103 protein-coding genes, 2 pseudogenes and 2 riboswitches (1 of these 107 only partly in view) are annotated in these 114,348 nt (G+C 70.3%); of the genes and pseudogenes, 42 read left to right on the top strand and 63 right to left on the bottom strand.

Features of this window, described 5'->3' with window-relative positions; translation table 11 throughout:
• The 14 genes from AB0I23_RS10095 to rsmH form a co-directional block, all read right to left on the bottom strand.
• Positions 1-330: the 5' portion of a cell division protein SepF gene (locus AB0I23_RS10095; RefSeq protein WP_329164181.1), read on the bottom strand. The gene continues 276 nt to the left of window position 1, outside the view; only the first 330 of its 606 coding nucleotides appear in the window; it begins with the start codon at positions 328-330; its stop codon lies off the left edge, out of view.
• 125 nt (positions 331-455) lie between these two features.
• Positions 456-1,175, bottom strand: coding sequence for a YggS family pyridoxal phosphate-dependent enzyme (locus AB0I23_RS10090; protein WP_359108616.1), 720 nt, complete (start codon positions 1,173-1,175; stop codon positions 456-458).
• 6 nt (positions 1,176-1,181) lie between these two features.
• Positions 1,182-1,931 (bottom strand): peptidoglycan editing factor PgeF, encoded by a 750-nt coding sequence (gene pgeF / locus AB0I23_RS10085; protein ID WP_436846908.1) that lies wholly within the window; start codon positions 1,929-1,931, stop codon positions 1,182-1,184.
• Positions 1,928-3,136 (bottom strand): cell division protein FtsZ, encoded by a 1,209-nt coding sequence (ftsZ, locus tag AB0I23_RS10080; RefSeq protein WP_359108614.1) that lies wholly within the window; start codon positions 3,134-3,136, stop codon positions 1,928-1,930. Before ftsZ ends, pgeF begins: the two co-directional genes overlap by 4 nt.
• Positions 3,137-3,411: 275 nt before the next feature.
• Positions 3,412-4,197, bottom strand: a complete 786-nt coding sequence (locus AB0I23_RS10075) for a cell division protein FtsQ/DivIB (RefSeq protein ID WP_359108613.1) — start codon at positions 4,195-4,197, stop codon at positions 3,412-3,414.
• A gap of 50 nt (positions 4,198-4,247) precedes the next feature.
• A complete protein-coding gene (murG, locus tag AB0I23_RS10070) occupies positions 4,248-5,342 on the bottom strand; it encodes an undecaprenyldiphospho-muramoylpentapeptide beta-N-acetylglucosaminyltransferase (RefSeq protein ID WP_359108611.1) in 1,095 nt (364 codons plus the stop codon).
• A gap of 6 nt (positions 5,343-5,348) precedes the next feature.
• Positions 5,349-6,788 carry a putative lipid II flippase FtsW gene (gene ftsW, locus AB0I23_RS10065; RefSeq protein ID WP_359108609.1) on the bottom strand — a complete coding sequence of 480 codons (1,440 nt, stop codon included), beginning with the start codon at positions 6,786-6,788 and terminating at the stop codon, positions 5,349-5,351.
• Between the two features lie 113 nt (positions 6,789-6,901).
• The gene (murD, locus tag AB0I23_RS10060; RefSeq protein WP_359108607.1) at positions 6,902-8,320 is read right to left on the bottom strand and encodes a UDP-N-acetylmuramoyl-L-alanine--D-glutamate ligase; all 1,419 of its coding nucleotides are present in this window, start codon (positions 8,318-8,320) and stop codon (positions 6,902-6,904) included.
• Entirely contained in the window at positions 8,317-9,387 is a 1,071-nt protein-coding gene (gene mraY, locus AB0I23_RS10055; RefSeq protein ID WP_359108605.1) for a phospho-N-acetylmuramoyl-pentapeptide-transferase, read from the bottom strand. The genes murD and mraY overlap by 4 nt, the downstream gene beginning before the upstream one ends.
• Positions 9,384-10,790 (bottom strand): UDP-N-acetylmuramoyl-tripeptide--D-alanyl-D-alanine ligase, encoded by a 1,407-nt coding sequence (locus AB0I23_RS10050; protein WP_359108604.1) that lies wholly within the window; start codon positions 10,788-10,790, stop codon positions 9,384-9,386. The genes mraY and AB0I23_RS10050 overlap by 4 nt, the downstream gene beginning before the upstream one ends.
• Positions 10,791-10,794: 4 nt before the next feature.
• A complete protein-coding gene (locus tag AB0I23_RS10045; RefSeq protein WP_359108602.1) occupies positions 10,795-12,522 on the bottom strand; it encodes a UDP-N-acetylmuramoyl-L-alanyl-D-glutamate--2,6-diaminopimelate ligase in 1,728 nt (575 codons plus the stop codon).
• 18 nt (positions 12,523-12,540) lie between these two features.
• Positions 12,541-14,535 carry a penicillin-binding transpeptidase domain-containing protein gene (locus AB0I23_RS10040; RefSeq protein WP_359108600.1) on the bottom strand — a complete coding sequence of 665 codons (1,995 nt, stop codon included), beginning with the start codon at positions 14,533-14,535 and terminating at the stop codon, positions 12,541-12,543.
• A gap of 4 nt (positions 14,536-14,539) precedes the next feature.
• Positions 14,540-15,115, bottom strand: coding sequence for an FtsB family cell division protein (locus AB0I23_RS10035; protein WP_359108598.1), 576 nt, complete (start codon positions 15,113-15,115; stop codon positions 14,540-14,542).
• Positions 15,116-15,164: 49 nt separating this feature from the next.
• Positions 15,165-16,130, bottom strand: coding sequence for a 16S rRNA (cytosine(1402)-N(4))-methyltransferase RsmH (gene rsmH / locus AB0I23_RS10030; RefSeq protein ID WP_359108596.1), 966 nt, complete (start codon positions 16,128-16,130; stop codon positions 15,165-15,167).
• 380 nt (positions 16,131-16,510) lie between these two features.
• Between rsmH and AB0I23_RS10025 the strand changes: the two genes are divergently transcribed.
• From AB0I23_RS10025 to AB0I23_RS10010, 4 genes are all read left to right on the top strand, one after another.
• Positions 16,511-17,074, top strand: a complete 564-nt coding sequence (locus AB0I23_RS10025) for a beta-class carbonic anhydrase (RefSeq protein ID WP_359108594.1) — start codon at positions 16,511-16,513, stop codon at positions 17,072-17,074.
• A 239-nt stretch (positions 17,075-17,313) separates the two neighbouring features.
• Entirely contained in the window at positions 17,314-18,366 is a 1,053-nt protein-coding gene (locus AB0I23_RS10020) for an AAA family ATPase (RefSeq protein ID WP_359108593.1), read from the top strand.
• Positions 18,366-19,742: a DUF58 domain-containing protein gene (locus AB0I23_RS10015; RefSeq protein WP_359108592.1), complete on the top strand. Its 1,377-nt coding sequence runs from the start codon at positions 18,366-18,368 to the stop codon at positions 19,740-19,742. Before AB0I23_RS10020 ends, AB0I23_RS10015 begins: the two co-directional genes overlap by 1 nt.
• A 10-nt stretch (positions 19,743-19,752) precedes the next feature.
• The gene (locus AB0I23_RS10010) at positions 19,753-22,161 is read left to right on the top strand and encodes a DUF3488 and transglutaminase-like domain-containing protein (RefSeq protein WP_359108590.1); all 2,409 of its coding nucleotides are present in this window, start codon (positions 19,753-19,755) and stop codon (positions 22,159-22,161) included.
• A gap of 225 nt (positions 22,162-22,386) precedes the next feature.
• Here the strand turns inward: AB0I23_RS10010 and AB0I23_RS10005 are convergent, their stop codons facing one another.
• The 3 genes from AB0I23_RS10005 to AB0I23_RS09995 form a co-directional block, all read right to left on the bottom strand.
• Positions 22,387-22,779 carry a DUF3040 domain-containing protein gene (locus tag AB0I23_RS10005; protein WP_037697061.1) on the bottom strand — a complete coding sequence of 131 codons (393 nt, stop codon included), beginning with the start codon at positions 22,777-22,779 and terminating at the stop codon, positions 22,387-22,389.
• A gap of 271 nt (positions 22,780-23,050) precedes the next feature.
• Positions 23,051-23,809 carry a class I SAM-dependent methyltransferase gene (locus AB0I23_RS10000; RefSeq protein WP_359108588.1) on the bottom strand — a complete coding sequence of 253 codons (759 nt, stop codon included), beginning with the start codon at positions 23,807-23,809 and terminating at the stop codon, positions 23,051-23,053.
• A gap of 102 nt (positions 23,810-23,911) precedes the next feature.
• A complete protein-coding gene (locus AB0I23_RS09995) occupies positions 23,912-24,466 on the bottom strand; it encodes an SAV_6107 family HEPN domain-containing protein (RefSeq protein WP_359108586.1) in 555 nt (184 codons plus the stop codon).
• A gap of 165 nt (positions 24,467-24,631) precedes the next feature.
• Here AB0I23_RS09995 and AB0I23_RS09990 point away from each other — a divergent pair, with 165 nt between their 5' ends.
• The 5 genes from AB0I23_RS09990 to AB0I23_RS09970 all read left to right on the top strand — a co-directional run bounded on the left by AB0I23_RS09990 (position 24,632) and on the right by AB0I23_RS09970 (position 30,681).
• Complete coding sequence (locus AB0I23_RS09990) at positions 24,632-25,432, top strand: ATP-binding cassette domain-containing protein (RefSeq protein ID WP_359108584.1); 801 nt, start codon at positions 24,632-24,634, stop codon at positions 25,430-25,432.
• Positions 25,404-27,491 (top strand): YhgE/Pip domain-containing protein, encoded by a 2,088-nt coding sequence (locus tag AB0I23_RS09985; RefSeq protein ID WP_359108582.1) that lies wholly within the window; start codon positions 25,404-25,406, stop codon positions 27,489-27,491. The genes AB0I23_RS09990 and AB0I23_RS09985 overlap by 29 nt, the downstream gene beginning before the upstream one ends.
• Positions 27,492-27,520: 29 nt before the next feature.
• Positions 27,521-28,132, top strand: coding sequence for a TetR/AcrR family transcriptional regulator (locus tag AB0I23_RS09980; protein ID WP_359108580.1), 612 nt, complete (start codon positions 27,521-27,523; stop codon positions 28,130-28,132).
• A 367-nt stretch (positions 28,133-28,499) separates the two neighbouring features.
• Entirely contained in the window at positions 28,500-29,129 is a 630-nt protein-coding gene (locus AB0I23_RS09975; protein WP_359108578.1) for a DUF4126 domain-containing protein, read from the top strand.
• A 31-nt stretch (positions 29,130-29,160) separates the two neighbouring features.
• On the top strand, positions 29,161-30,681 hold the full coding sequence (locus AB0I23_RS09970; RefSeq protein ID WP_359108576.1) for a phytoene desaturase family protein: 1,521 nt from the start codon (positions 29,161-29,163) through the stop codon (positions 30,679-30,681).
• Between the two features lie 110 nt (positions 30,682-30,791).
• On the opposite strand, the gene AB0I23_RS09965 is transcribed toward AB0I23_RS09970, so the two are convergent.
• The 5 genes from AB0I23_RS09965 to AB0I23_RS09945 form a co-directional block, all read right to left on the bottom strand.
• Positions 30,792-31,721 (bottom strand): hypothetical protein, encoded by a 930-nt coding sequence (locus tag AB0I23_RS09965; RefSeq protein ID WP_359108574.1) that lies wholly within the window; start codon positions 31,719-31,721, stop codon positions 30,792-30,794.
• 50 nt (positions 31,722-31,771) lie between these two features.
• Entirely contained in the window at positions 31,772-32,689 is a 918-nt protein-coding gene (gene metF / locus AB0I23_RS09960; protein WP_359108820.1) for a methylenetetrahydrofolate reductase [NAD(P)H], read from the bottom strand.
• A 155-nt stretch (positions 32,690-32,844) separates the two neighbouring features.
• Entirely contained in the window at positions 32,845-33,498 is a 654-nt protein-coding gene (gene thiE, locus AB0I23_RS09955) for a thiamine phosphate synthase (protein WP_359108573.1), read from the bottom strand.
• A gap of 123 nt (positions 33,499-33,621) precedes the next feature.
• Entirely contained in the window at positions 33,622-33,987 is a 366-nt protein-coding gene (locus AB0I23_RS09950; protein WP_037697030.1) for an Rv2175c family DNA-binding protein, read from the bottom strand.
• Positions 33,988-34,029: 42 nt separating this feature from the next.
• Positions 34,030-34,299, bottom strand: coding sequence for a hypothetical protein (locus AB0I23_RS09945; protein ID WP_359108572.1), 270 nt, complete (start codon positions 34,297-34,299; stop codon positions 34,030-34,032).
• 40 nt (positions 34,300-34,339) lie between these two features.
• Between AB0I23_RS09945 and AB0I23_RS09940 the strand changes: the two are divergent.
• A pseudogene (locus AB0I23_RS09940) lies at positions 34,340-34,981 on the top strand (RNA-guided endonuclease InsQ/TnpB family protein); the annotation flags it as partial.
• 34 nt (positions 34,982-35,015) lie between these two features.
• Here the strand turns inward: AB0I23_RS09940 and AB0I23_RS09935 are convergent.
• The gene (locus AB0I23_RS09935) at positions 35,016-36,269 is read right to left on the bottom strand and encodes an NAD(P)/FAD-dependent oxidoreductase (protein ID WP_359108570.1); all 1,254 of its coding nucleotides are present in this window, start codon (positions 36,267-36,269) and stop codon (positions 35,016-35,018) included.
• Between the two features lie 28 nt (positions 36,270-36,297).
• Positions 36,298-36,639: a hypothetical protein gene (locus tag AB0I23_RS09930; protein WP_359108567.1), complete on the bottom strand. Its 342-nt coding sequence runs from the start codon at positions 36,637-36,639 to the stop codon at positions 36,298-36,300.
• A 51-nt stretch (positions 36,640-36,690) separates the two neighbouring features.
• Positions 36,691-36,803: riboswitch (TPP riboswitch) on the top strand.
• Here AB0I23_RS09930 and thiO point away from each other — a divergent pair.
• The 6 genes from thiO to AB0I23_RS09900 all read left to right on the top strand — a co-directional run bounded on the left by thiO (position 36,801) and on the right by AB0I23_RS09900 (position 42,606).
• Positions 36,801-38,009: a glycine oxidase ThiO gene (gene thiO, locus AB0I23_RS09925; protein WP_359108565.1), complete on the top strand. Its 1,209-nt coding sequence runs from the start codon at positions 36,801-36,803 to the stop codon at positions 38,007-38,009. It overlaps the preceding riboswitch by 3 nt.
• On the top strand, positions 38,006-38,224 hold the full coding sequence (gene thiS / locus AB0I23_RS09920) for a sulfur carrier protein ThiS (protein WP_359108563.1): 219 nt from the start codon (positions 38,006-38,008) through the stop codon (positions 38,222-38,224). Before thiO ends, thiS begins: the two co-directional genes overlap by 4 nt.
• 2 nt (positions 38,225-38,226) lie before the next feature.
• On the top strand, positions 38,227-39,021 hold the full coding sequence (locus AB0I23_RS09915; protein WP_359108561.1) for a thiazole synthase: 795 nt from the start codon (positions 38,227-38,229) through the stop codon (positions 39,019-39,021).
• A gap of 129 nt (positions 39,022-39,150) precedes the next feature.
• A complete protein-coding gene (pknB, locus tag AB0I23_RS09910) occupies positions 39,151-41,082 on the top strand; it encodes a Stk1 family PASTA domain-containing Ser/Thr kinase (protein WP_359108818.1) in 1,932 nt (643 codons plus the stop codon).
• 6 nt (positions 41,083-41,088) lie between these two features.
• Positions 41,089-41,946, top strand: coding sequence for a deoxyribonuclease IV (locus AB0I23_RS09905; protein ID WP_359108559.1), 858 nt, complete (start codon positions 41,089-41,091; stop codon positions 41,944-41,946).
• An 84-nt stretch (positions 41,947-42,030) separates the two neighbouring features.
• Positions 42,031-42,606 (top strand): DUF4396 domain-containing protein, encoded by a 576-nt coding sequence (locus tag AB0I23_RS09900; RefSeq protein ID WP_436846907.1) that lies wholly within the window; start codon positions 42,031-42,033, stop codon positions 42,604-42,606.
• A 26-nt stretch (positions 42,607-42,632) separates the two neighbouring features.
• Here AB0I23_RS09900 and AB0I23_RS09895 read toward each other — a convergent pair whose 3' ends face one another.
• Positions 42,633-43,265: a sulfite oxidase-like oxidoreductase gene (locus AB0I23_RS09895; protein ID WP_327246867.1), complete on the bottom strand. Its 633-nt coding sequence runs from the start codon at positions 43,263-43,265 to the stop codon at positions 42,633-42,635.
• A gap of 154 nt (positions 43,266-43,419) precedes the next feature.
• On the opposite strand from AB0I23_RS09895, the gene bfr reads away from it, so the two are divergent.
• On the top strand, positions 43,420-43,899 hold the full coding sequence (gene bfr / locus AB0I23_RS09890) for a bacterioferritin (protein ID WP_359108557.1): 480 nt from the start codon (positions 43,420-43,422) through the stop codon (positions 43,897-43,899).
• A gap of 15 nt (positions 43,900-43,914) precedes the next feature.
• On the opposite strand, the gene AB0I23_RS09885 is transcribed toward bfr, so the two are convergent.
• Together AB0I23_RS09885 and AB0I23_RS09880 are read right to left on the bottom strand one after the other, a co-directional pair.
• Positions 43,915-44,244 (bottom strand): (2Fe-2S)-binding protein, encoded by a 330-nt coding sequence (locus tag AB0I23_RS09885; RefSeq protein ID WP_359108555.1) that lies wholly within the window; start codon positions 44,242-44,244, stop codon positions 43,915-43,917.
• A gap of 172 nt (positions 44,245-44,416) precedes the next feature.
• A complete protein-coding gene (locus AB0I23_RS09880; RefSeq protein WP_359108554.1) occupies positions 44,417-45,763 on the bottom strand; it encodes a class II 3-deoxy-7-phosphoheptulonate synthase in 1,347 nt (448 codons plus the stop codon).
• Positions 45,764-45,836: 73 nt separating this feature from the next.
• Between AB0I23_RS09880 and AB0I23_RS09875 the strand changes: the two genes are divergently transcribed.
• A complete protein-coding gene (locus AB0I23_RS09875) occupies positions 45,837-45,923 on the top strand; it encodes a trp operon leader peptide (protein ID WP_359108814.1) in 87 nt (28 codons plus the stop codon).
• 90 nt (positions 45,924-46,013) lie between these two features.
• Positions 46,014-47,900, top strand: coding sequence for an anthranilate synthase family protein (locus AB0I23_RS09870; RefSeq protein ID WP_359108552.1), 1,887 nt, complete (start codon positions 46,014-46,016; stop codon positions 47,898-47,900).
• Between the two features lie 183 nt (positions 47,901-48,083).
• Here AB0I23_RS09870 and AB0I23_RS09865 read toward each other — a convergent pair whose 3' ends face one another.
• From AB0I23_RS09865 to AB0I23_RS09845, 5 genes and pseudogenes are all read right to left on the bottom strand, one after another.
• The gene (locus AB0I23_RS09865) at positions 48,084-49,088 is read right to left on the bottom strand and encodes a 2-hydroxyacid dehydrogenase (protein ID WP_359108550.1); all 1,005 of its coding nucleotides are present in this window, start codon (positions 49,086-49,088) and stop codon (positions 48,084-48,086) included.
• A 77-nt stretch (positions 49,089-49,165) separates the two neighbouring features.
• Positions 49,166-50,105, bottom strand: a pseudogene (locus AB0I23_RS09860) (ATP-dependent 6-phosphofructokinase).
• Between the two features lie 199 nt (positions 50,106-50,304).
• The gene (locus AB0I23_RS09855; protein WP_359108548.1) at positions 50,305-51,012 is read right to left on the bottom strand and encodes a response regulator transcription factor; all 708 of its coding nucleotides are present in this window, start codon (positions 51,010-51,012) and stop codon (positions 50,305-50,307) included.
• Positions 51,009-52,241, bottom strand: coding sequence for a MacS family sensor histidine kinase (macS, locus tag AB0I23_RS09850; protein WP_359108546.1), 1,233 nt, complete (start codon positions 52,239-52,241; stop codon positions 51,009-51,011). Before macS ends, AB0I23_RS09855 begins: the two co-directional genes overlap by 4 nt.
• Before the next feature lie 50 nt (positions 52,242-52,291).
• Positions 52,292-53,035: a lysophospholipid acyltransferase family protein gene (locus AB0I23_RS09845; RefSeq protein ID WP_359108544.1), complete on the bottom strand. Its 744-nt coding sequence runs from the start codon at positions 53,033-53,035 to the stop codon at positions 52,292-52,294.
• Between the two features lie 194 nt (positions 53,036-53,229).
• Between AB0I23_RS09845 and AB0I23_RS09840 the strand changes: the two genes are divergently transcribed.
• Together AB0I23_RS09840 and AB0I23_RS09835 are read left to right on the top strand one after the other, a co-directional pair.
• Positions 53,230-54,009, top strand: a complete 780-nt coding sequence (locus AB0I23_RS09840) for an alpha/beta hydrolase (RefSeq protein WP_359108542.1) — start codon at positions 53,230-53,232, stop codon at positions 54,007-54,009.
• Entirely contained in the window at positions 54,002-54,655 is a 654-nt protein-coding gene (locus AB0I23_RS09835; protein WP_359108540.1) for a hypothetical protein, read from the top strand. The genes AB0I23_RS09840 and AB0I23_RS09835 overlap by 8 nt, the downstream gene beginning before the upstream one ends.
• 223 nt (positions 54,656-54,878) lie before the next feature.
• Here the strand turns inward: AB0I23_RS09835 and AB0I23_RS09830 are convergent, their stop codons facing one another.
• From AB0I23_RS09830 to AB0I23_RS09805, 6 genes are all read right to left on the bottom strand, one after another.
• Entirely contained in the window at positions 54,879-55,643 is a 765-nt protein-coding gene (locus AB0I23_RS09830) for an endonuclease/exonuclease/phosphatase family protein (protein WP_359108538.1), read from the bottom strand.
• An 80-nt stretch (positions 55,644-55,723) separates the two neighbouring features.
• A complete protein-coding gene (locus AB0I23_RS09825) occupies positions 55,724-56,665 on the bottom strand; it encodes an ROK family glucokinase (protein WP_345515662.1) in 942 nt (313 codons plus the stop codon).
• 75 nt (positions 56,666-56,740) lie between these two features.
• The gene (locus tag AB0I23_RS09820) at positions 56,741-57,199 is read right to left on the bottom strand and encodes a DUF5304 domain-containing protein (protein WP_359108536.1); all 459 of its coding nucleotides are present in this window, start codon (positions 57,197-57,199) and stop codon (positions 56,741-56,743) included.
• A 106-nt stretch (positions 57,200-57,305) separates the two neighbouring features.
• Positions 57,306-58,643, bottom strand: coding sequence for an ArsA family ATPase (locus AB0I23_RS09815; RefSeq protein ID WP_359108534.1), 1,338 nt, complete (start codon positions 58,641-58,643; stop codon positions 57,306-57,308).
• A gap of 4 nt (positions 58,644-58,647) precedes the next feature.
• A complete protein-coding gene (locus AB0I23_RS09810; protein WP_037696983.1) occupies positions 58,648-59,097 on the bottom strand; it encodes an SRPBCC family protein in 450 nt (149 codons plus the stop codon).
• 105 nt (positions 59,098-59,202) lie between these two features.
• Complete coding sequence (locus tag AB0I23_RS09805) at positions 59,203-60,009, bottom strand: metallophosphoesterase family protein (protein ID WP_359108532.1); 807 nt, start codon at positions 60,007-60,009, stop codon at positions 59,203-59,205.
• Between the two features lie 282 nt (positions 60,010-60,291).
• Between AB0I23_RS09805 and AB0I23_RS09800 the strand changes: the two genes are divergently transcribed.
• Entirely contained in the window at positions 60,292-62,088 is a 1,797-nt protein-coding gene (locus tag AB0I23_RS09800; protein WP_359108530.1) for an AMP-dependent synthetase/ligase, read from the top strand.
• A gap of 82 nt (positions 62,089-62,170) precedes the next feature.
• Here AB0I23_RS09800 and AB0I23_RS09795 read toward each other — a convergent pair whose 3' ends face one another.
• Positions 62,171-63,313, bottom strand: a complete 1,143-nt coding sequence (locus AB0I23_RS09795; protein WP_359108529.1) for a glycosyltransferase family 4 protein — start codon at positions 63,311-63,313, stop codon at positions 62,171-62,173.
• Positions 63,314-63,413: 100 nt separating this feature from the next.
• Here AB0I23_RS09795 and AB0I23_RS09790 point away from each other — a divergent pair, with 100 nt between their 5' ends.
• Complete coding sequence (locus tag AB0I23_RS09790) at positions 63,414-64,700, top strand: glycosyltransferase family 87 protein (RefSeq protein WP_359108527.1); 1,287 nt, start codon at positions 63,414-63,416, stop codon at positions 64,698-64,700.
• Here the strand turns inward: AB0I23_RS09790 and AB0I23_RS09785 are convergent.
• From AB0I23_RS09785 to AB0I23_RS09765, 5 genes are all read right to left on the bottom strand, one after another.
• On the bottom strand, positions 64,657-65,904 hold the full coding sequence (locus AB0I23_RS09785; RefSeq protein ID WP_359108525.1) for a hypothetical protein: 1,248 nt from the start codon (positions 65,902-65,904) through the stop codon (positions 64,657-64,659). The genes AB0I23_RS09790 and AB0I23_RS09785 overlap by 44 nt on opposite strands.
• Positions 65,905-66,087: 183 nt before the next feature.
• Complete coding sequence (locus AB0I23_RS09780; protein ID WP_359108523.1) at positions 66,088-67,119, bottom strand: C40 family peptidase; 1,032 nt, start codon at positions 67,117-67,119, stop codon at positions 66,088-66,090.
• 240 nt (positions 67,120-67,359) lie between these two features.
• Positions 67,360-68,385, bottom strand: coding sequence for an NlpC/P60 family protein (locus tag AB0I23_RS09775; RefSeq protein ID WP_359108521.1), 1,026 nt, complete (start codon positions 68,383-68,385; stop codon positions 67,360-67,362).
• A 286-nt stretch (positions 68,386-68,671) separates the two neighbouring features.
• Positions 68,672-70,033, bottom strand: a complete 1,362-nt coding sequence (locus AB0I23_RS09770) for an NYN domain-containing protein (RefSeq protein WP_359108519.1) — start codon at positions 70,031-70,033, stop codon at positions 68,672-68,674.
• Between the two features lie 37 nt (positions 70,034-70,070).
• On the bottom strand, positions 70,071-70,313 hold the full coding sequence (locus tag AB0I23_RS09765; RefSeq protein ID WP_266986548.1) for a hypothetical protein: 243 nt from the start codon (positions 70,311-70,313) through the stop codon (positions 70,071-70,073).
• A gap of 163 nt (positions 70,314-70,476) precedes the next feature.
• Between AB0I23_RS09765 and AB0I23_RS09760 the strand changes: the two genes are divergently transcribed.
• Both AB0I23_RS09760 and AB0I23_RS09755 read left to right on the top strand, forming a co-directional pair.
• The gene (locus tag AB0I23_RS09760; protein ID WP_359108517.1) at positions 70,477-71,223 is read left to right on the top strand and encodes a rhomboid family intramembrane serine protease; all 747 of its coding nucleotides are present in this window, start codon (positions 70,477-70,479) and stop codon (positions 71,221-71,223) included.
• A complete protein-coding gene (locus AB0I23_RS09755) occupies positions 71,220-71,501 on the top strand; it encodes an Lrp/AsnC family transcriptional regulator (RefSeq protein ID WP_037694047.1) in 282 nt (93 codons plus the stop codon). The genes AB0I23_RS09760 and AB0I23_RS09755 overlap by 4 nt, the downstream gene beginning before the upstream one ends.
• A gap of 67 nt (positions 71,502-71,568) precedes the next feature.
• Here AB0I23_RS09755 and AB0I23_RS09750 read toward each other — a convergent pair whose 3' ends face one another.
• The 6 genes from AB0I23_RS09750 to ctaE form a co-directional block, all read right to left on the bottom strand.
• Positions 71,569-72,945 carry an aminotransferase class V-fold PLP-dependent enzyme gene (locus tag AB0I23_RS09750; protein ID WP_359108515.1) on the bottom strand — a complete coding sequence of 459 codons (1,377 nt, stop codon included), beginning with the start codon at positions 72,943-72,945 and terminating at the stop codon, positions 71,569-71,571.
• Positions 72,946-73,114: 169 nt separating this feature from the next.
• Positions 73,115-73,232, bottom strand: a riboswitch (SAM riboswitch).
• Positions 73,233-73,316: 84 nt separating this feature from the next.
• A complete protein-coding gene (gene trpD / locus AB0I23_RS09745; RefSeq protein ID WP_359108513.1) occupies positions 73,317-74,381 on the bottom strand; it encodes an anthranilate phosphoribosyltransferase in 1,065 nt (354 codons plus the stop codon).
• Between the two features lie 124 nt (positions 74,382-74,505).
• Entirely contained in the window at positions 74,506-76,155 is a 1,650-nt protein-coding gene (qcrB, locus tag AB0I23_RS09740) for a cytochrome bc1 complex cytochrome b subunit (protein ID WP_359108511.1), read from the bottom strand.
• On the bottom strand, positions 76,152-77,204 hold the full coding sequence (qcrA, locus tag AB0I23_RS09735) for a cytochrome bc1 complex Rieske iron-sulfur subunit (protein ID WP_359108509.1): 1,053 nt from the start codon (positions 77,202-77,204) through the stop codon (positions 76,152-76,154). Before qcrA ends, qcrB begins: the two co-directional genes overlap by 4 nt.
• Complete coding sequence (gene qcrC, locus AB0I23_RS09730) at positions 77,201-78,010, bottom strand: cytochrome bc1 complex diheme cytochrome c subunit (RefSeq protein WP_359108507.1); 810 nt, start codon at positions 78,008-78,010, stop codon at positions 77,201-77,203. Before qcrC ends, qcrA begins: the two co-directional genes overlap by 4 nt.
• Positions 78,011-78,072: 62 nt before the next feature.
• Positions 78,073-78,693, bottom strand: a complete 621-nt coding sequence (gene ctaE / locus AB0I23_RS09725; RefSeq protein WP_037694033.1) for an aa3-type cytochrome oxidase subunit III — start codon at positions 78,691-78,693, stop codon at positions 78,073-78,075.
• A gap of 187 nt (positions 78,694-78,880) precedes the next feature.
• Here ctaE and AB0I23_RS09720 point away from each other — a divergent pair, with 187 nt between their 5' ends.
• Positions 78,881-79,282 carry a hypothetical protein gene (locus tag AB0I23_RS09720; protein WP_359108505.1) on the top strand — a complete coding sequence of 134 codons (402 nt, stop codon included), beginning with the start codon at positions 78,881-78,883 and terminating at the stop codon, positions 79,280-79,282.
• A gap of 78 nt (positions 79,283-79,360) precedes the next feature.
• Here the strand turns inward: AB0I23_RS09720 and AB0I23_RS09715 are convergent, their stop codons facing one another.
• From AB0I23_RS09715 to ctaC, 4 genes are all read right to left on the bottom strand, one after another.
• On the bottom strand, positions 79,361-80,617 hold the full coding sequence (locus AB0I23_RS09715) for a L,D-transpeptidase (protein WP_359108503.1): 1,257 nt from the start codon (positions 80,615-80,617) through the stop codon (positions 79,361-79,363).
• 127 nt (positions 80,618-80,744) lie between these two features.
• Complete coding sequence (locus tag AB0I23_RS09710) at positions 80,745-81,143, bottom strand: cytochrome c oxidase subunit 4 (protein ID WP_359108500.1); 399 nt, start codon at positions 81,141-81,143, stop codon at positions 80,745-80,747.
• Entirely contained in the window at positions 81,140-82,876 is a 1,737-nt protein-coding gene (ctaD, locus tag AB0I23_RS09705) for an aa3-type cytochrome oxidase subunit I (RefSeq protein WP_359108498.1), read from the bottom strand. Before ctaD ends, AB0I23_RS09710 begins: the two co-directional genes overlap by 4 nt.
• Entirely contained in the window at positions 82,873-83,835 is a 963-nt protein-coding gene (gene ctaC, locus AB0I23_RS09700; RefSeq protein ID WP_359108497.1) for an aa3-type cytochrome oxidase subunit II, read from the bottom strand. The genes ctaD and ctaC overlap by 4 nt, the downstream gene beginning before the upstream one ends.
• Before the next feature lie 269 nt (positions 83,836-84,104).
• Here ctaC and AB0I23_RS09695 point away from each other — a divergent pair, with 269 nt between their 5' ends.
• Positions 84,105-85,487 carry a cysteine desulfurase/sulfurtransferase TusA family protein gene (locus AB0I23_RS09695; RefSeq protein ID WP_359108495.1) on the top strand — a complete coding sequence of 461 codons (1,383 nt, stop codon included), beginning with the start codon at positions 84,105-84,107 and terminating at the stop codon, positions 85,485-85,487.
• Between the two features lie 213 nt (positions 85,488-85,700).
• Here AB0I23_RS09695 and AB0I23_RS09690 read toward each other — a convergent pair whose 3' ends face one another.
• Positions 85,701-86,675, bottom strand: a complete 975-nt coding sequence (locus AB0I23_RS09690) for a carbohydrate kinase family protein (RefSeq protein WP_359108493.1) — start codon at positions 86,673-86,675, stop codon at positions 85,701-85,703.
• 159 nt (positions 86,676-86,834) lie between these two features.
• Between AB0I23_RS09690 and AB0I23_RS09685 the strand changes: the two genes are divergently transcribed.
• Complete coding sequence (locus AB0I23_RS09685) at positions 86,835-87,032, top strand: hypothetical protein (protein WP_359108491.1); 198 nt, start codon at positions 86,835-86,837, stop codon at positions 87,030-87,032.
• A 139-nt stretch (positions 87,033-87,171) separates the two neighbouring features.
• Positions 87,172-88,620, top strand: a complete 1,449-nt coding sequence (locus AB0I23_RS09680; RefSeq protein WP_359108489.1) for a hypothetical protein — start codon at positions 87,172-87,174, stop codon at positions 88,618-88,620.
• A gap of 329 nt (positions 88,621-88,949) precedes the next feature.
• Here AB0I23_RS09680 and AB0I23_RS09675 read toward each other — a convergent pair whose 3' ends face one another.
• On the bottom strand, positions 88,950-89,306 hold the full coding sequence (locus tag AB0I23_RS09675) for a HesB/IscA family protein (RefSeq protein WP_107018256.1): 357 nt from the start codon (positions 89,304-89,306) through the stop codon (positions 88,950-88,952).
• 271 nt (positions 89,307-89,577) lie between these two features.
• Between AB0I23_RS09675 and nadA the strand changes: the two genes are divergently transcribed.
• Positions 89,578-90,774 (top strand): quinolinate synthase NadA, encoded by a 1,197-nt coding sequence (gene nadA, locus AB0I23_RS09670; protein WP_359108487.1) that lies wholly within the window; start codon positions 89,578-89,580, stop codon positions 90,772-90,774.
• Positions 90,775-90,894: 120 nt separating this feature from the next.
• Here the strand turns inward: nadA and AB0I23_RS09665 are convergent, their stop codons facing one another.
• The 5 genes from AB0I23_RS09665 to AB0I23_RS09645 all read right to left on the bottom strand — a co-directional run bounded on the left by AB0I23_RS09665 (position 90,895) and on the right by AB0I23_RS09645 (position 97,401).
• Entirely contained in the window at positions 90,895-94,050 is a 3,156-nt protein-coding gene (locus AB0I23_RS09665) for an efflux RND transporter permease subunit (RefSeq protein ID WP_359108486.1), read from the bottom strand.
• Positions 94,051-94,216: 166 nt separating this feature from the next.
• Positions 94,217-94,915, bottom strand: coding sequence for a response regulator transcription factor (locus AB0I23_RS09660; RefSeq protein WP_359108484.1), 699 nt, complete (start codon positions 94,913-94,915; stop codon positions 94,217-94,219).
• Positions 94,912-96,174 carry a sensor histidine kinase gene (locus AB0I23_RS09655; protein WP_359108482.1) on the bottom strand — a complete coding sequence of 421 codons (1,263 nt, stop codon included), beginning with the start codon at positions 96,172-96,174 and terminating at the stop codon, positions 94,912-94,914. Before AB0I23_RS09655 ends, AB0I23_RS09660 begins: the two co-directional genes overlap by 4 nt.
• A 155-nt stretch (positions 96,175-96,329) precedes the next feature.
• Complete coding sequence (pspAA, locus tag AB0I23_RS09650) at positions 96,330-96,608, bottom strand: PspA-associated protein PspAA (protein ID WP_359108480.1); 279 nt, start codon at positions 96,606-96,608, stop codon at positions 96,330-96,332.
• Between the two features lie 10 nt (positions 96,609-96,618).
• Positions 96,619-97,401: a PspA/IM30 family protein gene (locus AB0I23_RS09645; RefSeq protein ID WP_037694001.1), complete on the bottom strand. Its 783-nt coding sequence runs from the start codon at positions 97,399-97,401 to the stop codon at positions 96,619-96,621.
• A gap of 296 nt (positions 97,402-97,697) precedes the next feature.
• Here AB0I23_RS09645 and AB0I23_RS09640 point away from each other — a divergent pair, with 296 nt between their 5' ends.
• The 3 genes from AB0I23_RS09640 to AB0I23_RS09630 all read left to right on the top strand — a co-directional run bounded on the left by AB0I23_RS09640 (position 97,698) and on the right by AB0I23_RS09630 (position 100,541).
• The gene (locus tag AB0I23_RS09640; protein ID WP_359108478.1) at positions 97,698-98,297 is read left to right on the top strand and encodes a DUF3043 domain-containing protein; all 600 of its coding nucleotides are present in this window, start codon (positions 97,698-97,700) and stop codon (positions 98,295-98,297) included.
• A 176-nt stretch (positions 98,298-98,473) separates the two neighbouring features.
• Positions 98,474-99,175: a class I SAM-dependent methyltransferase gene (locus AB0I23_RS09635; protein WP_436846906.1), complete on the top strand. Its 702-nt coding sequence runs from the start codon at positions 98,474-98,476 to the stop codon at positions 99,173-99,175.
• 289 nt (positions 99,176-99,464) lie between these two features.
• The gene (locus AB0I23_RS09630; protein ID WP_359108476.1) at positions 99,465-100,541 is read left to right on the top strand and encodes a S1C family serine protease; all 1,077 of its coding nucleotides are present in this window, start codon (positions 99,465-99,467) and stop codon (positions 100,539-100,541) included.
• 68 nt (positions 100,542-100,609) lie between these two features.
• Here the strand turns inward: AB0I23_RS09630 and AB0I23_RS09625 are convergent, their stop codons facing one another.
• Positions 100,610-100,819, bottom strand: a complete 210-nt coding sequence (locus tag AB0I23_RS09625) for a hypothetical protein (RefSeq protein WP_030933634.1) — start codon at positions 100,817-100,819, stop codon at positions 100,610-100,612.
• A gap of 111 nt (positions 100,820-100,930) precedes the next feature.
• Between AB0I23_RS09625 and AB0I23_RS09620 the strand changes: the two genes are divergently transcribed.
• The 5 genes from AB0I23_RS09620 to AB0I23_RS09600 all read left to right on the top strand — a co-directional run bounded on the left by AB0I23_RS09620 (position 100,931) and on the right by AB0I23_RS09600 (position 106,986).
• The gene (locus tag AB0I23_RS09620; protein ID WP_359108474.1) at positions 100,931-102,133 is read left to right on the top strand and encodes a bifunctional adenosylcobinamide kinase/adenosylcobinamide-phosphate guanylyltransferase; all 1,203 of its coding nucleotides are present in this window, start codon (positions 100,931-100,933) and stop codon (positions 102,131-102,133) included.
• A gap of 40 nt (positions 102,134-102,173) precedes the next feature.
• The gene (locus AB0I23_RS09615; RefSeq protein ID WP_359108472.1) at positions 102,174-103,001 is read left to right on the top strand and encodes a class I SAM-dependent methyltransferase; all 828 of its coding nucleotides are present in this window, start codon (positions 102,174-102,176) and stop codon (positions 102,999-103,001) included.
• A 279-nt stretch (positions 103,002-103,280) separates the two neighbouring features.
• Positions 103,281-104,363 (top strand): nicotinate-nucleotide--dimethylbenzimidazole phosphoribosyltransferase, encoded by a 1,083-nt coding sequence (gene cobT, locus AB0I23_RS09610; RefSeq protein ID WP_359108470.1) that lies wholly within the window; start codon positions 103,281-103,283, stop codon positions 104,361-104,363.
• Between the two features lie 89 nt (positions 104,364-104,452).
• The gene (locus AB0I23_RS09605) at positions 104,453-106,252 is read left to right on the top strand and encodes a phosphatidylglycerol lysyltransferase domain-containing protein (protein WP_359108468.1); all 1,800 of its coding nucleotides are present in this window, start codon (positions 104,453-104,455) and stop codon (positions 106,250-106,252) included.
• Positions 106,249-106,986, top strand: a complete 738-nt coding sequence (locus AB0I23_RS09600; RefSeq protein WP_359108466.1) for a hypothetical protein — start codon at positions 106,249-106,251, stop codon at positions 106,984-106,986. Before AB0I23_RS09605 ends, AB0I23_RS09600 begins: the two co-directional genes overlap by 4 nt.
• Here AB0I23_RS09600 and AB0I23_RS09595 read toward each other — a convergent pair.
• Positions 106,929-107,690, bottom strand: a complete 762-nt coding sequence (locus tag AB0I23_RS09595) for a hypothetical protein (protein WP_359108464.1) — start codon at positions 107,688-107,690, stop codon at positions 106,929-106,931. The two genes, AB0I23_RS09600 and AB0I23_RS09595, sit on opposite strands and share 58 nt — an antisense overlap.
• Before the next feature lie 87 nt (positions 107,691-107,777).
• On the opposite strand from AB0I23_RS09595, the gene AB0I23_RS09590 reads away from it, so the two are divergent.
• The 4 genes from AB0I23_RS09590 (at position 107,778) to sucB (ending at position 114,200) form a co-directional block, all read left to right on the top strand.
• A complete protein-coding gene (locus AB0I23_RS09590; RefSeq protein ID WP_359108462.1) occupies positions 107,778-108,557 on the top strand; it encodes an adenosylcobinamide-GDP ribazoletransferase in 780 nt (259 codons plus the stop codon).
• 514 nt (positions 108,558-109,071) lie between these two features.
• Positions 109,072-110,616: a leucyl aminopeptidase gene (locus AB0I23_RS09585; RefSeq protein ID WP_359108461.1), complete on the top strand. Its 1,545-nt coding sequence runs from the start codon at positions 109,072-109,074 to the stop codon at positions 110,614-110,616.
• 380 nt (positions 110,617-110,996) lie between these two features.
• On the top strand, positions 110,997-112,385 hold the full coding sequence (gene lpdA, locus AB0I23_RS09580) for a dihydrolipoyl dehydrogenase (protein WP_359108459.1): 1,389 nt from the start codon (positions 110,997-110,999) through the stop codon (positions 112,383-112,385).
• A gap of 60 nt (positions 112,386-112,445) precedes the next feature.
• Complete coding sequence (gene sucB, locus AB0I23_RS09575; protein WP_359108457.1) at positions 112,446-114,200, top strand: 2-oxoglutarate dehydrogenase, E2 component, dihydrolipoamide succinyltransferase; 1,755 nt, start codon at positions 112,446-112,448, stop codon at positions 114,198-114,200.
• The last annotated feature ends 148 nt before the right edge of the window (positions 114,201-114,348 follow it).

Below are 114,348 nucleotides of genomic sequence, written 5' to 3'. Positions count from 1 at the left end.
GGGCTCCCGCTCGGACACAACCTTGGGCATGATCACCGGTGCGTTCTTCTCCATGTTCGGGCGTTCAGGTGTGATGGATGCCACGGGCGCGATCCGGGCGGGTCGCACACTCTCCGCCGGGATCTGAACCGGCTCCCGCTGCGCGGGCGGCTGCACCACTCGTACCGGTTCGTCCCGCTCCACCTGATGCGCGGGCTGGTGCCTCCGCCGGTCGCGCTCCGGCTCCGGCTCGGGTTCGAATTCGTCGTCGGGGTCGAACCCCGGACCGTCGTACCCATCGTCCTCCACGAGGCCGAGGTAGACCGCCATCTTGCGCATCGCGCCGGCCATGCTCTGAGTCCTCCGCTCTGTGGTGGATCGGCATCTGTCACCAAGTGCCCGCGATCCACTCAGGCCTGCCCGCCATCGGCGGGAATGACCATATTTTCTGCTGTGGTCCGACTTGCTTGGCGACGTTACCCGAGCCCGGGTCGGACTCCGAGTACCGCAGTACCGACGCGTACATGTGTCGCTCCGGCCGCAACCGCTTCCTCGAGGTCCGCACTCATTCCTGCAGAGACCATGTTCGCAGCCGGATGGTTCCCGCGCAGGCGGGATGAGAATTCCATCAGCCGGTCGAATGCGGCCCGTTGCCGTCCCGCGTACGGTCCGGAGAGCGGCGCCACGGTCATCAGTCCGTCGAGCCGGAGCCCCGGCGCGACCTCCACCGCGGCGGCCAACTCCTCGATCCCGTCCGGCGCGACGCCGCCCCGGTCGCCGCGCTCGCCGCTCTCCGCGTCGAGTGCGACCTGGATGAGGCACCCGAGTTCGCGCCCCTCGCGCACCGCGGCGGCCGAGAGGGCCGTGACCAACTTGATCCGGTCCACGGACTGCACGACATCGGCATAACTCACCACAGAACGAACCTTATTCGTCTGCAGTTGTCCGACAAAGTGCCATGTGAGCGACAGATCCGCGCAAGCGGCTGCCTTGGGTGCGGCGTCCTGGTCACGATTCTCCGCGACATGACGCACACCGAGTTCGTGCAGGATCCGCACATCGCTCGCGGGATAGGTCTTCGTGACCACAATGAGGGTCACTTCTTCCCTTTTGCGACCGGCGGCGATACAGGCGGAAGCAATGCGTTCCTGCACCTGTGCCAGATTTTCGGCGAGTTGCGTCCTACGATCCGTCATGCCCTATCAGTCCAACCAGACATATCCGGCGAGCCGCCCGGTGGTGCGGTCGCGACGGTACGAGAAGTGGTCGCCCGATTCGAGGGTGCAGACCGGCGATGCGTGCCGGTCGCGCACCCCGAGGGCCTCGAGTTGGGCGTGGACTCCGGCGGTGACATCCACGGCCGGTGTCCCCCAGCTCGTCTCGGACCACGATGCGGGAACGGCTTCGGCGACGTCGGACCGCATCTCCGTGGGGACTTCGTAGCACCGTCCGCAGACGGCCGGTCCGGTGTGCGCGGTGATCCGGGAGGCGTCCGCGCCGAGTCCGATCATGGCCTCGACGACGGCGGGGACGACTCCGGCGACCAGACCGGGGCGGCCCGCGTGTGCCGCCGCCGCGATCCCGGCGACCGGGTCCACAAGAAGTACCGGGGTGCAGTCCGCGGTGAGAACGGCGAGCGGGAGTCCGCGTCGCGCGGTCACCACCGCGTCCACCGCAGGGATCTCCGCACGCTCTCCCCAGGGTCCGTCGACGACGGCCACGTCCCGCCCGTGCACCTGGTTCATCCAGACGACCTGCGCCGGATCGAGACCGAGCCCCCGGGCGGCCGCCTCCCGGTTGGCGAGGACGGCGGCGGGTTCGTCGCCGACCGCACCACCGAGATTGAGTTCCCCGAACGGAGCGGCGCTCACCCCGCCCCACCTGTCGGTGAAGGCGAAGTGAGCGCGATACCCCGAGGGTTCCGGGGAAACTTCGTGGTGCTGAGCTATCACTTCAAGAAGTCCGGGACGTCCAGCTCTTCGGCCTGGGAGTCCTGGTAGGGACGGGCCGGCGGGACGTGCGGCGTCGAGACCGGTGACATCGGGGTCTCGTTCGCCACCGGCACGGACTCGACCGGGGCCTTGGGTTCCTCGCGCGGCGTTACGGAACCGAGGCCGCCCGTCTGGCGAACCGGTTCGGCGGCCCGGGCCGGCGGCGCCGCCTCCTCGCGCTTTCCCGCACCCAGGACATTCTCGCGACGGGCGGGCGGCTGCCCGCCGTCGAAGCCCGCGGCGATCACGGTGACCCGGACCTCGTCTCCCAGTGCGTCGTCGATGACCGCACCGAAGATGATGTTCGCCTCGGGGTGTGCCGCCTCACTCACCAGCTGAGCCGCCTCGTTGATCTCGAAGAGACCGAGGTCGCTGCCGCCGGAGATGGAGAGCAGGACACCGCGGGCGCCGTCGATGGACGCCTCCAGGAGCGGCGAGGAGATCGCCATCTCCGCCGCGGCCACCGCACGGTCGTCGCCGCGGGCGGAGCCGATGCCCATGAGCGCCGATCCGGCCTCGGACATGACCGACTTGACGTCGGCGAAGTCGAGGTTGATCAGACCCGGGGTGGTGATGAGGTCGGTGATGCCCTGGACGCCCGAAAGCAGTACCTGGTCGGCCGACTTGAACGCGTCGAGCACGCTGACCTGGCGGTCCGAGATGGACAGCAGCCGGTCGTTGGGAATGACGATGAGGGTGTCGACCTCTTCGCGGAGCTCGGCGATGCCGTCCTCCGCCTGGTTCGCGCGACGACGGCCCTCGAAGGTGAACGGGCGGGTGACCACACCGATCGTCAGGGCGCCGAGCGAGCGTGCGATGTTGGCGACGACGGGTGCGCCGCCGGTGCCGGTGCCACCGCCTTCTCCGGCGGTGACGAAGACCATGTCGGCCCCCTTGAGGACCTCCTCGATCTCCTCACGGTGGTCCTCTGCCGCCTTGCGACCGACGGCCGGGTTCGCCCCGGCGCCGAGGCCACGGGTGAGTTCACGGCCGACGTCGAGCTTGACGTCGGCGTCGCTCATCAACAGGGCTTGCGCATCAGTGTTGATCGCGATGAACTCGACGCCCTTGAGACCGACCTCGATCATTCGGTTGATGGCATTGACACCACCGCCGCCGACACCGATGACCTTGATGACTGCGAGGTAGTTCTGCGGTGCTGCCACGTCGAAGGCCTCTCGCCTCGATTTACGTGTCGTCGCTTCGCGGTAGTCCCGCCGCGACGACGGATGCCGATTGGGACGGTCCGACGCCGACCCAAACCCTAACGTTGAAGTTTAGGGTTACCAGTGTGTCTGCTTCTTGGACTCTTCCGAACAGGACACTAAGTCGACAAGCGGCGCACGTTCAACGAACACGCCGAACCTCCCGTTTTTCTTTTCACCCTATGTGATCACCCGTAGCGCTGACCAACCAGGGTGCTGGCCAGGCCAAATGTGCGTCAACTGCCCGACACGGCGGGAGCGGTGGGCGCACTCACGTCGAAGTGTCCCGCTTTGGGAGCCGCTTTCATGAGAGCGGTGAGAACTCTTGCCTTCACCGGACCCTCTTCGCCGCTGCCCCAGACCACCGCGCGCCCCCCGGTCAGTTCCAGGGAGATCGAGTCGTACGAGGTGACCCGTACGACCTGGGTGTCCTTGGCGACTGCGCGGGGAAGTTCGCCCGCGACCCGGACCGCCTCCCGCACCAGCCTGCCACTGCCGAAGCGGCGCAGGCCGGCTGACTGATCGGGTGTCAATTCCAGCAGGGGTACGCGCCCGGGCGCTTTGTCCACCGTGGCGAAGCGAACACCTTTCGCGTCCACTTCAATGAACTTTGCGCCCTTTTTGACCAACAGGACCGGCTGTCGTTCGGTCACTTTAAGTCCGATTCCGTGCGGCCATGACCGTACGACATCCACCGAGTCGATACGAGGCAACTTCTGGCGCAACCGGGCCTCCATGGCGTCCGTGTCCACGGAGACCAGCGGGGCACCGATCGGCACCGCCGCGGCGGACTCCACCTCCGCGGGGGTCAGCACGTCGACACCGGTGGTCCTCACCTCTTCGACCCGGAACCAGGACGAGCCGTAGAGCGCCCAGACGGCGCCCGAGGCGAGCAGCAGGACGACGGCGATCACGACCAGCAGCCTGCGGCTGGGCCGTCCGCGCCCGGTGGGACGCGGCGGGCGGGCCGGGTTGTCCGTCTGCTGCCCTGCACCGCGCTGGGCGGTCGTCGGTCCGGCCACGCTCGCTCCTTATGCCGGGTCCGGGGGCATCACCCCCGGACCCGCCGGCCTCACGCGTTGCGGCGTGCGGCAATCGCCTCGTACACCATGCCGACGAGCAGGTCGTCGGCGTCCCGGCGGCCGAACTCGGCGGCGGCGCGGGACATCTCGTACAGCCGGTGCGGATCCGCAAGCACCGGCAGGACGTTGCCCTGCACCCACTCGGGGGTGAGCGCCGCGTCGTCCACCAGCAGACCGCCGCCGGCATTGACCACCGGCTGGGCGTTGAGCCGCTGTTCGCCGTTGCCGATGGGCAGCGGGACGTAGGCGGCGGGAAGCCCGACGGCGGAGAGTTCGGCGACGGTCATCGCACCCGCGCGGCAGAGCATCATGTCGGCCGCTGCGTACGCGAGATCCATCCGGTCCACGTACGGTACCGGGATGTACGGCGGCATCCCGGGCATGTTGTCGGTGCGCGGCAGTTCGTTCTTCGGGCCGACCACATGCAGGATCTGGATCCCGGAACGCTGCAGCAGCGGGGCGACCCGCTGGACCACCTCGTTCAGATGGCGGGCGCCCTGCGAGCCGCCGGAGACCAGCAGCGTGGGCAGGTTGGGGTCGAGACCGAACGCGTCGCGCGCCTCAGGGCGGACCCGGGCCCGGTCCAGGGTGGCGATGGTGCGGCGCAGCGGGATGCCGATGTAGCGGGCACCACGCAGCTTGCTGTCGGGGGTGGAGACGGCGACCCCGTGCGCGTACCGCGAACCGATCTTGTTGGCCAGTCCCGGCCGGGCGTTGGCCTCGTGGACCACGATCGGCACCCCGGCCCGCTTGGCGGCGAGGTAGCCGGGCAGGGCGACATAGCCGCCGAAGCCGACCACGCAGTCCGCCTTGGTGCGTTCCAGGATCTGCTCGGCGGCCTTGATGGTGCCGCGCAGCCGTCCCGGGACGGTGATCAGTTCGGGGGTGGGCTTGCGTGGCAGCGGCACGGCCGGGATCAGCGCCAGTTCGTACCCCCGCTCGGGTACGAGCCTGGTCTCGAGTCCGCGCTCCGTGCCGAGGGCAGTGATTCCCACGCTCGGGTCCTGCCTGCGCAGGGCATCCGCGAGGGCAAGCGCGGGCTCGATGTGGCCGGCGGTCCCCCCGCCGGCGAGTACGACATGCACCGAAATTCACCGCTCTCCGGACGGACGCTTCTTGCCGCGCCGTCTCATCGTCTTCCATCTCACCCCGGGCCTCCGCATGGCCAGGGCCGCCTTCGCAGCAGGCTCCTCACGCGCGAACGCGATCAGGAGCCCCACCGCGAACATGGTCGGCAGCAGGGCCGATCCCCCGTAGGAGAACAGCGGGAGCGGGACCCCGGCGATCGGCAGCAGGCCGAGCACCGCACCGATGTTGATCACGGCCTGAACCGTGATCCAGGTGGTCACACCTCCCGCGGCGTACCTCACGAAGGGGTCCTCCGTGCGTCCGGCCACGCGGATACCCGCATAGCCTAGAGCCGCGAAGAGGGCGAGCACCGACAGCGTCCCCGCCAACCCCAGTTCCTCCCCGGTGATGGCGAAGATGAAGTCGGTGTGCGGTTCGGGCAGTTGGCCCCATTTTTCCACACTCGCACCCAGCCCGGATCCGAACCATCCGCCGGATGCCAGAGCATAGATGCCATGCACGGCCTGCCAGCACGAGCCGTCGGGCCCGGGTTCGCTCACTCCCATGCAGCTGAGCCGGGACATCCGGTTCGGGCTGGTCTTGATCAGCAGGAAGGCCAGCACCCCTGCGACGGCGAGCACCCCGCCGAACAGCCGGGTGGGCGCCCCGGCCAGCCAGAGCAGGCCGAACAGGATCGCGGTGAGAATGATCGCAGTTCCCATGTCGCCGCCGAGCATGATCAGCCCGAGAAGCATGAAGGCGACCGGGACGAGCGGCACCAGCATGTGTTTCCACTGGGCCAGCAGCCGCTTGTCCTGTTTGCGGGCGAGCAGGTCGGCGCCCCAGAGGATCAGGGCGAGCTTGCCGAACTCACTGGGCTGGAGCTGGAAGGGTCCCCCCAGGTAGAGCCAGTTCTGGTTGCCGTTGACCGACATCCCTATCCCCGGCACCTGGACCAGCACCATCAGGAAAACCGTGCCCATGAGCAGCGGGTAGGCGAGCGCCCGGTGGAGTTTGACGGGCATCCGGGAGGCCATGATCAGCAGTCCGGAGCCGATGAGGGCGGCGAGGAACTGCTTGCGGAAGAAATACGTGCCGGGCTTCGACAGCTCCAGCGCCTTGATCATCGAGGCGGAGTAGACCATCACCAGCCCGAGCACGGTGATCAGCAGCCCGGCGCCGAGGATCAGGTAGTACGCGGTCAGCGGGCGGTCCCAGGCCCGGCGCGCCTGCTCGTACATCCGCCGCAGGCCACCGCCACGGGGCACGCGGGGGCCTGAGCCGCTGCGGCCCCTGGAGCGCGGTACGACGGGCTGCCGGGTGCCCGCCAGCTTGCCGCGCAGGGCGAGGCCGACGGGCGCCGGAGGTCCGCCCAGGAAGGGTCGGGCCAGCACCCGGCCGATCCCCGCGACCTCCGGTGGACGGCCCGTGCGGCGCGCGGCGGAGCTCTCGTCGGCCGGCATTGTCGCTGTCCCCTCCACTGCTCGTGCCCGGGGCTGCTGCCGAGGGCCGGGGCGTGCGGCGGAGCCGCCCGAACCCCGTTGTCCGGGGCAGTACGGCGCGGCGGCCGGGCCCGTCAGTCGCTCTCGTCGGCGAGTGCGCGGACCGCGTCCGCGAATGCCTCGCCCCGCTTGTTGTAATTGGCGAACATGTCCATCGAGGCGCAGGCCGGGGCCATCAGTACGGTGTCTCCCGGCCGGGCGAGCCGGGCCGCCTCGCGGACCGCCTCGGACATCACCCCAGTGTCGGTCCGGCCGAGGTCGACGACCGGGACCTCGGGGGCGTGTCGCGCGAGGGCTTCGCGGATCAGCGCTCGGTCGCGGCCCATCAGTACGACGCCCCGCAGCCGCTTGGCTGCGCCGGTCACCAGCTCGTCGAACGTGGCGCCCTTGGCGAGGCCGCCGGCGATCCAGACGATCGGGTCATAGGCCGCGAGGGATGCCTCCGCGGCATGGGTGTTGGTTGCCTTGGAGTCGTCGATGTACGCCACCGATGCGACGTCCGCGATGTGTTCGATGCGGTGCGTGTCGGGACGGAAGGCCCGCAGACCGTCCCGTACCGCCCTGGGTTCGACGCCGAAGGCGCGGGCCAGCGCCGCGGCCGCCAGGGCGTTGGCGATGTTGTGCGGGGCGGGCGGGTTGACGTCCGTGACCTCGGCGAGCTCCTGGGCCTGCTTCTGCCGGTTGGTCACGAAGGCACGGTCGACGAGGATGCCGTCGACGACGCCCAGCTGGGACGGGCCCGGGGTGCCGAGGGTGAAGCCGATGGCGCGGCAGCCCTCCTCGACGTCCGCCCCGCGGACCAGGTCCTCGGTCACCTTGTCGGCCGCGTTGTAGACGCAGGCGATCCGGTTGCCCTCGTAGATCCGGCCCTTGTCCGCGACGTACGCCTCCATGGAGCCGTGCCAGTCGAGGTGGTCCGGGGCCAGGTTGAGAACGGTCGCGGAGTGGGCGCGCAGCGAGGGCGCCCAGTGCAGCTGGTAGCTGGAGAGCTCGACGGCGAGTACGTCGTACGTCTTGTCGCCGAGGACGGTGTCGAGGAGGGAGATGCCGATGTTGCCGACGGCGGCGGTACGCAGCCCGGCCGCCTCCAGGATCGAGGCGAGCATCCGTACGGTCGTGGTCTTGCCGTTGGTGCCGGTGACCGCGAGCCATGGCGCCGCATCGGGACCGCGCAGCCGCCAGGCGAGCTCGACGTCGCCCCAGACCGGGACGCCCGCCTCGGCGGCTGCTGCGAAGATCGGCTTGTCCGGCTTCCAGCCGGGGGCGGTGACGATGAGCTCGGTGGACTCGGGCAGGGTCGCCCCGTCGCCGAGGCGTACGGCGATCCCTTGCGCCTCCAGCTCGGCGGCCTGCGTACGGGAACGCTCGTCGTCCCCGTCGTCGACCACCGTGACGACGGCGCCGAGGCCGTGCAGGACACGGGCAGCGGGGATACCGCTGACACCGAGTCCGGCGACGGTGACGTGCTTGCCCTGCCAGTCCTGGTTGCTCACTTGGCGGCTGCCCACCCTGCGTAGAAGAGACCGAGTCCGACGATCACACACATGCCCTGGATGATCCAGAAGCGGACCACGACAAGGACTTCGGACCAGCCCTTGAGTTCGAAGTGGTGCTGGAGCGGCGCCATTCGGAAGACCCGCTTGCCGGTCATCTTGAAGGAGCCGACCTGAATGACCACGGACATGGTGATCATCACGAAGAGGCCGCCGAGGATGGCCATCAGGAACTCGGTGCGGGAGCAGATCGCGAGACCCGCGAGCGCGCCGCCGAGGGCCAGTGAACCGGTGTCGCCCATGAAGATCTTGGCGGGCGAGGTGTTCCACCACAGGAAGCCGAAGCAGGCGCCCATCAGTGCGGAGGCGACGACCGCGAGGTCGAGCGGGTCGCGTACCTCGAAGCAGGCGTTGGGGTTGGTCAGGGAGACCGCGTTGGCGCAGGACTCCTGGAACTGCCACAGCCCGATGAACGTGTACGCGCCGAAGACCATGACCGACGCGCCGGTGGCCAGGCCGTCCAGACCGTCCGTCAGGTTCACACCGTTGGACATGGCGAGGATCATGAACAGCGCCCAGACGACGAACAGCACCGGGCCGATCGACCAGCCGAAGTCCGTGACGAACGACAGCCTGTCGGAGGCCGGGGTGTTGCCGCGGCCGTCGGCGAACTGCAGCGACAGCACCGCGAAGGCGATACCGACGATCAGCTGGCCCGCCATCTTCGCCTTGGCCCGCAGGCCGAGCGAACGCTGTTTGACGATCTTGATGTAGTCGTCGAGGAACCCGACGAGGCCCATCCCGGTCATCAGGAAGAGGACCAGCAGACCGGAGAAGCGCATCTCCTCGCCGGTGATCACCTTCGCCAGGAAGTACGCCATCAGCGTGGCCAGGATGAAGGCGATGCCGCCCATGGTGGGCGTGCCCTTCTTGCTGCCGTGGCTGCGCGGGCCGTCGTCACGGATGAACTGCCCGTATCCCTTGCGGGCCAGGAGCTTGATCAACAGCGGGGTACCGACCAGGGTCAGGAAGAGCCCGATGGCCCCCGCGAAGAGGATCTGCCTCATCGGCCGGTGACCTCGCCCTCGGTCGAGTTCTCCAGCAGTGCCTGGACGACCTGTTCCAGGCCGGCCGACCGGGACGCCTTCACCAGCACGACGTCTCCCGCGCGCAGTTCACTGCGCAACAGGTCGACGGCCGCCTGTGCGTCGGACACGTGCACCGACTCCTCACCCCACGAACCCTCGTTGTATGCGCCCAGTTGCAGCCAGGAGGCTTCTCTGCCCCCGACCGCGACGAGCTTGCTGACGTTGAGCCGGACGGCGAGCCGTCCGACCGCGTCGTGCTCGGCGAGCGAGGCGTCGCCGAGCTCGGCCATGGGGCCGAGCACCGCCCACGTACGACGGCCCTTCCCCATGGCGGCCAGCGCGCGCAGCGCTGCTCGCATGGATTCGGGGTTCGCGTTGTAGGCGTCATTGACGAACGTCACGCCGTCCGGACGCTCGGTGACCTCCATGCGCCAGCGGGAGAGGGTGCCCGCCTCGGAGAGCGCGAGGGCGATCTCGTCTACGGGCAGGCCCAACTCATGGGCGACGGCGGCCGCGGCGAGCGCGTTCGACACGTGGTGCTCACCGTACAGGCGCATGGTCACATCGCTGCACCCGGTGGGTGTGTGGAGCGTGAATGCGGGGCGGCCGTCGTCGGTGAGACGGACCTTCTCTCCCCGTACGTCCGCTTCCGCGGCTTCACCGAAGAGCAGAACCCGGGCCTTCGTGCGGGAGGACATGGCGCGGACGAGCGGGTCGTCGGCGTTGAGGACGGCGACTCCGTCCTCCGGGAGCGCCTCGACCATCTCGCCCTTGGCGACGGCGATCTGCTCGCGGCCGCCGAACTCGCCGATGTGCGCGGTGCCGACGTTGAGGACGAGGCCGATCCGCGGCGGGACCAGGCCGGTGAGGTAGCGGATGTCGCCGATGTAGCGGGCACCCATTTCGAGGACCAGGTGCTCGGTCTTCTCGGTGGCGCGCAGGGCGGTGAGCGGCAGGCCGATCTCGTTGTTGAGGTTGCCCGCGGGGAAGACGGTGGGGCCCTTGCGTTCCAGGAGCTGGGCGATCAGGTCCTTGGTGGAGGTCTTGCCCGCGGAGCCGGTGAGGGCGACGACAGTGGTGCCGAGGCGTCCGACGACGGTCCGGGCGAGGGTACCGAGCGCGGCCATGACGTCGTCGACGACGATCGCCGGAACACCGACGGGGCGGGCGGCGAGTACGACTGCCGCACCCGCCTCGACGGCGCGCTGCGCGTAGTCGTGGCCGTCGACCCGCTCGCCGGCGAAGGCGACGAACAGGCTGCCTTGCTGCACCTCTCGGGAGTCGATGACGACGGGCCCGCTGACGGTCACTGCCGGATCGGGTATGTCGTGCGACTGCCCGCCGACGATTTCGGCGATCTCGGCGAGGGTAAGGGCGATCACTTGGTCATCCCTGACTGTTGTTCTCGTGGGTGTGGGCGAGCTCCGGGACGTCCTCGGCGCTCTCGTGCCCCAGGGACCGTGCGATGGCCGCGCGCAGCACCGTACGGTCGTCGAAGGGGCGCACCACTCCGTGGATGTCCTGGCCCTGTTCGTGCCCCTTGCCGGCGATCAGCACGGTGTCGCCGGGCCGGGCGCGGGCGACCGCGGCGGCGACGGCGGCGGCGCGGTCGGCGTCGACGAGGACGTCACCGCGCTCGTGTGCGGGCACCTCGGCGGCGCCCGAGAGCATCGCGGCGAGGATGGCCAGGGGGTCCTCGGAGCGGGGGTTGTCGGAGGTCAGTACGGCGGTGTCGGCGAGGCGGGCCGCGGCGGCGCCCATCGGGCCGCGTTTCGTCGTGTCGCGGTCGCCACCGCAGCCGAGCACGATGTGCAGCCTGCCCTCGGTCACCTTGCGCAGCGAGCGCAGGACCGACTCGACGGCGTCGGTCTTGTGCGCGTAGTCGACGACCGCGAGGTACGGCTGGCCGGCGTCCACGCGCTCCAGCCGGCCCGGGACGCCGGGGACGGCGGCGACGCCGTCGGCCGCGGTCTGCGGGTCGACGCCCGCGACGGCGAGGGTGACGATCGCGGCGAGGGAGTTGGCGACGTTGAACCGGCCGGGCAACGGGGCCCTGGCCGTGATCCGTTCGTCCTTGGGGCCGACGGCCGTGAAGGAGGAGCCCAGCGGTCCGACCTCGACATCCTCGGCGCGCCAGTCGGCGTCCGGGTGGCCCTCGGCGGAGAAGGTGACGACCGGGACGGTTGCCTCCGTGACCAGCCTGCGGCCGTACTCGTCGTCGAAGTTGACGACACCTTGCCGGCTCCGCCGCGGGGTGAACAGCTTCGCCTTGGCCTGGAAGTAGTCCTCCATGCCGGAGTGGAACTCCATGTGCTCCGGGCTGAGGTTGTTGAAAACGGCGACGTCGAAGACGCAGCCGTCGACGCGGCCGAGCACCAGGGCGTGGCTGGAGACCTCCATGGTGACCGCGTCGACGCCGCGCTCGCGCATGACGGCGAACAGGGCCTGGAGGTCGGTGGCTTCGGGGGTGGTGCGCTCGGACTTGATGCGCTCGTCGCCGATCCGCGTCTCGACGGTGCCGATCAGCCCGGTGGCGCGTCCGGCGCCACGGAAGCCACCCTCGACGAGGTATGCGGTGGTGGTCTTCCCGGACGTCCCGGTGATCCCGATCTGGAGGAGGTCGGCGCCGGGCCGCCCGTAGATCTCGGCGGCGAGTTCGCCCATCCGGCCGCGCGGGTTCTCGGTGACCAGCACCGGCAGCCCGGTCGCGGCAGCGCGCTCGGCGCCCGCCGGGTCGGTGAGGACCGCTGCCGCGCCGAGGCCGGCCGCCTGGGCGACGAAGTCGGCACCGTGCAGGCGGGCGCCGGGCAGCGCCGCGTACACATCGCCGGGCCGCACCGCCCGCGAGTCGTGGGTGATGCCGGTGACCTCACCGGATCCCGGCGGCTCGGCTCCCAGCCGGGCTGCCAGTTCACCGAGGGGGGTCGGCCGCAGCCGATCCGGGCGGGGCGCTCCCGGGTAGGTCACAGGGGCGTCCTTCGGGGTGGTTTGGGACTGTTCAGCGTGGGACACGGCGGTGAGCGTACCGGGCCCACCCGGCCTCTCGCTAAGTGAGGGGGGAGGGTTGCGGTGGTTCCCGTTCCGGTTCCCGGGTTCGGGGGTGATGGTTGTCACTGGCTGGTTTCCCCGAGTTCACTCGCCGGGATTGAAGGACACCGGCAGCCGGGCTGACTCGCTGCCGGACGGTGGGGTCTGGAGCGTCTTCAGCGCGAACTCCATGACCTGCTTGTAGATGGGACCGCAGATCTGACCGCCGAAGTAGCTTCCCTTGGTGGGGTTCTGGATCGCGCAGTAGACGGTGATCTGCGGGTCGTCGGCGGGTGCGAAGCCCGCGAAGGACGCGGTGTAGCCGTGGTAACCGCCGCGGACCGGGTCGACCCGGTTGGCCGTGCCGGTCTTGCCCGCGACCCGGTAGCCGGGGATGCGGGCCCTGGTACCGGTTCCCTCCTCGTCACCGACCACCGACTCCAGCATGCCCGCGAGCGATTTCGCGGTCTTCTTGCTGATCACCCGGGTCTCTTCGGGGGCGGCAGCGGGGGTGAAGCGGCCGTCCGCGCCCTTGGTTCCGCGGATCAGGGTGGGCTGGACCCGCACGCCGCCGTTGGCGATCGTCGAGTAGACCGAGGCGGCCTGCATGGCGTTGAGTGAGAGTCCCTGGCCGAACGGGATCGTGTACTGCTGCGAGGTCGACCAGTCCTGTGGCTTGGCGAGGATGCCGGGGGTCTCGCCCGGGTAGTTCAGCCCGGTCGGGCTGCCGATGCCGAATTTGCGCAGATACGAGTAGAGGACCTTGTTCGCCTTCGGCTGGGTCCGGCCGAGCTGCCCGGTGGCCAGGATGGTGCCGATGTTGCTGGACTTGGCGAGTACGCCGTTGAGCGTCAGGTACCAGGTGGTGTGGTCGATGTCGTCCTTGAAGAGCCGGTCGCCGCGGTGCAGTCGGTTGGGGACGGTGACATGGGTGCCGGAGGTGGCCACCCCCTCCTCCAGCACGGCGGCCATGGACATGACCTTGCTGGTGGAGCCCGGTTCGTACACGTCCTGCAGCGCCGCGTTGCCCAGTGACGCCGCGTCGGCCTGGGAGAGGTCGTTGGGGTCGAATCCCGGGGCGTTGGCCATGGCGAGGACCTCGCCGGTCCTGGCGTTCTGCACGATCACATAGCCGCGGTCCGCCCTGGACTTCTTCACCTGGTCCGAGATGGCCTTCTGCGCGGCCCACTGGATGTCCCGGTCGATGGTCAGCTCGATGTCGGAGCCCGCGACCGCCGGGACCTCACTGGTGCCCGCGGTGGGCACCCGGCGGCCGCCGGACTGGGCGTACTTGATCTTGCCGTCCTCGCCCGCGAGCTCCTTGTCCAGCTGTGACTCGAGGCCGCCCGCGCCCTTGCCCTCGGCATTGACGTAACCCAGTATCCCGGCGGCGAGCCCGCCATTGGGATAGACCCGCTTGGTGGTCGTCTCCTGGAAGACACCGGCCAGCACATTGGCCCCGGTCCCGCCGTTCGCCCGGTCCTTCTGGGCCTTCTCGGCGAAAACGGACTTGAGGTCCTTGATCTGCTTCCAGACCTGCGGGGTCTGGCGACGGGCCAGCACCGTGTACCGGCTCTTCGGCGTCGACAGCTTCTTCGTCAGCTCCTCGGCTTCGACGCCGAGGATGGGTGCGAGGAGGGCCGCGGCCTGCACCGGTGCGTCCGGCGCCTTGCTGTCCTCGGGTGTGAACATCTTGGGGTCGGCGGTGATGTTGTACGCGTCGACACTGGTGGCCAGGGCGATGCCGCTGCGGTCGGTGATCTCACCGCGCTCGGCGGCGACCGTGTACTCCAGGTAGCGGTTCTTGTCGGCCTTGGCCGCGTACGCGCTGGCGTCGACGGCCTGCACCTGCAGGAGCCGCACGACGAACGCCAGCATGACGAGCGTCAGCGCCAGACCGACCAGGCGGAGCCGGGGGCGCGGACTGCCCAGCCGCAGCGGGCGCGCCGATCCCTTGCGCGGAGCGCGGCGGTCCTTTGCGCGGGGCGCGGCGGACGACGGGCGGCGCGCGGCAGGCCGGGGGCGGCCGGAGCCGGCTGCTGCGCTGCGGGGCCGCGCGGGGCCGGGGACCCGGCGGCGCGGTGGTTCCTTGGAGGGCACTGCGTCACCTGCCGGGGCTCGTCGAGGACTGGTTTGCCGGGGTACGCGGCTGCGCGGGCGGGGCTGCGGAGATGCTGGGCTTCACGGGCGGGGCCGCCGACGTACCGGGCTTCGTCACGGGCGGGGCCGACGGCGAGCCGGTGACCGACGGCGCGACCGCGGGCGGGGCCGCTGCCTGCTGGGTCTGCCGCGGGGCTGCGGGGGTCGGCGGGGCGGTGGCCTCGGAGGGGACGCCGCGGACCGTGCCGTCAGGTTCGAGGAAGGCGGGGCTGCCGCCGGGCACCATGCCCAGTTCGCGGGCGCGGCGCTCCAGTGCGTCGGGCTTCGAATACCCGTCGACGTCGTGCTGGAGCGCCTGCTGCTCGTCGGTGAGCTCGGTGGTCCGCTTCTTCAGTTCGCTCAGCCTGAACGAACCTACGTTGAGTGCGGAGTTCAGCAGCAGCAGGGTGATCAGTCCGCCGCCGAGGAGCAGCACGACCAGCAGGACGAAGGGCGTACGGGCCGCGTTGCTGGGCCCGGAGGGCATCAGCCGGGCGAGCCGCGCGGCCCGTCCCTTCAGCTGTCCGGCCGGTCCGCTCACCGCGCCACCTCGGGCGCTCCCGGTGCCGTGCCGGCCGGACCGGCCGCGCTCATCGCTCCTCCTCGCGAATCCGCTGGGCGCCGCGCAGCCGAGCGGGGGCGGCTCGCCGGTTCTCGGCGACCTCATCCTCCGTGGGCAGTTCCGCACCGCGGGTCAGCAGCTTGAGCCGGGGCTGATAACGCTCGGGGACGACGGGCAGTCCGGGTGGCGCCGTGTTGGCGGCGCCCGCCACGAACACCTGCTTGACCAGCCGGTCCTCCAGTGAGTGGTAGGAGAGAACGGCGATCCGGCCACCGACGGCGAGGGCCTGCACCGCGGCCGGGATCGCCCGCTCCAGGACGGCGAGCTCGCCGTTGACCTCGATGCGCAGCGCCTGGAAGGTGCGCTTGGCCGGGTTGCCGCCGGTGCGCTTGGCGGCCTGCGGCAGCGAGTCCCGGATCAGCTCGACGAGCCGGGCGCTGTTGCTGAAGGGCTCCTTCTCGCGCTCGCGCACGATCGCGGAGACGATCCGCTTGGCCTGCTTCTCCTCGCCGTACGCGCGCAGGATCCGGACGAGCTCACCGGGCGGGTAGGTGTTGAGCACCTCGGCAGCGCCGATGCCGGTCGTCTGGTCCATCCGCATGTCGAGCGGAGCGTCCTGGGCGTACGCGAATCCGCGGTCGGCCTCGTCCAGTTGCATGGAGGAGACACCGAGGTCGAACAGGATGCCCTGGACCTTCGGGATGCCGAGCCGGGCGAGCACCTCGGGCAGTTCGTCGTAGACGGCGTGCACCAGTGTGGCCCGGTCGCCGTACGGGGCGAGCCGCTCGCCGGAGAGCCGCAGCGCTTCCTTGTCCCGGTCCAGCGCGATCAGACGGGCGGACGGGAAGGCGGCGAGCAGGGCCTCGCTGTGGCCGCCGAGGCCGAGGGTGCAGTCGACGACCACGGGCTGCTGCGGGCCCGGCGCTTCCAGAGCCGGGGCCAACAGGTCCAGGCATCGCTGGAGCATCACCGGGACGTGTCGGGTCTGGCTCATGTGCCCTCTCAGGCTCAGGTCCCGTGCGGCTGCCCGTACGGCCTGGTCCCCGCCCGCTCGGAAGGGGAGGCCCACCGGCGCCGGGAAGTGGCGTCAGCCGACCGGCGAGCGGGAGAGGGCCGGGCCGTACGTACGCCGCGCACACAGGGGAAATCTTCGGAATGTGCAGGGTGTCGGTAACTTCCGGTCACTTTAGTCCACCCTGCCATTCGATCGATTCCCGATCAATCAACCGGGCAGCGCGTCGCCCGGCCCTCTCCATCACCCTGTCGAGCGATTCGTTGTGAGGCTTGTGGGTTACCTCACAACAAGCCTCGTTGACGTTCTTTGTCCGCTCCCACAGCACGCCGGAACGAACTGTGCGAGCTAACGTCGTATCCATGTCGACTTCCGCACACTCCCCCGTCGAGCTCTCCGCATCCGCTGCCGGTCAGGCCCGTACCGGCGGGACCGTCACCGACCGTCTGGTCGAGGCGAACACCCGATACGCGGCCGAGTTCGACGACCCCGGCATGGACGCGCGGCCGGTGCTGCAGGTTGCCGTGGTCGCCTGCATGGACGCTCGGCTCGACCTGCACGACGCGCTCGGCCTGGCGCTCGGCGACTGCCACACCATCCGCAACGCGGGCGGCGTGGTCACCGACGACGTGATCCGCTCGCTCACCATCAGCCAGCGAGCCCTCGGCACCCGCAGCGTCATACTCATTCACCACACCAACTGCGGCCTCGAGTCGATCACCGAGGAGTTCCGGCAGGAGCTGGAGGCGGAGGTCGGCCAGCGCCCGGTCTGGGCCGTGGAGGCGTACAAGGACGCGGATCAGGACGTACGGCAGTCCATGCAGCGCGTCCGCACCTCGCCGTTCCTGCTGCACACCGATGATGTCCGCGGCTTCGTTTTCGACGTGACCAGCGGCTTGCTCCGCGAGATCCTTCCCGTCGCCTGACCCTGATTGCCCGACCGGCGGTATCGAAAACAACCCGGACCCTGACATTTCGCATCCACTTGTCCACAGGCGAGTGACACGAAGCGGTAACGGCAACAAGAATGCGTGTGTGACACCCACCGGACCCGTCCGGAGGGTGTCCGTACGTCGGGGTGGGCCGGGCCAACAACAGCGCATCGGCCCGTGAATGGGGTATCCCCTGCTCTTCGAGAGCGCGGGGCAGGGCCGAGGAGGGCCGGGTGACGACCTATGACGATCGAGCGAGCCTCACAGATCTGACCGCCACAGCGGAGCGGGTGCGCAGGTCGGTGGAGAGCGTGATCGAAGGCAAGCCTGAGGTCGTACAACTTTCGCTGACCGTGCTCCTCGCGGAGGGGCATCTCCTCATCGAGGACGTCCCCGGGGTCGGCAAGACGATGCTGGCCAAGGCGCTCGCGCGATCGATCGACTGCTCGGTGCGGCGCATCCAGTTCACGCCGGATCTGCTGCCTTCGGACATCACCGGTGTGTCGATCTTCGACCAGCAGCGGCACGAATTCGAATTCAAACCGGGCGCGATCTTCGCCCAGATCGTGATCGGCGACGAGATCAACCGCGCCTCGCCGAAGACCCAGTCCGCTCTGCTGGAGTCGATGGAGGAGCGTCAGGTCACCATCGACGGGCACAGCTACGAACTGCCGGATCCCTTCATGGTGGTGGCCACCCAGAACCCGGTCGAGATGGAGGGCACGTATCCGCTGCCCGAAGCCCAACGCGACCGGTTCATGGCCCGCGTGTCGATCGGCTATCCCAGCGCGGAGGCCGAACTGCAGATGCTCGATGTGCACGGCGGCATCTCGCCGCTCGACGATCTGCAGCCGGTGGCGCACGCCCACGACATCGTGAAACTGATCGAAGCCGTACGGACGGTCCATGTGGCCGAGTCCGTGCGGCGGTACGCGGTGGAGCTGGTCGGCGCCACCCGCAGCCACCCGGATCTCAGACTCGGCGCCTCGCCGCGCGCCACCCTGCACCTGCTCCGCGCCGCCAAGGCGTCCGCGGCGCTGACCGGGCGGGACTACTGTCTGCCCGACGATGTGCAGGCGCTGGCCGTCGCGGTACTCGCGCACCGGTTGCTGCCCACCGCGCAGGCCCACCTGAACCGCCGCACCGCGGAGCAGGTCGTGCTGGAGATCCTCCAGCAGACGCCGGTGCCGACCGCGGCCGGCGGTACGGCCGTCCCGGCGCCGCTGCACCAGCCGGGCCGGCCGGTGTACGGCCGGCAGCAGCCGCCCGGCGTACGGCAGGCGTGATGACAGCCGGGGGGCCCGCCTCCATGGAGGACTGCGACGACAAAGGCGGTCTGCGGGCCGCACTGGGCGGCCTGACCACGCGTGGGCGGTCCTTCCTCGCTGCCGGAATCGCGGCCGCGATCTGCGCGTATGTGCTGGGCCAGGGCGATCTGCTACGGGTCGGGCTGCTGCTCACCGCGCTTCCGCTGGTCTGTGTGACGGTGCTCCTCCGCACCCGCTACCGGGTCGCGGGCACCCGGCGGCTCTCTCCGTCCCGGGTGCCCGCGGGCACCGAGGCACGGGTGCATCTGCGGATGGAGAACGTGTCCAGGCTGCCCACCGGGCTGCTGATGCTGCAGGACCGGGTGCCCTACGTGCTCGGGCCGCGGCCCCGGTTCGTCCTGGACCGGGTGGAGGCGGGCGGCCGGCGCGAGGTGTCCTACCGGGTCCGGTCGGATCTGCGCGGGCGGTATCCGCTCGGGCCGCTGCAGCTGCGGCTGAGCGACCCGTTCGGGATGTGCGAGCTGACCCGGTCGTTCAGTGCGCACGACACGCTGATCGTCGTCCCGCGGACCCAGCCGCTGCCGCCGGTGCGGTTGTCGGGCGAGGCGTCCGGCTACGGCGAGGGGCGGCAGCGCTCACTGGCACTGGCCGGCGAGGACGACGTGATTCCGCGCGGCTACCGGCACGGCGACGACCTGCGCCGGGTCCATTGGCGCTCCACCGCGCGCTACGGCGAGCTGATGGTGCGCCGCGAGGAGCAGCCCCAGCGGGCCAGGTGCACGGTGCTGTTGGACACCCGGCGGATCGCCTATCAAGGAACCGGGCCCGACTCGCCCTTCGAGTGGGCGGTGTCGGGGGCGGCGTCCGCGCTGGTGCACATGCTGGAGCGGGGCTTCGCGGTGCGGCTGCTGACCGACGACGGCAGTTCGGTGCCGGGCGAGGGCGGTGGCGGCTTCGCCGGAACGACCCAGGAGTCCGCCGACTCCGCGGGACTGATGATGGATACCCTCGCGGTCGTCGACCACTCCGACGGCGGCGGCCTGTCGCGCGCGTACGACGTGCTGCGCGGCGGCAACGAAGGGCTGCTGGTCGCGTTCCTCGGCGATCTGGACGACGTGCAGACGACAGTGGCCGCCCGGATGCGGCAGCGCAGCGGCGGCGCTGTCGCGTTCGTCCTGGACAGTGCGGCCTGGATGCACGGCAGCGCGTCCGATGCGGCGCTCGCGGCGTCCGATGAGCGGCTGCGACTGCTGCGCGAGTCGGGCTGGACGGCGGTCGCGGTGGGGCCGGGGGCTGATCTCGCCCGGCTGTGGCAGCAGGCGGGACAGCAGAGCTCCGTGACGCAGTCCGCGCTGTCGGGCGGTACGACAGGCTTCACCGGTGGATGGTCATGAGGGGACGGTCATGAGCGGTCGCGGACGGCTGGCGCTGTGCGCCTTTGCGGCGACGCTGTTGGCGGCGGGTTCGATGCTGCCGCTGGTCGACCCGGCCGGATGGATCCTGCAGGCCGCGCTCCTGCTGGCGATCCAGAGCGGGGTGGGCGCGCTCGCCCGCCGGGTGCCGCTGCCGCGGTTGCTGACAGTCACGGCACAGTTCCTGGTCACCCTGGTGCTGCTGACCGCGGTGTTCGCAAGGGAGCAGGCCGTGGCCGGCTTCCTCCCGGGCCCCGAGGCCGTACGGAACCTGGCGGACCTGCTGCGGGCGGGCGCGGACGACGTGGGGCAGTACGCCATCCCGGCGCCTGCGACGGCGGGCATCCGGCTGATGCTGGTCGGCGGTGTGCTGCTGATCGGTCTGGCCGTGGACACCCTCGCGGTGACGTTTCGCCGCGCGGCCCCGGCCGGGCTGCCGCTCCTGGCGCTCTACTCGGTCGCCGCGGGACTGTCCGGTGGCGGTGGCGCGGGCTGGCTCTGGTTCCTGCTCGCCGCCTGCGGCTATCTGCTGCTCCTGCTGGCCGAGGGCCGGGACCGGCTCTCCCAGTGGGGGCGGGTCTTCGGCGGTGCGGGACGGTCGCCGAGCGGTTCGACGGGTCTCGACGTGTCGGGCGGCCGGGCGCTCGCTCCGGTCCGCACCGGGCGGCGGATCGGTGCGCTGGCGCTGGGCATCGCCCTGGCCGTACCGGCGGCCCTGCCGGCTCTCGACGGCGGGCTCCTCGCGGGTACGGGCGGCGGGGGCGGCAAGGGCAGTGGCGGCGGCACGATCTCCGCGGTGAACCCGCTGGTCTCGCTGCAGAACAATCTGAACCAGCCGGAGGACCGGGAGGTGATGTCGTACCGCACCAATTCCGCGAATCCGCAGGACTTCTATCTGCGGATCCTGGCCCTGGATCAGTTCAACGGGAGCGAATGGCGGGCCTCCCGGCGCACCCTGAAGGATGTGCCGAAGCGGATCCCGGAGCCGGACGGCCTGAGTCCGGATGTCGCTGTCGCGGAGATCACGTCGAACATCTCCTCCTCCCGCTCCTACCAGCAGACCTATCTGCCGCTCCCCTACCCCGCGACGGAGGTCAGGATCGGCGGGCGCTGGCGGTACGAACCTGCGGGGCGCACCCTTGTCGGCGACCGCGGCCAGACGACCAGCGGTGCGCGGTACGAGGTGTCGAGCCTGGTGGTGCAGCCGACCGCGGACCAGCTCGCCGCGGCTCCCGACGCGCCGTCCGCGGTGCTGCGGGAGTACACCAAAGTGCCGGGCTCGCTGCCGGAGGTGGTCAAGGAGACGGCAAACCGGCTGACCAAGGGCGCCGCCAACAACTACGAGCGAGCGGTGAAGCTGCAGAACTACTTCGCCTCGGAGGGCGGCTTCACCTACGACACCAAAGTGACGTCCGGCACCGGCTCGGCCGCGATCGGACGGTTCCTCAAGGACAAGAGGGGCTTCTGCGTCCACTTCTCGTTCACAATGGCCGCGATGGCGCGGACGCTGGGGATTCCGGCCCGGGTCGCGGTGGGCTTCACTCCCGGCACCGTGCAGTCGAACGGTGCGGCGTCGGTGGGGCTGCGCGATGCGCACGCCTGGCCCGAGCTGTATTTCGAGGGCGTCGGGTGGACCCGGTTCGAGCCGACCCCGACACGTGGCAGCGTGCCCGGCTATACCCAGCCGGACGCCCCTGCGGGCGGCGCAGCCGACCCGAGCCTGCCGGAGCGGGGCGCCTCATCGGCGCCGTCCGCCGCACCGTCCGCCTCGGAGAACTGCTCGCCGCAGCAGCGCAAGCAGGGCGACTGCGGCAACGCGGTGGCGCCGACCGGTGCGGGTCCGACGGACTCGGGGACCCCGACGGGCACCCTTGTCCGGGTGGCTTTGGCCGCGCTGGTGGTCATCGCGCTGCCGATGCTGCCGATGGTGTGGCGGGTACGGGTGCGTAAGCGCAGGCTGGCGTCGTCCGCCGGGCGCACGCCGGCCGATGTGACGGCCAGAACGCTGGCGGCCTGGCTGGAGATCATCGATACGGCATGGGACCACGGCGTCGAACCGGACGACTCACAGACCCCGCGGAAGACGGCGGCCCGGGTGGTCCGGCTGGGGCGGCTCGACACAGAGGCGGCGGCGGCCGTGCACCGGGTGGCGGGCGCGGTGGAGCAGGTGCTCTACGCCCCGCAGCCCCGGTCGGGCAGCGGGTTCACCGAGGACGTGCAGGCGGTACGGAACGGCTTGCGGATGTCCGCCGACCGCTTCACCCGGATCCGCGCGGTCGTGGCACCACGCTCGGCCATTCGGGTGATGGACACGCTCTTGGAACGCCGATCGGCGGTCACCGACAGGTGGGCGGCGCGGTGGGGCGGTTGGCCGCGGTGGCGGTCCCGGGAGCAGAGCTGAGGCAGTGCGCGGGACCTTCGGCTGCGCCGTGTCCTGGCGCTGTCCCCCAGCTTCAAGAGCATGCGGGAACCCCTCGACGGGCTCGCTTTCGCGGGCCCGTCCGGGGCCCCGTCCGCCCGGCGCTTGAGGACACCCCCCGTGAGCGGTTACAGCCCGGGGCGGGTGTGGGTGAGGGGGCGGCCGCGTTTCTGCGGCCGCCCCCTCACCCATCGGTCTTCCGAAGCGTTACTGGCCTTGCTCGTCGCGGCGTCGCTGCCACCGCTGCTCGATCCGGTTCATCACCGTTCGGCGTTGTTTGGGCTGTCGGCGCTCGCTCCCGCCGCCGGCTGCCTGTTGCTCGCCGGGCTTGGGGGCCTTGCGCCAGCCTGTGACCGCAAGGACCGCGCAGCCCAGCATGACGAGGAATCCCACCACGCTGATCCAGATCTGCTGGGCGACCATTCCGGCCATGAGGAGCGCGATACCCACCAGGAAGCCTGCGACCGCCTGGTAGACCCGTCGTCGGGTGTACGTACGCAGCCCGCTTCCCTCGAGCGCTGTCGCGAACTTGGGATCTTCGGCGTACAGCGCTCGCTCCATCTGCTCGAGCATTCGCTGCTCGTGCTCCGAGAGCGGCACGGAGTCCTCCTCGTCGTCGGCCGCGGGGGGCGGCCGGTATGCGGCCCTTCCAGGATAGGCAGGGAATCGCCCCCGTGAAACCCGCCCTCATCGCCAATCAGCCAGTCCGGGCCGCCACAACGGCTCAGCTGCTGAGGCGTAGATTCCCCAACCTCCGATCCGTCATGCCGGATGGTGTCCCCCGATCATACGTGGCGTGGCCCCCGATCGGGTGCCCTGGGACGTACTCCGTCTGCAGCTGCGTCGCTGATCAGCCGCGCTGCGGCCGCCCTCAGACGCGCTTGGTACCCAGAACGTGCAGCTGGGTCGCGACCGAGCGGAAGGCCGGCAGTTCCGCGACTGCGCTCTCCAGCCTGAGCAGTGCGTCCATGGCACCGGGTTCGGTGTCCACCAGGACGCCCGGTACGAGGTCGGCGAAGACCCGTACGCCGTGGACCGCGCCGACCTCGACGCCTGCCGCGGAGACCAGTTCGGTGAGCTGCTCCGCGGTGTACCGCCGGGGTACCGGGTCGCCGTCGCCCCAGCGGCCCGCCGGGTCGGTGAGCGCGTGCCGAGCCTCGGTGAAGTGCCCGGCGAGCGCCCGGGCCAGGACGGCGCCGCCGAGTCCGGCGGCGAGCAGGCTGAGATCGCCCGACGGGCGGAGTGCGTCGACCGCGTTCCGTACGCCCTCGGCGGGGTCGTCGACGTACTCCAGGACTCCGTGACAGAGGACCGCGTCGTACTCACCGCGCTCGACCACCTCGAACAGACCGAGGATGTCACCCTGGACGCCGCGGACCCGGTCGACGACCCCGGCCTCCGCGGCGCGGCGCTCCAGCGCGAAGAGCGCGTTGGGGCTGGGGTCGACGACGGTGACCCTGTGGCCGAGCCGGGCGACCGGCACCGCGAAGTTGCCGGTGCCGCCGCCGGTGTCCAGGACGTCCAGGGCGTCCCGGCCGGTCGCCTTGACCTGGCGGTCGAGGGCGTCTTTCAGGACGTCCCAGACCACGGCGGTACGGAGGGAGGCTCGGGGGCGCAGCTGGTCCGACACGGCAGATGACTCCTCGGCACGGTGCCGCCGCTGACGGCGGTGCGTGAACAGTGCAGGTGATGCAGGTGCTGTCCACCCTATTGCCTCGGGCCACCGCCGCCGTCATCCCGCGTCGGACCGCCCCCTCCGGGCCTGCGGGAGTATCGGCTGGAGCACCAGCAACCGCTCGACGAGGCGCAGGAACATGGCCGCGTCCCGCAGCAGATCGTCGGCGTCACGGCTGCTGGCCGCCCCGGGTATGCCCGCTTCCGCGCGGGCCCGGCGGCGGGCCCCGGAGGCGAACAGGGCGCTCCATTCGGTGAGTTCCGGGGCGATCTCCGGAAGGACTTCCCAGGCGCTGCGGATCCTTTCCCGCCGCCGCCTGGTGGTCTCGGGCCGTCCGCGGGCGGCGAGCACGGCGGCAGCGGTGCGCAGGGCGGCGAGGTGGGCGGTGGCATAGCGCTCGTTCGGCACGGCAAGCACGGCGGCCTCGTCGAGGCCGATGCGGGCCTGGGCGAGCAGATCGAGGGCTGCGGGCGGCGCCGTGGCGCGGCGCAGCACGGGGTGGACGTCGTTTGCCGGACCGTTCGACGGAGAGGACGGGGCGGGGCCGGTCGGTGAGGGGGCAGGGCCGCCTGCGCGGCGCCGAGAGGCGGCTGCTGCGGACGAGTTGGCCATGACGAACCTCCTGTCGTCGTGTGACGGCTCCGTGGCCGTCTGTATCCATCGTGAGGGGCACCACTGACAATCGACCCCGATTGGCCTCCGACCTGCACTTTTGCTTCGATCGCGAGTTCGGACTATCTTTTTGTACTGACTGGTCAGTCTAAAAAGGAGAATCTGTTGGACAGCCCGCACGGGGCAGCCGTCACCGCCGAGGGCTTCGGGCTCAAAGGACCGCGCGGCTGGGCCTTCCGGGACGTGCGGATCGACGCCGGGCCCGGCGCACTGGTCGCGATCGAGGGCCCGTCCGGCTCCGGCCGCACCTGCCTGCTGCTCGCCCTCACCGGCCGGATGCGCCCCTCCGAGGGCCGCGCGGAGGTCGGCGGTCTGCGCCTGCCGCGCCAGATGGCGGCCGTACGCAGGATCAGCGCCCTCGGCCCGGTGCCCGGGGTCAGCGAGCCCGACCCGGCCCTCACCGTCGCCGAGCACCTGCGCGAGCGCGCCCTCCTGCAGCGCCGCTTCGACGGCTCGCTGCGTGCCCTGTTCCGCCCGCGCGCCGAGCGCGCCGCCACGGCCCGGGCCCGGATCGACACCGCACTGGACGCCGCCGGACTCGACCCCACGACCCTGCCCAAGGCCGAGCGGACCTCCGTACGCGATCTGGAACGGCTGGAGGCGCTGCGGCTGACCGTCGCCCTCGCGCTGATCGGCCGCCCGCGACTGCTCGCCGTGGACGACACCGATCTCAAGCTCTCCGACGCCGAGCGTGCCGAGGCCTGGGAAATGCTGCGCTCCGTCGCCACCGACGGGACGACCGTGATCGCCGTCTGCAGCCAGGCCCCCGAGGGCGCGATCACCGTGCGCACCCACAGCGCCGTGACCACGGACACCACCGACACCGCAGAGACCACCGACGCCCCTGGGGCGACGACGACCGAGGAGGGGGCGGCCGATGCGATCGCCGAGACTGGCCGCGCTTGAGCTGAAGCGTTTCGGCAGGGGGAGGCTGCCCCGCGCCGCACTCGTCGCGCTCCTGCTGCTGCCCCTGCTCTACGGCGCCCTGTACCTGTGGTCCTTCTGGGACCCGTACAGCCGCCTCGACAAGATCCCTGTCGCGCTGGTCAACAACGACAAGGGCGCCACCGCGGCAGGCAAGCGCGTCGAGGCAGGTGACGAGATCACCGCAAAGCTGCTCGACTCCAAGGTCTTCGAGTGGCACGAGGTGAATTCCGCCGAGGCCGGCCAGGGCGTCGAGGACGGTACGTACTACCTCTCGCTGACCATGCCGTCGGACTTCAGCAAGCGGATCGCGTCCAGTTCGGGTGACTCCCCCGAGACCGGCGCGCTCCAGGTCCGGACGAACGACGCCAACAACTACATCGTCGGGCAGATCTCCCGGACGGTGTTCTCCGAGGTCCGCACCGCCGCCTCGACCAACGCCTCGCGCAGCTTCCTGGACCGGATCTTCATCTCCTTCGCCGACCTCCACGACGCGACGGCGAAGGCGGCCGAGGGCGCCGACGATCTCAAGGGCGGGATCGGCAAGGCCGAGAAGGGCTCGAAGGACCTCGCGGACGGGCTGAAGGACGCCAAGGCGGGCAGCGGGCGCCTGGAGAGCGGGATCGTCAAACTGAACAAGGGCGCGGGAGACCTCGAAACCGGCTCACGGCAGGTCGCCGACGGCACCCAGCTCCTCGCCGACAAGGTCAACGGCGTGGCTGCCGACGTCCGCCCGTTCCTGAAGGACAACGGCAAGTCGATCGGTGACACCGCTCGGCTGGTCGCCGATTCCTCGCAGACCGTACGGGACAACCTCGACGTGCTGGTGAGGGCGGCACCCACCGCGGCGACCGCCGCCCACACGGCCTCCGACGATCTGGCCGACGTCTACCGCACCCGCTGCGAGGAGCTGCCGCTCCCGGATCCCACCGCCTGCCCCCCGCTGAAGCGCGCCACGACCGCGGCCGCCGATGTCGCGAAGGTCGCCGACGATGTGAACGTACTGGTGAAGGACCAGAACGGGGACCTGAAGAAGCTGCGCGGGCAGCTCACCACCCTGCAGAAGCAGGCCGACGCCCTCGCCGAGCGCTCCCCGCACCTGGACGACGACCTGAAGTCCGCCGTCGCGAAGATCAACGCGCTCAACACCGGCGCCCACAAGGTCGCCAAGGGCGCGGACGAACTGCACACCGGCCTGGCCACGGCCAGGACCGGATCCACCGATCTGAACACCGGCGTCGGCAGGCTGAAGACGGGCGCAACCGACCTGGACAGCGGGCTGATCCGGCTGAACGACGGTTCGGCCACGCTCGCCCAGGGGCTGAACGACGGCGTCGGCAAGATCCCCGACTACGACAAGCAGGACCGCGACCGGCGCACCGATGTCATGGCCGATCCGGTCAAGCTCGCCTCCCAGTCGCTGCACCAAGCCCCCAACTACGGCACCGGATTCGCGCCCTACTTCATCCCGCTCTCCCTCTGGGTCGGAGCGATGGTGGCGTACATGCTGATCCAGCCGCTCAACCGGCGGGCGCTCGCCGCGGGGGCGTCCGCCTGGCGCATTGCCTTCGCCGGGTGGCTGCCGGTGGCCGCGATCGGTCTGCTGCAGGTGGCGGCCCTGATGTCCGTCCTGCACTGGGGGCTGGGGCTGCAGATGGCCCATGCCGCCGCGACGATCGGCTTCCTCGCCCTCGTGACCTGCTGCTTCGGTGCGATCGTGCAGTGGCTGAACGCCCGGTTCGGTGCGGCGGGACGAATCCTCGTGCTCGCGGTGCTGATGCTGCAGCTGACCTCGGCCGGGGGCACGTACCCCGTCCAGACCAGCCCCGGCTTCTTCGGTGCGATCCACCCGTACCTGCCGATGAGCTACGTCGTCGAGAGCCTGCGCCGGCTGATCACGGGCGGCGGGCTGGGCCCGGTCTGGCAGGGCTGCGCGGTGCTGCTGGCGTTCACCGCGGGGGCACTGGCCCTGACCGCGGTATCCGCCCGGCGCAAGCAGGTGTGGACGCTGGACCGGCTGCATCCGGAGCTGAGCCTGTGAGCGCGCCCGGACCTGTGAGAATCGAGCGCATGGAAAGCAGTAGCACCACGCGCCGCCAGGCCACCCGGCAGAAGCTCTACGAGGCGGCCGTCACTCTCATCGCCGAGAAGGGCTTCTCGGCGACCACGGTCGACGAGATCGCCGAGCGTGCCGGGGTCGCCAAGGGCACGGTCTACTACAACTTCAAGAGCAAGTCCGAGCTCTTCGAGGAACTGCTGCGGCACGGCGTCGGGCTGCTGACCGCTTCGCTGCGGTCCGCGGCCGAGGAGACGGCGGAGCGCGGCGGTACCCGGGTCGAGGCCCTGGACGCGATGATCAGGGCCGGTCTGGCCTTCATCGACCGCTATCCGGCCTTCACCCAGCTGTACGTCGCCGAGCTGTGGCGCACCAACCGCGCCTGGCAGGCGACCCTCCTGGTGGTACGTCAGGAGGCAGTCGCCGTGGTCGAGGACGTGCTGCGTCAGGGTGTCGGCAACGGTGAGCTCAGCGAGGAGATCGACATCCCGCTGACGGCGGCCGCGCTGGTCGGCATGGTCCTGGTGGCGGCCCTGGACTGGCAGGCGTTCCAGCCGGAGCGGTCCATCGACGATGTGCACTCGGCACTGTCCCTGCTGCTGCACGGCCGGGTCAGCGGGCACTGACACAGCCTGGCCCGGGGCGACGTACGCACACACGAAAAGCGCCGGTCCTGCGAGGCTCGGTCCCCCGAGCCTCGCCCGACCGGCGCTTCTGGACTGCCGGAGAGCCTTCCCCCGTGTGCTCCCCCGTGGTTCGCGACCCTCCGGTGCGCACCCCCGTGCGCCCCCGTTCCGGAAGGAGCGCGGCGCCCGTACCGCCGCCCCGTGCCGGCGGTACCGGCGCTGCGCCCCTTCCGTGGTCCCCACTCTTCCGTCCGCGCCGGTGGGAGCCCATCCGCGCACCTACTCATCTCTCCGACTAGGTACGGATACTCAGGGCTGCGCACCCGGCCCCACCCGGAACGGCACGCTCCTGGTTACGATCGCGTCCGTGTCCGTACTCCCCCTGGTGTTCACAAGTGGCTGGGCAAGCGGGATCAACGCCTATGCGGTGGTCCTGTTGCTCGGCATCTTCGGCGCGACCGGAATCAGCGACGAGGTCCCCGCGTCGCTGCAGCGCGCCGATGTGCTCGTGGTGGCCGCCGTGCTCTTCCTGTGCGAGGCGGTCGCGGACAAGATCCCGTACGTGGACTCGGTCTGGGACTCGGCACACACCGTCATCAGGCCGGTCGCCGGGGCCGTCGTCGCGGCCCTGCTGGCCGGTGGGAGCGGTTCGCTGCCGGAACTCGCGGCCGGGGCCATCGGCGGTTCCACGGCACTGATGAGCCATCTGGTGAAGGCGGGCACCAGGATGGCGGTGAACACCTCCCCCGAGCCGTTCAGCAATATCGCGCTGAGCACGACCGAGGACCTGGGCGTCGCCGGGATCATCACCTTCGCGATATTCCATCCGCTGACGGCGGCGGTCATCGCCGCGACACTGCTCGTCCTCGGCCTGCTGACAATGATCTTCCTGGCTTCCCGCATCCGCCGGTTCCTGCGCCGCAGAGCGCAGCAGCGGGAGGAGAAACACCTGGCCGGGACAGGTTCGGGGCCTCGTTCGCGCCGGCCTTCCGGCTGAGCTGTCGGTGCCGGCCGCTAAGGTCACTGACATGGCACGTATTGCGGTGATCGGCGCCGGGATGGGCGCGATGGCGGCGGCCGCCCGGCTGGCCGTGGCAGGCCACCGGGTGACGGTGTACGAGCGGTCGGAGACCTTCGGCGGCTCGGTCGGCCGGTATGCCCGTGACGGCTTCGCGTTCGACACCGGCCCCTCACTGCTGCATCTGCCCGCCGTCTACCGCGACCTGTTCGTGAAGACCGGCAAGGAGCCGCTGGAGCGGTGCGTCACGATGACGCAGGTCGATCCGGCGAGCCGCCATCTCTTCGCCGACGGCACGGCGGTCTCGCTGCCGAACGCCTCGCGGGCCGGGGTGGTCGCCGCCCTGGACGACACGCTGGGGGCCGGTGCGGGCGGCATCTGGGGCGAGTTCCTGGACCGGGCCCGCGATGCCTGGGACCGGTCCCGGCGACCACTGCTCGAAGAGCCGTTGCGCACCGACTGGGAGGTGCTGGGCCGCGACCCGTACCCGGCGCTGCGGCAGCGTCGGCTGCTGCGCTCCGCCCGCCTGGCGGGCACGGTCGCGGAGGTCGGCGCCTGGGAGCTGACGGACCCCCGGCTGGTCGCTCTCCTCGACGGATACGCGTTGTCGTACGGCCTCGATCCGCTGCGGGCACCGGCGAGCGCGGCCCTTCTGCCGTACATGGAGGAGACCTTCGGCAGCTGGTACGTGGCGGGCGGAATCCGGGCGCTGGCGCAGGCGGTGTACGAGCGGTGCCTGGCCCGGAAGGTGGAATTCGTGTTCGGCGCCGAGGTGGCCCGGGTCAAGGAGAAGGACGGCCGGGCAGTGGGCGTCGAGCTCGCCGCGGGGACGGTCGTGGACGCCGACCAGGTGGTGCTGGGGGCCTGGCCGCACCCGGATCTGGTGCCGGGTCAGGAGCTCTGGCAGAACGGCGATGTGACGGCTCAGCCGCGACCGGGCGGCGGAACGGCGGTACCGGGCCGGTTCCAGGTCCTGCTGTCGCTGCGCGGTGCCCGGCCCTCGGGGACGGTGCACCGGACCGTGGTGCACGGCGCGGACGGGGCGGCGGAGCGCGAGGCGGTCTTCGGCGGCCGGCTCGCCGCAGGTCCCACGGTGACGGTGATCCGCCCCGACGATCCCACGACCCGCCCCGACGACGCGCACGAGGCCGTGACCCTCACGGCGACGGTCGCCCCGCACGGCGCGGTGGACTGGACGGACGGTGCGCTGCGCGAGCGGTACGCCGACACGCTGATCGAGGCGGCCGGCGCAGCCGTTCCCGGGATACGGGAGCGGGTGCTCCACACCGCGGTGCGGACGCCCGCCGAGAGCGCGGCCGACACCGGCGCCGAGGGCGGCTCGGTGCCCGCGCCCGCGCTCGCCGGGGCCGGGGGCGCGTATCTGCATCCGGGCAACCGCACCCGGCTGCCCGGGCTCCATCTCGCGGGAGGTTGGTCGCACCCGGGCGGCGGGCTCGCGCACGCCGGGATGTCGGGGGCGCTCGTCGCCGGGCTCATCGTGGAGGGGGACGGCTTCCGCGGCTCCCGGTGAGGGGGCCCGGTGACGGTACGCGGGGTGCCGGGCCTGTCCGGTCGCCGCTCAGGCCCTCGCCCAGCCGACGGGCCCGGCCTTCGTCCGCAGGCGCGGCACGGCCCGCTTCGTCAGTAGCGGTACTGGTCGTTGTAGCCGGTGTCGTAGCCGTCCGGGTACGGCGCGGGCTGTGCGGGCTGCTCCGGTGGCAACGGCGGGTACTGCTCGCCCTCACGCTGCTGCGGAACCCAGACGCCGCCGGGCGGCGTCTCGGAGGCGTACTGCTGGCCGTAGGGGTCCGCCGTGAACTGCTGCTGACCGCCGTAGCTGTCATGGCTCGCGTACGGGTCCTGCGCCCCGTACTGCGGGGAGCCGTCGGTGGTGCCGATGTACGGGTCGGAGTACGCGGCGTACTGCTGCTGGCCCGTGCCGTGGTCGTACTGCCCGGCGTTGGAGTCCTGGCTCGCGTACGTGCCCTGCCCGCCGTAGCTGTCCTGGCCGGTGTACGAGTCCTGGGCGGGCGCGGTGTACGTGGAGTAGTCCGTGTACGGGGCGTAGGAGGCGTACTGGTGCTGCGCCTGCTCGGACTGCTGCGCGGGCTGGGGGTCGCTGTAGATGCCGTACTGCCCGGTGTCGTCGGGCAGCGGCTCCGGCTCGTAGACCGCGGCGCCGCGCGCGGGAGCGGGACTCTTCACCTCGTCCTGGTCCGAGCGGTCGTACTCCATCTCCAGGTCCGACACCTCCAGCGTGGGCTCCCGGCGGGTGTCCCGGTCGCCCCCCGACCGGCGACGACGGCTCTCGCCCGGGCTGCCCCCTATGGCCCAGCCGGTCGAGAAGCCGCGCCGGAACGAGAGCGTGACGTACGTCTGGCCGGTCGCGAACGCGATCGCGCCGACGGAGATGACGAACACGGACGGCATCAGCACGCCGACCACCACACAGGCGAAGCCTGCGAAGGCGAGCAGGCGCCAGCGAAGCCGCGCCTTGTACTGCAGCAGCACCTCGCCGAGCAGCCACAACGCCACGATGCCGAACGCGATGTAGAGGACCGTCCAGCCCATGTCCGCCCCCTTCTACGGCCACCGCCCCGGGTCGTGGCGGGTACGGCCGGTCACGACTGCGTGTGCAGTCCGAGATTCTCGTAGATTTCGAGCGTCGCGGTCGAGTTGTTGAGCGTGATGAAGTGCAGTCCGGGCACACCCTCGGAGCGCAGCCTCGCGCAGAACTCCGTCGCGAACTCAATGCCAATGGAGCGTACAGCGGCGGGATCGTCCTTGACGGCGAGGATGCGTTCTTTCAGTGCCGACGGCAGCGACGCGTTGCTGAGCTGCGGAAACCGCTCCAACTGCTTGACGCTGGTGAGGGGCATGACCTCGGGGATGATCGGGGTGTCGCAACCCGCAGCTACCACTCGATCACGCATACGCACATAGTCGTCCGGATTGAAGAACATTTGCGTGATCGCATAGTCGGCACCGGCGCGGCACTTGTCCACGAAATGCTGGACGTCGGTGTCCCAGTCGGTCGAGCGCGGGTGCATCTCGGGAAACGCGGCGACGCCGACACAGAAATCGCCGGATTCCTTGATGAGCTGGACGAGATCGGCCGCGTACCGCACGCCCTGCGGGTGCTCGACCCACTCGCCCATCGGGTCGCCCGGCGGGTCGCCGCGCACAGCGAGGATGTTCCTGATTCCGGCGTCCGCGTACTGCCCGATCATGTTGCGGAGTTCGGCGACGGAGTGATCGACAGCCGTCAGGTGGGCGACCGGGGTGAGCGTGGAATCGGCAGCGATCTGCTGGGTGGCCCGCACCGTTCCGGCCCGGGTGGAGCCTCCGGCGCCGTACGTCACGGAGACGAAGCCCGGCCGCACCGCCTCGACACGGCGCAGCGCATTCCAGAGATTCCGCTCGCCCTTCTCGGTTTTGGGCGCCCAGAACTCGAACGAATACGACGTCTTGCCGGTCGCGAGAAGCTCACGCACGGTGCGCGCGTGATCTGTCCTGGTAGAGGGAGTGCCAAGGGCCATACTGAAGGTTAACCAGGGCCCGGCGGTGCCCCAACCGGACCACCGGCAATTGCCCGAATTGACCGGTGATTTGTCCACCCCTCGGACACCTTCGGCGCAGCCCCCGGGCGGACCCGGTCAATCATGGATGCCCTGCGACATTCCTGACGCGCTGGTCACACGTCGGCGCGCGCCCTGATCCGCTTCGCGAGCCCGGCGGCGGCCGCAGCCGGGTCGTCGGCCTCGGTGATGGCCCGTACGACCACGACCCTGCGCGCCCCCGCGTCCAGCACCTCGTCGAGATTGCCCGCGTCGATCCCGCCGATGGCGAACCACGGGCGCGGTCGGCCGAGCGAGGCGGCGTACCGCACCAGGTCGAGGCCCGGGGCGTGCCGGCCGGGCTTGGTCGGGGTGGGCCAGCAGGGTCCGGTGCAGAAGTAGTCCACGCCGGGTTCGGCGACGGCCGCGTCGACCTCGGACTCGGCGTGTGTGGAGCGGCCGATCAGCACGCCCTGGCCGAGGATGGCGCGGGCGGCGGGCACGGGCAGGTCCCCCTGGCCGAGGTGGAGCACATCGGAACCGATGGCATGGGCGACATCGGCCCGGTCGTTCACCGCGAGGAGCTTGCCATGGCGCTTGCAGGCGTCGGCGAGCACGGCGAGGTTTTCGAGCTCCTCGGCCGCTTCCATGCCCTTGTCGCGCAGCTGGACAATGTCCACGCCGGAGGAGAGCACGGCGTCGAGGAACTCGGGGAGGTCGCCCTGGCGTCTGCGGGCGTCCGTGCACAGATAGAGCCGGGCGTCGGACAGCAGCGCGCGAGGCCTGGACATGGCGCGGTTCCCCCTTGATACGGAGCGGTACTGGTGCAGAGCGGTACGGCGGGGCGGCTCGAGGCGGTGGTACGGGCCGTGCAGGGATGCACGGCCCGTACCCCGCGTTACGGTTCGTCCCGGTCAGACGGCGAGCGCCTGGGCGCGGCGCTTCACCTCCGTGCCGCGATTCTCGCTCAGCGCCTGTGCGGGGGTACCCGGCAGGGTCGGGTCAGGGGTGAAGAGCCATTCCAGCATCTCTTCGTCGGAATAGCCGTCGTCCCTCAGGAGCGTCAGGGTGCCGGAGAGGCCCTTGACCACCTTGTTGCCGTCGATGAAGGCAGCAGGCACCTGGAGCGCCCGGTTCTCACCACGCCGTACGGCGATGAGCTGGCCTTCCTTGACCAGCTGCCGTACACGTGTCACCTCGACATCGAACATTTCGGCGATGTCGGGGAGATGGAGCCAGGCAGGGACGAGAGCATCGATCTTTGCGTCAATCTCGGTCACAGGACAAGCCTGCCATCCCGCACCGACAGCCGATACCCGGACTCATCCCTTCAGGGCCTCGCGGACCACGTCCGCGAGGCGGCAACGGGGCTGCTCGTCGCTGGTGACCCAGCCGTGAGCGGACTCCAGGACACGCGAGTAGCAGGCTCCGGCGTCGGTGGTGCCCCGGTACTTCTCGGTCGAGGCTCCGTCCGCGGCGGTGACGACGCCGCCCGTGCGGGCGAGGTTGCCGGTCGAGTCCACGGTGTCGTCGGTGACCACGTCCGTGCGCCACACGCGCGCGGAGCCCGTCCGGGAGGTGTCGATCAGCACGCGGCGCTGGGTGACGGCGGCCCTCAGGTCGTAGTTGTACGAGCACGGCGAATGGCTGACGGAGAAGGAGAAGGCCAGGCTTCTGCACCTGGAGCGGCGCGCCGCGCAGCGCAAGCGGCACCGCAAGCCCGGCGAGCGCACCAGCCGCCGGCTGCACCGCACCTACGACCAGATCGCAGGACTGCGCGCGAAAGCCAAGCGCCGGGCCTTGGACTGGCAGCACCAGACGACCACCGCCATCGCCAAGCGATACGGCACCGTCGTGGTCGAAGCACTCACCATCACGAACATGGTCAAGTCGGCCAGGGGAACCATCGAGGAGCCGGGGAAGAACGTTGCCCAGAAGTCTGGGCTGAACCGCTCCATCAGCGGGCAGGCATGGGGCCGGACGGTCACCATGCTGACGTACAAGACCGCCCAGCGAGGCGGCACCCTGCACAAGGTCCCCGCCCCCGGCACCTCCAGGCGCTGCTCGGTGTGCGGATTCACCACGCCCGGCAACCGGGAGAGCCAGGCCGTGTTCGTGTGCAAGAACCCGGACTGCGGCTGGTCGGGCAACGCCGACCACAACGCAGCCCGGAACGTCTTGCACCTGTACCGGATGGGCCTCGCGCTCATCCCGGCTGCCGGAAGGGCAGTCGTCAGGCGCGCGAAGCACGTCAAGCCCGCTGCCGCAAGGTGAGCAGGAATCTCCTGGCTTCAGCCGGAAGAGCACTTCAATGACGTGCCGTCGCCTTCAGAGGCACGGAGGGATCGGCCGCCCGCACCGGATCGAGCCGCGCCCCCGCCTCGATGAGCTTGCGCCCCTGGGCCAGGTCGCGCGGTCGGCCGACGGCGAGGACGGCGACCAGCGCGCCGTCCCGCAGCCAGAGCACCGACCAGGCGGGACCGTCCGGGTCTCCGCGCCAGAGCAGGGTGTCGGCGCCCCCGTGATGACCCGTGTACTGCACGAACCGGTCGAACTGCTCGGACCAGAAGTACGGCACGGGGTCGTACGTGAGCGGCTGCGGCGCCCCGTCCGCTCCGGCGCCGATGATGTTGGCGGCGGCGGTCCGCGGCCCCTGGACGGCGTTGTCCCAATGGTGGACGAGGAGGCGGGTGCCATATCGCACGGAGGGGAAGGAGGCACAGTCCCCGACGGCGTACACATCGGGCAGCGAGGTGCGCAGCGCTTCGTCGGCGGTCACCGATCCGTCCGGCCCGAGCGCGATGCCGGAGCCGGCCAGCCAGGCGGTGGCGGGCCGGGCACCGATCCCGACGACCACCGCTCCGGCCTCGAGCGTGCGGCCGTCGGCGAGGACCACGCGGCCGGGCTCGATGCGGGCCACGGGGACGCCGGTGAGGAGTTCGGCGCCACTCTCCGCGTACCAGCGGGCCATCGGGGCGGCGACCTCGGCGGGCAGGACGCCCGCGAGTGGCCGGTCGGCGGCCTCGACGACCGTGACCTCGCAGCCCGCGGCGCGGGCCGCGGTGGCGAACTCCGCGCCGATCCATCCGGCGCCGACGACCACGACGGTGTGCTGCTCGTCGAGGACCGGCCGCAGCCGTGCGGCGTCGTCGAGGGTGCGCAGCAGATGGACTCCGCGCACGCCCTCGGAGCCGGGCAGCTCGACCGGTTCGGCGCCGGTGGCGATGACCAGGACGTCGTACGGGACGGGGCCCGTCGGGGTGTCAAGTTCGTGCGCCTCGGACCGTACGCCGGTCACGTCGCGGCCCAGTTGCAGCTCGATGCCGAGCGCCTCGAAGTCGATGTCGAAGGCGGAGTCCTCGGCCTTGCCGAGCAGTACCGCCTTGGACAGCGGCGGCCTGTCGTAGGGCTGGTGGGGTTCGGCGCCGATCAGGGTGACCGGGCCGGTGAAGCCCTGTTCCCGCAGGGCCACCGCGGTCTGCACGCCGGCCATGCCCGCGCCGACGATGACGACGCGGCGCTCGGTCCGCCGGTCCGGCTGCTCAGTCTGCTGCTCGCTCACCTGTCCACCTTAAACACCTGACGATCCGTCAGTCATACAGTTCCTCGACCACACTCGTCCCGCTGCCCTCCTGCGACTCCCATTCCCACCGCTCGTCCAGCCGCACCCGGCCGTCCGCGAGGTCGACGACGGTGGAGAGGCAGTGTCCGGAGGATGTCGTTCCGTCCTGCTTCAACTGGACGTACCGGAAGTCGAGTCGATCGGCGGTCCTGGTGCCGACGAGATGGCCCCGGACCACGTCGCCGCCCGCGTACTCGGCCCAGATCCGGCCGTCCTCCTCGTGATACGTGAAGCGGGTACGGGTGCCGACCTGGCCCGGCGCCTGGTCGGCGACCGGCGAGAGGACAAGTCCGTCGAGCGAACGGGCCACGGTGACTGCTCCCTTACAGGGTCCGGGGGACGGGGTCTAGGGTGGCCACCGTAAGACACTCGCGGGAGCCCGGACGCACCGGGCTGAGAGGGAGGCTGGACGGCCTCCGACCGTACGAACCTGATCCGGGTCATGCCGGCGAAGGGAGGGGCTGGACGCCCATGCGTTCTTCCGGGAACACATCCGTATCCGCACAAGGATCCGACGTCCTCGTCATCGGGGGCGGGATCATCGGTCTGGTGACCGCCTGGCGCGCTGCGCAGCGCGGTCTGCGCACCGCGGTCGTCGACCCCGACCCGGGCGGCGGGGCCGCCCGGGTCGCGGCCGGGATGCTCGCCGCCGTCACCGAACTCCACTACGGCGAGCAGATGCTGCTCGGCCTCAATGTCGCGTCCGCCGCACGCTACCCGGCCTTCGCGGCCGAACTGGAGGCGGCGAGCGGCCAGGAGATCGGCTTCCGCGCCTGCGGCACCCTGGCGGTCGCCCTGGACTCCGACGACCGCGCCCATCTGCGGGAGCTGCACGCGCTGCAGCAGCGTTCGGGGCTGGAGTCGGAGTGGCTCACCGGCCGTGAGTGCCGTCGGCTGGAGCCCATGCTGGCGCCCGGCGTGCGCGGCGGTCTGCGGGTCGACGGCGACCATCAGGTCGATCCCCGCCGACTGGCCGGCGCGCTGCTGACGGCCTGCGAACGGGCCGGGGTGGTCTTCCACCGCGACCGGGTGGAACGCCTCGGGATGGTACGGGGCCGGGCCGCAGGAGCCGTACTCGCGGCCGGTGCGGAGCTGGCCGCCGATCAGGTCGTACTCGCCGCGGGCAGTCTCAGCGGGCGGCTCGCCGGACTCCCGGACGAGGTCGTGCCGCCGGTGCGACCCGTGAAGGGACAGGTGCTCCGGCTGACGGTGCCCGCCGCGTACGCACCGTTCCTCACCCGCACCGTGCGGGCCGTGGTCCGGGGCAGCCATGTCTATCTCGTCCCGCGCGAGAACGGCGAGCTCGTCGTCGGCGCGACCAGCGAGGAGATGGGCTGGGACACCACCGTCACAGCGGGCGGGGTGTACGAGCTGCTGCGCGACGCCCACGAGTTGGTGCCTGGCATCACCGAACTGCCGCTCACCGAGACCCGGGCCGGCCTTCGCCCCGCCTCCCCCGACAACGCCCCGCTGCTCGGCCCCACCGCCCTGCCCGGTCTCCACCTCGCCACCGGCCACCACCGCAACGGCGTGCTGCTCACCCCCGTCACCGGTGACGCCATGGCCGAGCTGCTGACCACCGGCGAGCTGCCCGTCGTCGCCCGCCCCTTCGCCCCCGGACGGTTCGCACCCGCCCCCGTACCGCCCTCCGCCTCCGTACGTCAGGAACAGTCCGCATGACCGACTCCCTTCCGCTCACCGTCTCCGTGAACGGCGACCCCCGTTCGATCGCCGCGGGCACCACCCTGGAGACCCTTGTCGCGACTCTGACGGCGGCGCCCTCCGGGGTCGCCGCGGCACTCAATGAGACCGTCGTCCCGCGCAGCCGCTGGGCGGCCGCCGCCCTCACCGACGGCGACCGGATCGAAGTCCTCACCGCGGTCCAGGGAGGCTGACCATGTCCGACGATCTGTTCGCCCTCGGCGGCTCCACGTTCGGCTCCCGGCTGATCATGGGGACGGGCGGGGCGCCCAGCCTCGACGTGCTCGAGCGCTCCCTGACGGCGTCCGGCACCGAGCTGACCACCGTCGCGATGCGCCGCCTCGACCCGACCGTGCAGGGCTCGGTCCTCTCCGTCCTCGAACGCCTCTCGATCCGTGTCCTGCCGAACACGGCAGGCTGCTTCACCGCGGGCGAGGCCGTGCTGACCGCCCGGCTGGCCCGCGAGGCGCTGGGCACCGACTGGATCAAGCTGGAGGTCGTGGCCGACGAGCGGACCCTGCTGCCCGACCCGATCGAGCTGCTGGACGCCGCGGAGACCCTGGTGGACGACGGGTTCACCGTCCTGCCGTACACCAATGACGACCCCGTGCTCGCCCGGAAGCTGGAGGACGTGGGATGCGCGGCGATCATGCCGCTCGGCTCTCCCATCGGCTCCGGGCTCGGTATCCGCAATCCGCACAACTTCCAGCTGATCGTCGAGCAGGCCCGGGTGCCGGTCGTTCTCGACGCGGGCGCCGGGACCGCCTCGGACGCGGCGCTCGCGATGGAGCTGGGGTGCGCGGCGGTGATGCTGGCGTCGGCGGTGACCCGGGCGCAGGAGCCCGAGCTGATGGCGGCCGCGATGCGGCATGCCGTGGACGGCGGGCGGCTGGCGTACCGCGCGGGCCGGATCCCGCGGCGCCACTTCGCCGAGGCCTCCTCACCGGTGGAGGGACGGGCCGTGCTGGACCCGGAGCGGCCGGCGTTCTGATCCCGCGTCCCGAGGTCCGCACGCCCCTGAAGCGCATGTCCCTGTCACGGCTCGGCTGCAGTACGGCCGCGGGATCGCCCCGGCCCCGCGGCCATGTCCGCGGTGGCTCGTAGACTCGGCTGCGTGGATATGACCCTCCAGGACCCTTCCCCAGGCTTCGGCCGGGGAGACCCCATCGTCGGGCAGCTGCTCGACGGCCGTTACCGCGTCGATGCCCGCATCGCCGTGGGCGGGATGGCCACGGTCTACCGGGCCATGGACACCCGGCTCGACCGGGTGCTCGCCCTCAAGGTGATGCACCCGGCGCTCGCAACCGACGCCTCGTTCGTCGAGCGCTTCATCCGCGAGGCCAAGTCGGTGGCCAGGCTCGCGCACCCCAATGTGGTCGCGGTCTTCGACCAGGGCGCCCAGGGGGCGTACGTCTACCTGGCGATGGAGTACGTCGCGGGCTGCACGCTCCGCGACGTGCTGCGCGAGCGCGGCGCCCTGCAGCCGCGGGCCGCCCTGGACATCCTGGAGCCGGTCCTCGCCGCGCTCGGTGCGGCGCACCGGGCGGGGTTCGTGCACCGCGACATGAAGCCGGAAAACGTACTGATAGGGGACGACGGCCGGGTGAAGGTCGCGGATTTTGGTCTCGTACGGGCCGTGGGCGCCGTCACGAACACCACCGGATCCGTCCTGGGCACCGTCTCCTACCTCGCCCCGGAGCAGATCGAGCACGGCACGGCGGACACCCGCGCGGATGTGTACGCCTGCGGTGTCGTGCTGTACGAGATGCTGACGGGCGCCAAGCCGCACACCGGCGACTCACCCGCCCAGGTCATCTACCAGCACCTCAACGAGGACGTCCCGGCCCCCTCGGCCGTCGTCCCCGGGCTCGCGGTCGAGCTGGACCGACTGGTCGCGAGCGGCACCGCCCGTAACCCCGAGGTCCGCCCGTTCGACGCGGTGGCCCTGCTCGCCGAGACCCGCATCGCGCGCGCCGCGCTCACCGACGAACAATTGGACGCCGTACCGCCGCAGGCCCTCGCCGAGGTGCACGACGCCGCCGAGGACCGCACGAGCGTGATCCCCCGGGTGCTCCCGGCCGGTCAGGGCACCGCCCACCACACCAGCCGACTCGAGATGCCCCCGCCACTGCCGCCCGAGCAGGACCAGCAGGACCGCCGCGGACCGCGGCGCGGCATGCTTGCCGCGATCGTCGCCGTACTGCTGGTGCTCGGGGTCGGTGCCGGTGTCTGGTACATCAACTCGGGACAGTTCACCCGGGTCCCCTCCCTCCTCGGCCAGACCGAGAAGGCGGCCGAGCAGCGGCTCTCGGACTCCGGACTGGAGCTGAAGAGCGTCAGGCGGGCCTACAGCGACAGCGTCGAGCGCGGCAAGGTCATCGGCAGCGATCCGAAGTCAGGCGCCCGGATCCGGGGCAACGGCTCGGTGACGATCACAGTGTCGCGCGGCCCGGAGATCGTGCAGGTGCCCGACGTCAAGGGCATCGCGCTGGCCGAGGCCAGGCAGACGCTGAAGAACAGGGGGCTGGTGCCCGGCATGGTCACCAGGGAGTTCAGCGAGGAGTTCGCCCGGGGCGACGTGATCCGTACGGATCCCGAAGCGGGCGCCGAGCGCCACCCCGACTCCGCGGTCGCCCTGGTCGTCAGCAAGGGCAGCCCGGTCGATGTCCCCGATGTCACCGGACTGTCGGTCCAGGACGCCACCGCCGCACTGGACGAGGAAGGGCTGAAGGTCAAGGTGCTGACCGGCCGCGTCAACTCTCCCGAGGCCGAGGGCGACATCGCGCACCAGTCCCCGGGCCAGGGGGCCCAGGTCGCCGAGGGCGACACCATCACGCTCACGGTCTCCAAGGGCCCGCGGATGATCGACGTACCGGACGTCACCGGCAAGGACGTCGGCGAGGCGACGAGCCTGCTGAAGGCGGCGGGCTTCGAGGTCAAGGTGGACCGCCCGTTCCTCTCCTTCAGCGACAAGATCGCGAGTCAGTCCGTGGCCGGCGGCGAACAGGCCCCCGAGGGCAGCACCATCACCGTCAAGACCAAGGGGCTCTAGATCCATATGCGCAACCCCGTCGGCGGCCATGTCCCCGTGGCCGGCGGCCTCGCCGAAGTCGGTCTGCCCTACGCCCGCGACATGGGAGCGGAGGCCGTACAGGTCTTCGTCGCCAATCCGCGCGGCTGGGCCACGCCCACCGGGAACCCGGCGCAGGACGAACAGTTCCGCGCCGAGTGTGCCGCCGAGTCGATACCGGCGTACGTCCACGCCCCGTATCTGATCAATTTCGGCTCGCACACCGAGGCCACCGTGGAGAAGTCCGTGGACTCGCTCCGCCACTCCCTGCGCCGGGCCCGCGAGATCGGCGCCCTGGGAGTCGTGGTGCACACCGGCTCGGCGACCGGAGGCCGGCCGCGCGCGGAGGCCCTGGCGCAGGTACGCACGCACATGAGGCCGCTCCTCGACGAGCTGACGCATGACGACGACCCGTACCTGCTGCTGGAGTCGACTGCCGGACAGGGGTTCTCGCTCTGCTCGCGGACCTGGGACTTCGGCCCGTATTTCGACGCACTGGACGCCCACCCCAAGCTCGGTATCTGTCTCGACACCTGCCACATCTACGCGGCGGGCCACGATCTGGCGGGCCCCGCGGGCATGAAGCAGACCCTGGACCTCCTGGTGGACAAGGTCGGCGAGGGGCGGCTGAAACTGATCCACGCCAATGACTCCAAGGACGTGGTGGGAGCCAACAAGGACCGGCACGAGAACATCGGCGCCGGGCACATCGGCGAGGAGCCGTTCCGGGAGCTGTTCTCGCATCCGGCGACGGCGGGGGTGCCGTTGATCATCGAGACGCCGGGTGGCAAGGAAGGCCATGCGGCGGACGTGGCGCGACTGAAGGGGCTGCGTGACCCGGGGTGACCGCGAAACGCATTGAGGAATACCCCTAGGGGGTATACGGTTCCTGTTGTCGACAGGAACCGCTACCGGCATTGGGGGATCGCCATGCAGCACGGCACGCGCGACGAAGAGCACCAGCAGGACGAGCAGCACCACGAGCACCACGGACAGGGCCACGACGACGGCCACGCGGACCACTCGGCTCACGCCGGTCACACCGGTCACGCGGCGCACTCCCCCGCCCCGGTCGGCTGGGCCATGGCCGCGCGCGCCACACTGCACTGCCTCACCGGATGCGCCATCGGCGAGATCCTCGGCATGGTGATCGGCACAGCGCTCGGCTGGAGCAACGCGGGGACCATGGTCCTCGCGATCGTCCTGGCGTTCTTCTTCGGCTACACGCTGACTCTGCGCTCGGTCCTGAAGGCCGGCGTCGACGTCCGTACCGCGTTCCGCGTCGCCCTCGCCGCGGACACCCTCTCCATCGCGGTGATGGAGCTGATCGACAACGGCGTGATCGCCCTGTGGCCGGGCGCCATGGACGCACAGCTCGCCGACGCACTCTTCTGGGGAGCGCTCGCGCTGTCGCTGGCCGTCGCCTTCGTCGTCACCACACCGGTCAACAAGTGGATGATCGCCCGCGGCAAGGGTCACGCGGTGGTGCACCGGTACCACCACTGAGGACGGTCCCGCACGAACCCGTCAGGTCAGAGCTCGGGGCCTTCCCCGGGCTCTTCCTGGTAGGAGTAACGCTGCTCGCGCCACGGGTCGCCGATGTTGTGGTAGCCGCGCTCCTCCCAGAAGCCCCGTCGATCGGCCGTCATGTACTCGACACCCCGGACCCACTTGGGCCCCTTCCAGGCGTACAGGTGCGGCACGACAAGGCGCAGCGGGAAGCCGTGCTCGGCGGTGAGCAGCTCACCGCCCTTGTGGGTGGCGAAAAGCGTGCGGTCCGAGGTGAAGTCGGCGAGCCGAAGGTTCGAGCTGAATCCGTACTCGGCCCAGACCATCACATGCGTGACCTGGGGCGCGGGGGGCGCGAGTTCCAGGATCGTGCGGGCGAGGACCCCGCCCCATTCGGCGCCGAGCATGCTGAATTTCGTGACGCAGTGCAGATCGGCGACGACCGAGGAGAACGGCAGGGCCGAGAACTCCTGGTGGTTCCAGCAGTGCTTCTCGCCGTCCGCGGTGGCCCCGAAGACCCGGAACTCCCAGCGGTCGGGCTTGAACTTGGGAACGGGCCCGTAGTGGGTAACCGGCCAACCGCGCTGCAGTCGCTGACCCGGCGGAAGCTCGGACTGCTCTGATTCGCGGTATTCCCGGCTTTCCGGCTGACCCATGACTCCATGGTGACAGACAGGCAGGAGTGGTCATGACCAGGGTGGCGACTATTCGGGCAACTCGTACTAAGCATGTACTTACTGGACGGCCGGGGGGTGCGGTGCGAGGATGCGGCCAACGTGCCCAGTTCACCGGTTGGAAGGAGCCTCTGCAATGCAGGGCGACCCCGAGGTCCTTGAGTTCCTGAACGAACAGCTGACCGCCGAATTGACTGCCATCAATCAGTACTTCCTGCATGCAAAGATGCAGGAGAACTTCGGCTGGACGAAGCTGGCGACGTACACCCGGGCCGAGTCGTTCGACGAGATGAAGCACGCCGAGACCCTGACGGACCGCATTCTCTTCCTCGATGGACTCCCCAACTACCAGCGACTCTTCCACGTACGCGTGGGCCAGACGGTCACCGAGATGTTTCAGGCCGACCGCCAGGTCGAGGTGGAGGCGATCGATCGGCTGAAACGCGGTGTCGAGTTGATGCGCGGGAAGGGCGACATCACGTCCGCAAATATCTTTGAATCGATCCTGGAGGACGAGGAGAATCACATCGACTACCTCGACACCCAGCTGGAACTGATCGAGAAGCTCGGCGAGCCGCTCTACATCGCGCAGCAGATCGAGCAGCCGGAGAGCTGAGTCCCGAAGCCGGGCTCAGGCCGCGTCGGGGAGCCGGATGCCCGGGACCGGACCGGGGCCGATGCCCGGGACCCGTCCGGAGGCGATGCCCGGATCGGCAAGGGCCGCACCTGGTGCGGTCGAGGGGCTCTGCTCGGGGGCGTCACCGGGGGCCCGCCGCTGGTCCAGCAGTTCCTGGCGCGCGCACGCGCCGCGGCCGAGCATCGCCTGAATCCGGCGGACACAACCGCCGCAGTCGGTGCCCGCCTTGCAGGCGTTGGCTATCTGGCGAGGGGTGCACGCCCCGGCGTCCGCATGTGCCTGTACCTGCTGCTCCGTAACGCCGAAACACGAGCAGACGTACATGCGGTTCACCTCCCTGCGGGCTGGGTCGTGGATGCCACCCCGTTGAACGGTGAGGCTAACCTAACCTTACCTGGTGCCCCGGACCCGTAAAAGCCCCGGAACGCCCTGTGGGGCACGGATCACATCGATCCGTGCCCCACAGTCGTCCGTGCGCCACCTGCGGTGACGGTGCCTACTGGTCCCGGTACATCTCGGCGACCAGGAACGCCAGGTCCAGCGACTGGCTGCGGTTGAGCCGCGGGTCGCAAGCCGTCTCGTACCGCTGGTGCAGGTCGTCCACGAAGATCTCGTGGCCGCCGCCGACGCACTCGGTGACGTCGTCACCGGTGAGCTCGACGTGGATGCCGCCCGGGTGCGTACCGAGGCCCTTGTGCACCTCGAAGAAGCCCTTCACCTCGTCCAGGACGTCGTCGAAGCGACGGGTCTTGTGGCCGGAGGCCGCCTCGAAGGTGTTGCCGTGCATCGGGTCGGTGACCCAGGCGACGACCGCACCGGAGGCGGTGACCTTCTCGACCAGTGCGGGGAGCTTGTCGCGGACCTTGTCGGCGCCCATCCGGACGATGAAGGTCAGCCGGCCGGGCTCGCGGTCCGGGTCGAGGCGGTCGATGTAGCCGAGCGCCTCGTCGACGGTGGTCGTCGGGCCGAGCTTGATGCCGATGGGGTTGCGGATCTTCGAGGCGAACTCGATGTGCGCACCGTCCATCTGGCGGGTGCGCTCACCGATCCAGACCATGTGACCGGAGGTGTCGTACAGCTCACCGGTGCGCGAGTCGGTGCGGGTCAGCGCCGACTCGTAGTCCAGCAGCAGCCCTTCGTGCGAGGAGTAGAACTCGACCGCCTTGAACTCGGCCGGGTCCGTACCGCACGCCTTCATGAAATTCAGCGCGTTGTCGATCTCGCGGGCGAGCGCCTCGTAGCGCTGGCCGGACGGCGACGACTTCACGAAGTCCTGGTTCCAGGCGTGGACCTGGCGCAGGTCGGCGTACCCACCGGTGGTGAAGGCGCGGACCAGGTTCAGCGTGGAAGCGGATGCGTGGTACATCCGCTTCAGCCGCTCCGGGTCCGGGACGCGGGCTTCCTCGGTGAAGGCGAAGCCGTTGACGGAGTCGCCGCGGTAGGTCGGCAGGGTCACGCCGTCGCGGGTCTCGGTCGACTTGGAGCGGGGCTTGGAGTACTGGCCGGCGATCCGGCCCACCTTGACGACGGGCACGGAGGCCGCGTAGGTCAGGACGGCGCTCATCTGGAGCAGCGTCTTCAGCTTGGCCCGGATGTGCTCGGCCGACACGGCGTCGAAAGCCTCGGCGCAGTCGCCGCCCTGCAGCAGGAACGCCTCGCCCTTGGCGACGGCTCCCATGCGGGCGCGCAGCTGGTCGCACTCGCCCGCGAAGACGAGCGGCGGATACGACGCGAGGTCCGCGAGCACATCGCGCAGAGCCTCGGCATCGGGGTACTCGGGCTGCTGCGCCGCGGGAAGGTCTCGCCAGGTGTGGCCACCGGCGACGGAGGTATTGGCGTTCACGGTCACAACCACAACATTACGGGGTCCAGGGGGGCGTCCATCCGTACGCTCAACAGTTGAGACGCGCGCTCGGATGGACCGGACGTCCGATAGGGTTCGGAGCATGTTCGCGCAGACGCACCAGAACTGGTGGTGGACCGCTCATCCGGCGGCCCACTGATTCATCGCGCGACAGACCACGCGAAGGCCGCCCGAGGGGCGGCCTTCTCTGCGTTTCAGGGCCGTTCCTCCATCCGGAAGGAACCACCCCATGCCTCGTCGCACCGCACCCGTCCTCGCCCGGCTGGTCCAGGACGACTGCCCGCCGTTCGCGCTGCTGCGCAGGCGCACCCCCGGCCACGACCACGACATCGTCGAGGTGCTGATCGGCCGGGTCCGGGCGGCGGACCGGCTCGCCGGTCTCCCGGTCGGACCGCGGCCCGCGCTCGCCCTGGTGCCGTTCCGGCAGATCGCCGAGCGCGGATTCGACGTGCGTGACGACGGGACGCCGCTGTCCGTGCTGGTGGCGGACGAGACGTACGAGCTTCCGCTGGACGAGGTGCTCGCCGCGCTGCCCACCCATGACGTACGGGTGGAGGGCGGCGCCTTCGACGTCCCCGACGAGGAATACGCCGGCATCGTCCGGCGGGTCATCGAGGACGAGATCGGACAGGGCGAGGGCGCGAACTTCGTCATCCGACGGACCTTCCAGGGCGACATCCCGGGCTTCGGGCGGGCCGACGCGCTGGCCCTGTTCCGTCGGCTGCTGGCCGGTGAGCGGGGTGCGTACTGGACGTTCGTCGTGCACACCGGGGAGAGGACGCTGGTCGGCGCCAGCCCGGAGGTGCATGTGCGGATGTCCGGCCGGACGGTCGTGATGAACCCGATCAGCGGAACGTACCGCTACCCCGCCGACGGACCGACCGCCGAGAGCCTGCTGACCTTTCTCGGCGACCGCAAGGAGACCGAGGAGCTCTCCATGGTGGTCGACGAGGAACTGAAGATGATGTGCACCGTCGGTGACATGGGCGGCGTGGTGATCGGGCCGCGGCTCAAGGAGATGGCGCATCTCGCGCACACCGAGTACGAGCTGCGCGGGCGCTCCTCGCTGGATGTGCGGGAGGTGCTGAAGGAGACCATGTTCGCCGCGACCGTCACCGGCTCGCCGGTGCAGAACGCGTGCCGGGTCATCGAGCGGTACGAGCCCGGCGGCCGCGGCTACTACGCGGGCGCGCTGGCCCTGCTGCGGCAGGAACCGGGCGGGGCGCAGACCCTGGACTCGCCGATCCTGATCCGTACCGCCGACATCGCGGCCGACGGACGGCTGCGGGTGCCGGTCGGGGCGACGCTCGTACGCCACTCCGATCCGGACGGCGAGGTCGCCGAGACCCACGCGAAGGCGGCGGGGGTACTGACCGCACTGGGCGTGCGGCCGGGACGCCCCCGGTCGGAGGAGGCGCGTCCGAACCTGGCCGGCGACCCCCGGGTGCGGGCCGCCCTGGACGCCCGGCGGGACGGGCTCGCGCCGTTCTGGCTGCGGATGCAGGAGCGCACGCAGGAGCTCTCCGGCCACGCACTGGTGATCGACGGGGAGGACACCTTCACCGCGATGCTGGCGCATCTGCTGCGCGCCTCGGGTCTTGACGTGTCGGTGCGCCGTTACGACGAGCCGGGGCTGCGCGCGACCGTACGGGAGCACACGGGCCCGGTCGTGCTGGGCCCCGGGCCCGGGAATCCGGCCGACACCGGCGACCCGAAGATGCGGCTGCTGCGCGAGTTCGCCGCGGAGCTGGTGCGGGAGCACCGGCACGGACTGCTGGGGGTGTGCCTGGGCCATGAACTGATCGCGGCGGAGCTGGGTCTGGAGATCGTCCGCAAGACCGTGCCGTACCAGGGCGCGCAGACCCGGATCGAGCTGTTCGGGCGCCCGGAGACAGTCGGTTTCTACAACAGTTTCACCGCGCGCTGCGACGACGAGACGGTCACCGAGCTGGCCGCGCACTCCATCGAGGTGAGCCGGGACGCGGCCACCGGGGAGCTGCACGCGCTGCGTGGGAACAGGTTCGCCTCGGTGCAGTTCCACCCGGAGTCGGTGCTGACGCTGCGCGGCGCGTCGATCGTCGCCGAGCTGCTGGCGGGGCTGCCCGTGCCCAGCTGACCGCGGACGCGGACGGGGGCTCCGGAATCCGCCGAGGCGGTCCGGGGCCTCGGGGCCTTTCTTTCGGATCGTGCCGGGCCCGCATGCCATGGCACGCACATCTGCGGCGTTGCCGTCAGTCTTCCCCAGGCTCTCGGCTTCGCTCGAGCCGCTCCCTGATCCGGCCTGATCCGACGAAAGACCCTAGTCCTGGTGAGGCCTGGGGACGAGGACGTTGTCGCTGCGGCGGCGGGCCAGGTAGTCGGCGACGTTCTGCGCGGTGGCGTCGATGATCTGCGCCACGGCGTCCTCCGTGTAATACGCCTGGTGCGAGGTGACGATGACGTTCGGGAAGGTGACGAGCCGGGCCAGGGTGTCGTCGTCGACACCCTCCAGGGACTTGTCGAGGAAGAAGAGCCCGGCCTCCGCCTCGTACACATCGAGTCCCACACCGGTGAAGCGGCCCGCGCGCAGTTCGGTGACCAGGGCCGAGGTGTCGACCAGTCCGCCACGGCTGGAGTTGATCAGGATCACGTCGTCCTTCATCGCGGCCAGGGCGTCCTTGCCGATGATGTGGTGGGTCGCGGGCAGCAGTGGGACATGGAGGCTGATCAGGTCGGACTCGGCGAGGAGCTGTTCCTTCTCGACGTAGGTCATGCCGAGTTCGGTGCAGGCGGGGTTCTCGGCCACGTCCCAGCCGAGCAGCTTCATCCCGAAGCCGTGGGCGATACGGGTGAAGGCCTCGCCGATCTTGCCCGTGCCGATCACGCCGACTGTACGGCCGTGCATGTCCCGGCCGAGGAGACCGTCGAGCCGGAAGTCGAAGTCGCGGGTACGGCTCGCGGCGCGGATGATGCGACGGTTGAGCGCCATGGCGAGCGTCCAGGCGAATTCGGCGACCGAGTACGGCGAGTAGTACGAGACCCGGGCGACCCGCAGAGCGAGACGTTCGGCGACATCGAGGTCGATGTTGTTGAAGCCCGTGGAGCGCTGGGCGATCATCTGCGTACCGCCCGCGGCGAGGGTCCGCAGAACGCCGCTGCCCAGGTCGGCGTTGACGCTGGTGGAGATGATCTCGTAGCCCGCCGCGATGGGGGCGGTGTCCTTGTTGAGGAATACGTCCAGGCAGCGGACCTCGTGCTGTCCGGCGAAGGCCTTCTCGATCAGCGGCTTCTCGTCGGGCTGCACACCGAATGCCAGAATTTCCACGACATCTCCAGAACGGCAGAGTTACGGGCCGGGTAGCCGCGAATATACGGCCCGCATCCCTGGTGCGCCGCTCGCACTCAGCCGAAGAAGACGCCGACCTCCGCGTAGAGCGCCGGATCGACCGTCTTGAGCCGGGCGGTCGCATCGGCGATCGGCACTCGCACGATGTCCGTGCCGCGCAGGGCGACCATCACGCCGTAGTCGCCGTCCCGGACGGCTTCGACGGCGTGCAGCCCGAAGCGGGTGGCCAGCCACCGGTCGAAGGCACTGGGCGTGCCGCCGCGCTGGACATGGCCCAGGACCGTGGTCCTGGCCTCCTTACCGGTCCGCCGCTCGATCTCCTTGGCCAGCCATTCGCCGGCCCCGGAGAGCCGGACATGTCCGAAGGAGTCGTGCGATTCGTCCTTGCGGATCATCTCCCCCTCGGCAGGCATGGCGCCTTCGGCGACCACGACGATCGGGGCATAGCTGGCTCTGAAACGAGAGGTGACCCAGGCGCAGACCTGGTCGATGTCGAAGCGATGCTCCGGGATGAGGATGACGTTCGCGCCGCCGGCCAGCCCGGAGTGGAGCGCGATCCAGCCGGCGTGGCGGCCCATCACCTCGACGACGAGGACCCGCATGTGGGACTCGGCGGTGGTGTGCAGCCGGTCGATCGCCTCGGTGGCGATACCGACGGCGGTGTCGAAGCCGAAGGTGTAGTCCGTGGCGGAGAGGTCGTTGTCGATGGTCTTGGGCACACCGACGCATGGGATGCCGTACTCGTCGGACAGGGTCGCCGCCACACCGAGGGTGTCCTCGCCGCCGATGGTGACGAGCGCGTCGACCTCGTACCGCCGGGGTGGGAGGGGGCACGGTCTCACCCTCCAGCGGTCCGCGCCAGCCGTCCCGGGAGCCAGCGAAGCCGTAGCCGACTCCTGCACACCCTTGCGGACGGTGGCGCGAGTAACCGCGTCGAGGGGCCAGTCGCCCCAGCCAGGCCAGTACTCCGACCCGCGTGACTCCTCCCCCTCGCAAAACGAGGCGGCTTCTCACTTGACCCCTGGGGGTCTCATGACGGCCAAGCCCTGACCGCTGCCGAAGCAGACGCGCAACGTACCACACCGCATCGCGGCTCCTGGCGATCACAGTAATCGCGATCCAGGTCACTCAGGGATGGACCGGAAGGTCAATTCCCGTGCAATGCGAGGTGGTTGGCCTCCGGCGCCGATGCGTTTCAGGCGTCGTCGAGCCCGCGCTCGATCGCATACCGCACGAGCTCCACCCGGTTGTGCAACTGGAGCTTGCCCAGGGTGTTCTGGACATGGTTCTGGACGGTACGGTGCGAGATGACCAGCCGCTCGGCGATCTGCTTGTACGAGAGTCCCTTGGCGACAAGCCGCAGCACCTCGGTCTCCCGGTCCGTCAGCTGCGGTGCCTTCGGCTCGTCCGACGCGACGGGCGCGGGCTCCGACGCCAGCCTGCGGTACTCGCCGAGCACCAGTCCGGCGAGGCCCGGGGTGAAGACCGGGTCGCCGACCGCGGTGCTCCGCACGGCCTCGGTGAGCTCCTGCGTACTGGCCGACTTCAGCAGATAGCCGGTGGCGCCGGACTTCACCGCTTCCAGTACGTCGGCGTGCTCACCGCTCGCCGAGAGCACCAGGACCCGCAGGCCCGGATGTGAGCCGACGAGTTCCTTGCAGACCTGGACGCCGGGCATCCCCGGCAGATTCAGGTCGAGGACCAGGACGTCGGGAGTGACGGCCCTCGCCCGGCGCACGGCCTGCGGTCCGTCACCGGCGGTCGCCACCACGTCGAACCCTGACTCGGCGAGGTCACGGGCGACGGCGTCGCGCCACATCGGATGGTCGTCGACGACCATCACCCTGATGGTCCGCTCGGTACTCGGCGCGCTCTCGGCGCTCGTGGTGTTCTCCGTACTCATCGGCCGGATCCTGCCTTCCCCCGTGAAACCTTCGGAACCTTCAACTCGACCTCGGTGCCCTGGCCGGGCACCGAAATCAACTCTGCTGTGCCACCCAGGTCGCGCAGCCGCCCCCGGATCGACAGGGCGACCCCCATCCGGCCTTCCCCCTCGGCCTGGGCCAACCGCCCCTCGGGGATGCCGGGGCCGTCGTCCCGAACCGTGACGATCACCTCGTCCGGCCAGTCCTCGACGAGGATCCACGCCTGGGCGTCCTGGCCGGCGTGCACCCTGACATTGTCCAGGGCGGCACTGACAGCGGCCGCGAGTTCCTTCGCCGCCGCCGGGGCGAGCAGGACGGGAGCACCGGGCTCCGCGAAGCTGACCCGGGAGCCGGCGCGCGAGGCGAGCAGGGTGCGCAGATCGCAGTCGGCCCCACCGGACGGGCCGTCCTCCCGGTCGTCGACCTCGACCGTACGGACCACAGCTCCTTCGGAGGTGTCCTCGGAGACCCGGGTGGTGGGCACCAGGCCGCTGGAGACAAGGGTGCGCAGGGCGACTTCCTGCTCCCCTGCCATCCGGCCCAGCTCGGCGGCCTCGCCGCCCAGCGCCGTGCCGCGGCGCTGCACCATCGCGAGGACCTGGAGCACGCTGTCGTGGATGTCGCGGGCCAGCCGCTCCCTCTCCCGGGTCGCCGCCTCGATCTCCAGGGCGCGGGCGAGGGTGCGCTCACTGGCGCGGGCGACCTCGACGACGTACCCGATGGCGATGGAGGCGACCCAGACCAGCAGCACGTTGTGGAAGGTGTCGCGGTTGGGTTCGCCGCGCTCGATGATGTTGGCGACGGCGACGAAGGTGGAGGCCAGCGCCGCCCACCGCCAGCCGCCCTTGATCGCGAACGCCAGGACGGAGCCCGCGGTCCAGATGGACGGCAGGGTCGGGCCGTCGAGGTGCTGGGCGTCGAAGTCGGCGAGCGGGGTGAGCAGGATGCCGACCAGGGCGAGGACGAGGTCGGCGCCGAGGAACCGCTTGGTGCAGCTCGCGGCGTTCGCGACCTTCGGGAGGGTGGCGAACGTCCAGACCGCCATGACGGCCAGGAAGGTGACGGCCACCCAGGGCCGCTCGTACTTCTCCCGGCCGAAAGTGGCCAGCAGGATCGCGTAGACCATCGTCAGAATCCGGTACGCGGCCAGCGCGCGCCACAGCGGCTGTTCGACCGACATCCGTACGACCCGCTCGCGCCTGGCCATGTCCCCCACCCCCGGACGGACGCCGACGCGGTGACGCGCCGGCCCTTCCGTCACCCTTCCGTGCCGGGCTTTCTGCCCACGTGCTTCTCTTCCTCCGCGCGGCGCTTCGCCTCGTCCGCGATCTGACGCTTGGCCGCCGTCGCGTAGATGTCGACGTACTCCTGCCCGGAGAGCTTCATGATCTCGTACATCACCTCGTCGGTGACCGAGCGGAGAATGAAGCGGTCGCCCTCCATGCCGTGGTAGCGGCTGAAGTCGAGCGGTTTGCCGATCCTGATGCCCGGGCGCATCAGCTTGGGGATCACCTGACCGGGCGGCTGGATCTTCTCCGTGTCGATCATCGCCACGGGGATGACGGGCGCCCCGGTGGCGAGCGCCACCCGGGCGAGGCCGCCGGGCTTGCCTCGGTAGAGGCGGCCGTCGGGCGACCGGGTGCCCTCCGGATAGATGCCGAAGAGCCCGCCGCTCTCGATGACCTCGATACCGGCCTTGATCGCCGCCTCACCGGCACCGCGAGCACCCGACCGGTCCACCGGGAGCTGGCCGACGCCCTTGAAGAAGGCGGCTGTCAGCTTGCCCTTCACGCCGGGCGCCGTGAAGTACTCGGACTTGGCGATGAAGGTGACCTTGCGGTCCAGGACGGCCGGCAGGAAGAAGGAGTCGGAGAACGAGAGATGGTTGCTCGCGAGGATCGCCGGCCCCTGAGCGGGGATGTTCTCCAGGCCCTCCACCCACGGCCTGAAGGCGAGCTTCAATGACCCGCCGATGGAGAACTTCATTGCGCCGTAGATCAACTCGGGTGCCTCCTGTGTGCTGTCGCACTGACCTTAACCCGTGGTGCTGCCGCCGTTCCCGCCCGGCACGGAGCCGAAGCACGGCTGTGACCGGTGACGGCCCTGGTCGGTGTCAGTCCGGTCGCGTACGGTGAAGTAATCCTTCTTGCACTCCCCCTCCGCTCCCTTTCGAGCCTCACGAACAGGAGACCCCGGTGCCGGTCCTTCCTGGAGCCGAGCCGTTCCGCCACGAGGGCGGAGAGGTCGGCGTCCTCCTCTGTCACGGATTCACCGGTTCCCCTCAGTCGCTGCGCCCCTGGGCCGAACATCTCGCGGAGCGCGGCCTCACGGTCGCGCTGCCGCTGCTGCCCGGGCACGGCACCCGCTGGGAGGACATGCAGCTCACGGGCTGGCAGGACTGGTACGCGGAGGTGGACCGGGAGCTGCGGGCCCTGTCGGAGCGGTGCCGTCAGGTCTTCGTCTTCGGGCTGTCCATGGGCGGTGCTCTGTCGCTGCGGCTGGCGGCGAAGCACGGGGACGCGATCAGCGGTCTGGTGCTCGTCAATCCGGGCAACAAGGTGCACGGCCTGGCGGCGTACGCACTGCCGGTCGCCCGCCATCTGCTGCCGTCCACGAAGGGCGTGGCGAACGACATCGCACGGGAGGGCTCCACCGAGATCGGCTACGACCGGGTGCCGCTGCACGCGGCGCACTCCCTGCGGAACCTCTTCCTGCTGGTCGACGGAGAGCTGCCGCAGGTCACCCAGCCGCTCCTGCTGCTGCACAGCACGCAGGACCATGTGGTGCCCCCTGCCGACTCGGCGCGGATCCTCAGCCGGGTGTCGTCCACGGACGTCGAGGAGATTCTGCTGGAACAGAGCTACCACGTGGCGACGTTGGACCACGATGCGGAGCGGATCTTCGACGAGAGCTACTCGTTCATCGGCCGCCTCGCTCCGAGCGTCGGAAAGAAGGGGAGCACGTCAGGTGGCTGAGCACGACGCGGAGCGCGCGGGCAGCGAGGAGGAGCGCGAACCGCGCCCCACCGAGGGAACGGCCGTGCCCGAGAACGGCGCGGGTGCGCCACACGTCCCCGGGGGTCCGGGCCAGGGTGACGCGCTCGACGAGGACGCCGCCTGGGAGGCGATCGTCGCGGGCTACGGCGAGGAGCCGCCGGACCCGCCGGGCGCCAAGCCGTTCAAGTCGATCGAGGGTCTCGCGCTCCTGGAGGACGGTGAGCGCAACATCCTGGAGCCGGACAAGGGCACCAAAAAGAAGAAGCCGCCGGAGAAGCCGCTCGGCAGCTCGGTCGTCTTCGCCCCCGGAGTCGGCGGTCCCCGCGACTACGAGGTGGCGGAGCCGGCGGACGGCGACGACGCGGACGACGGCGACGAGGGACACTTCGTCCCGCCGGAGCCGCCTCCACTGCCGGAGGCCGATGTCACGGCGAAGTTCGCCTGGCTCGCGGTCGTCGGCGGGCCGGTGCTGATGCTGCTCGCCGTGCTGCTGCGGTGGGAGATGACGTGGTGGCTGACCACGGTCTGCATCGGAGGTTTTCTGGGCGGCTTCGTCACCCTGGTCGCGCGGATGCAGCACGACGACGAGGACGACGACGACCCCGGGCGCGGCGCGGTGGTCTGAGCCGGCCCCCCGGATCAGGCCGGCTGGGGTGTCTGGTCGGATCAGGGCCGGACGCCGCCACGGGCTGTCCCGTAATCCCTGGCGGGACAGCGCGCGGCGTCGAATGCGGTGCATCGCAAGGCGGAGGGGCCTCCGCATACGGGACGTATTCGGGCGTTCCGGCGACGCGACGAGGTGCCACAACCCGTCGTCGTGTGCCCGCCGGGAGATGACGGGACGGCCCTCAGGCGAGCGCGGAAAGGGCGGGCACCCTGAGCGCGGCCAGTACCGGCAGATGGTCGGTGGCCGCGCGCAGGTCCTGCTCCGTGACGCCGGGCAGTCCCGACGGGACTCCGCAGCCGAGGACCTCGATGCCTCTGCTCGCGAAGACCGCATCGATGCGCAGGCGAGGATCGTGTGCCGGGAAGGTGAGCTCGCCACCCCACGGCCGGACGGACCGGCTGTCCTGGAGCCGCCCCGCCAGCAGCTGGAAGGCTTTCCCCTCCGGTGCGTCGTTGAGGTCGCCGGCCGCGATGACGTGCTCGACCTGCATGGCGTCCAGCCGGTCGAGCAGCAGGTCCGCCTGGACCACACGCTCCTCGTGGCGCAGGCTCAGATGGCAGCTCAGCAGGCCGATGCGGGTGCCCGCGATCCGCACCACCGCCGTGGCGAAGCCCCTGCGGTGCAGTCCGGGGGTGCGCGGCAGCAGCACGTCCTCCGTGCGTTCCACGGTGGCGCGCAGCGAGCACAGGAGCAGCGGTCCGGCGGCGGTGGCGCCGCCGGAGAGGACCACCAGGTCGGTGTGGGCGGCGAGCCAGGCGGCACGCTTGCGCCAGCGGAAGAAGCGCGGGGCCTCCTGGACGAAGACCAGATCGGGTGCGCAGGCGCGGATGACGCGGGCCAGTGCCTCGCGGTCGTCGCGCATCGACCGGATGTTGTAGCTGAGCACTCTGATGACGGCCGAACCGTCCGGCTCGGTACGGGAGTCGGGCAGCTCCGTCATGACCATACGGCCCACCATACGACGGACGCCCGCCGCTCCCGGTGGGGGCGCGACGGGCGTCCGGTTTTGTACGTGACGTGGTGGGCTCAGCCCTGACGGGCCAGGTCCGCCGCGCCCACCAGGCCTGCCTTGCCACCCAGTTGGGCTGCGAGCACCTGGGCGTGCGGTCGCCACTCGCCGCCGATCAGCCAGCGCCGGAACGACTTGCGGATCGGGCCGAGGACGAGCTCGCCCTCGTCCGAGACGCCGCCGCCGACGATGAACGCGGACGGGTCGAAGAGCGAGGCGAGGTCGGCGAGTCCGGCGCCGGCCCAGCGGGCCAGCTCGCGGAACGAGTCGATCGCCACCGGGTCGCCCTGCCGGGCGGCCGCGCTGATGTGCTTGCCCTCGATGCCGTCCACCGTGCCGTCGCCCAGGGCGAGAAGCACCGCGGCGTTCTCCGGGGTGGCGTTGGCGCGCTGCTTCGCGTACCGGACGAGCGCGCGCCCGGATGCGTACTGCTCCCAGCAGCCCTGACTGCCGCAGCCGCAGAGCAGCCCGTCCGGGACGACCCGGATGTGACCGAATTCGGCGGCCACACCGAAGCGTCCGCGGCGCAGTTTGTTGCCGATGATGATGCCGCCGCCGAGGCCGGTGCCGAGCGTGATGCAGATGACGTCGTCGTGGCCCTGGCCGGCGCCGAAGCGGTATTCGCCCCAGGCCGCCGCGTTGGCGTCGTTCTCGACGACGACGGGGAGGCCGACGCGCTGCTCGACCTTGTCCTTCAGCGGCTCGTGCCGCCAGTTGATGTTCGGCGCGAACAGCACGGTGGCGCGCTTGTCGTCGACATATCCGGCAGCGCCGATGCCGACCGCTTCGATCTCGTGTCCCTCGCTGGCGCCGGACACCGCCGCCGCGATCGCGTCCACGATGCCTTCAGCCGTCGGCGGGGTCGGCACCTTGAACATAGAGAGGATCCGGCCCTCTTCGTCGACCACTCCAGCCGCGATCTTCGTGCCGCCGATATCGACGCCGATGGTGAGTCCCATGAATCCCTCAGTTTCGGTCGAGCCCCGCTATGGCCAACCGTACCCGAGCCCCGCTCCCCGCCCTATCGGTGCCGGTCAGTCCAGGTCGATGTGTTCGCCCGGCCCACTGTCGTCGTCGCGCGGGTCGGTGGGGTCGCCGGCCTTCTTCGAGGCGCCGCCGTGGTCGGTGGCGTCCTGGGTCCAGCGACGTTCCTGGCCCTCGACGGCGGCGCGGTAGGCGGCGAGGAGTTCGCTGCCGGCCGCGGCGATGTGGTCCAAGACGTCCGGATTGCGCTCGATGACGGGCTCGACGGCGGCCTTCGCCTGATTGATCACCTGCTGTACGGCGCCCTGGGCGGCGGCGCCGAACAGCGGCGACTGGAGGGAGGCGACCTTGTCGGCCACGGCGTCGACCAGCTTGCGCAGCTCCTCGGCCGCGGAACCGGTGGGCGGGCCGTACTCGGCGCGACGTCGGGCCTTCTCGGCTTCCAGGTCCTCGGCGCAGGCCTTGGCCCACGCGTCGTCGTCGACGGGACGATCGGTGGCTTCGCTCATGGCGGACTCCTGCGACGTGGTTGCGGACGTCGCGCGTGCGAGGGCGTGGTCCGCCGCCGCATACGGGACGCGTACTACCGACGTTACCCGAACGGTGGTGCGCCGTTCAGGAGGTCCGCGGCCACAGCCCGGGGTCCGGCCTGAACCGGACCCGCAGCACACCGTCCGTCAGCGCGGCGCCTGAGACGGTGCAGCGGCGCAGCCCGGACTCCAGCGTCACGATCCGCTGGAACGGGCCGACCGTCAGGAGCAGTTCGTCGCCGCGCCGGACCAGCTGCAGGTCCTCCTTGACGGCTCCGGGCAGCGGCAGGCACCAGACCAGGACCCCGTCGCCGTCCGCCCCGTCGGCCGGCCGCACCGGGACGGTCGCGTCCGGTCTGTCACGGAGCGGGTCCCGCAGCTCGTCGTGGCTGCCCGGGGCGTTCGGGTCCTCGATCCACCAGGGGTCCTGGGCGCGTCCGCCCGGCCGGTCGTCCAGCTCGACGGCGAGCCCGTCGCCCGCGAAGACCCCGCTCCCCGATCCGGCCCGATCCGAAGGAAAGGCCCGGGACGATGTGTCGAGGAGGGCGAGGTCGTCGAGACCCCGCGGGTCCCGGCCGAGATGGGGCACCTCGCACAGGGACGCGGCCGGCACCCACTCCCCGTGCCAGTGGTCGACGCACTTCTCCTGCTGGGTGGCGAGATCGGCGAACCAGGGGTCGGAGGAGTGCCGGGGCAGCACCCGGTTGACGGTGAGCGTGTCGACGCGCAGTCCGTGCAGGGCGAGTCCGGTGCGGGCGATGCGCAGGGCGTCCTCGGCTGCGGGTCCCGGTTCGGCGACGAGGCGGACCGTGGTACTGCGGTCCTCGATCAGGGTCTGGACGGAGGCCAGCTCGGCGTCCCGGCGGGCTGCGGTCTCGTACAGCCACTGGGCGGGCATCGGGACGCCGGCGAGCTGGGCGAGCATCGGGCGCAGGGCGCGGGCGGCCTGGCGTTCCGGTGGCAGCAGGCGGCGCAGATAGCGGCGCAGCTGTTCTGGCAGGGCGAGCACGGCGAGGGCCTCGCGCAGCGGCGGCAGGTCGACGACGAGAGTGTCGTAGCCTTCTCGCGACCAGTCGCCCCGGGCGGCGCGGCGCAGGGTGTGCAGCAGGGCGAGCTGGGCGCTGCCGGGAAGTTCGGTCAGCTCCTCGCCGTCGAGCCGGTTCCCGCCGAGCAGGTCGAGCACGGAGGACGCCTGGTCCTGGAGGGCGAGAAGTTCGGTCCGGAAGTGCTCGCCGGAGTCGATGCGGGCGAACCGGAGTCCTTCGGTGACCTCGGTGGGTTCCGCGCCGGTGGGAAAGCCGGGTATGGCGTCGGCGGAGAGCAGCAGCGTGCGGCAGCCGCGGCGCGCCGCGGCCAGTGCGGTCGCCGCCGCGACAGTGGTACGGCCGGCGCCGCCGGGGCCGGTGACGAGGACCGTACGCATCCGGTCAGCCCCGCGGGATGGACTCGACGCGCTTCTTCAGACCGGCCAGAGCGCGGTCGATGATGACCTTCTCCGCCTTGCGCTTGATCATGCCGAGCATCGGGATCTTGACGTCGACGGTCAGCCGGTAGGTGACCTCGGTGCGGCTGCCGTCGCCGAGCGGGGCCAGTGCGTAGGAGCCGTCGATGGCGCGCAGCATCTGGGACTTGACCAGGGTCCAGCTGACCTCGTGGTCGCCGGTCCAGGTGTATGCGAGCGTGTGGTCGTCCTTGATCGCACCGGCGTCCAGGACCAGCCGGACCTTCTCGGCGCGGCCCTGGTCGTCCTTGGCGAGGACCTCGGCCTCCTTGACCTCACCGGTCCACTCCGGGTACCGGTCGAAGTCGGCGATGACGCCCATGACGTCGGCCGGTGCCGCCTCGATCGTGATGGTCGAGCTGGTGTGTTCAGCCATCGCTGTGGCTCCTCCAGTGCGGTGTACCGGTCGGTCGGCAGAAGCCTGCCGCCAGAAGGCTATCGCGTGCGCGAGGCGCATCCTCCCAGGGTCGGGGCCGTGTGGTCACCACTCCAGGGCCCAGGGCCGCCCGGTCGAGGCGAAGTGCCCGACGTTGACGCATTCGGTGGCGCCGACCCGTGTCCGGCGGACCAGCGGCTGGTGGACATGGCCGAAGACGGCGTATCGGGGGCGGGTCCGGCGGATCGCGTCGAGGAGCGCCCTGCTGCCGCGCTCGAACCGGCGCGCCACGGTGTCATAGGTCAGCTCCGGCACGTCGGGCGGGATGTGCGTGCACAGGACGTCCACCTCGCCGACCGCCTCGATCTTGGCGGCGTACTCCTCCTCGCTGATCTCGTACGGGGTGCGCATCGGGGTCCGGAGCCCGCCGCCGACGAAGCCGAAGACGCGACCGCCGATCTCGACGCGTTCGCCGTCCAGGACGGTGGTGCCGGGGCGGGCGTATTCGGGCCAGAGGTCGGGGATGTCCACATTGCCGTACGTGGCGTATGTCGGCGTGGGGAAGGCCGCGAACATCTCGGCGTACTGACGGCGCACCGCACCGACGATGGCGGCATCGCGGTCCAGGCCCGCCCAGAGCCCGCGGCCGAAGTCCCGGGCCTCCTCGTAGCGGCGGGCGGTACGCAGCTCGACGATCCGGTCGGCGTTCTCGACGCCGAAGAGCTCGGGGAAGATGCCGCGCGAGTGGTCGGCGTAGTCGAGGAAGAGCACCAGGTCACCCAGGCAGACAAGGGCGTCGGCGCCGTCCCCGGCGCAGGCCAGGGCTTCGGTGTTCCCGTGCACGTCACTGACCACGTGGATCCGCGTACGACGTGCGGTGGCACCCTCGCGGCTCTTCGCTCCGAATCCCATGGTGATCACCCTAGGGCGCCCCCGGCGGCCTGGGTAGAGCCCGCCGGACCTGCGGATACCTCACGCTTGTCACCTGGGTGCACTACTGTGCGCGCGAGGATCACCGATATGTGTGACGCATAAGACATCTGGCCGGAACCCCCTATCCGGAATCGAGTACTGGTGGGTAACGTCCGGGCAGTCCGGTCGTGCTCACCTCCACTGAGCACCCTGCCAGTCTTGGACCGCAGCCGGTGCGTCACACAGAGCCGTGGCACCGGAGCCCGATGAGGAGCAGCAGTCTTGCGCGAGTTCAGCCTTCCGGCCCTGTACGAGGTCCCCTCGGACGGCAACCTGACGGATCTCATCCGCCGCAATGCCGCGCAGCATCCCGATGTAGCGGTGATGAGCCGCAAAGTGGCGGGAGTGTGGACCGATGTCACTGCCACCCAGTTCCTGGCCGAGGTCAGAGCCGCCGCCAAGGGCCTGATCGCCGCGGGCGTGCAGCCCGGCGACCGGATCGGTCTGATGTCCCGTACCCGCTACGAGTGGGTACAGCTGGACTTCGCGATCTGGAGCGTGGGCGCGGTCACCGTCCCGGTGTACGAGACCAGCTCCGCCGAGCAGGTCCAGTGGATCCTCGGCGACTCCGGTGCGGTCGGGGTGATCGTGGAGAACGGCGGGCACGCCGAGTCCGTCGCCGCCATGCGCGACCGGCTGCCGGAGCTGCGCAACGTGTGGCAGATCGACACGGGCGCGGTCGAGGAGCTGACGGCGTCGGGCGTGGAGGTCTCGGACGAGACCGTCGACCTGCGCAGCGCCGGCGCCAAGGCCGACGCCCCGGCCACCATCGTCTACACCTCGGGCACCACCGGCCGCCCCAAGGGCTGTGTGCTCACGCACCGCAGCTTCTTCGCGGAGTGCGGCAACGTGGTGGAACGCCTGAGGCCCCTCTTCCGGACCGGCGAGTGTTCCGTACTGCTCTTCCTGCCCGCGGCCCATGTCTTCGGCCGGCTGGTCGAGGTGGCCGCGGTGATGGCTCCGATCCGGCTCGGCTGCGTACCGGACATCAAGAACCTCACCGATGAGCTGGCCGCGTTCCGGCCGACGCTTGTCCTCGGTGTGCCGCGGGTCTTCGAGAAGGTCTACAACTCGGCGCGCGCCAGGGCGCAGGCCGACGGCAAGGGCAAGATCTTCGACAAGGCCGCGAACATCGCGATCGCCTACAGCCGCGCGCTCGGCACCCCTCAGGGTCCGTCCATGGGCCTGAAGTTCAAGCACAAGGTCTTCGACCGACTGGTCTACAGCAAGCTGCGCGCCGTGCTCGGCGGCCGCGGCGAGTACGCGATCTCGGGCGGTGCGCCGCTGGGCGATCGGCTCGGGCACTTCTACCGCGGCATCGGCTTCACGGTGCTGGAGGGCTACGGCCTCACGGAGACGTGCGCGGCCACCGCGTTCAACCCGTGGGACCGGCAGAAGATCGGTACGGTCGGCCAGCCGCTGCCCGGCTCGGTCGTCCGGATCGCCGACGACGGCGAGGTGCTGCTGCACGGCGAGCATCTGTTCGCGGGCTACTGGAACAACGAGGCGGCGACGGTCGACGCGCTGGCCGACGGCTGGTTCCACACGGGTGACATCGGCACCCTCGACGAGGACGGCTATCTGGCGATCACCGGCCGCAAGAAGGAGATCATTGTCACGGCGGGCGGCAAGAACGTCGCTCCCGCGGTGATCGAGGACCGGATCCGCGGGCACGCCCTGGTCGCGGAGTGCATGGTGGTCGGCGACGGACGGCCGTTCGTCGGTGCGCTGATCACTCTGGACGAGGAATTCCTGGGCCGCTGGGCCGAGGAGCACGGCAAGCCGGCCGGCTCGACGGCGGTGTCGCTGCGCGAGGACCCGGAGCTGCTGGCCGAGGTGCAGCGGGCGGTGGACGACGGCAACGCGGCGGTGTCCAAGGCCGAGTCCGTACGCAAGTTCCGCATCCTGGCCTCGCAGTTCACCGAGGAGGCCGGCCACATCACGCCGTCGCTGAAGCTGAAGCGGAATGTGGTGGCGAAGGACTTCGCGGACGAGGTGGAGTCGATCTACCGCGGCTGATCACGCGGTTGCAGGTGGAGGAGGAGGGGCTCGCACGATGGGCGCGAGCCCCTCCTCGTATCTCAGAGCAGCGCCTTGTACCTCAGAGCAGCGCCTTGAGGTGCTCCGCGAGCAGGTCCCATCGCCACTTCTCCTCGACCCAGGCCCGGCCCCGCTCCCCCATCTGCCGGCACAGTTCCGGGTCGCCGAGCAGGGTGGCGACGCGGTCGGCGGTCTCCTCGACGGAGCCGCCCCGCACCACCCAGCCTGTCTCGCCGTCGAGCACGGCGTCGGGTGCGCCGCCGGAGTCGCCCGCCACCACCGGCAGTCCGCTCGCGGACGCCTCCAGGTAGACGATGCCGAGCCCCTCGACGTCGAGGCCGCCGCGGCGGGTGCGGCACGGCATGGCGAAGACGTCGCCCGCGCCGAAGTGGGCGGGCAGTTCCTCCCACGGCACCGGTCCGGTGAAGCGCACCGAGTCGGTGACGCCGGTCTCCGCGGCCAGCTTCTCCAGCTCCTCGGCGTACGGTCCGCCGCCGACGATCAGCAAAACGGCGTCCGGCTCCCGCGCCAGGATCGCGGGCATCGCGAGGATCAGGGTGTCCTGGCCCTTGCGGGGCACGAGCCGCGACACACAGACGACGACGGGCCGGTCCGAGAGTCCGAGCCGGGCCCGGATCCGGTCCCCGCCGGAGTCCGGGTGGAAGGTCTTCTCGTCGACGCCGGGGGGCAGTTGGACCATGCGGCCGGCGGCCTCTGGGGTGAGCGCGCCGGCGATCCGGGAGCGGGTGTACTCGCCGAGGTACGTGATCGTGTCCGTGCCCTGGCCGATTCGGCGCAACAGCTGCCGGGACGCGGGCAGTTGGGCCCAGCCCGCCTCATGCCCGTGGGTGGTGGCCACCAGCCGCCGGGCGCCCGCCCTCCGCAGTGCCGGTGCCATCAGTCCGAGCGGGGCCGCGGCCCCGAACCAGACGGAGGCGCAGTCGTGTTCGCGCAGCAGCTGGACCGCGCGCCGGGTCACCCGCGGGGTCGGCAGCAGCATCGTCGTACGGTCACGGACGACGGTGAACGGCTGCTCGGCGTCGAAGGCGGCGGTGGCCGCGACGCCCTCGGGGCTCCGCTTCCAGGTGGAGGCGTAGACGACGACCCGGCCGGGGTCCAGGCGCAGCGCCATATTGTGCAGAAATGCCTGGATACCGCCGGGTCGGGGCGGGAAGTCGTTGGTCACGATCAAGGTCTTGTCCATCGCCGCCGACAGTACCGAACGGCCCGGCCCGATGGCTCGCCCACCGGCATGCCGTGCATCATGGCTCATCGAGCCACCGGCGAAGGGGATGGGCGCGGGCATGACAGCAGTAGGCGGCATCGGCAGATCTCTCGCACCCGTCACGGTGTGGGCGCTCACCAGGGCCGCGTTGCTGCTCTGCGTCTTCAAGGTCATCACGTTGCCTGGCCCGGACGTGACGAGCGACGTCTCGGTGATCTACCACGGCTGGTCCGAGGTGCTGAAGACCGGCACGTATCCGCTGGACGATGTCACCTGGCAGTACCCGCCCGTCGCGGCGCTCGCCATCCTCTCCCCCGCCCTGCTGCCGTTCCTGGACTACGCCTCGGCCTTCTTCGTCCTCGCCTGCCTCTGCGACGCGCTGGTGCTCGGTCTGCTGCTGTACGCGGGCCGCCGTCCCGGCAGGCGGACGGCGGGCGGCTGGGTGTGGGTGGCGGGGGTGCCGCTGCTCGGCACGACCGCGTACGCCCGGTACGACGTGATGGTGACGGCGGTCGCGGTGGCGGCGCTGCTGGCCGGGGTACGGCATCCGCGGGTGCTGGGGGCGCTGGCTGCCTTCGGCGCGCTGCTGAAGGTGTGGCCGGTGCTGCTGCTGGCCGGGACCGTGCGCGGGGAGTCGACCCGCCGCGCCTGGACGGCGGCGGTGGTGACGGCGGCCGGCCTGCTGGTGGTGTGCACGGCGGCGTTGCCGGGCGCGCTGGCCTTTCTCGGGTTCCAGCGCGAGCGCGGCACCGAGGTCGAGTCGCTGGGTGCGCTGGTCTTCCATGTGGCGCGGCAGTTCGGCTGGCAGGGCCGGGTGGAGCTGAACTACGGGTCGCTGGAGTTCCTGGGTCCGCATGTGCCGCTGGTGAGCACGCTGGCGCTGGGGCTGAGCATCGTCGCGTTCGGCTGGCTGGTGGTGTGGCGGCTGCTGGCCCGTGACTTCGGGGTGAGCACGCCGGCCGATGCGGCGCTCACGGCGGTGCTGCTGTTCACGACCACGAGCCGGGTGATCAGCCCCCAGTACATGCTGTGGCTGGTCGGTCTCGCGGCGGTCTGCCTGGTCTTCCGGTCCGGCCGGATGGGGCTGCCGGCCGTTCTGGTGCTGGTCGCGACGGGCGTCACCCAGCTGGAATTCCCGTTCGGGTTCATCCACGTGGTGACCAGCGACGCGCAGGGCGTGACGCTGATGTTCGTACGCAACGGTCTGCTGGTCGCGGCGACGCTGATCGCTGCGCGGCGGTTGTGGACGGGGACGGTACCCGCGCCGGTCCGCCGGAACCGGCGGCAGGTGCCGGTCCAGTCGTCCGCTCCGGTGGAAAAGGTCAGCCGAGACGGGACCGCAGATACTCCCGCCAGCGCGCCGTGAACTCCTGCGGCGTCGTGCCGAGCACGTCCTGCATCGCCTGCTCCACCGCTCCGTCCCGCCCTGAGTGCCCCCCGACGGCCCCGTAGAAGGCGAAGAGCTTCTTCTCGCCCCAGTGGTCGGCGATGAGTGCGCAAGCCAGCCAGCCGCCCTCGTACGCCCTCGCGAGGCGCCCGGAGTCTCCCGTGAACCCGAACTCCTCGTCGGCGGGCAGTTCGGCGGGCAGCTCACCGCGCCGGACCGCGTCGGCCAGTTCGGGCGCGGCCTGCTCGGCGGTCCGCTGCTCGGCGCGGTAGGCCGCCCAGTCGGCGAAGCCCTCGGAGAGCCAGGTCGGGGTGGATGCGGAGGTGCGGGCGCGGGTGGCGACATGGGCGGTCTCGTGGGTGAGGACGATCCGCTGCCCGAACGTGCCGAGCGTCGCGTACGCCTGAGGGTTGACGATCACCCGGTCCGCGGGCGCCCTGCCGCCGGTCTCACCGGTGGTGACGGCCGCTATGCCCCGGTAGTTCGCCGCCGGTGATCCCAGCAGCCCGGCCATGTCCTCGATCGTCTCCGGTACGAGGACCACCACACGGCCGGCCCAGCGTTCCGGCCAGGCGGCGGAGACGGCGGGCACCGCACGGTCCGCGGTGTCCGCGATCCCGCGGAGCTCCGTCGCGGTCCGCCCCACACCGAGGACGAGGCTTCGTCTGCCCCGTACGACCTGGACGTCGCCCTGCTGCCACAGCTGCAGGCCGCCGTCCTTCCCTGCCCGGTCGGCGGCGATGTACCAGCGGCCGTCCGCCGGGGCCCGCTCCAGGTCGAGTACCCGGTCCGCGGTGACCGGAGCGCTGTCGTAGCCCGCGATCCGGTAGCGCAGCTCGACGTCGGCGGTGGCCCGGTCGGCTCCGCGCCCGCGCACGTCCGTCACCTCGTACGTCCATGAGCTCAGCGGCACGTCGGCGAGATGGGCCAGCTCGCGGCGCTGGGCTGCCCGCAGCCCGGTGGCTCCGGGGGCGAGTGCGGCAAGGAAGCCGTCCGGGTCGTGGTCCAGGACGGCGGCGGCGCGGCGGTCCAGGGTGGCGCGGATGGCCCGGACGGTGGCGTCGGGGGTTGCGGGGGCGGGGGCCGTGCAGGCGGACGCGAGCAGCAGCCCGGCGAGCGCCGCGCCCACCGCGCGCCGTCGTCCGTCACGTCCCCGCCCTGCGGTGCGCCCCTGATCAGCCACGTGACCGAGGGTACGGGTCAGAGCCTGTCGGGTGACCTCTGATCGGGCGGCCACGCCCTGGCACGCACGCTTCCGGCGTTGCCGAAACGCCCTGGTAGCTCCGCTACAAGGCCATCCCGGCGCCTTGGAATCGCACGCACCATGCCGCGTCCGCTCTCCGATCGAAGGTCACCCGACAGGCTCTCAGACGCGGGTCACCGAGGAGACCGGCATCATGCCGACCGGGTCGTAGCGGACCGGAGCGCCCGGGTGCGGGGCGTGGATCACCTGTCCGTCGCCCACGTACATCCCGATGTGGCCGGCGTCCGAGCGGTAGGCGACCAGATCGCCGGGGCGGGCCTGGGAGAGCGGCACCATGTGGCCGGCGTACCGCTGCGCCTGCGAGGTGCGGGGCAGGCTGACGCCGGCCTGGGCGTACGCCCACTGCATCAGCCCGGAGCAGTCGAATCCCGTGGGTCCGCTGGCGCCCCAGACGTACGGGCGTCCGACGGCCTGGCGGACGGCCATGACGGCGGCCGCCGCCCGGGACGAGCCGGCCGGCAGATCGGCCGGGTCGGGGAGCGCGGCGTCGCGGCCGGAGCGCGAGGCGCGGTCGAAGGCCGCCCGGTCCGCGGCGGGCAGCGAGGCCAGCAACTGCCGGGCCTGCCGGATCTTGCCCTCGACGGTCCGGTTGTGGCGCGTGGCGGCGGCCCTGTTGCGCTCCAGGCCGGCGAGCGAGCGAGCGGCCTCCGCACGGACCTGCGCGAGGCCGCGCCGGGCGCGCTGGAGTTGGTGCAGGACGGTGGCCTGACGGGCGTTCAGCCGGTCCAGGGTGGCTGCCCGGTCGAGGTAGCTGTCCGGGTCGGCGGAGAGCAGCAGGGCGAGCGAGGGGTCGATGGCGCCGGAGCGGTACTGCGCGGTGGCTGCCGAACCGAGCGCCATGCGCATCCGGTTGATCCGTTCCTGGCCGCGGGCCGCCCGGTCCCGGTCCCGGTTCAGCTCGCCGCGCAGCCGGTCGGCGTTCTCCCCCGCCTTGTTGTACTGCTCGGTGGCGTGCTCGGCCTCGCTGTACAGCCGGTCGATCTCGGCCCTGGCGGTGCGGGGCGTGCCCTTCGGGTCGGCGTGCGCGGCCGCCGCCCCGAGCGTGGCGGCGGCGGTCGCCGCGGCCGCGGTCAGGACTGTGACCCGGACGCTCCGGTTGACGCCGGGCTGTGTGGAACGGCGATGGGACACCACAGGACGCCGCACTCCCTTCCGCTGTACGCAGACGTACGCGGCCCCCTGCCGCCCGGGACGGGCGGACCGACGGACGGGAGCCGCACAGCAGGCAGACAGTAGTCGGGCGACTACGGAGCACACGAACGACCGCACCGGGCGGATGCGGGTCACGAACGACGACGCCCCGCCGGTGACCTGTGGTCTCCGGCGGGGCGGACTGTCTGTGCGGGGCGCGGTAATTCGCCCGTTCGGGCGTCGTCAGATGCGCACGCCGACCTGGAAGCTGCCCATGGTGTTCATCGACTCGTAGCGGACCACCGCGCCCGGGTACGGGGCGTGCACAATGGTGTTGTTGCCCGCGTACAGACCCACGTGCGAGGTGCTGTTGAAGAAGACGAGGTCGCCCGGCTTGAGCGCGCTGCGGCCTATCTGCGTGCCTTCGTTGATCTGGGTGTAGGTGGTACGGGTGATGTGGACGCCGGCCTGGGCGTAGGACCACTGGGTCAGGCCCGAGCAGTCGTACGAGTTGGGGCCGGTGCCGCCGGAGACGTACGGCTTGCCGAGCTGCGTGGCAGCGGCCCTCAGGGCAGCGGCGCCGCGGGCGGAGGCGGGAACCTCGTTGCCCAGTTCGACCCGGTCGCCGGCGGCGCGGCTGGCGCGCTGGTCGTCCTCGGCCATCTTGGCGCGCTCGGCGGCGGTCAGGGTGTTGAGCAGGCGCCGCGCGTCGGCGAGCTTGCCCTGGAACTTCTTCTTGTTCTCGCCGAGCGTCTTGCGGACGTCCGCGAGGTCACCCAGCTTGTCCTGGGCCTCCTTGCGCTGCTGCGCGAGGGCCCGCTGCTTCTCCTGGATCTTGTCCAGCGACTCGGCCTGCTTGGCCGTCAGCTGGTCGAGGGCCGAGGCCTCGTCGAGGAAGGTGTCCGGGTCCGAGGCGAGGAAGAGCTGCACGGACGGGTCGATGCCGCCGGAGCGGTACTGCGCGGCGGCGAGCGAACCGAGGCCGCTGCGGAGCGTGTTGAGCTCCTCCTGACCGCGGGCCACCTTGTCCTGCAGCGCGCCGACCTGCTTTTCGAGCTTCTCCTGCTGCTCCTTGGCCCCGTTGTACTTCTCGGTGGCCTTCTCCGCCTCGTGGTAGAGCTTGTCGACCTTCGCCTTGACCTCACTCTTGGTCGGCTTGGGGTCGGCGTGGGCGGCCTGGGAGGTCAGGGCCACGGCCGCGGCGGCGGTCGCGGTGAGCACGGTCACACGAGCGCGGCTCGGCTGCTTGGGACGACGGTGGGACGCCACGAAGGCGAGCTCCTTCTTCCTCTGAGCCGCCTACCGGGCTGTGGGGGGAACTGAATCCCCGGCTCCGTGCACGTCACGGACTCGGCGGTTCCTTCGCTGCCACCCCGGATGGGTGATCAACCGTGCGAAGGTTCGAAGCCCGACCCTAGTGACCATCTTGTGATCAGTTCAAATCCTCACAAGAAAAATCTCGCCACAACAGCCACTTCTTTACTCTCATCACACAGGGCGTAGTGGCGACTTGACGGTACGTTCCCTGATGTCCGACAAGTCATCACAAGGCGCATCAGACGCGCGAAAGCCGCTTAAGGAGCAAGACGGACGCAACGGGCCTGGCCCCCGCCTTCGCCACGCCGTCCGCCACTTCACGGTCGGTGGAGACCACCACGACGGGCCTGCCCGGCGGTTCGGCGCGGGCGAGCTGGCGGATGAGTTCGTCGGCGGTCACGCCCGGCTTGCTGAACAGCACGCGCACCCCACGCGGCGGTGCCAGCAGTACTGGAGCGGCCAGTTCGGCCCCGTCGAAGACACAGGTCATCTCGGCGCCCGACTGCGCGGCGAGCACCGCGAGACCGCCCAGCAGCCGCAGCCGCTGCTTCTCCAGCGGCAGCTGTGGATAGCCGGTCTTGGTCACGTTGTAGCCGTCCACGATCAGATGCGCCTGCGGCAGCGCGAGCAGCTGGTCGAGCAGGGCCGGATCGGTCTCCGAAAGGGCTCTGGTGGCAATGTCCTTGGGCGTCATCGCACCGGGCTCGACCGCGTCGACGCTGTCGGCGGGGCGGATCGAGGAGGGCGGCAGGGCCAGTTCGCGGCGCAGCCCCCGGGCCGCGTCGAGCACCGTGTCGAGGAGCAGCCGCAGCCTCATGTCCTCGACCGAACGCCCCTCCCTGGAGGCCCTGCGGCTCGCCTCGACGGACGCCTCCGCCTCACCGAGCCGGGCCCGCAGCCGCCGGGTCTCGCCCTCGGCGGCGGAGATCTGGGCGGCCGCCTCGGCCCGTACGGTGTCGGCCTCGGCCTTGCCACGGCGCACCGCGGCCTCGCCGCGCTTGACCTCGCTGAGGGCCGAGCGGAGTTTGCGCTGCAGCGAATCGGCTTCCTTGCGGGCCGCTTCGAGTTCGGCGCGGAGCCGTTCGGTCTCGCTCCTCGTCTGGGTCCGGGCCTGAGCGAGCTCCTCGCGCAGCCGTTCCACTTCGCGCCGGTTCTCCTCGTCGGCCCTCTCGGCGTATGCGCGCTGGACCTCCTCGCCGGCGGCGGCGACCAGTTTCACCCAGCCGACCGGACGCAGCACATAGGCGGCCGCGGCCACATCGACGGGATCGGCGGCGGCCGGCGGCGATCCGGCCTCCACGGCAGCGGCCAGCTCCGGCTGGGACTCCCGGAGCCGTTCGCCGATGCGCTGGCGGAACAGGGCGTCGCTCTCCAGGGCGGCCGCCATCGCGTTCCCGGCGAACTTGGCACGCCGGGTCGGGGTGAAGCGTGCGTACTGCCTGAGCTGGGCCGGGAGTTCGGTGACCGTCAGACCGCCGAACGCGTCCGAGACCAGCGCGACGACCCGCCGCCGTACGCCTTCGGGCAGCGGGCGGTCGAGCGCCTCGACGGCGTCGCCGGCTCCATCGGCCGGCTCGGCGCCGCTATCGGGCTGCTCCACGATCCGTCACCCCAAAATGTCTGTCCGCACGGCCCCGTCAGGAGTCGGCACCCGGCCTGTCGACTAGTTCGATCTGGTCCACCGCGTTGCACCACCGGCAGCGGACCGACTCGATGGTCTCACTGACCACCTCGCGTTCCTCGACGGTCGACTCACCGGCCAGGTCGAGATGGACGTATTCGACGACCTTGGAGGTGCGCGTCACGTCGAAGCGGGTGAGATTTCCGCAGAGCGTGCAGCGCCAGCGAGTCCCGTCGGTCGGCTGGGGAACCGTCGTCATCGGTGCGTCCTCTTTCGTCGAGCGTGGTGCTGCTGCCTGCAAAGAATCTCGCGGTGCGCCGTCGAACTGCGGATGTCCTGCTGTAACCCTACGGCCTTGTGCATACCCATAGACACGGCGAGGCGGTCTGCCCCGTTCCGTCACCTTGCGTCATGCTCTGTTCATGATCGATCGGCGGGCGAGAGGCGGAGTGACCGGCAGGCTCCTGCGCGCCGCCACGGCGTCCGGTGCGCAGGTGACGTACGCCCTCATCGCCCTGTGCTGCGCCGCCTTCCTGATCAGCCCGCTCTCCGGGTTCAACCCCTCGTACGGCACCGCCGACACCCTGCTCGCCGCCCAGGCCGGGTACTTCGAGCGCTGGGGGGTGATCCCGAGCGAACTGTGGGCGGGCTCCGTGCACGCCCTGCTCACCCCGCTGACCGCGCTGTTCGTGCACGGCAGCTGGCTGCATCTGCTCGGCAACATGCTCTTCCTGTACGTGTTCGGGGCGATGGCCGAGGAGCGGATGGGCCGTGCCGAATTCACCTTCTTCTATCTCGGCTGCGGCTATCTCGCCCTGCTGGCGTACGCGGCGGCCCACGCGGACTCCGACCAGACCCTCGTCGGCGCGTCGGGGGCGATCTCCGCGGTACTCGGGGCGTTCCTCTACCTGTTTCCCCGGGCGCGGGTGACCAGCCTCTTCCCGTTCCTGCTCTTCCTTCCGCTGCGCTTTCCCGCCTGGATCGTGCTGATCTTCTGGTTCGCGCTGCAGTGGATGGCGGCGCGGGGCGCGGGCAGCGGTCCCGGAGTGGCGTATCTCGCCCATGTGGTCGGCTTCGTCTGCGGCTTCCTCTACGCCTGGGGACGCTACCGCCGTGGGGCTAGAGTGAAGGCTCCAGCCACGGCCACCGAGGGAGAAAGCCAGCCGTGATCACCGCGATCGTGCTCATCAAAACCAGCGTGGACCGGATTCCGGAGATCGCCGAGGCCATCGCCGCGCTGGACAATGTCAGCGAGGTCTTCTCGGTCACCGGTACGTACGACTTGATCGCCATGGTCCGGGTGGCCAGGCACGACGACCTCGCGGACGTCATCCCCGGCCGGATCAGCAAGATCCCCGGCGTCGAGGGCACCGACACGCATGTCGCGTTCCGTACGTACTCGCAGCACGACCTGGAGGCGGCCTTCGCCATCGGTCTCGACGCGTAGGTTCGCGTCACATTTCGGCCGGGGACGGGCGGTGCTGCCCGTCCCCGGCCGAAATGTCACCTGCGCGTCAGACCTGCGCCGTGCCCCGGTCCGGGACACAGCGGCCGTCCTCGGTGCGGTACGTCCACCGGGCGCCCTTGCCCACCAGTTCCTTGACCGCGCGGACGAAACGCTCGATGTGCTCGTCCGGCGTACCGGCGCCGAAACTGACCCGGATCGCGTTGAGCGACCGCTCGCCCGGCTCGGCCTCCGGCTCACCGCACTCGCCCGGGTCCTGCGGGTCGCTGCCCAGCAGGGTGCGGACCAGCGGGTGGGCGCAGAACAGTCCGTCGCGCACCCCGATGCCGTACTCGGCGGAGAGCGCCGCGGCGAAGTGCGAGCTGTTCCAGCCCTCCACCACGAAGGAGATGACACCGACCCGCGGGGCGTCGTCACCGAACAGCGAGAGCACCTTGACCCGCGGGACCTCGGCGAGGCCTGCGCGGACCCGGGTGACGAGCTCCTGCTCGCGGGCGACGAGCCCGTCGAAGCCGGCCTCGGTGAGCGCCTTGCAGGCGGAGGCGATCGAGTAGACGCCGATGACGTTGGGCGAACCGGCCTCGTGGCGGGCGGCGGTCGAGTGCCACTCCACGTCCACGCCGCCGTCGGTGCGCCGGGCGACCTTCCGTGAGGCGCCGCCACCGGCGAGGTACGGCTCGGCGTCCTGCAGCCAGTCGGCGCGGCCCGCGAGGACCCCGGAGCCGAACGGCGCGTACAGCTTGTGTCCGGAGAAGGCGACCCAGTCGACGTCGAGCTCGTCGATGTCCACCGGGTGGTGCGGGGCGAGCTGTGCGGCGTCGAGCACGATCCGGGCGCCGTGCGCGTGGGCGGCGGCGGCCAGCTCCTTCACCGGCCACAGCTCACCGGTGACGTTGGAGGCGCCGGTGACGCAGACCAGCGCCGGACCGTAGGGGTCGCGGTCGGTGAGTGCCCGCTCCAGCGTCTCGACGGCCTGGGCCGGGGTGCGCGGGGCGTTGAGGTAGGTGACGCGGGCGTCGCGCCAGGGCAGCAACGAGGCGTGGTGCTCGGTTTCGTACACGAAGACCTGGCAGTCGGCGGGGATCACCGCGGCGAGCAGGTTCAGCGAGTCCGTCGTCGACCGGGTGAAGACCACCTGGTCGTCGGCGCGGCAGCCGAGGAACTCCGCCACGGTCTTCCGGCTGCTCTCGAAGAGGTCCGTGGAGAGCTGCGAGAGGTAACCGGCGCCGCGGTGGACGCTGCCGTAGTACGGGGCGTACGCGGCGACGTCGTCCCACACGCGCTGCAGGGCCGGGGCACTGGCCGCGTAGTCGAGAGCGGCGTACGTGACGTCACCGCCAGTCACCAGAGGAACGGTCACATCCCGGCCCAGAACGGGCAGCGGGGTACAAATGGACTGGTCGGTGGCAGCGGTGAAGACAGACATGGCGAACTCCCGTAACAGGCAGGCGAATTCACTGCGCCGACAGACACGGCAGCGCAGGAGGAAGAAAAGGTGTGCGGAGAAGGGCCTTGGGCCCTATCGCATTCGCTTGCTCACAAGAGGCTCCTTGAGGACCAGGACCCCAGGGATGTGACATTCAGAGATGTCGAGGGGTCCGCGCTTGCCGCAGACTTCGCTGCCTACGGCCTGGTCTTCACCCGGGGCACCCCGCCACGGACGGAGGGTTGCCGGACAGCGGGCCGGGGCCGTAGTCGCTGTCACTCATGACCTGACCAGCATCCTGCCATACGTGGGCCGACGTGCAAGGCGCAGTCCAAGATCTGGACTGCGCCCTGTGCCACATTTCCTTACGGTCAGGTGTTGCTGACCGCCACCCAGCGCTCCAGCGCCGCCCGGGCCGCACCCGAGTCGATGGACTCGGCGGCCTTCGCCATTCCGGCGGCGAGCTGCTCGTTCAGCGTGCCCTCGCCCGGGTCCAGCGCCACCAGCGCCGCCGCCGAGTTGAGCAGCACCGCATCGCGTACCGGACCGGTCTCGCCGGCCAGCAGCCGGCGGGCCACATCGGCGTTGTACGACGCGTCGGCGCCGCGCAGTGCCTCGACGGGGACCAGCTGCAGACCGACGTCGCGCGGGTCGAACGCCTCCTCGCGCACCTCGCCGTCGCGGACCACCCAGACCCGGGAGGTCGCCATGGTCGTCAGCTCGTCCAGACCGTCGTCGCCGCGGAAGACGAGCGCGGAGTTGCCGCGCGCCGCGAGCACGCCCGCGACGATGGGAGCCATCTTCGGATCGGCGACACCGATGGCCTGGGAGCGCACCCGCGCCGGGTTGGTGAGCGGCCCGAGGATGTTGAACGTGGTCTGCGTGCCGAGCTCCTTGCGGGCCTTCGCGGCATGGCGCAGGGCGGGGTGGAACTTCACCGCGAAGCAGAAGGTGATGCCGGCTTCCTCCGCCACCTCGACGACACGCTGCGGGGTCAGCTCCAGGTTGACGCCGAGCTTCTCCAGGACGTCGGAGGCTCCGCTGGCCGAGGAGGAGGCCCGGTTGCCGTGCTTGACGACCTTGGCGCCCGTGCCCGCGACGACGATCGCGGACATCGTGGAGATGTTGACCGTCTTGGCGAGGTCGCCGCCGGTGCCGACGATGTCGACCGTGCGGCCCGGCACGTGGATCGTGGTGGCGTGCTCGTACATCGCGCGGACGAGTCCGGTGACCTCGTCGACGGTCTCGCCCTTGGCCCGCAGGGCGACGGCGAAACCGGCGATCTGCACGTCGGTCGCCTCGCCGCTCATGATGCTGTCCATCGCCCACGCGGTGTCGTCGGCGGTCAGGTCCTCGCCACGCAGCAGCGGGGTCAGCACGCCCGGCCAGGAACGAGCCGCCACGCTGTCGCCGCCGACCGGGGTCACAACGTTCATGGTCCGCTCCTGGGGTCCACAGCCGATAAAGGGGATGCACCCCACCCTATCGAGCGCCACGGACAGCGAAGAGCCCCGTCCATCGAATGGACGGGGCTCCTGCTGTGGCGATCAGTTCAGGTGATCAGTGGTGGCCGTGGCCGCTGGTGATCTCCTTGTACTCCTCGACAGTGGGCTTCTCGATCTGGTTGTGCTCGCCGAAGTAGCCCTTGCTGAGCTTGGCCCGCAGCTTCTGCATCGCGGGCACCTTGCGCTCGACACCGTTCTCGTCGACCGTCGGGCCGATCTCGACCGGCTTGTACTGCTCGTGCGCGGTGAGCGTGTGCAGCTGCTCGGGGCCGAGCGGCTCGTGGATCTCGACGAACTCACCGTGCGGCAGGCGCTTGATGATGCCGGACTCGCGTCCGTGCAGCACCTTCTCCTTGTCCCGGCGCTGAAGGCCGAGGCAGATCCGCTTCGTCACGATGAACGCGACGACCGGCCCCACGAAGATGAAGATCCGGATGAACCACGAGATGGCGTTCAGCGAGAGGTGGAAGTGCGTGGCCCAGAGGTCGTTGCCACCGCCGATGAAGACGATGATGTACTCGGTGATCCAGGCGACGCCGAAGGCCGTCCGGGTCGGGGCGTTGCGCGGGCGGTCCAGGATGTGGTGCTCGCGCTTGTCCCCGGTGACCCAGGACTCGACGAACGGGTAGACCGCGATGATCGCGAGCACCAGTCCGAAGAGCATCATCGGGATGAACACACCCAGGACGAGCGTGTGACCCCAGAGGTTGATCTCCCAGCCCGGCATCACTCGGATCAGACCCTCGGCGAAGCCCATGTACCAGTCGGGCTGGGCGCCGGTGGACACCTGGTCCGGGCGGTACGGGCCGATCGCCCAGATCGGGTTGATCGAGGCGATGCCCGCGATGACGGCGATGACACCGAAGACCAGGAAGAAGAAGCCTCCGGCCTTCGCCATGTACACCGGCAGCAGCGGCATGCCGACGACGTTCTTGTTCGTCCGGCCGGGACCCGCGAACTGCGTGTGCTTGTGGTAGAAGACCAGGATCAGGTGCGCCACCAGCAGGCCGAGCATGATGCCCGGCAGCAGCAGGATGTGGATCGAGTAGAACCGGGCGACGAAGTCGTGACCGGGGAACTCTCCGCCGAACAGGAACATCGACATGTACGTGCCGACGATCGGCATCGACAGGATCGCGCCCTGGGTGAAGCGGACACCCGTTCCGGAGAGCAGGTCGTCCGGGAGCGAGTAGCCGGTGAAGCCGGTGAACATACCCAGCACGAACAGCAGGAAGCCGAAGAGCCAGTTGATCTCACGCGGCTTGCGGAACGCACCCGTGAAGAAGACGCGCATCATGTGCACGAACATGCCGGCCAGGAAGATCAGCGCGGCCCAGTGGTGGATCTGGCGGACCAGCAGACCACCGCGGACATCGAAGCTGATGTCCAGCGTCGAGGCGTAGGCCTCGGACATCCGGATGCCCTGCATCGGCTCGTACGAGCCGTGGTACACGACTTCGTTCATGCTCGGGTGGAAGAACAGCGTCAGATACACACCCGTGAGGATGATGATGATGAAGCTGTAGAGGGCGATCTCACCGAGCATGAAGGACCAGTGGTCCGGGAAGATCTTGCGCATGTTGGCCTTGGCCAGGGAGTAGATCCCGAGCCGGCCGTCCGCCCAGTCGGCCACCCGCTCACCGGCGGGCGCCTTGCGATTGCCCGGTGCGGCAGCACCAGGCGTGTTCATGGTCGGAGTACTCATCCGCGCTCCCAGAAGGCAGGACCGACGGGCTCTTCGAAGTCACCGAGCGCTTCGAGGTTGCCCTCGGCGTTCACGCCGATCCGCAGCTGCGGAAGGGCGTGTCCGGCCGGACCGAAGATGACGCGCGCGCCGTCGGAGAGGTCGAAGGTGGACTGGTGGCACGGGCAGAGCACGTGGTGTGTCTGCTGCTCGTACAGGCTGATCGGGCAGCCGACGTGGGTGCAGATCTTCGAGAAGGCCACGATGCCCTCGTGGGCCCACTCGCGCTCGCGCTTGTCCTTGATGTTCTCCGGCTGGATACGGATGATCATCAGCGCGGCCTTGGCCATCTGGTTCTGGAAGTCCTCCGCGTCCTCATGCAGGCCCTCGGGCATGGCGAAAGTCAGCGAACCGACGGCGACGTCCTCGGGACGCAGCGGCAGCATCGTGTTCATGTTGATGAGCTGCTTGCCCTTGGCCCACAGGGTGTGGCGAAGCTTCTTCTCCGGCAGCGGACCGAGGTCGCGCAGCAGCATCACACCGGAGAGCGGCACCAGGGCCAGCGCACCGAACATGGTGTTGCGGATCAGCTTGCGCCGGCCGAGCGCGGACTCCTCGGCGCCGGCCGCGAAGTCGGCGAGAACCTTCGCCTTGACCTCGGGCTCGGCCGCGATGGCGTGGCGGTCGTCGGCCACCTCCACGTCGGACATCAGCGTGCGCGCCCAGTGGACGGCGCCCGCTCCGATCGTGAAGAGGGCCACGCCCAGGGTCAGACCCAGCGAGAAGTTGAGCGCGCTCACGTGACCGAACGGCCAGATGTACACGATCTCGTCGACCGGGAAGATGACGTACGAGGCGATGAAGCCCACCGTCGCCACCATGGACAGCAGGAACAGGAGCGCGACCGTGCGCTCCGACCGCTTCGCGGCCCGTTCGTCGATGTCCTGGATGCGCGGCCTGTGGGCCGGCAGCCCCGGGTCTGCGAACGGGTCGTCCGCGACCTCTACCGCGGTGTGCACGGTGCCCTGCTCAGCAGGCAGGTTCTCTTCTGGAATCTCTTGGCTACTCATGACTTCTTGGCCTTAGCGGTGTGGGCCGCGACCCAAACGGCAACTGCGATCAGGGCGCCGAGACCGAAGATCCAGGCGAACAGACCCTCGCTGACCGGACCGAGCCCGCCCAGCTTGAGGCCACCAGGGGTCTCGGACTCGGCGCTGTTCACGGTCTTGATGTACGCGATGATGTCCCGCTTCTGCTGCGAGGGCATCGTCGTGTCAGGGAACGACGGCATGCTCTGCGGGCCGGTCTGCATGGCCTCGTACACGTGCTTCGGGTCCACGTCCTCAAGGCTGGGCGCGTACTTGCCCTTCGACAGCGCACCGCCCTGGCCGGTGAAGTTGTGGCACTGCGCGCAGTTGGTACGGAACAGATCGCCACCCTTGGCGATGTCCGCACCGTCAGGGCTGACCTGGTCCTTGGTCGGCACGATCGGGCCGGCGCCGAGCGACGCGACGTACGCCGCGAGCTGGTCGATCTGGGCCTGGGTGTAGATGACCTTCTTCTTCGGTACCTGGGCACCCGGCTGCTGCGCCGGCATACGGCCGGTGCCGACCTGGAAGTCGACGGCGGCGGAGCCCACGCCGACCAGGCTCGGCCCGTCGGTGGTGCCCTGACCGCCGGTTCCGTGGCAGCTGGCGCAACCGACGGAGTACAGCTTCTTGCCCTCATCAATGGCGAGGGACTGGGCGGTGTCGTCGGCCTGCGCCTTACTCGCGGGCGCAAACGCGGCGTACAGCCCCCCAGTGGCCGCCAGCGCGAGGAGTAGGACGACGACCGCCGCCAACGGATGGCGTCGTCGTGCGGAGAGCTTTTTCACGGATTACCCCGGTGTCAGGATCTTCTGCGTCGATGCTGGATGTGGTTCGGGTTCGAGCCCGGTTACTTGATCATGTAGATCGTGGCGAAGAGGCCGATCCACACGACATCGACGAAGTGCCAGTAATAGGACACGACGATGGCGGCGGTCGCCTGTTCGTGGGTGAACCTCTTGGCTGCGTATGTCCTGCCCAGAACGAGCAGGAAGGCGATGAGACCGCCTGTCACATGCAGACCGTGGAAGCCGGTGGTCAGGTAGAACACCGAGCCGTACGGATCGGAGGACAGCGAGAGGCCGTCCTTCTTCACCAGCTCGGTGTACTCCAGGACCTGGCCGCCGATGAAGATCGCACCCATCACGAAAGTGATCACGAACCAGGCACGGAGCTTCTTCACATCGCCCCGCTCCGCGGCGAAGACGCCGAGCTGGCAGGTGAGGGAAGAGAGCACCAGGATCGTGGTGTTCGTCGCCGAGAACGGGAAGTTCAGGGCCGAAGCCATTTCCTTCCAGTGGTCGGGTCCCATCACCGATCGCAGGGTGAAGTACATCGCGAAGAGGGCCGCGAAGAACATCAGCTCGGAACTCAACCAGATGATGGTTCCGACGCTGGTGAGGTTCGGTCGACTGACCGACGGGTGCGCGTGCCCGGTTTCTACTGTCGTTGCTGTCGCCACGACCGACATTATGTCGGTCGCTTATCCCGCCCTCACTCCGGGGGGTGCCGTTCGGTGTGTCAGCAGGGTGTGTCCTCCCCGAACGGCCCATCGAATCGGCGTCATTACCGGTACTGACAGGCTGTCCGTCGGAGTACGATCCGCGCATCGGTTCATGCCCCGAGAGCCCCGAAGACACAGATGTCACGGAGGAACAATGCAGCCGACCGCCACGGTCCTGGTCTACAGCGACGACGCCAACACCCGTGAGCAGGTGAGGCTGGCCGCCGGTCGCAGGCCTGCGGCGGACGTGCCACCGCTGGAGTTCGTGGAGTGCGCCACCCTGCCCGCCGTCCTGACCGCTCTGGAGAACGGCGGCATCGACGTGTGCGTGCTGGACGGCGAGACGGCCCCGGCGGGCGGCATGGGCGTCTGCCGGCAGATCAAGGACGAGGTCTTCCACTGCCCGCCGGTGCTGCTGCTGATCGGGCGCCCGCAGGACGCCTGGCTGGCCACCTGGAGCCGTGCGGACGCCGCGGTGACCCTTCCGGTCGAGCCGGTCGAGTTCGCTGACACTCTGGTCGCTCTGCTGCGCAACAGGCTCTGCGCGGACGCCTGACCGCCCCGGGAGCCGCCGCGGTCGCAACCGCGGTTCGTCATGTCCCTCCGAGGGGCAGCGCACTCCCCCCGGGGCCGGTCAGACCTCGGGGCGCAGGCGCGCCGCCTGGATCGTGTCCGAGCGGTCCGGCGTGGTGTCGTTCTGCAGGGCGCTGCCCTTCTGCCATTTGGCCCAGGAGAGGTTCCAGTCGCCGTAGCCGTTGTCGAACGGCGTCATCGTCGCACCCTGGCTGCCGACGACCTTGACGATGTCACCCTCGCGCACGGTGTTGAAGAACCACGCGGCCTCGCTGGTGCTCATGCCCGTGCAGCCGTGGCTGACGTTCGCGAGCCCCTGCGAGCCGACGGACCAGGGGGCCGCGTGCACGTACTCGCCGCTCCAGGTGACGCGGGTCGCGTAGTAGACCTGAAGGTCGTACGAGTCGGATGAGCCTTCTGCGATGCCGATCGTCTCCCCGCGCATGCGCACGGAGTACTCCTTGCTCAGCACGACCTTGACGCCGTTGCGGGTGTCGAAGCCGGGCCTGCCGGTGGTCACCGGAATGGTCTTGATCACTTGTCCGTTGCGCTTGACCGACATGGTGTGCGCGGAGGCGTCGGTGATGGCCTCTATGCGGTCGCCGGTGGTGATCTTCAGCGCTTTCGCGGGAGCCCCGTACAGCGCCTTGGTGACCTTGATGCCCGCCATGGTGCTGGTGGCCTCGATGGTGGCCCTGGCGGGCCAGTACTCCTGCGGGCGGTAGTGCAGGGTCTTGTCGTCGACCCAGTACCAGGAGCCCGGCACGGAGGGCGTGGACCGGACCTTCAGGGAGCGTTCCACGGTGGCCCTGGCGGCCTTGTCCTTGACCGGAGCGCTGAGTACCGCCGTAATGGGCTGTCCGACGCCGTAGGTGCCTGCCTGCGGACCGAAGGCGACCTTCAGGAACTTCTTTGCCGGGGCCGTCTCGAAAGCGAGCGTACGGGCGCCCGGGGCGCCGTCGTCGTCCTCGACGCTGACCCTGACGGTGTACCGGGTGCCCGCGGCAAGCGGGACGGTGGAGTGCCAGCGGCTCCCGTCGGCGGCGAGTTCACCCGCGAGATGGTGTCCGGCCGTGTCCACGGCCGTCACGTCCGTGATCCGGCCGTCGTCACCCGTGACGGTGACTTCGAGGGGCTTGTCGGGATCGGCCTTCTTGTCGTCCTTCGGGGTGTTGAAGGAGATCTCGTCCGCCGCGTCGTACGGCTTCGCGGACAGCGGATGGCCATCGGGCCCACCACAGGCGGTCGCCCCTGCAACCAGGGTCACGACCACCAGTGTGCAGCTCGCTACGGGTCGGAAGCGCGGCGTGAGGTTCATGAACCCACGCTAAGAAGATTCATCAGTTTCAGCGCGCCGGATGACTGCAAACGGGGGGCCCGCGCTTCTCGTGGAAGAGAAGTACGGGCCCCCCGTCAGGTGGAGCGGTGTCACCGATGGAGCGGTGTCACTGGGTGCGGTTCTCACCGTGGTAGTACTCGAAGACCCAGCCGAACAGGCCGATCATGATGACCGGGACCGAGAAGTAGAGCAGCCACCATCCGAAGACGACTCCCAGGAAGGCGAGGGAGCCACCGATGGCCAGTGAGAGCGGCTGCCAGCTGTGCGGGGAGAAGAACCCCACCTCGCCGGCCTCGTCCGCGACATCGGCTTCCTTGTTGTCCTGAGCCAGTGCGTCGACGCGCTGCGCCGTGAAGGCCAGGTAGAAGCCGATCATGACGCTCAGGCCGAAGCCCAGGACGAGCGCGGTGGTACCGGCCGGCTCCTTCGACCACACGCCATAGGTGATTGCCATGGCGAGGAAGAAGATGCTCAGCCAGAGGAACATCTTGCCCTGGATCTTCACTTGCCGGCCTCCTTGCCACCAGCGAGGGCCTTGTCACCCTCGGAGTGGTGCTCCAGCTGTTCGAGCGCCGAGATCTCCGGGTGGTGCAGGTCGAACGCCGGGGATTCGGAGCGGATCCGCGGCAGGGTGAGGAAGTTGTGCCGCGGCGGCGGGCAGGAGGTCGCCCATTCCAGCGAACGGCCGTAGCCCCACGGGTCGTCGACCTCGACCTTCTTGCCGTACTTGGCGGTCTTCCACACGTTGTAGAAGAACGGCAGCATCGACAGTCCGAGGAGGAACGAGGAGATCGTCGAGATCGTGTTCAGCAGGGTGAAGCCGTCGGCGTCGAGGTAGTCCGCGTAACGACGCGGCATGCCCTCGACGCCGAGCCAGTGCTGCACCAGGAACGTGCCGTGGAAGCCCACGAACAGCGTCCAGAACGTGATCTTTCCGAGCCGCTCGTCCAGCATCTTGCCGGTGAACTTCGGCCACCAGAAGTGGAAGCCGGAGAACATCGCGAAGACCACGGTGCCGAAGATGACGTAGTGGAAGTGCGCGACGACGAAGTACGAGTCCGAGACATGGAAGTCCAACGGCGGCGAGGCCAGGATGACGCCGGTCAGACCACCGAAGGTGAAGGTGATCAGGAAGCCGACGGCCCAGAGCATCGGTGTCTCGAAGGACAGCGAGCCCTTCCACATCGTGCCGATCCAGTTGAAGAACTTCACCCCGGTCGGTACCGCGATGAGGAACGTCATGAACGAGAAGAACGGCAACAGCACACCGCCGGTGACGTACATGTGGTGCGCCCACACGGTCACGGACAGGCCCGCGATGGCGATCGTGGCGCTGATCAGGCCGATGTAGCCGAACATCGGCTTCCGGCTGAACACCGGAATCACTTCGGAAATGATTCCGAAGAACGGCAGGGCGATGATGTACACCTCTGGATGGCCGAAGAACCAGAAGAGGTGTTGCCAGAGCAGCGCGCCGCCATTGGCCGCGTCGAATACATGCGCACCGAACTTGCGGTCCGCCTCCAGCGCGAAGAGCGCGGCGGCGAGCACCGGGAACGCCAGCAGGACCAGCACACCGGTCAGCAGGACGTTCCACACGAAGATCGGCATCCGGAACATCGTCATGCCGGGTGCACGCATGCAGATGATCGTGGTGATGAAGTTGACCGATCCGAGGATCGTGCCGAATCCGGAGAAGGCCAGACCCATGATCCACATATCGGCGCCGACACCCGGCGAACGGACGGCGTCCGAGAGCGGGGAGTAGGCGAACCAGCCGAAGTCCGCCGCACCCTGCGGGGTGAGGAAGCCGGCCACCGCGATGATCGACCCGAAGAGGTACAGCCAGTACGCGAACATGTTCAGCCGGGGGAACGCCACGTCGGGCGCGCCGATCTGCAACGGCATGATCCAGTTCGCGAACCCGGCGAACAGCGGCGTCGCGAACATCAGCAGCATGATCGTGCCGTGCATCGTGAACGCCTGGTTGAACTGCTCGTTCGACATGATCTGCGTGCCGGGACGGGCCAGCTCGGCGCGCATGAAGAGCGCCAGCAGGCCGCCGATGCAGAAGAACGCGAACGACGTGACCAGGTACATCGTGCCGATCGTCTTGTGGTCAGTGGTGGTCAACCACTTGACGACGACGTTTCCCGGCTGCTTCAGCCGGGCCGGCAGCTCGTCCTCGTACGAGTCGTCTGCTGCCGCGGCACCCTGAGGTTCGTTGAGGATGCTCACAGTTTGTTCGTCTCCGCATTCCTGGCCGGGTCCGTCTGCTCGATACCGGCCGGCACGTAGCCCGTCTGGCCCTTCTTGGCCAGCTCCTTGAGGTGCGCCTGGTAGCGCTCCGGGGAGACGACCTTGACGTTGAAGAGCATCCGGGAGTGGTCGACGCCGCAGAGCTCGGCGCACTTGCCCTTGAAGGTGCCCTCCTGGCTGGGAGTCACCTCGAAGGAGTTGGTGTGGCCCGGAATGACGTCCTGCTTCATGAGGAACGGCACCACCCAGAAGGAGTGGATGACGTCACGCGAAGTCAGAACGAAGCGGACCTTCTCGCCCTTCGGCAGCCACAGGGTCGGACCCGGGTCGCCGTTCTGCGGGTTCCGGGTGCCCGGGATGCCGACGTCGTAGACGCCTTCCGCACCCTGGGGGAAGTCCTCCCGGAGCCGGTCGGGGATGGCGTCGAGCTCCTTGGGGATCTTTTTGCCCGTGGCGGTCGAGCCGTCCACGTTCTCGATGTAGTTGAAGCCCCAGCTCCACTGGAAGCCGACCACGTTGATGGTGTGGGCGGGCTTCGGGGAGAGCGAGAGGATCTTCGATTCATCGCGCGCGGTGAAGTAGAACAACACCGAGACGATGATGAGAGGGACCACCGTGTACAGCGCCTCGATGGGCATGTTGTACCGGGTCTGCGTAGGTACCTCCACCTTGGTGCGGCTGCGCCGGTGGAAGATGACACTCCACAGGATCAGGCCCCAGACCAGCACACCCGTGGCGAGCGCTGCCGCCCACGAGCCCTGCCAGAGGGAAAGGATCCGTGGTGCCTCTTCCGTTACCGGCGTGGGCATACCAAGGCGAGGAAAGTCCTTGTATGTGCAACCGGTGGCGGTCGCCAGGATCAGGGCCGCAGTCAGCACCTGCGGCAGCTTCCGCCGCATCGGGCGCCGCGACGAGCGGTCGGAGCCGTTGGGACTCACGTAGCGCCTTCCCGAGAGTCTCGCCCGCGCGTTCGGCGCGGCCGTCTGTCTGGTCGGTCGCCGCCCTGACGCGGGCAGGGGTTTGGATGTTTATGCGGACCAAACCCTACTGGACGCTATTTGAGGCCGCGCGGGGAGGGTGCCCAACGCGCCGCCCGACTCCCCGAAGGGGTGGAATCCGGGCCTCCGGCCGCCATCTGACGGGCCCTCTCCTGGCTGCGCGAACGGCCCCTCCCGACGCGACGGCGGTCGCGAGCTAGCGTGGACATGTGCCCTACTTCGATGCCGCATCCTCCGCACCCCTGCACCCCGTGGCCCGCCAGGCGCTGCTTGCCGCACTGGACGAGGGCTGGGCCGACCCGGCCCGCCTCTACCGGGAGGGACGGCGGGCCCGGCTGCTGCTGGACGCGGCCCGGGAAGCCGCCGCAGAGGCGGTGGGGTGCCGCCCGGACGAGCTGACCTTCACCTCGTCGGGGACCCGGGCGGTGCACTCGGGGATTTCCGGCGCTCTCGCCGGGCGTCGGCGCGTCGGCCGCCATCTGGTGGTCTCGGCGGTCGAACACTCGTCGGTGCTCCATTCGGCCGCCGCCCACGAGGCGCAGGGCGGGACATGCGCCGAGGTGCCGGTGGACCGGGCGGGGGCGGTGAGCGCGACGGCGTACGGGGAGGCCCTGCGCGAGGACACCGCGCTGGCCTGCCTGCAGTCCGCCAACCACGAGGTCGGCACGGAGCAGCCGGTGGCCGAGGTCGCGGAGGTCTGCCGGGCGGCGGGCGTACCGCTGCTGGTGGACGCCGCGCAGTCGCTGGGCTGGGGTCCGGTACCGAGCGGCTGGTCGCTGCTGGCGGCCAGTGCCCACAAATGGGGCGGGCCCTCGGGGGTGGGGCTGCTCGCCGTACGCAAGGGGGTCCGGTTCGCACCCCAAGGCGCGGCGGACGAACGGGAGTCGGGGCGGTCCGCCGGGTTCGAGAACATCCCGGCCGTCGTGGCGGCGGCGGCGTCGCTGCGAGCGGTCCGGGCCGAGGCGGCGGCGGAGTCCGTGCGGCTGCGGGCGCTGGTGGACCGGATTCGAGCCACGGCGGGCTCGGCCGTGCCCGATGTGGAGGTGGTCGGCGATCCGGTGCGGCGGCTGCCGCATCTGGTGACCTTCTCCTGTCTCTATGTCGACGGAGAGGCACTCCTCCACGAACTGGACCAGGAGGGATTTTCCGTATCGTCCGGTTCATCCTGCACCAGCAGCACGCTCACGCCGAGCCATGTACTGAAGGCGATGGGAGTGCTGTCGGAGGGGAACGTCCGGGTGTCCCTGCCGACCGGCACCACGGAGGAGGACGTCGACCGCTTCCTCCAGGTGCTGCCGGGAGTGGTGGCAGGGGTACGGAAGAGGCTGGGCGCGCCCGTCCCGCCCGCCCCCTCCCCCGCGACGACCGCGTCCCTGGTGGTCGACGCGCTGGGGAAGCGGTGCCCGATCCCGGTGATCGAACTCGCGAAGGTGATCGGAGAGGTGCCGGTGGGCGGGACGGTGACCGTGCTCTCCGACGACGAGGCCGCGCGGCTGGACATCCCGGCGTGGTGCGAGATGCGGGAGCAGGAGTACGCGGGTGAGGAGCCGGCGGACCAGGGCTCGGCCTATGTGGTCCGCCGGCTGTCCTAGTGCCGTGACCGGCAATGTTTGCCCCATGAGGAGCGTCGTCCGGTGCGTGCGATCGCAAGGCGGCCGGAAGTCCTTGGATGGGGCCTCCCCTGCTCGAACGAAGTTGAGAGCTTGGGGAAGGAGCTACCAGGGCTTTTGGCCAACGCGGCGAGCGGGCGTGCTGGGCGGCGCGACGGGGCAAAGCTTGCCGGGAGGGGCACTGGCGTTCCCGGATCAGTGCAGGTGGGTGCGGACCTCGGCGGCGGCGTCGTGGCCGTACGCCTTGGTGAAGCGGTCCATGAAGTGGGTGCGGCGCAGGGTGTACTCCTGGGTGCCGACCGTCTCGATGACCAGAGTGGCGAGCATACAGCCGACCTGCGCGGCACGCTCCAGGCTGACGCCCCAGGCGAGGCCGGAGAGGAAACCGGCGCGGAAGGCATCACCGACGCCGGTCGGGTCCGCCTTCGTCTCCTCCTCCGGGCAGCCGACCTCGATGGTCTCCTGACCGGTCTGCTCGATGCGGACGCCGCGGGCTCCGAGCGTGGTGACCCGGTGGCCGACCCTGGCGAGGATCTCCTCGTCGGTCCAGCCGGTCTTGGACTCGATGAGCCCCTTCTCGTACTCGTTGGAGAAGAGGTACGTGGCGCCGTCGAGGAGGATCCGGATCTCGTCGCCGTCCATCCGCGCGATCTGCTGCGAGAAGTCGGCGGCGAACGCGATGCCCCGGGAGCGGCACTCCTCGGTGTGGCGGAGCATCGCCTCGGGGTCGTCGGCGCCGATCGAGACGAGGTCGAGACCGCCGACGCGGTCGGCGACGGCCTTCAGCTCGATCAGCCGGGCCTCGCTCATCGCACCCGTGTAGAAGGAGCCGATCTGGTTGTGGTCGGCGTCCGTCGTGCAGACGAAACGGGCGGTGTGCAGGACCTCGGAGATCCGGACCGAGCCCGTGTCGACGCCGTGCCGGTCGAGCCAGGCGCGGTACTCGTCGAAGTCGGAGCCCGCGGCGCCGACCAGGATCGGGCCGGTACCGAGCAGGCCCATGCCGAAGCAGATGTTGGCGGCGACACCGCCCCGGCGCACATCGAGGTTGTCGACCAGGAAGGAGAGCGAGACCGTGTGCAGCTGATCGGCGACCAGCTGGTCGGCGAAACGGCCGGGGAAGGTCATGAGGTGATCGGTGGCGATGGAGCCGGTGACTGCGATGCGCACGGGAAGACTGCTCCTGCGGAGGTCGAGGGGAACGGGTGACCGCGCTCCCGGGACGGCGTGACAGTTCACGCTACCCGGTCGCCGCAACAGCCCCGAAGGGGAAAAACTACCCGATAGTAGGGCTTATATCCTGGGGCTTGCGGTGCCTACGGTGCGGACATGCCGAAGAACATCGCCCCGCGCGAGTCCGAGATCAGCCTGGCCGAGCTGCGCGGTGACTGCGCACGGATGGCTCCGCACTGGGTCGTACCCGCCAAGGCCGCCCCCACCGCTGTCGCACCGTCCCTGATTCATGGCGTCACCGTTCCGGACGCGTCCGCACGGCTGATCGACGCGATGTCCGACTACGGCGACTGACGGCCGTATCCGCTCGCTTCCGGCGCCCTCGGGGAACCGGGTGCTCCTCCGCTCCGTCCCACCGTTGTCCGCACTCGCGGGACAGGCGATGACCGTGCGACGGTCATGGTGACGGCAACGCAGTCGAAGGAGCGATCCGGTGAGCACCGAGCGACCCGACAACGACGTGACCGCCCCCCGGCGGCGGCGGTCGCCGCTGGCCGTGGCCTCGGTGGCGGCAGCGGTGCTGCTCGCCGGGGGCGGCGGCGCGTACTGGGCTGCCGCGGCCGGCGGCAGCGGCAGCCGGGCGGGCAGCAGCGACGGCACGCCTCCCCTGCTCGCGCTCGACGAGAGCGCGTCGAGCCCGACAGCACCCTCGGAGGGCATCGCCCCGGGCGAGCCCGACCCGAGCGGCGACGGCGTGGTCTACCGCGCGTCCGGCAAGCTGCCCGACGGCCCGGCCAAGGCCGCCGTCCACCGCGCGAAGGGCACCGTCTCGGCGGCGGAGGTGACCCGGCTGGCGAAGGCACTGGGCCTGGAGGGCACCGCGCAGGCCGAGGGCACGGTCTGGAAGGTGGGGTCCGACGGGGACGGTTCGGGTCCGGTCCTGCGGGTGAACAAGCAGGCTCCGGGCACCTGGACCTTCGCCCGCTTCGGCTCCGGCGGAACGGACAACTGCCGGAGCACGACGGTGTGCGCGAACAAGGACGTGACGCCGGGCGGCACGGGATCGCCGGTGAGCGAGAAGGCCGCCAAGGCCGCCGCCGCGCCCGTACTGAAGGCGGCGGGCCAGCACGATGCCGCCCTCGACGCGTCCCAACTCATGGGTTCGGTAAGGGTGGTGAACGCGAACCCGGTGGTGGGCGGGCTGCCCACGTACGGGTGGGCGACCGGGATCCAGGTGGACCCCGACGGTCACGTAGTCGGCGGCAGCGGGCAGTTGAAGGGACTGCAGAAGGGTGCCGAGTATCCGGTGATCAGCGCCGACGACGCACTGAAGCAGCTGAACCGGGCCGGCCGCGCGGACACGTCGCGGAGCCACGTCGGCGGGTGCGCCATCCCCGTACCCGTGGAGAAGGGCGAACCGAAGTCGCCGGGTGTCAGCTGCGGGACACGGACCGGCGCGGAGCGGGAGACGACGACCGTGACGGTCGACAAGGCGGTCTTCGGCCTTGCGATGCGGTACGTGGACGGCGAGCAGACGCTCGTACCGTCGTGGCTCTTCTCGGTGCGGCCGGCGGCGGGCGGGACGGGCAACACGGTGGCGCAGGTCGCGGTGGACCCGGACTCGCTGACGAAGCCTTCGAAGAGCCCGGGTTCGGATACGGGCACGGGGGACGCGTCCCGGTCCACGCACCAGATGACCTCGTACACCGCGGACGGCCGGACGCTGAAGGTGACGTTCTGGGGCGGAGTCTGCAGTACGTACGCGGCAAGCGCGACCGAGAACGCGGATGCGGTACGGGTGACGATCACCGAGTCGATCCCGGACCCGAAGAAGGTCTGCATCATGATCGCCAAGGAGCTGACGCGCACGGTGACGCTGGACGCGCCGCTGGGTGACCGGAAGGTGCTCGACGCTGCGGGCGGCACGGTGCCGCGCGGCTAGTGCCGTGACCGGCAATGTTTGCCCGGAAGGAGCGTCGTCCGGTGCGTGCGATCGCAAGGCGGCCGGAAGTCCTTGGATGGGGCCTCCCCTGCTCGAACGAAGTTGAGAGCTTGGGGAAGGAGCTACCAGGGCTTTTGGCCAACGCGGAAGGGGGTCCCCCCTGGCCCTTAAGGCCTTGGGGGAGGGCGTGCCGGGCGGTGCGACGGGGCAAAGCTTGCCGGGAGGGGCACTAGCGAGTGCTCGTGCACGACTGAAGGCGGTGGCCCCCGGAGTGAGTCCGGGGGCCACCGCCTTCTTCAGGCACTGCTGCCCGACACCGCCTTCGCGGTTCAGCTGAAGGAGTCGCCGCAGGCGCAGGAGCCCGTGGCGTTCGGGTTGTCGATCGTGAAGCCCTGCTTCTCGATGGTGTCGACGAAGTCGATGGAGGCGCCGCCCAGGTACGGAGCGCTCATCCGGTCGGTGACGACCTTGACGCCGCCGAAGTCCTTCACGACATCGCCGTCGAGCGAACGCTCGTCGAAGAAGAGCTGGTAGCGCAGGCCCGAGCAGCCGCCGGGCTGGACGGCGACGCGCAGCGCCAGGTCGTCACGGCCTTCCTGCTCCAGCAGGCCCTTGACCTTGGCTGCGGCGGCGTCGGACAGGAGGATGCCGTCGCTCACGGTGGTGGTCTCGTCCGATACGGACATCTGCTTCTCTCCCGGGTTGTTCGGACTGCTTGCCGACGTTGCAACCGTCGGGACCGCGGATTCATTCCGGGCCGAGCGCTTGCCTGTTCCTTTCATGCTCGCACACCGCCCCGGGCAGGGCGAGGAGGCCTCTCGCGACCCCCGAACCGCCTCCGACCACCTGCAGAGGGAATTCGTCACATGGACGCTATCGGCATCGTCAAAGTGACGTGAACCGGATATGATAGATAACGTCAATTAGACGAAAAGGCTTATCTGCAGAGAAGAAAGGGTGCGTGACGTGACCACGGCCCACCCCGTCCAGGACCTCGATGTCCAGCCGACGCCCCTCGCCCTGCTGCTGCTCGGCCGCGAGGCCGACCCGAAGAGTGAGCGCGGCGTCGAGTGCCCCGGCGATCTGCCCTCCCCGTCCGACCCGGACCTGGTGGAGCGCGCCCGCGCGGCGAAGGAGAAGCTCGGGGACAAGGTCTTCGTTCTCGGCCACCACTACCAGCGCGACGAGGTCATCCAGTTCGCGGACGTCACCGGCGACTCGTTCAAGCTCGCCCGGGACGCGGCCGCCCGGCCGGAAGCCGAGTACATCGTCTTCTGCGGCGTGCACTTCATGGCGGAGTCCGCGGACATCCTGACCACCGACGACCAGAAGGTCGTGCTGCCGGACCTGGCCGCGGGCTGCTCGATGGCCGACATGGCCACCGCCGAGCAGGTCGCCGAGTGCTGGGACGTACTGACCGAGGCCGGGGTCGCCGAGCAGGTCGTGCCCGTCTCATACATGAACTCCTCCGCCGACATCAAGGCCTTCACCGGCAGGCACGGCGGCACGATCTGCACCTCGTCCAATGCGAAGCGCGCCCTGGAGTGGGCCTTCGAGCAGGGCGAGAAGATCCTCTTCCTCCCCGACCAGCACCTGGGCCGGAACACCGCGGTCCGCGACATGGGGATGACGCTGGAGGACTGCGTCCTCTACAACCCGCACAAGCCGAACGGCGGCCTCACCGCCGAGGAGCTGCGGAACGCGAAGATGATCCTGTGGCGCGGGCACTGCTCGGTGCACGGGCGCTTCTCGGTGGACTCCGTCAACGATGTGCGTGAGCGCATTCCGGGCGTCAATGTGCTGGTGCACCCCGAGTGCAAGCACGAGGTCGTGGCCGCGGCGGACTACGTCGGCTCGACGGAGTACATCATCAAGGCCCTGGAGGCGGCCCCGGCCGGCTCGAAGTGGGCGATCGGCACCGAGCTGAACCTGGTGCGCCGCCTGGCCGACCGGTTCGCCGCGGAGGACAAGGAGGTCGTCTTCCTCGACAAGACGGTCTGTTTCTGCTCGACGATGAACCGGATCGACCTGCCGCACCTGGTGTGGACGCTGGAGTCGCTGGCCGAGGGGAACCTGGTCAACCGGATCGAGGTCGACCCCGAGACGGAGAAGTACGCGAAGCTGGCGCTGGAGCGGATGCTGGCGCTGCCGTAGGGGCAACAGGGTCTCCCCCCGGGCCTCCACCCCGGCCTCGGGCCTCCAGCGGGCGCTGGAGGCCCCCACGAGGGCCCCGGCACCGGTGAACGGTGCCGGGGCCCTCATGTGTGCCTGACGTCAGGCCTTCGCAGGCTCCGGCTCCTCGGAGGTGGTCTCCTCCAACGGGGCCGGGCCCGGAACGTCCGCCTTCTTCGCGCGCTTGGCCGCCTTCTTCTTCGCGCGGCGCTCCTTGCGGAGCTCCACCATCGCGTAGAGCGTCGGCACCAGCAGCAGCGTCAGCAACGTCGACGTGACCAGGCCACCGATCACCACGACCGCGAGGGGCTGCGAGATGAAGCCGCCCTCGCCTGTGACGCCGAGTGCCATCGGGAGCAGGGCGAAGATCGTCGCGAGTGCCGTCATCAGGATCGGGCGGAGGCGGTGGCGGCCGCCCTCGATGACTGCTTCGACGACGCCCATGCCCTGCGTCCGGTACTGGTTGATCAGGTCGATCAGGACGATCGCGTTGGTCACCACGATGCCGATCAGCATCAGCATGCCGATCATCGCCGGGACGCCCATCGGGGTACCGGTGACGACGAGGAGGCCGATGGCGCCGGTCGCCGCGAACGGGATGGAGACCAGCAGGATCAGCGGCTGGACCAGCGACCGGAAGGTCGCGACCAGCAGCATGAAGACGATCGCGATGGCCGCGAGCATGGCCAGGCCGAGCTTCATGAACGCGTCGTTCTGGTCCTGGGAGACGCCGCCGATGGTGGCGGTGGCGCCGTCCGGCAGGTCCAGGGCGTTGATCTTCGACTGGAGCGAGGCGCTCACCGCGCCGGTGTTGTCGCCGGTGGGCTTGGCGGTGATCGTGGCGGCGCGCCGGCCGTCGATCCTCGTCATCGAGACCGGTCCGGGGACCAGCTTCACATCGGCGATCCGGCCGAGCTCGACCGGGCCGAGGGGAAGCTTCTTCAGCTCGTCCATCGTGGTGGCCGGGTGGGCGGACTTGATGACGACATCGCGTTCGGTGTCGTCCATGATCGCCTTGCCGGCCGGGGTGCCGCGCACCGCACCGGCGACGGCCGCGCCGAGGGTGGCCTGGTTGAATCCGGCGGCCGCGGCCTTGGAGTTGGCCGTGACCGAGATGCGCGGAACGGACTGCGCCAGGTCGCTCTGGACGTCGGTGACGTCCTTGAGTTCGGCGACCTCGGCCCGTACCTCCTCGGATGCCTTCTTCAGGGTCGCGGCGTCCGCGGCCTTGACCACGACGCTGAGGTCCTGACTGCCGAAGCCGTCGCCCGCGGCGATGGTGGTGTCACCGATGCCGTCGAGCTTGCCGAGGCCCTCGTCGATGCGCTTCTGGGTGGCGTCGAAGTCGGCCGAGTCATTCAGGGTGACCTGGTAGGAGGCCTGGTTGGCGCCCGTGCCGCCGCCGAAGGCCGCCATGAAGCCGGAGGAGCCGACGGTGACCTGGTAGTCCTTGACGCCCTTGTCCTCGTCGAGGAGCTTCTCGACCTTCTTGGCCGCCTCGTCGGCGGCCGCCAGGCTGGTGCCGGGGGCCAGCTCCTGCTTGATGGAGAGGACTTCCTGCTCGCCCTGGTCGAAGAAGTTGGTCTTGAGCAGCGGCGCCATGCCGAAGGTGCCGAAGAGCACGGCGACGGCGATGACGATGCTGGTGATGCGGCGCCGGGTCGCGAAGCGCAGCACCGGGACGTACAGCCGCTGGAGCCTGCTGCGGGCCTCCTTCTCCTCGGCCTTGCGACGGGCCTCGTCCGGGTTCTCCGTGCTGCCCTTGGGTGCGCGCAGGAACCAGTACGACAGGACGGGGACCACGGTCAGCGAGACCAGCAGGGAGGCGAGCAGGGCCGCGGTGATGGTCAGGGAGAACGAGCCGAACAGCTGGCCGACCATGCCGCCGACCAGACCGATCGGGAGGAAGACCGCGACCGTGGTGAGGGTCGAGGACGTGACCGCGCCGGCCACTTCCCTGACCGCGGTGATGATCGCGGAGTGCCGCTCCTCGCCGTAGCCGAGGTGACGCTTGATGTTCTCCAGGACCACGATCGAGTCGTCGACGACGCGGCCGATCGCGATGGTCAGCGCGCCGAGCGTGAGCATGTTGAGCGACAGGTCGCGGGTCCAGAGCACGATCAGTGCCAGAACCACGGAGAGCGGGATGGAGACCGCGGTGACCAGCGTCGAACGGAGCGACGCGAGGAAGACCAGGATCACGATGACCGCGAAGAGCAGGCCGAGCGCGCCCTCGGTGGTCAGACCGGAGATCGCCTTGGAGACGGCGGGGCCCTGGTCGGAGACGACGGTCAGTTCGGCGCCGGCGCCGAGGTCCTTGCGCAGGTCCGGGAGCTTGTCCTTGACGGCGTCCGAGATGGCGACGGCGCTGCCGTCCTTGTCCATCGTGGCCATCACGGCGAGGCTCGGCTTGCCGTTGGTACGGGTGATGGAGACCGCGGTGGACGGCTCCTGCTTCACCGTGGCGATGTCACCGACGCGGACCGGCTTGCCGGGCTTGCCGCCGGCCGGGTCCTGACCGGCGACCCGCAGGTCCTCGATCTGCTGCAGCGAGGTGAAGGCTCCGCCGACCTGGACGGTGCGGCTCTTGCCCTGCTCCGAGAACGATCCGGCCGGGACCGTGGCGCCGCCCGCCTGGAGGACCTGGGCGAGGGATCCGGCGTTCAGACCGGCGGCCGCGAGCTTCCTGTCGTCGGGGGTGATGGAGACCTGGAGGTCCTGGACACCGTCGACGGTGACCTGGCCGACACCGTCGATGTCCTCCAGAGCGGGGACGACGGTGCGGTCCAGCTGGTCGGCGAGCGCCTGCTGGTCCTTGTCGGAGGTGACGGCGAGGACGACGGTCGGGATGTCGTCCGTCGAACCGGCGATGACCTGCGGGTCGACGTCGTCGGGCAGCTGGACGCGGGCGCGGTTGACCGCCTGCTGGATGTCGGCGACCAGCTGCTTGGTGCCCTCGTCGCCGAAGTCGAAGGTCGCCATGATGACGGCGTTGCCCTCGCTGGCGGTCGAGGTGACGCCGGTGACGCCGTCGACGGCCTTGATGGACTTCTCGAGCGGTTCGACGACCTGCTTCTCGACCACATCGGGGGACGCACCCTGATAGGGGGCGAGCACCGAGACCATCGGGAGTTCGATGGTGGGCAGCAACTGCTGCTTGAGCTGCGGGATCGCGATCGCTCCGAAGACGAGCGCGACGATCGAGATCAGCCCGATCAGGGCCCTTTGCGCGAGGCTGAATCTGGACAGCCAGGACATGGGTGGGTCTCTCTTCTGTGGCTTACGCGGCAGGGGCGCGGGCGACTCGGGGACAGACCCGGCCCAGCTACACCATCGCTCATCCACAGGGGCGAAAGCCTCGACCCCCAGGGGCACTTTCTTATGCGGCGCATACCGCAGGTGGAGTACGCCGCTCCTCCACCCTTCACTCCATCCGTGGGCGCACCAGGCCCGATTCATACGCGAATACGACCAATTGGGCGCGGTCGCGCGCGCCCAGTTTCGCCATGGCCCGGTTCACATGGGTCTTGACGGTGAGTGGACTGACGGCGAGGCGCTCGGCGATCTCGTCATTGGAGTGGCCGCCCGCGACCAGGACCAGCACCTCTCGTTCGCGGCCGGTGAGCGCGTCGAGCCGCTCGGCGTACTCCGCGGCGCTCGGCCCCTCACCGTCCGAACTGCCGCCCTGCGCGAGGAAGGTGGCGATCAGACCCTTGGTGGCGGCCGGCGAGAGGAGCGCCTCGCCGCCCGCGGCGATACGGATGGCATTGAGCAGTTCATCCGGTTCGGCACCCTTGCCGAGGAAGCCCGAGGCACCGGCCCTCAGCGACTGCACCACATATTCGTCGACTTCGAAGGTGGTGAGCATGACGACCCGCACATCCGCCAGCTCCGGGTCGGCACTGATCATCCGGGTCGCGGCCAGTCCGTCCGTACCGGGCATCCGGATGTCCATCAACACCACATCGGCGCGTGTCGAGCGGGTCAGCGCCACGGCCTCCGCGCCGTCGGCTGCCTCGCCGACGACCTGCATGTCGGGCTCCGAGTCGACCAGCACCCGGAACGCGCTGCGCAGCAGCGCCTGGTCGTCGACGAGCAGGACCCTGATGGGTGGTGGTGTCATGCGCCTTCCCCCGTCCGGCCCACCCTGCCCGGCATCCCCGGCTCTCCCGTGCGGGCCTTGACCGGCAGGATCGCATGAACCCGGAATCCGCCGCCGTAGCGGGGCCCGGCCGTGAGGGTGCCGCCGAGTGCGGTGACGCGCTCGCGCATGCCGAGGAGACCGTGGCCGCCGCCGTCGGCTCCGGCGCCCTCGGGGCTGCCCGTGCCGTTGTCAAGGACCGTGACCTCGGCCGCCTCCCCGACCCGTACGACACTGACCTCGGCCTTCGCTCCCGGGCCCGCGTGCTTGCGCACATTGGTCAGCGCCTCCTGGATCACCCGGTAGGCGGCCAGGTCGACGGCCGCGGGCAGCGGTGGCCTGCGGTCGACGCAGGCCACCTCGACCGGGAGCCCGGCGCGCCGGACCGTCGCCACGAGTTCGTCGAGGACCGCGAGACCGGGGGCCGGTTCGGTCGGCGCCTCCGGGTCGCCGGACTGGCGCAGCAGTCCGACCGTGGCGCGGAGTTCGCCCAGTGCGGAGCGGCTGGCCTCCCGGACGTGGGCGAGCGCCTCCTTGGCCTGGTCGGGGCGCTTGTCCATGACGTGGGCGGCGACCCCGGCCTGCACATTGACCAGGGCGATGTGGTGGGCGACGACATCGTGGAGATCGCGGGCGATCCGCAGCCGCTCCTCGGCGACCCGCCGCCGGGCCTCCTCCTCGCGGGTGCGTTCGGCCCGTTCGGCACGTTCCCTGATCGCGTCGACGAACGCCCGCCGGGAGCGGAGGGCGTCCCCGGCGGCTCCGGCCATGCCGGTCCAGGCGAAGACCCCGAGGTTCTCCTGGCTGTACCAGGGGGACGCGCCGAAGATCATCGCGGACGCCGTCAGCACGGCCATGGTCAGCAGGCCGACCCGCCAGGTGGTGGGCCGGTCGGTGGACGCGGCGACCGTGTAGAGCGCGACGACCGCGCTCATGACCACCGGGGCGGGCGGGTCCACCAGCACGAACTCGACGATGGACAGCCCACCGGTGGCGGCCAGAACCGCCATCGGGTTGCGCCGCCGCAGGGCAAGCACGGCGGCGGCGAGCACCATCAGGACCACGCTGCCCGCCTCGGGCGTACGGGTGCCGAAGCTGGGCCCGTTCGGCGCGTTCGGGTCGGCGAACGATCCGACGATCATCGCGGCGAGTACGGCCACGGCGAGCGCGCCGTCGAACGCGAGGGGATGGTCGCGCAGCCAGTGCCGGACGCGCAGGAACCCGGTTCCGAGGGTGGTCACGTCAAGCTACGGTACGGCGTGTCGCGCACGGATACGGTCCCGCCCGCGGCCGGAACCGCACGCAGAACGCGGCAATCCGGGCAGAACTGTGCCCCGCGGCCGGCGGACCGGACACGGGGCACAGTGCGGGCGTGCGGGTGCTGGAGCGACCGGCGTCAGCCGGGGATCAGACCGCCGTCGCGGAGCATGTCGCGTACCTCTTCGAGGGTGGCGTCGGGCGACGGCAGGATCAGTTCGGACGGCTCAAGGGAGTCGTCCGGCAAAGGTGTGCCGAGCTCGCGCACCCTGGCGAGGAGCGCCTGGAGCGTTGCGCGGAAGCCGGGGCCGTCGCCGCTCTCCATCTCGGCGAGCAGCTCGTTGTCGAGCTTGTTGAGCTCAGCGAAGTGGCTGTCGGCCAGGGCCACCTGACCCTCCCCCATGATCCGAACGATCATGACATCCGCCTTACTGCTTGTCGAACCTGTGCGGGGACTGCGAGGACTGCTGCTGGCCCGCGTCCTGCGGGCCGCCCTCGATGGCCTGCGGCGGGGTGGAGCCGCCGGCCAGTTCGGCCTTCATGCGCTGCAGTTCCAGCTCCACATCCGTACCACCGGAGATCCGGTCCAGCTCGGCGGCGATGTCGTCCTTCGCCGTCCCGGTCGGGTCGTCCAGGGCACCGGAGGCGAGCAGCTCGTCGATCGCGCCGGCGCGCGCCTGCAGCTGCTGTGTCTTGTCCTCGGCCCGCTGGATCGCCAGGCCGACGTCACCCATCTCCTCGGAGATCCCGGAGAACGCCTCGCCGATCCGGGTCTGCGCCTGGGCGGCGGTGTAGGTGGCCTTGATGGTCTCCTTCTTCGTACGGAAGGCGTCGACCTTGGCCTGCAGCCGCTGGGCCGCGAGGGTGAGCTTCTCCTCCTCGCCCTGCAGCGTCGTGTGCTGCGTCTCCAGGTCGGTGACCTGCTGCTGGAGTGCGGCGCGCCGGGACAGCGCCTCGCGGGCCAGGTCCTCGCGGCCGAGCGCGAGCGCCTTGCGGCCCTGGTCCTCCAGCTTGGACGTCTGGCCCTGCAGCTGGTTCAGCTGCAACTCCAGGCGCTTGCGCGAGGTCGCCACATCGGCGACGCCGCGGCGCACCTTCTGAAGCAGCTCCAGCTGCTTCTGGTACGAGTAATCGAGGGTCTCGCGCGGATCCTCGGCCCGGTCAAGGGCCTTGTTTGCCTTCGCGCGGAAGATCATCCCCATACGCTTCATGACACCGCTCATGGGCTTCGCGCGCCCCCTTCTGACGGACTGGGCTCCAGCACTCCAACAGAACCCACAGTACGGGCCCTGTCTCTATTACCGCACTGTTCGAGCACGGATGTGGTCCTCCCCAAGGACGACTGCCCCCGGATACCGCTCCGGCCCAGGGAGTAGGCGGCCGTCGGGGAAACCGGTGGCAACGTCCGTTCTGCCCCTCTCGGGACACCTGGGATGACGCAGGCCGTTGCCGGATCGTTCCCGACCGGGCTGGGGTCGTCGCGGCCGACCCCGTACCCTTGGGTTTTGTGTTCCGTAGCCGTTCGAAGGATGAGAAGGCCCCCGCCACCAAGGTGACGGCGGACCTCTCCACGCAGCCCCGCGACCCACAGGCCCCCAAAGGTCGCCCCACCCCCAAGCGCAGCGATGCCCAGTCGCAGCGCCGTCGCGCCTCCAGTGGTGCGCCGCTCGACCGCAAGGAGGCCATGAAGCGCCAGCGCGAAGCGCGCCGGGTGGACCTGGCCAAGCAGCGCGAGGCGCTCGCCAGTGGCGACGAGCGCTATCTGCCGGCCCGTGACAAGGGACCGGTGCGGCGTTTCGTCCGCGACTTCGTGGACTCGCGCTTCTGCGTCGCGGAGTTCTTCCTGCCGCTGGCGGTGATCATCCTGGTCCTCAGCGTGATCCAGGTGCAGAACATCCAGAACATCTCGCTGCTGCTCTGGCTCGGCGTGATCGTGCTGATCGTCATCGACTCGATCGGTCTCACGTTCCGGCTGAGGAAGCAACTGGGCGAGCGCTTCCCCGATACGCCCAAGCGCGGAGCGGTCGCCTACGGTCTGATGCGTACGCTCCAGATGCGTCGGCTCCGCCTGCCGAAGCCGCAGGTCAAGCGCGGAGAGCGGCCCTGAGCACGGAGCTTTCCGGCTCGGTCGGCGGTCCGCCCGCCGACCTGCCGGGCGGTGCCGCCTCGAGGGACTGCGGGGAATTCGGGTTCACCGGGGCCTCTCCGGCGTGGCTCAAAGGACTCGGCGGGCTGCGCGACACGGTCCGCCAGGAGCTCGTCGCCCGGCAGCTCGAGGAGCAGATGGCCGCGCGTTTCCCGGTCGGTCAGCGGCTGCGGGTCCTCGATGTCGGCATGGGACAGGGCACGCAGGCGCTGCGGCTGGCCCGGGCCGGCCACACGGTCACCGGCCTGGAGTCCGACGCCGAGATGCTGCGGGTCGCTCGCGAGGCACTCGGGAACGAGCCCGCGGGCATCCGGGAGCGGGTCCGGCTGATCGAGGGCGACGGCCTGGACACGGGTGTGCACTTCCTGCCGGGCAGCTTCGACGTGGTGCTCTGTCACGGCGTGCTGATGTACGCGCGGGAGCCTGACGCGCTGCTGGCGGGACTGGCCCGGATGCTGGCGCCGGGCGGGCTGCTCTCGCTGCTCGTACGGAACGGCGACGCGCTGGCGATGCGGCCCGGCACCGCCGGTGACTGGGACGCGGCCCTGACCGCGTTCGACACGGATACGTACACCGACCGGCTGGGCCTGACAGTCCGCGCCGACCGGCTGGACGCCCTCACGGCCACCCTCGCCGGGATCGCTGCGCCGTTGCACGCCTGGTACGGGGTGCGGATCTTCACCGACCGGATGAGCGATGACGTGGAGCTGCCGGCCGCCTCGGAACTCGACCAGGTGCTGGCCGCGGAGGACCGGGCCGGACGCACGGATCCGTACCGCCGGGTTGCCGCACTTCTGCATCTGTGCGGGGTGCGCGGCCAGGGGGTTGTCCGACCCTGATCCGCCGGACACCCCCCAGGGTCTTCGTTCGGATCAGGCCGGATCGCGGAGCGGCTGGTGTCGCCGTGGGGCGTGCAGCCGCACGGCGGAGGCAGGAGCCACGCGGAGCGAACAGGGTCTCCCCTGCTCGAGTGAAGCCGGGAACGTGGGACCGGCCAGGCGTCGTGGCCCCGGCCGTGATCGGCCGGACATCCCCTGGCGGATGGTCGAGGGGTGGACGAGGCGTGGGCCTCACTCGATCAGCCGAAGCCAGCAGGCCCCCCATGTGGCTCATGGCAATGATTCGGACATGGATGCTTCCCAGTTCCGCCGCCGTGTGTACCGGCTGCTGCTGCCTCTGACCGCAGGTGTCTGCGCCATGGCCCTGGTGTCCGGCTGCACCGACTCGGACCCGGCCAGGGCCGATGCCACCAAGTCGGCCTCGCCTCAGCAGCGTCCGACTTCCGCGGGTGACCTGCAGTCCGAATACCAGGCCGTCATCAAGAACGTGCTGCCCACCGTCGTTCAGATCGAAGCCGCCAACAGTATCGGATCCGGCGTCGTCTACGACGACAAGGGCCATATCGTCACCAACGCCCATGTGGTCGGCCGGGAGAAGACTTTCAAGGTCACCGTCGCCACCGGCGAGAAGGTGCTGGGCGCCTCGCTGGTCGCCACCTATCCGCAGCAGGACCTGGCCGTCATCAAGCTCGACAACGTCCCGAGCGGGCTGAAGGCGGCGACGTTCGGCGACTCGGAGAAGGTCGAGGTCGGTCAGATCGTACTGGCGATGGGTTCGCCGCTCGGACTGTCCAGCAGCGTCACCCAGGGCATCGTGTCGGCAGTCGGCCGGACCGTCAGCGAGAGCCCGGCGGGCGGTGGCACCGGGGCGACCATCGCGAACATGGTGCAGACCTCGGCGGCGATCAACCCGGGCAACAGCGGCGGTGCGCTGGTGAACCTGAACAGTGAGGTGATCGGCATTCCGACCCTGGCGGCGACGGATCCGCAGATGAACGGCGCGGCACCGGGCATCGGGTTCGCGATCCCCGTCTCGATGGTGAAGACGGTGGCCGACCAGATCATCAAGAGCGGCAAGGTCACCGACTCGGGCCGCGCGGCGCTGAACATCATCGGTCGCACGGTCGTCGACGACAGCTACCAGCCGGTCGGAGTCGCGCTGGTCGGCGTCACTGCGGGCGGCGGCGCGGACAAGGCCGGACTGCGGGTCGGCGACATCGTCACAAAGATCGGCGACACACGGATCACGACGATGACGGCGCTGGCCGAGGCGCTGGCCAACGACAAGCCGGGCCAGAAGGTCGAGGTGACCTATCTGCGCGATGGTGCGGAGAACACCACGGTCGTCACGCTGGGTGAGATCTGACCGCTGCCATGCGGAGGCCCCGGATGCCGAGAAACGGCACCCGGGCCCTCGTTCACCGGTATCGGCGGTCAGCCCTGGTCGGCCTGGAGGCTCATCGGGCCGTAGATCTTCGTCGCGTCCTCGAAGAGCGTCACCTGGTCCGCCCCACCGTCCAGGAGTTCCTTCCAGAACTCACCGATCCATGACTCCGCATCGCCCTGGGTCGTGAACTCCTCCGGCTGCAGGGCCGGCTCCGTCTCCGTACCGTCGGACTTCTCGAACCGCCACGTCCACGCCATGTCCGCCTCCTGGGTCGCATTGCTGCCCGCAGCCTAGTGCCTGGGCCTTTTCGGACCGAGATCCACGGGGTTGGTCGCGCAGTCGGTGCGGTGACGCGGGAGGATCGGAGCGTGGAACTGACACTGCTCGGCACCGGAGCCCCCGACGGGCTGCCGCGCCCCGAATGTCCGTGCGCCGCCTGCGCCACCGCTCGCGGGGTGGGGGCGCGCGCCGCGACCGCACTGCTGGTCGACGGCGCGCTGCTGCTCGATCTCACCCCGGGGGCCGTGTTCGCCGCAGCACGTGCGGGTCATTCGCTGACCGGCGTACGGCAGGTGCTGCTCACCCATCCGCACGACGGGCCCGCCGTGGAGCTGCCCGCCGGTCTGCCTCCGGCCGGACGGGTACCGGACGGGCAGGTGCTCACGCTGATCAGCGGGCACCGGATCCGGGCGGTGCCGATGGACGCGCCGGGGACCGGATACGAGGTGACGTCCCCGGAGGGCGTTCGGCTGCTGTACATGCCGCCGGGGGCGGCCCCCGCCGGTCTCACGGACCGGGTGGCCGAGCCCTACGCCATGGTGGTCGGTGATGTGACCGGGCGTCCGGACGCGGTGGCCCGGTTGCGGGCCGTCGAAGCGATCGGGCCGGCCACCGAGGTCATCGCCGTTCATCTGGACCACGACGCGCCGTCCGGCCCCGAGCTGGACCGGCGGCTCACGGCGGCCGGCGCCCGGACCGTGCCGGACGGGACGACGCTGGTGGTCGGCGACTACCGCGCCGTACCGGATGTGCCGCGGCGGACGCTGGTGACGGGAGGTGCGCGGTCCGGGAAGTCGGTGGAAGCCGAGCGGCGGCTGGAGACCTTCCCCGAAGTGGTGTATGTGGCGACCGGCGGCGGCCGCGAGGGAGACGCGGAGTGGAAGGCCCGGGTCGGGCTGCACCGGGAGCGCAGACCGGCCGCCTGGCGCACCGAGGAGACCTGTGAGCTGGTGGAACTGCTGGAGTCGGACGGTCCGCCGCTGCTGATCGACTGCCTGTCGCTCTGGCTGACGGACGCGATGGACCGGGTGAACGCCTGGGACGACGCGGCGTGGGCGAACGGCGGCGAGAGCGCACTGCGGAAGCGGATCGGCGAGCTGGTCGGCGCGGTGCGCGGAACGCGGCGTACGGTCGTCGCCGTGACCAATGAGGTCGGCTCGGGCGTGGTGCCCGCGACAGCCGCCGGTCGGCGGTTCCGGGACGAGCTGGGGCGGCTGAACGCCGCGTTCGCCGACGAGTGCGAGCACGTGCTGCTGGTGGTGGCCGGTCAGGCGCTGAGGCTGCGCGGCTGACCCGCATCGCAGCAGGAACAGCAGCAGGAAGGGAGCGGACATGGCGCGTGTGAGGCCGATGCTGGAAGGCGTTCCGGAGACTCTGCTCCGGACGCTCTACAACCGGGCGTACGAGGCGGCGCAGCCCTATCCCGTCATCGACGATCCGATGGCGCTGCAGCTCTTGACGGACCTCGACTACCCCTTCGAGGAGCGCTTCGGGCGGCCGAACGCCTTCCACTCGCAGGCGCAGGCGCTGCGCTCACGCTGTTTCGACCTGACGGTCCAGGGCTATCTGCGCGGGCATCCGGAGGCCACCGTCGTCGCGCTCGGCGACGGTCTGGAGACCGGCTTCTGGCGGGTCGACAACGGACGGCTCACCTGGCTGAGCGTGGAGTTGCCCCAGGTAGCAGCGCTGCGCCGCGCGCTGCTGCCCTCCTCGGACCGGCTGCGGACACTCTCCCGGTCGGCGACCGACCTCTCCTGGCTGGACGAGATCGAGGACCCTGCGGGGCAGGGCGTGATCGTCACGACGCAGGGGCTGCTGATGTATCTGCAGCCCTGGGAGGTACGGAAGATCCTGGCGGCCTGTGCCGAACGGCTGCCGGGCGGGGTGCTCGTCCTGGACTCGATGGCGCGCCGGCCGGCGAAGGGGACGGTGGCCGGGACGTCGAAGGCCGGCTCCATGACCGTCCCGCCCATGCACTGGGCGATGAACCCGGGCGAGCGGAAGAAGCTGCGCAGTGCGCATCCGAACATCACCGAGGTGCGTGCGCTGGGGCTGCCGCGGGGGCGGGGCGCGATGGGAGAACTGATCCGGCTCCAGCATCTGACGCCGGGCCTGCGGACGCTGACCCCCGCGATGACGCTGCTGCGCTTCGGGGCCTGAGGGACGCCACCGTGCTGATGAGCCGTCAGAATGGTGGCAGGTACTGTTCCGCTCTGAGCCCGCCGCCGGGCTCAGAGCCTGTCGGGTGACCTTCGATCGGAGAGCGGACGCGGCATGGTGCGTGCGATTCCAAGGCGCCGGGATGGCCTCGTAGCGGAGCTACCAGGGCATTTCGGCAACGCCGGAAGCGTGCGTGCCAGGGCGTGGCCGCCCGATCAGAGGTCACCCGACAGGCTCTCAGCGGCCCACACCACGTAACGACCCGCGAGGCAGACCCCCGTGAATCTGGACGACTTCTCCGACCTGATCGAACGCCCCGACGGCGGCGTACGGCGCGACGCCGAGGAACGCCGGGAGCGGCAGATCGTGCCCCCGGGCGCCCTCGGCCGGCTCGACGAGCTGGGCGAGTGGCTCTCGGCCGCCCAGCAGGCCGTGCCGGTCAAGCCGATCGTGCAGCCGCGTGTGGTGCTCTTCGCCGGCGACCACGGGGTGGCCGAGCTCGGCGTCTCCGGCCGTGCGGCCGGGACCGCGCACGAGCTGGTCCGGGCCACCCTGGAGGGTGCGACGCCGCTCGCCGTGCTGGCCCGACAGTTCTCCGTACCGGTACGGATCATCGACGCCGGCCTGGACTGCGAGCCGGACCTGCTGCCCGAGTCGGTCGTACGTCACCGGGTGCGGCGCGGCAGCGGCCGGATCGACATCGAGGACGCGCTCACGGCCGAGGAGGCCGAGCAGGCGGTACGTCTGGGCATCGCGATCGCCGACGAGGAGGCCGACTCGGGCACCGATCTGGTGGTGCTCGGCGATCTGAGCGTCGGCGGCACCACGGCGGCGGCCACCCTGATCGCGGCCCTGTGCGGCACGGACGCCTCGGTGGTCACCGGGCGCGGTGGTGCGGGTATCGACGATCTCGCGTGGATGCGCAAGTGCGCGGCGATCCGGGACTCGCTGCGGCGGGCCCGGCCGGTCCTCGGAGACCAGCTGGAGCTGCTGGCCACGGTCGGTGGCGCGGACCTGGCGGCGACGACGGGGTTCCTGCTGCAGTGCGCGGTGCGCAAGCTGCCGGTGATCCTCGACGGCGTGGTCTCGTCGGCGTGTGCGCTGGTCGCCCAGCGGGCCGCCTTCCGGGCGCCGGACTGGTGGCTGGCCGGACAGGTGAGCGGCGAGCCGGCACAGACGAAGGCACTGGACCGGATGGCGCTCAATCCGCTGCTGGACCACGGCGTCATCGTGGGCGAGGGGAGCGGGGCGCTGCTGGCGCTTCCACTCGTGCAGGCCGCGGCCGCGCTGGCGGCGGAGCTGCCCGAGCGGGCGCCGGCCGACCAGGACGACGCCTCGAAGACCGACACGGACGACGACTGACGGCCCCTGCTGCGCTGCGGCCGCGGCCACCGGACATCGGCCGCAGCAGGCCTCCTCACGAAGCGCGATGCCGCATATGATCGCTTTTCATGGGAGAGGTCCGATTGGTCAGTAAGGCCGCCCGGCGGAGCACCGTCCGCTCCCGGCGCAGTGCGGCATTCACCATCTGGTATCTGCGCATCGTGTCGTTCATCAATTTCCTGAGCGCCGTCTGGGTCACGCTCGGTCAGGACCTGCGTCGGCACAACACCGAGAACTACTTCACCCCCTATCTGCTCACCGCGGGCTTCTCCTCCGGGGTGGTCGCCCTCTTCCTCGCGATCACCATGCGACGGCGCAAGCGCGCCGCCTGGATCGTCAACATGGTGCTGAGCGGCCTCCTGCTGCTGCTCTTCGCCCTCGTGATCAACTTTCCCGAGATCCGGCAGTATCCGCAGAACTGGGTCTCCCTGATGCTGACCGCCGCGTTCGTCGTGGCGCTGATCCTGGGCCGGCGGGAGTTCTACGCGAAGGGCGACCGGTCCAACGCGAAGCTGGCGGCCGTGGTCGCCGTCGGCGGGCTGCTGGTCACCTCGCTGATCGCCACCTCGCTGGTCACCGTCACGAACACGGCGCACGACGAGTACCGGTCGACCTTCCTCGACCGCTGGCGCTACGGCGCGCTGCGGCTGGTCTCGGTCGCGACCGACGAAGCCCGCTTCCCCGGGATCACCGTGCCCGGCTGGGTCAATGTCGTCATCAACATCCTCTCCACCCTGCTGCTGATCGCCGTCGTCTACGCGGCGTTCCGCTCGCGCCGGGCCGTCGATCCGATCACCCCGGAGGACGAGGACCGGCTCCGCGCCCTCCTCGAAAAGAACGGCGAACGCGACTCGCTCGGATATTTCGCGCTGCGCCGGGAGAAGAGCGTCATCTGGTCGCCGACCGGGAAGGCGGCCGTCACCTACCGGGTGGTCGGCGGGGTCTCGCTCGCCTCCGGTGATCCGATCGGCGACCCGGAGGCCTGGCCCGGCGCGATCGAACCATGGCTGGCCGAGGCCCGCGAACACGGCTGGATCCCGGCGGTGATGGGAGTGAGCGAGGAGGGCGGCACGGTCTACGCCCGGCACGGGCTCGACGCGCTGGAGCTCGGCGACGAGGCGATCGTGGAGACCGCCGAGTTCACCCTGGAAGGGCGGGCGATGCGGACCGTCCGCCAGGCGTACAACCGGATCAAGCGCGCCGGGTACGAGGTGACCATCCGGCGCCACTGCGACATCCCCGACGAGGAGATGGCCGAACTGCTGCGACGCGCCGACGACTGGCGCGACGGCGAGACCGAGCGCGGCTTCTCGATGGCGCTGGGGCGGCTCGGCGATCCGGCGGACGGACAGTGCGTGATGCTCGAATGCCGTGAGTCGACGGAGAAGGAGCAAGGCGAAGGAGCGGGCGGCCCCGGCGAATTGCGCGCCGTACTGAGCTTCGTGCCCTGGGGCCCGAACGGTCTCTCGCTGGACCTGATGCGCCGTGACCGGAACGCCGAGAACGGTCTGATGGAGTTCATGGTCATCGAACTCCTGCAGCGCGCCGAGGAGATCGGGATCACGCAGGTTTCGCTCAACTTCGCGATGTTCCGGTCGGTCTTCGAGAGGGGATCGCGGCTCGGCGCGGGACCGGTGCTGAGGCTGTGGCGTTCGTTGCTCAGCTTCTTCTCGCGCTGGTGGCAGATCGAGTCGCTCTACCGCGCCAACGCCAAGTACCGGCCGATCTGGGAGCCGCGTTTCATGCTGTTCGAGAAGAGCTCCGACCTGCTGCGCATCGGCGTCGCCGCGGGCCGCGCCGAAGGGTTCCTGGAGGCGCCCGGGCTGCCCAAGTGGCTGCACCGCTCGCACCTGGGGACCCGTAGATGAGACCGATGGCGGCGCTGCCCACGGTCGCCCGCCGCGAGTGGGGGCCGCTGTTGTCGACCGCACACGGGGGGCTCACCCGTTCCCGGCTGCGCGCGGTCCCGATGACGCTGGCCGCGGTCGGCCTGACGGCGCTGCTCCAGGCGGTGCAGAACCAGCCGTGGGGCTTCGGTCCGGTACAGGCCCTCGGCTCGGTGCGGGCCGAGGACACGCTGTGGGCCGCCCTGCTGCGTACCCCGCTGTCGCTGTTCGTGCCCGCGCTCGACCTACCGGTGTGGGGTGCGCTGGCGCAGGTGCTCGTGGTGTTCGGGACCGCCGAGATCTGTCTCGGACGACGGCGCACGCTGCTCATCGCCTACGTCGCCACGCTGGCCGGGACAGTGTACGCACGGACCGGCGTCGCGGTCGGCCCCGACGGGCTGTTCGGGCTGCCCGCATCCGACGCGCAGGTCGTCGACACCGGACCGTCGGCGGCGGTGGTCGGGCTCGCGGTCTATCTGTGCCACGCCTACCGGGCGTGGCACACCGGGGCGGTGGTGATCGCGGTGATGGTCATCGAAGTGATCTTCAAGAACAACCTGGCGGGCAAGGAACACCTGGCGGCCATCGCCGCGGTGCTGATCCTGTGCGGCCTCACCGTCCGGCACGACCGGCGTCGGCATCTGCCCGTCCGCCGCGATCAGGACTTGGGCGCGGGAAACCGGTCCCGGTCCGGCGCTCCGCCGATGAGGTCCTGAAACCTGCGGCGCGGCCCCGCCCAGCGCCGGTCGTGGTGGTACGCGCGCAGCACCGCCCTGGAGCGGGCGCGGTACCGGTTGCGGTAGAACCTCTTCGCCCACATCGACGTCGGCCGGGCCAGCCGGATCGCCCCGAACAAGGCGACGAACGGTACCAGGGTGCCGATCACCGCCATCCGCGCCTTGCCCTTGAACAGGGCGATCAGGACGAAACAGAAGTTGATCAGCAGGGTCAGGACGATGCCGAGCCGGCCCTGCTGCTGATCGCTGGTCAGTTCGTTCACCCCGAGTGGTGAGAAGCCGCCGAGGAGGAGCAGGACGAGCGCCGCGGTGAGCACGACGACCTCGACGCTCTGGCGGCCCTGTTCGGACCAGTACACGTCGTCGAGATGGAGGATCAGGGCGAACTCGTCCAGCACCAGCCCCGCGCCCATCCCGAAGATCACCGCGCAGACGCTCGCCGCGACGCCGTACCGTCCGCTGGAGACCGCGCCGAAGCCGCCGATCACCGTCAGGGCCACACCGGGCACCACGTGGTGGACGTGCACCCCGCCGGGCGTGATGTTGCGGAACGGCCCCTTCCCGGCCCTGATCATCCGGGTGATGAGACGGGTGACGGCAAAGGTCAGCACAAAAGCGGCCAGGGCGAGAAGCAGGGGCAGCTTCCCCGGCTCGACGAAGTTCTGCTCGAACCAGTGACCCATGCCACCACTCCCGTTGATCCGCTTTTGCGGAGCTTTGCAGCGTTTCGGCCAATCTAGCGGTCCGGTCGAGGGATTAGCCTGCGCGCCGTGACCTCCCTGAACAGCCACGGCATACGTTTCGCCTTCGGCACCCTGACCGTGCTCCCCGTCCGCGTCACCCGCTGGGACCGCGGGGCCGCCCGTGCCGGGATGCTGAGCGCCCCGCTCGCCGGTCTCGTGGTGGGACTGCTCGCGGCGGTCCCCGGCGCACTGTTGCTGCTGCTCGGGTCGGGGCCGCTGCTCGCGGCGGTCGCCTCCGCCGCGGTGCCCGCGGTTCTCACTCGGGGGCTGCATCTCGACGGGCTCGCCGACACGGCGGACGGGCTCGGCAGCGGCAGACCCGCGCAGGACGCGTTGAGCATCATGAAGCAGTCGGACATTGGGCCGTTCGGCGTCATCACCCTGCTGTTCGTCCTGCTGGCCCAGGTCGCGGTCCTCGACGAGCTGTACGGGAAGGGCTGGGCGCACGGCGCGGTGGCGGTGGTCGTCGCGGGGGTCACCGCCCGCCTCGCGCTCACCCTGGCGTCCCGTCAGGGCGTGCCTCCGGCCCGGCCGGAGGGGCTGGGGGCGGCGGTGGCGGCGACGGTACCGGTGCGGGCGGCGGCGGCTGTGACGGTCGCGGTGGTGGCCGCCGGTTCGGGGGCGGGGGCGGTGTTCGGCGGGTACGGGGCGCTGCACCACGGCCTTGCCGTAGTGACCGGGCTGATGGGCGCGCAGGCGCTGCTGCGGCACTGTGTGCGGCGGTTCGGTGGCGTGACCGGGGACGTCTTCGGGGCGGTCGCGGAGACGGCGGCGACGGGAGTGCTGGTGGCGTTGGCCCTGGGGTAGGCGGGAGGGGTGCGGGGCGGCCCGGATTCCGTTGCGGCCTCACTCCGCGGACGGGCCCGGCAGACAGCTCCGGCGCCAGGTGCCCAGGTCGTACGTGCCACTGCCGGTCGATGCCAGGCCTCGGCTACCAGCGCCCCGCGGAGACGGGTTGGGGTGCCGAGGTGCAGCCGACCAGCAGCGCCGTCAGGATCGGTACGGCGACCGGCGCCGTCGGCTCCGGTCTCGTCCTGCGTGCAGCCCGCTGGGCGCGCATGGCCTTCCCCCGCTCGCTCCGGCACCTCCAACCGACCCTACTTCCTGGGCCGGTTCCGCCTCCGCCGCCCCCCGACCGGACCGGCCGGGGCCGGAGCCGTACCGCCGGGACGGGCCGCAGACGGCCCGCCGCCGTGATCCCGCAGCAAAGGCGCGCGTAGGCTCATTCCCGGCACATTGCGGCGGCGTCTACGATGCGCCGGGCACGGTCGGCCCACCCCTCGACCGACAACGAACTCAACGGAAGCGAGATTTCACCACCGTGACTGCTCTCACTCTCAGCACTGCCGGTGCGGCGACGCTGCGCGCCGACGCACTCGTCGTCGGCGTCGCCAAGGGGGCCAAGGGCCCGGTCGTCGCACCGGGCGCGGAGGCCGTGGACAAGGCTTTCGACGGAAAGCTCGCCACCGTCCTGGAGACCCTGGGCGCCTCCGGTGCCGAGGGCGAAGTGACCAAGCTCCCCGCGCCGGACGGCCTCAAGGTCCCGGTCGTCATCGTGGTCGGGCTCGGTCCGGTCCCGGAGAAGGACGCGGCGTTCGACGGCGAGGCACTGCGCCGGGCCGCCGGTTGCGCCGCGCGTGCGCTGACCGGTTCGAAGAAGGCCGGCTTCGCGCTGCCGGTCACGTCCGTCGAGGACGCCGAGGCCGTCGCCGAGGGCGCACTGCTCGGCGCGTACGCGTTCACCGCGTACCAGGGCGGCGAGAACAAGCTCGCGCCGAAGGACAAGAAGAACGGCAACGGCGCCAAGCTGCCGCTCGCCGAGGTCGCCCTGCTCGGCACCAAGCCGCGCGACAAGGCGTTCAAGGCGGCCGCAGACCGTGCCACCGCGGTCGTCGAGGAGATCAACCGCGCCCGCGACCTGATCAACACCCCGCCGAACGACCTGTACCCCGAGTCCTTCGCCGCCGTGGCCACGGCGGCCGGCAAGGAGCACGGCATCAAGGTTCAGGTCCTCGACGAGAAGGCGCTCGTCAAGGGCGGCTTCGGTGGCCTGCTGGGCGTCGGCCAGGGCTCGGCCCACGGCCCCCGCCTGGTGAAGCTCGCCTACACGCACCCGAAGGCGGAGAAGACCCTGGCCCTGGTCGGCAAGGGCATCACCTACGACTCGGGCGGCATCTCGCTGAAGCCGGCCGGTCACAACGAGACGATGAAGTGCGACATGAGCGGCGCCGCCGCCGTGTTCGCGGCCGTCGTCGCGGCCGCCCGTCTCGGCCTCCAGGTCAACGTCACCGGCTGGCTGGCGCTCGCCGAGAACATGCCGTCCGGCACCGCCACCCGCCCGGGTGACGTGCTGCGCATGTACAGCGGCAAGACCGTCGAGGTGCTGAACACGGACGCCGAGGGCCGGCTCGTCCTCGCCGACGCGCTGACCCGCGCCTCCGAGGAGAACCCGGACGCGATCGTCGACGTGGCGACCCTGACCGGCGCGATGGTCCTGGCGCTGGGCCACCGCACCTTCGGCATCATGGCGAACGACGACGCCTTCCGTACGTCCATCCACGAGATCGCCGAGGAGGTCGGCGAGGCCTCCTGGCCGATGCCGCTCCCCGCCGACCTGCGCAAGGGCATGGACTCCCCGACCGCCGACATCGCCAACATGGGTGAGCGGATGGGCGGCGGCCTGGTGGCCGGTCTGTTCCTGCAGGAGTTCGTGGGCGAGGGCATCGCCTGGGCGCACCTGGACATCGCGGGTCCGGCCTTCCATGAGGGCGCGCCGTACGGCTACACGCCGAAGGGCGGCACCGGTTCCGCGGTCCGCACGCTGGTGAAGCTGGCGGAGCGCACCGCTGCCGGGGACCTCGGCTGAGGATGCTCCGCGCGTACGGCCCCGGGCATATGTCCGGGGCCGTACGTGTTCACTCGTCGGCATCACTGCACGATGCGCGCAGGTTTCGCTCTCAACGAAATCCGCACTCCCCGTCTCCCACCACCACCCTTCCATCGCGGCCCTTCGCGCCGCTCCTGCCAATATCTACGCAGCAGTAACCATCCGGAACGGATGATCATCCGTCCCGGAGCCGGGCCCCGCGTCCCGCCCACCGTCGACAAGTGCGAAGATGGGTTCTCGGCAGGACAGGGCCCCCACCACAGGGCCGAATAACAAAAGCGGCCGAACACCAGCCGACCGGCCGGTCATCCCCCAGCGACGGGGCCCGGCGTACGGCGCACATGCATGGAGGACGTGACGTGGCGAACGACGCCAGCACCGTTTTCGACCTAGTGATCCTCGGCGGTGGTAGCGGCGGTTACGCCGCGGCCCTGCGCGGAGCGCAGCTGGGCCTGGACGTCGCTCTGGTCGAGAAGGGCAAGGTCGGCGGCACCTGCCTGCACAACGGCTGCATCCCCACGAAGGCGCTGCTGCACGCCGGCGAGATCGCCGACCAGGCACGCGAGGCCGGCCAGTTCGGCGTCAAGGCCACCTTCGAGGGCATCGACATCGAGGCCGTCCACAAGTACAAGGACGACGTGATCTCCGGCCTGTACAAGGGTCTGCAGGGTCTCGTCGCTTCCCGCAAGGTGCACTACATCGAGGGTGAGGGACGGCTCTCCTCCCCCACCTCGGTGGATGTGAACGGCCAGCGCATCCAGGGCCGCCACGTGCTCCTGGCGACCGGCTCCGTGCCGAAGTCGCTGCCGGGCCTGGAGATCGACGGCAACCGGATCATCTCCTCGGACCACGCGCTGAAGCTGGACCGCGTCCCGAAGTCCGCGATCGTCCTGGGCGGCGGCGTCATCGGCGTCGAGTTCGCCTCGGCGTGGACGTCCTTCGGCACCGACGTCACGATCATCGAGGGCCTGAAGCACCTGGTTCCGGTCGAGGACGAGAACAGCTCGAAGCTCCTTGAGCGCGCTTTCCGCAAGCGCGGCATCAAGTTCAACCTCGGTACGTTCTTCCAGAGCGCCGAGTACACGCAGGACGGTGTCCGCGTGACCCTCGCCGACGGCAAGACGTTCGAGGCGGAGGTGCTGCTGGTCGCGATCGGCCGCGGCCCGGTCTCGCGGGGTCTGGGTTACGAGGAGGCCGGCGTCGCGATGGACCGCGGCTACGTCCTCGTCGACGAGTACATGCAGACCAACGTTCCGACCATCTCGGCCGTGGGCGACCTGGCCCCGACGCTGCAGCTCGCGCACGTCGGCTTCGCCGAGGGCATCCTCGTGGCGGAGCGGCTGGCCGGTCTGAAGACCGTCCCGATCGACTACGACGGTGTCCCCCGGGTGACGTACTGCCACCCCGAGGTCGCTTCCGTGGGCATCACCGAGGCCAAGGCCAAGGAGCTCTACGGCGCGGACAAGGTCGTCGCTCTGAAGTACAACCTTGCGGGCAACGGTAAGAGCAAGATCCTCAAGACTGCGGGCGAGATCAAGCTCGTCCAGGTCAAGGACGGTGCCGTGGTCGGCGTCCACATGGTCGGTGACCGTATGGGCGAGCAGGTCGGCGAAGCCCAGCTGATCTACAACTGGGAGGCGCTGCCGGCCGAGGTCGCGCAGCTCATCCACGCCCACCCGACGCAGAGCGAAGCGCTCGGCGAGGCCCACCTGGCCCTGGCCGGCAAGCCCCTCCATTCCCACGACTGATCCGGTCCCGGGCGCGACGACCGACCTACTTCCGCACTTTCGTAAGGAGCAACTGAAACCATGTCGGTTTCCGTAACCCTTCCGGCGCTCGGCGAGAGCGTCACCGAGGGCACTGTCACCCGCTGGCTGAAGGCCGAGGGCGAGCGCGTCGAGGCCGACGAGCCGCTGCTCGAGGTCTCGACCGACAAGGTCGACACCGAGATCCCGGCGCCCGCCGCCGGCATCCTCGCATCCATCAAGGTCGCCGAGGACGAGACCGTCGAGGTCGGCGCCGAGCTGGCCGTCATCGACGACGGCACAGGTGCAGCCGTCCCGGCCGCGGCTCCGGCCGCCGAGCCCGCGGCCGCTCCGGTTGCCGCTCCGGTTGCCGCTCCGGCGCCGGTCGCAGAAGCCCCCGCCGCCCCGGCCCCCGTGGCCGCGGCTCCGGCTGCTGCCCCGGCCGGTGGCGCCGCCGGTACGGACGTCACCCTCCCGGCGCTCGGCGAGAGCGTCACCGAGGGCACGGTCACCCGCTGGCTGAAGGAGGTCGGCGAGGAGGTCACGGAGGACGAGCCGCTGCTCGAGGTTTCCACGGACAAGGTCGACACCGAGATCCCCGCCCCGGTTTCCGGTGTGCTGCTGGAGATCGTGGTCGCCGAGGACGAGACCGCCGAGGTCGGCGCGAAGCTCGCCGTCATCGGTGCCGCGGGTGCCGCCCCGGCGGCTGCCCCGGCTCCGGCCGCTCCGGCCCCCGCGGCCGCTCCGGCTCCGGTCACCCCGGCCCCGGCCCCGGTGGCCGCTCCGGCCCCGGTGGCGCCCGCCGCCCCGGCGCCCGTGGCCGCTCCGGCTCCGGTCGCCGCTCCGGCTCCGGTCACCCCGGTGGCTCCGGCCGCGGCCCCCGCCGACGAGGGTGCGTACGTCACGCCGCTGGTCCGCAAGCTCGCCGCCGAGAGCGGTGTCGACCTCGGTGCGGTCAAGGGCACCGGCGTCGGTGGCCGTATCCGTAAGCAGGACGTCGTCGCCGCCGCGGAGGCCGCCAGGGCCGCCGCTGCCGCTCCGGCCCCCGTCGCGGCCGCCCCGGCAGCCGCGAAGGCGCCGAAGCTGGAGGCGTCCCCGCTGCGCGGTCAGACGGTCAAGATGACCCGCATGCGCAAGGTCATCGGCGACAACATGATGAAGGCGCTGCACTCGCAGGCCCAGCTGACCTCGGTCGTCGAGGTCGACATCACGAAGCTGATGAAGCTGCGCAACCAGGCGAAGGCCGCCTTTGCCGCCCGCGAGGGCGTCAAGCTGTCCCCGATGCCGTTCTTCGTGAAGGCGGCGGCCCAGGCGCTGAAGGCCCACCCGGTCATCAACGCCCGGATCAACGAGGACGAGGGCACCATCACGTACTTCGACTCGGAGAACATCGGCATCGCCGTGGACGCCGAGAAGGGTCTGATGACGCCGGTCATCAAGGGTGCGGGCGACCTGAACATCGCCGGTATCTCGAAGAAGACCGCCGAGCTGGCCGGCAAGGCCCGCGGCGGCGGCCTGACCCCGGACGACATGTCCGGTGCCACCTTCACCATCAGCAACACCGGCTCGCGCGGTGCGCTGTTCGACACCGTGATCGTGCCCCCGAACCAGGCCGCCATCCTGGGCATCGGTGCCACCGTCAAGCGTCCGGCGGTCATCGAGACCGCCGAGGGCACCGTCATCGGTGTCCGCGACATGACGTACCTCTCGCTTTCCTACGACCACCGTCTGGTGGACGGCGCGGACGCCGCCCGTTACCTGACCGCGGTCAAGGCGATCCTGGAGGCCGGCGAGTTCGAGGTCGAGCTCGGCCTCTGAGCACCACGGTTGTAACCAGCCTCACCAGCGGCGCCCCCGCCCGGAACCCTTCCGGGCGGGGGGGCAAGGTCGGCTTCACCCGGTACGGCGCGGCCGATCACAGCTTCGACTACACCATGCCGCTGAACCAGAGGGTCCAGATGACCAG

This window comes from Streptomyces atratus, from assembly GCF_040655115.1.
In the GTDB taxonomy this organism is placed as follows: domain Bacteria; phylum Actinomycetota; class Actinomycetes; order Streptomycetales; family Streptomycetaceae; genus Streptomyces; species Streptomyces atratus_D.
This window is presented reverse-complemented; position numbering and strand designations above follow the sequence as displayed.

Excerpts from the sequence above, each read along its gene's own strand:
- rsmH (WP_359108596.1), bottom strand. The coding sequence starts at position 16,130 with ATGAGCCAGACCCGACACGTCCCGGTGATGCTCCAGCGATGCCTGGAC.
- AB0I23_RS09870 (WP_359108552.1), top strand. The coding sequence starts at position 46,014 with ATGCCTCGTCGCACCGCACCCGTCCTCGCCCGGCTGGTCCAGGACGAC.
- trpD (WP_359108513.1), bottom strand. The coding sequence starts at position 74,381 with ATGAACGTTGTGACCCCGGTCGGCGGCGACAGCGTGGCGGCTCGTTCC.
- AB0I23_RS09715 (WP_359108503.1), bottom strand. The coding sequence starts at position 80,617 with ATGAACCTCACGCCGCGCTTCCGACCCGTAGCGAGCTGCACACTGGTG.
- AB0I23_RS09855 (WP_359108548.1), bottom strand. The coding sequence starts at position 51,012 with ATGAGTACGGAGAACACCACGAGCGCCGAGAGCGCGCCGAGTACCGAG.
- ctaE (WP_037694033.1), bottom strand. The coding sequence starts at position 78,693 with ATGTCGGTCGTGGCGACAGCAACGACAGTAGAAACCGGGCACGCGCAC.
- AB0I23_RS10015 (WP_359108592.1), top strand. The coding sequence starts at position 18,366 with ATGACAGCCGGGGGGCCCGCCTCCATGGAGGACTGCGACGACAAAGGC.
- AB0I23_RS09980 (WP_359108580.1), top strand. The coding sequence starts at position 27,521 with ATGGAAAGCAGTAGCACCACGCGCCGCCAGGCCACCCGGCAGAAGCTC.
- AB0I23_RS09805 (WP_359108532.1), bottom strand. The coding sequence starts at position 60,009 with ATGGGATTCGGAGCGAAGAGCCGCGAGGGTGCCACCGCACGTCGTACG.
- AB0I23_RS09720 (WP_359108505.1), top strand. The coding sequence starts at position 78,881 with ATGCAGCCGACCGCCACGGTCCTGGTCTACAGCGACGACGCCAACACC.
- AB0I23_RS09795 (WP_359108529.1), bottom strand. The coding sequence starts at position 63,313 with ATGGACAAGACCTTGATCGTGACCAACGACTTCCCGCCCCGACCCGGC.
- thiO (WP_359108565.1), top strand. The coding sequence starts at position 36,801 with ATGCGTTCTTCCGGGAACACATCCGTATCCGCACAAGGATCCGACGTC.
- AB0I23_RS09615 (WP_359108472.1), top strand. The coding sequence starts at position 102,174 with ATGGCGCGTGTGAGGCCGATGCTGGAAGGCGTTCCGGAGACTCTGCTC.
- AB0I23_RS09625 (WP_030933634.1), bottom strand. The coding sequence starts at position 100,819 with ATGGCGTGGACGTGGCGGTTCGAGAAGTCCGACGGTACGGAGACGGAG.
- AB0I23_RS09665 (WP_359108486.1), bottom strand. The coding sequence starts at position 94,050 with ATGTCCTGGCTGTCCAGATTCAGCCTCGCGCAAAGGGCCCTGATCGGG.
- pspAA (WP_359108480.1), bottom strand. The coding sequence starts at position 96,608 with ATGATCGTTCGGATCATGGGGGAGGGTCAGGTGGCCCTGGCCGACAGC.
- AB0I23_RS09970 (WP_359108576.1), top strand. The coding sequence starts at position 29,161 with ATGGCACGTATTGCGGTGATCGGCGCCGGGATGGGCGCGATGGCGGCG.
- AB0I23_RS09790 (WP_359108527.1), top strand. The coding sequence starts at position 63,414 with ATGACAGCAGTAGGCGGCATCGGCAGATCTCTCGCACCCGTCACGGTG.
- AB0I23_RS09630 (WP_359108476.1), top strand. The coding sequence starts at position 99,465 with ATGGATGCTTCCCAGTTCCGCCGCCGTGTGTACCGGCTGCTGCTGCCT.
- AB0I23_RS09995 (WP_359108586.1), bottom strand. The coding sequence starts at position 24,466 with ATGGCCAACTCGTCCGCAGCAGCCGCCTCTCGGCGCCGCGCAGGCGGC.
- AB0I23_RS09885 (WP_359108555.1), bottom strand. The coding sequence starts at position 44,244 with ATGTACGTCTGCTCGTGTTTCGGCGTTACGGAGCAGCAGGTACAGGCA.
- AB0I23_RS09660 (WP_359108484.1), bottom strand. The coding sequence starts at position 94,915 with ATGACACCACCACCCATCAGGGTCCTGCTCGTCGACGACCAGGCGCTG.
- AB0I23_RS09600 (WP_359108466.1), top strand. The coding sequence starts at position 106,249 with ATGAGACCGATGGCGGCGCTGCCCACGGTCGCCCGCCGCGAGTGGGGG.
- AB0I23_RS09750 (WP_359108515.1), bottom strand. The coding sequence starts at position 72,945 with ATGTCTGTCTTCACCGCTGCCACCGACCAGTCCATTTGTACCCCGCTG.
- metF (WP_359108820.1), bottom strand. The coding sequence starts at position 32,689 with ATGGCCCTTGGCACTCCCTCTACCAGGACAGATCACGCGCGCACCGTG.
- AB0I23_RS09760 (WP_359108517.1), top strand. The coding sequence starts at position 70,477 with ATGATCGATCGGCGGGCGAGAGGCGGAGTGACCGGCAGGCTCCTGCGC.
- AB0I23_RS09820 (WP_359108536.1), bottom strand. The coding sequence starts at position 57,199 with ATGAGCGAAGCCACCGATCGTCCCGTCGACGACGACGCGTGGGCCAAG.
- AB0I23_RS09900 (WP_436846907.1), top strand. The coding sequence starts at position 42,031 with ATGCAGCACGGCACGCGCGACGAAGAGCACCAGCAGGACGAGCAGCAC.
- AB0I23_RS09645 (WP_037694001.1), bottom strand. The coding sequence starts at position 97,401 with ATGAAGCGTATGGGGATGATCTTCCGCGCGAAGGCAAACAAGGCCCTT.
- pknB (WP_359108818.1), top strand. The coding sequence starts at position 39,151 with ATGACCCTCCAGGACCCTTCCCCAGGCTTCGGCCGGGGAGACCCCATC.
- AB0I23_RS09810 (WP_037696983.1), bottom strand. The coding sequence starts at position 59,097 with ATGGCTGAACACACCAGCTCGACCATCACGATCGAGGCGGCACCGGCC.
- AB0I23_RS10025 (WP_359108594.1), top strand. The coding sequence starts at position 16,511 with ATGTCGACTTCCGCACACTCCCCCGTCGAGCTCTCCGCATCCGCTGCC.
- bfr (WP_359108557.1), top strand. The coding sequence starts at position 43,420 with ATGCAGGGCGACCCCGAGGTCCTTGAGTTCCTGAACGAACAGCTGACC.
- AB0I23_RS10010 (WP_359108590.1), top strand. The coding sequence starts at position 19,753 with ATGAGCGGTCGCGGACGGCTGGCGCTGTGCGCCTTTGCGGCGACGCTG.
- AB0I23_RS09905 (WP_359108559.1), top strand. The coding sequence starts at position 41,089 with ATGCGCAACCCCGTCGGCGGCCATGTCCCCGTGGCCGGCGGCCTCGCC.
- AB0I23_RS09765 (WP_266986548.1), bottom strand. The coding sequence starts at position 70,313 with ATGACGACGGTTCCCCAGCCGACCGACGGGACTCGCTGGCGCTGCACG.
- ftsW (WP_359108609.1), bottom strand. The coding sequence starts at position 6,788 with ATGCCGGCCGACGAGAGCTCCGCCGCGCGCCGCACGGGCCGTCCACCG.
- AB0I23_RS09965 (WP_359108574.1), bottom strand. The coding sequence starts at position 31,721 with ATGGGCTGGACGGTCCTCTACATCGCGTTCGGCATCGTGGCGTTGTGG.
- sucB (WP_359108457.1), top strand. The coding sequence starts at position 112,446 with ATGTCGGTTTCCGTAACCCTTCCGGCGCTCGGCGAGAGCGTCACCGAG.
- qcrA (WP_359108509.1), bottom strand. The coding sequence starts at position 77,204 with ATGAGTAGCCAAGAGATTCCAGAAGAGAACCTGCCTGCTGAGCAGGGC.
- AB0I23_RS09895 (WP_327246867.1), bottom strand. The coding sequence starts at position 43,265 with ATGGGTCAGCCGGAAAGCCGGGAATACCGCGAATCAGAGCAGTCCGAG.
- AB0I23_RS09985 (WP_359108582.1), top strand. The coding sequence starts at position 25,404 with ATGCGATCGCCGAGACTGGCCGCGCTTGAGCTGAAGCGTTTCGGCAGG.
- AB0I23_RS09915 (WP_359108561.1), top strand. The coding sequence starts at position 38,227 with ATGTCCGACGATCTGTTCGCCCTCGGCGGCTCCACGTTCGGCTCCCGG.
- thiE (WP_359108573.1), bottom strand. The coding sequence starts at position 33,498 with ATGTCCAGGCCTCGCGCGCTGCTGTCCGACGCCCGGCTCTATCTGTGC.
- AB0I23_RS09815 (WP_359108534.1), bottom strand. The coding sequence starts at position 58,643 with ATGCGTACGGTCCTCGTCACCGGCCCCGGCGGCGCCGGCCGTACCACT.
- thiS (WP_359108563.1), top strand. The coding sequence starts at position 38,006 with ATGACCGACTCCCTTCCGCTCACCGTCTCCGTGAACGGCGACCCCCGT.
- AB0I23_RS09605 (WP_359108468.1), top strand. The coding sequence starts at position 104,453 with ATGGGAGAGGTCCGATTGGTCAGTAAGGCCGCCCGGCGGAGCACCGTC.
- AB0I23_RS09595 (WP_359108464.1), bottom strand. The coding sequence starts at position 107,690 with ATGGGTCACTGGTTCGAGCAGAACTTCGTCGAGCCGGGGAAGCTGCCC.
- AB0I23_RS09830 (WP_359108538.1), bottom strand. The coding sequence starts at position 55,643 with ATGGTCATGACGGAGCTGCCCGACTCCCGTACCGAGCCGGACGGTTCG.
- qcrB (WP_359108511.1), bottom strand. The coding sequence starts at position 76,155 with ATGAGTACTCCGACCATGAACACGCCTGGTGCTGCCGCACCGGGCAAT.
- AB0I23_RS10090 (WP_359108616.1), bottom strand. The coding sequence starts at position 1,175 with ATGACGGATCGTAGGACGCAACTCGCCGAAAATCTGGCACAGGTGCAG.
- AB0I23_RS09685 (WP_359108491.1), top strand. The coding sequence starts at position 86,835 with ATGCCGAAGAACATCGCCCCGCGCGAGTCCGAGATCAGCCTGGCCGAG.
- AB0I23_RS09635 (WP_436846906.1), top strand. The coding sequence starts at position 98,474 with ATGGCCGCGCGTTTCCCGGTCGGTCAGCGGCTGCGGGTCCTCGATGTC.
- AB0I23_RS09875 (WP_359108814.1), top strand. The coding sequence starts at position 45,837 with ATGGACCGGACGTCCGATAGGGTTCGGAGCATGTTCGCGCAGACGCAC.
- mraY (WP_359108605.1), bottom strand. The coding sequence starts at position 9,387 with ATGAGGCAGATCCTCTTCGCGGGGGCCATCGGGCTCTTCCTGACCCTG.
- macS (WP_359108546.1), bottom strand. The coding sequence starts at position 52,241 with ATGGCCAGGCGCGAGCGGGTCGTACGGATGTCGGTCGAACAGCCGCTG.
- AB0I23_RS09675 (WP_107018256.1), bottom strand. The coding sequence starts at position 89,306 with ATGTCCGTATCGGACGAGACCACCACCGTGAGCGACGGCATCCTCCTG.
- AB0I23_RS09825 (WP_345515662.1), bottom strand. The coding sequence starts at position 56,665 with ATGGGACTCACCATCGGCGTCGATATCGGCGGCACGAAGATCGCGGCT.